The organism is Streptomyces sp. HUAS CB01, assembly GCF_030406905.1.
Taxonomy (GTDB): Bacteria; Actinomycetota; Actinomycetes; order Streptomycetales; family Streptomycetaceae; genus Streptomyces; species Streptomyces chengbuensis.
In genome coordinates, this window is sequence record NZ_CP129137.1 from 1,110,001 (window position 1) to 1,225,343 (window position 115,343).

General features: G+C 73.3%; 92 protein-coding genes, 1 pseudogene and 1 riboswitch (2 of these 94 only partly in view). Of the genes and pseudogenes, 32 read left to right on the forward strand and 61 right to left on the reverse strand.

Going from position 1 to position 115,343, the window contains the following annotated elements:
* Both QRN89_RS04995 and ptsP read left to right on the forward strand, forming a co-directional pair.
* Positions 1-207 carry the 3' end of a PTS sugar transporter subunit IIA gene (locus QRN89_RS04995; protein WP_290348135.1) on the forward strand. It extends 243 nt beyond the left edge of the window, so only the last 207 of its 450 coding nucleotides appear in the window; its start codon lies off the left edge, out of view; its stop codon occupies positions 205-207.
* A 74-nt stretch (positions 208-281) separates the two neighbouring features.
* Positions 282-1,952: a phosphoenolpyruvate--protein phosphotransferase gene (ptsP, locus tag QRN89_RS05000; protein ID WP_290348136.1), complete on the forward strand. Its 1,671-nt coding sequence runs from the start codon at positions 282-284 to the stop codon at positions 1,950-1,952.
* A gap of 82 nt (positions 1,953-2,034) precedes the next feature.
* Here ptsP and QRN89_RS05005 read toward each other — a convergent pair whose 3' ends face one another.
* Both QRN89_RS05005 and QRN89_RS05010 read right to left on the reverse strand, forming a co-directional pair.
* Positions 2,035-3,051, reverse strand: a complete 1,017-nt coding sequence (locus QRN89_RS05005; protein WP_290353570.1) for a DUF8829 domain-containing protein — start codon at positions 3,049-3,051, stop codon at positions 2,035-2,037.
* A 99-nt stretch (positions 3,052-3,150) separates the two neighbouring features.
* Positions 3,151-5,139, reverse strand: a complete 1,989-nt coding sequence (locus QRN89_RS05010; protein WP_290348137.1) for an acetoacetate--CoA ligase — start codon at positions 5,137-5,139, stop codon at positions 3,151-3,153.
* A gap of 290 nt (positions 5,140-5,429) precedes the next feature.
* Between QRN89_RS05010 and QRN89_RS05015 the strand changes: the two genes are divergently transcribed.
* Positions 5,430-7,808 carry a glycoside hydrolase family 31 protein gene (locus QRN89_RS05015; protein ID WP_290348138.1) on the forward strand — a complete coding sequence of 793 codons (2,379 nt, stop codon included), beginning with the start codon at positions 5,430-5,432 and terminating at the stop codon, positions 7,806-7,808.
* On the opposite strand, the gene QRN89_RS05020 is transcribed toward QRN89_RS05015, so the two are convergent.
* On the reverse strand, positions 7,799-8,374 hold the full coding sequence (locus QRN89_RS05020; protein WP_290348139.1) for an NUDIX domain-containing protein: 576 nt from the start codon (positions 8,372-8,374) through the stop codon (positions 7,799-7,801). The two genes, QRN89_RS05015 and QRN89_RS05020, sit on opposite strands and share 10 nt — an antisense overlap.
* A gap of 41 nt (positions 8,375-8,415) precedes the next feature.
* Positions 8,416-9,255 (reverse strand): M15 family metallopeptidase, encoded by an 840-nt coding sequence (locus tag QRN89_RS05025; RefSeq protein ID WP_290348140.1) that lies wholly within the window; start codon positions 9,253-9,255, stop codon positions 8,416-8,418.
* A gap of 298 nt (positions 9,256-9,553) precedes the next feature.
* Between QRN89_RS05025 and QRN89_RS05030 the strand changes: the two genes are divergently transcribed.
* The 4 genes from QRN89_RS05030 (at position 9,554) to glpK (ending at position 13,796) form a co-directional block, all read left to right on the forward strand.
* On the forward strand, positions 9,554-9,985 hold the full coding sequence (locus tag QRN89_RS05030; protein WP_290353571.1) for a Zn-ribbon domain-containing OB-fold protein: 432 nt from the start codon (positions 9,554-9,556) through the stop codon (positions 9,983-9,985).
* Positions 9,982-11,169, forward strand: a complete 1,188-nt coding sequence (locus QRN89_RS05035; RefSeq protein WP_290348141.1) for a lipid-transfer protein — start codon at positions 9,982-9,984, stop codon at positions 11,167-11,169. The genes QRN89_RS05030 and QRN89_RS05035 overlap by 4 nt, the downstream gene beginning before the upstream one ends.
* 255 nt (positions 11,170-11,424) lie before the next feature.
* On the forward strand, positions 11,425-12,186 hold the full coding sequence (locus tag QRN89_RS05040; protein WP_290348142.1) for an MIP/aquaporin family protein: 762 nt from the start codon (positions 11,425-11,427) through the stop codon (positions 12,184-12,186).
* A gap of 89 nt (positions 12,187-12,275) precedes the next feature.
* Positions 12,276-13,796, forward strand: a complete 1,521-nt coding sequence (glpK, locus tag QRN89_RS05045; RefSeq protein WP_290348143.1) for a glycerol kinase GlpK — start codon at positions 12,276-12,278, stop codon at positions 13,794-13,796.
* Positions 13,797-13,884: 88 nt separating this feature from the next.
* On the opposite strand, the gene QRN89_RS05050 is transcribed toward glpK, so the two are convergent.
* Genes QRN89_RS05050 through QRN89_RS05065 form a run of 4 tightly spaced genes read right to left on the reverse strand, consistent with a single transcriptional unit; the run spans position 13,885 to position 18,200 of the window.
* Positions 13,885-14,490 (reverse strand): GTP-binding protein, encoded by a 606-nt coding sequence (locus QRN89_RS05050; protein ID WP_290348144.1) that lies wholly within the window; start codon positions 14,488-14,490, stop codon positions 13,885-13,887.
* Positions 14,471-14,875 (reverse strand): DUF742 domain-containing protein, encoded by a 405-nt coding sequence (locus tag QRN89_RS05055; protein ID WP_290348145.1) that lies wholly within the window; start codon positions 14,873-14,875, stop codon positions 14,471-14,473. The genes QRN89_RS05050 and QRN89_RS05055 overlap by 20 nt, the downstream gene beginning before the upstream one ends.
* 11 nt (positions 14,876-14,886) lie before the next feature.
* Positions 14,887-15,321, reverse strand: coding sequence for a roadblock/LC7 domain-containing protein (locus QRN89_RS05060; protein ID WP_290348146.1), 435 nt, complete (start codon positions 15,319-15,321; stop codon positions 14,887-14,889).
* Positions 15,318-18,200 (reverse strand): nitrate- and nitrite sensing domain-containing protein, encoded by a 2,883-nt coding sequence (locus tag QRN89_RS05065; RefSeq protein ID WP_290348147.1) that lies wholly within the window; start codon positions 18,198-18,200, stop codon positions 15,318-15,320. Before QRN89_RS05065 ends, QRN89_RS05060 begins: the two co-directional genes overlap by 4 nt.
* Positions 18,201-18,657: 457 nt before the next feature.
* Between QRN89_RS05065 and QRN89_RS05070 the strand changes: the two genes are divergently transcribed.
* Positions 18,658-19,071, forward strand: coding sequence for a hypothetical protein (locus QRN89_RS05070; RefSeq protein ID WP_290348148.1), 414 nt, complete (start codon positions 18,658-18,660; stop codon positions 19,069-19,071).
* Between the two features lie 189 nt (positions 19,072-19,260).
* On the opposite strand, the gene QRN89_RS05075 is transcribed toward QRN89_RS05070, so the two are convergent.
* The 4 genes from QRN89_RS05075 to QRN89_RS05090 form a co-directional block, all read right to left on the reverse strand.
* The gene (locus QRN89_RS05075; protein WP_290348149.1) at positions 19,261-24,240 is read right to left on the reverse strand and encodes a hypothetical protein; all 4,980 of its coding nucleotides are present in this window, start codon (positions 24,238-24,240) and stop codon (positions 19,261-19,263) included.
* A gap of 69 nt (positions 24,241-24,309) precedes the next feature.
* Positions 24,310-25,221: a hypothetical protein gene (locus QRN89_RS05080; RefSeq protein WP_390702563.1), complete on the reverse strand. Its 912-nt coding sequence runs from the start codon at positions 25,219-25,221 to the stop codon at positions 24,310-24,312.
* A gap of 157 nt (positions 25,222-25,378) precedes the next feature.
* Positions 25,379-26,905: a hypothetical protein gene (locus QRN89_RS05085; RefSeq protein WP_290348150.1), complete on the reverse strand. Its 1,527-nt coding sequence runs from the start codon at positions 26,903-26,905 to the stop codon at positions 25,379-25,381.
* Positions 26,906-26,982: 77 nt separating this feature from the next.
* Positions 26,983-27,699, reverse strand: a complete 717-nt coding sequence (locus QRN89_RS05090; RefSeq protein ID WP_290348151.1) for a GntR family transcriptional regulator — start codon at positions 27,697-27,699, stop codon at positions 26,983-26,985.
* Positions 27,700-27,909: 210 nt separating this feature from the next.
* Here QRN89_RS05090 and QRN89_RS05095 point away from each other — a divergent pair, with 210 nt between their 5' ends.
* The 4 genes from QRN89_RS05095 to QRN89_RS05110 are packed head-to-tail and all read left to right on the forward strand — an operon-like array spanning position 27,910 to position 31,449.
* The gene (locus QRN89_RS05095) at positions 27,910-29,187 is read left to right on the forward strand and encodes an MFS transporter (protein WP_290348152.1); all 1,278 of its coding nucleotides are present in this window, start codon (positions 27,910-27,912) and stop codon (positions 29,185-29,187) included.
* Between the two features lie 14 nt (positions 29,188-29,201).
* Entirely contained in the window at positions 29,202-29,966 is a 765-nt protein-coding gene (locus tag QRN89_RS05100; RefSeq protein WP_290348153.1) for a LamB/YcsF family protein, read from the forward strand.
* Positions 29,963-30,589 (forward strand): 5-oxoprolinase subunit B family protein, encoded by a 627-nt coding sequence (locus tag QRN89_RS05105; protein ID WP_290348154.1) that lies wholly within the window; start codon positions 29,963-29,965, stop codon positions 30,587-30,589. Before QRN89_RS05100 ends, QRN89_RS05105 begins: the two co-directional genes overlap by 4 nt.
* The gene (locus QRN89_RS05110; RefSeq protein WP_290348155.1) at positions 30,586-31,449 is read left to right on the forward strand and encodes a 5-oxoprolinase subunit C family protein; all 864 of its coding nucleotides are present in this window, start codon (positions 30,586-30,588) and stop codon (positions 31,447-31,449) included. Before QRN89_RS05105 ends, QRN89_RS05110 begins: the two co-directional genes overlap by 4 nt.
* A 268-nt stretch (positions 31,450-31,717) precedes the next feature.
* Here the strand turns inward: QRN89_RS05110 and QRN89_RS05115 are convergent, their stop codons facing one another.
* Both QRN89_RS05115 and QRN89_RS05120 read right to left on the reverse strand, forming a co-directional pair.
* Positions 31,718-35,323: a hydantoinase B/oxoprolinase family protein gene (locus QRN89_RS05115; protein WP_290348156.1), complete on the reverse strand. Its 3,606-nt coding sequence runs from the start codon at positions 35,321-35,323 to the stop codon at positions 31,718-31,720.
* Positions 35,320-36,180, reverse strand: coding sequence for an SGNH/GDSL hydrolase family protein (locus QRN89_RS05120; RefSeq protein WP_290348157.1), 861 nt, complete (start codon positions 36,178-36,180; stop codon positions 35,320-35,322). Before QRN89_RS05120 ends, QRN89_RS05115 begins: the two co-directional genes overlap by 4 nt.
* Position 36,181: 1 nt before the next feature.
* Between QRN89_RS05120 and QRN89_RS05125 the strand changes: the two genes are divergently transcribed.
* Positions 36,182-36,670, forward strand: coding sequence for a hypothetical protein (locus QRN89_RS05125; RefSeq protein ID WP_290348158.1), 489 nt, complete (start codon positions 36,182-36,184; stop codon positions 36,668-36,670).
* 373 nt (positions 36,671-37,043) lie between these two features.
* Here the strand turns inward: QRN89_RS05125 and QRN89_RS05130 are convergent, their stop codons facing one another.
* The 4 genes from QRN89_RS05130 to QRN89_RS05145 form a co-directional block, all read right to left on the reverse strand.
* Entirely contained in the window at positions 37,044-38,294 is a 1,251-nt protein-coding gene (locus tag QRN89_RS05130; protein ID WP_290348159.1) for a glycosyltransferase, read from the reverse strand.
* Positions 38,291-39,406 (reverse strand): glycosyltransferase family 4 protein, encoded by a 1,116-nt coding sequence (locus QRN89_RS05135; RefSeq protein WP_290348160.1) that lies wholly within the window; start codon positions 39,404-39,406, stop codon positions 38,291-38,293. Before QRN89_RS05135 ends, QRN89_RS05130 begins: the two co-directional genes overlap by 4 nt.
* A gap of 513 nt (positions 39,407-39,919) precedes the next feature.
* Complete coding sequence (locus QRN89_RS05140; protein WP_290348161.1) at positions 39,920-41,338, reverse strand: HEAT repeat domain-containing protein; 1,419 nt, start codon at positions 41,336-41,338, stop codon at positions 39,920-39,922.
* A 218-nt stretch (positions 41,339-41,556) separates the two neighbouring features.
* A complete protein-coding gene (locus QRN89_RS05145) occupies positions 41,557-41,949 on the reverse strand; it encodes an ankyrin repeat domain-containing protein (protein WP_290348162.1) in 393 nt (130 codons plus the stop codon).
* 378 nt (positions 41,950-42,327) lie between these two features.
* Here QRN89_RS05145 and QRN89_RS05150 point away from each other — a divergent pair, with 378 nt between their 5' ends.
* Together QRN89_RS05150 and QRN89_RS05155 are read left to right on the forward strand one after the other, a co-directional pair.
* Positions 42,328-42,522 (forward strand): hypothetical protein, encoded by a 195-nt coding sequence (locus QRN89_RS05150; protein WP_093658158.1) that lies wholly within the window; start codon positions 42,328-42,330, stop codon positions 42,520-42,522.
* A gap of 45 nt (positions 42,523-42,567) precedes the next feature.
* The gene (locus tag QRN89_RS05155) at positions 42,568-44,289 is read left to right on the forward strand and encodes a hypothetical protein (protein WP_290348163.1); all 1,722 of its coding nucleotides are present in this window, start codon (positions 42,568-42,570) and stop codon (positions 44,287-44,289) included.
* A gap of 135 nt (positions 44,290-44,424) precedes the next feature.
* Here the strand turns inward: QRN89_RS05155 and QRN89_RS05160 are convergent, their stop codons facing one another.
* The gene (locus QRN89_RS05160) at positions 44,425-45,924 is read right to left on the reverse strand and encodes an SCO1417 family PLP biosynthesis transcription factor (RefSeq protein ID WP_290348164.1); all 1,500 of its coding nucleotides are present in this window, start codon (positions 45,922-45,924) and stop codon (positions 44,425-44,427) included.
* 101 nt (positions 45,925-46,025) lie between these two features.
* On the opposite strand from QRN89_RS05160, the gene yczE reads away from it, so the two are divergent.
* The 4 genes from yczE to QRN89_RS05180 all read left to right on the forward strand — a co-directional run bounded on the left by yczE (position 46,026) and on the right by QRN89_RS05180 (position 49,516).
* Positions 46,026-46,694 (forward strand): membrane protein YczE, encoded by a 669-nt coding sequence (gene yczE / locus QRN89_RS05165; protein ID WP_290348165.1) that lies wholly within the window; start codon positions 46,026-46,028, stop codon positions 46,692-46,694.
* Positions 46,691-47,464: a glycerophosphodiester phosphodiesterase family protein gene (locus tag QRN89_RS05170; RefSeq protein ID WP_290348166.1), complete on the forward strand. Its 774-nt coding sequence runs from the start codon at positions 46,691-46,693 to the stop codon at positions 47,462-47,464. The genes yczE and QRN89_RS05170 overlap by 4 nt, the downstream gene beginning before the upstream one ends.
* Before the next feature lie 44 nt (positions 47,465-47,508).
* Positions 47,509-48,873 (forward strand): MFS transporter, encoded by a 1,365-nt coding sequence (locus QRN89_RS05175; RefSeq protein WP_290348167.1) that lies wholly within the window; start codon positions 47,509-47,511, stop codon positions 48,871-48,873.
* Between the two features lie 268 nt (positions 48,874-49,141).
* Positions 49,142-49,516, forward strand: a complete 375-nt coding sequence (locus QRN89_RS05180) for an RNA polymerase-binding protein RbpA (RefSeq protein WP_003959706.1) — start codon at positions 49,142-49,144, stop codon at positions 49,514-49,516.
* A 341-nt stretch (positions 49,517-49,857) separates the two neighbouring features.
* On the opposite strand, the gene fxsA is transcribed toward QRN89_RS05180, so the two are convergent.
* The 4 genes from fxsA to QRN89_RS05200 form a co-directional block, all read right to left on the reverse strand.
* Positions 49,858-50,439: an FxsA family membrane protein gene (gene fxsA / locus QRN89_RS05185; RefSeq protein WP_290348168.1), complete on the reverse strand. Its 582-nt coding sequence runs from the start codon at positions 50,437-50,439 to the stop codon at positions 49,858-49,860.
* 168 nt (positions 50,440-50,607) lie between these two features.
* Positions 50,608-51,375 (reverse strand): polyprenol monophosphomannose synthase, encoded by a 768-nt coding sequence (locus QRN89_RS05190; RefSeq protein ID WP_290348169.1) that lies wholly within the window; start codon positions 51,373-51,375, stop codon positions 50,608-50,610.
* Between the two features lie 533 nt (positions 51,376-51,908).
* A complete protein-coding gene (locus QRN89_RS05195) occupies positions 51,909-53,531 on the reverse strand; it encodes an amidohydrolase (protein WP_290348170.1) in 1,623 nt (540 codons plus the stop codon).
* Positions 53,532-53,540: 9 nt separating this feature from the next.
* Positions 53,541-53,981, reverse strand: a complete 441-nt coding sequence (locus tag QRN89_RS05200) for an Lrp/AsnC family transcriptional regulator (RefSeq protein WP_290348171.1) — start codon at positions 53,979-53,981, stop codon at positions 53,541-53,543.
* A 204-nt stretch (positions 53,982-54,185) separates the two neighbouring features.
* Between QRN89_RS05200 and QRN89_RS05205 the strand changes: the two genes are divergently transcribed.
* Entirely contained in the window at positions 54,186-54,590 is a 405-nt protein-coding gene (locus tag QRN89_RS05205) for a hypothetical protein (protein ID WP_290348172.1), read from the forward strand.
* 526 nt (positions 54,591-55,116) lie between these two features.
* Here QRN89_RS05205 and QRN89_RS05215 read toward each other — a convergent pair.
* Positions 55,117-56,289 (reverse strand): acyl-CoA dehydrogenase family protein, encoded by a 1,173-nt coding sequence (locus QRN89_RS05215; protein ID WP_290348173.1) that lies wholly within the window; start codon positions 56,287-56,289, stop codon positions 55,117-55,119.
* Between the two features lie 269 nt (positions 56,290-56,558).
* Here QRN89_RS05215 and QRN89_RS05220 point away from each other — a divergent pair.
* Positions 56,559-56,743, forward strand: a pseudogene (locus QRN89_RS05220) (glycosyl hydrolase family 18 protein); the annotation flags it as partial.
* Positions 56,744-56,808: 65 nt separating this feature from the next.
* Here the strand turns inward: QRN89_RS05220 and QRN89_RS05225 are convergent.
* Both QRN89_RS05225 and QRN89_RS05230 read right to left on the reverse strand, forming a co-directional pair.
* Entirely contained in the window at positions 56,809-56,955 is a 147-nt protein-coding gene (locus QRN89_RS05225) for an SCO1431 family membrane protein (RefSeq protein ID WP_290348174.1), read from the reverse strand.
* Positions 56,956-57,109: 154 nt separating this feature from the next.
* A complete protein-coding gene (locus QRN89_RS05230) occupies positions 57,110-58,468 on the reverse strand; it encodes a C39 family peptidase (RefSeq protein ID WP_290348175.1) in 1,359 nt (452 codons plus the stop codon).
* 175 nt (positions 58,469-58,643) lie between these two features.
* On the opposite strand from QRN89_RS05230, the gene QRN89_RS05235 reads away from it, so the two are divergent.
* Positions 58,644-59,324 (forward strand): uridine kinase family protein, encoded by a 681-nt coding sequence (locus QRN89_RS05235; RefSeq protein ID WP_290348176.1) that lies wholly within the window; start codon positions 58,644-58,646, stop codon positions 59,322-59,324.
* 315 nt (positions 59,325-59,639) lie between these two features.
* Positions 59,640-61,544, forward strand: a complete 1,905-nt coding sequence (locus QRN89_RS05240) for an AAA family ATPase (protein ID WP_290348177.1) — start codon at positions 59,640-59,642, stop codon at positions 61,542-61,544.
* Between the two features lie 86 nt (positions 61,545-61,630).
* Here the strand turns inward: QRN89_RS05240 and QRN89_RS05245 are convergent, their stop codons facing one another.
* From QRN89_RS05245 to ribD, 10 genes are all read right to left on the reverse strand, one after another.
* On the reverse strand, positions 61,631-62,785 hold the full coding sequence (locus QRN89_RS05245; RefSeq protein ID WP_290348178.1) for a hemolysin family protein: 1,155 nt from the start codon (positions 62,783-62,785) through the stop codon (positions 61,631-61,633).
* The gene (locus QRN89_RS05250) at positions 62,782-64,122 is read right to left on the reverse strand and encodes a hemolysin family protein (RefSeq protein ID WP_290348179.1); all 1,341 of its coding nucleotides are present in this window, start codon (positions 64,120-64,122) and stop codon (positions 62,782-62,784) included. The genes QRN89_RS05245 and QRN89_RS05250 overlap by 4 nt, the downstream gene beginning before the upstream one ends.
* A 185-nt stretch (positions 64,123-64,307) precedes the next feature.
* A complete protein-coding gene (locus tag QRN89_RS05255; RefSeq protein ID WP_290348180.1) occupies positions 64,308-64,766 on the reverse strand; it encodes a PH domain-containing protein in 459 nt (152 codons plus the stop codon).
* A 19-nt stretch (positions 64,767-64,785) separates the two neighbouring features.
* Positions 64,786-65,634, reverse strand: a complete 849-nt coding sequence (gene hisG / locus QRN89_RS05260) for an ATP phosphoribosyltransferase (protein WP_138056370.1) — start codon at positions 65,632-65,634, stop codon at positions 64,786-64,788.
* A 76-nt stretch (positions 65,635-65,710) separates the two neighbouring features.
* Complete coding sequence (locus QRN89_RS05265) at positions 65,711-65,983, reverse strand: phosphoribosyl-ATP diphosphatase (RefSeq protein WP_290348181.1); 273 nt, start codon at positions 65,981-65,983, stop codon at positions 65,711-65,713.
* 33 nt (positions 65,984-66,016) lie between these two features.
* Positions 66,017-66,502: a 6,7-dimethyl-8-ribityllumazine synthase gene (ribH, locus tag QRN89_RS05270; protein ID WP_290348182.1), complete on the reverse strand. Its 486-nt coding sequence runs from the start codon at positions 66,500-66,502 to the stop codon at positions 66,017-66,019.
* Positions 66,503-66,522: 20 nt separating this feature from the next.
* Positions 66,523-67,863: a bifunctional 3,4-dihydroxy-2-butanone-4-phosphate synthase/GTP cyclohydrolase II gene (locus tag QRN89_RS05275; RefSeq protein WP_290348183.1), complete on the reverse strand. Its 1,341-nt coding sequence runs from the start codon at positions 67,861-67,863 to the stop codon at positions 66,523-66,525.
* Positions 67,860-68,504, reverse strand: coding sequence for a nicotinamide mononucleotide transporter family protein (locus tag QRN89_RS05280; protein WP_290348184.1), 645 nt, complete (start codon positions 68,502-68,504; stop codon positions 67,860-67,862). Before QRN89_RS05280 ends, QRN89_RS05275 begins: the two co-directional genes overlap by 4 nt.
* Positions 68,501-69,127: a riboflavin synthase gene (locus QRN89_RS05285; RefSeq protein WP_290348185.1), complete on the reverse strand. Its 627-nt coding sequence runs from the start codon at positions 69,125-69,127 to the stop codon at positions 68,501-68,503. The genes QRN89_RS05280 and QRN89_RS05285 overlap by 4 nt, the downstream gene beginning before the upstream one ends.
* Positions 69,128-69,129: 2 nt before the next feature.
* A complete protein-coding gene (ribD, locus tag QRN89_RS05290) occupies positions 69,130-70,206 on the reverse strand; it encodes a bifunctional diaminohydroxyphosphoribosylaminopyrimidine deaminase/5-amino-6-(5-phosphoribosylamino)uracil reductase RibD (protein ID WP_290348186.1) in 1,077 nt (358 codons plus the stop codon).
* Positions 70,207-70,368: 162 nt separating this feature from the next.
* A riboswitch (FMN riboswitch) is annotated at positions 70,369-70,499 on the reverse strand.
* A 241-nt stretch (positions 70,500-70,740) separates the two neighbouring features.
* Here ribD and QRN89_RS05295 point away from each other — a divergent pair.
* The gene (locus QRN89_RS05295; RefSeq protein ID WP_290348187.1) at positions 70,741-73,125 is read left to right on the forward strand and encodes a chitinase C-terminal domain-containing protein; all 2,385 of its coding nucleotides are present in this window, start codon (positions 70,741-70,743) and stop codon (positions 73,123-73,125) included.
* A gap of 322 nt (positions 73,126-73,447) precedes the next feature.
* On the opposite strand, the gene QRN89_RS05300 is transcribed toward QRN89_RS05295, so the two are convergent.
* On the reverse strand, positions 73,448-74,614 hold the full coding sequence (locus QRN89_RS05300) for an ROK family transcriptional regulator (RefSeq protein ID WP_290348188.1): 1,167 nt from the start codon (positions 74,612-74,614) through the stop codon (positions 73,448-73,450).
* 99 nt (positions 74,615-74,713) lie between these two features.
* Between QRN89_RS05300 and QRN89_RS05305 the strand changes: the two genes are divergently transcribed.
* Positions 74,714-75,952: an MFS transporter gene (locus QRN89_RS05305; RefSeq protein WP_290348189.1), complete on the forward strand. Its 1,239-nt coding sequence runs from the start codon at positions 74,714-74,716 to the stop codon at positions 75,950-75,952.
* A 122-nt stretch (positions 75,953-76,074) separates the two neighbouring features.
* Positions 76,075-77,478 (forward strand): uracil-xanthine permease family protein, encoded by a 1,404-nt coding sequence (locus QRN89_RS05310; protein WP_290348190.1) that lies wholly within the window; start codon positions 76,075-76,077, stop codon positions 77,476-77,478.
* On the opposite strand, the gene QRN89_RS05315 is transcribed toward QRN89_RS05310, so the two are convergent.
* Positions 77,457-78,644 carry a glycoside hydrolase family 6 protein gene (locus tag QRN89_RS05315; RefSeq protein ID WP_290348191.1) on the reverse strand — a complete coding sequence of 396 codons (1,188 nt, stop codon included), beginning with the start codon at positions 78,642-78,644 and terminating at the stop codon, positions 77,457-77,459. The two genes, QRN89_RS05310 and QRN89_RS05315, sit on opposite strands and share 22 nt — an antisense overlap.
* Before the next feature lie 107 nt (positions 78,645-78,751).
* On the opposite strand from QRN89_RS05315, the gene QRN89_RS05320 reads away from it, so the two are divergent.
* The gene (locus QRN89_RS05320) at positions 78,752-79,456 is read left to right on the forward strand and encodes a DUF5995 family protein (protein WP_290348192.1); all 705 of its coding nucleotides are present in this window, start codon (positions 78,752-78,754) and stop codon (positions 79,454-79,456) included.
* A 196-nt stretch (positions 79,457-79,652) separates the two neighbouring features.
* Here QRN89_RS05320 and QRN89_RS05325 read toward each other — a convergent pair whose 3' ends face one another.
* From QRN89_RS05325 to QRN89_RS05355, 7 genes are all read right to left on the reverse strand, one after another.
* Positions 79,653-81,347, reverse strand: coding sequence for a flavin monoamine oxidase family protein (locus QRN89_RS05325; protein WP_290348193.1), 1,695 nt, complete (start codon positions 81,345-81,347; stop codon positions 79,653-79,655).
* 40 nt (positions 81,348-81,387) lie between these two features.
* Positions 81,388-82,200: a carbon-nitrogen hydrolase family protein gene (locus QRN89_RS05330; protein WP_290348194.1), complete on the reverse strand. Its 813-nt coding sequence runs from the start codon at positions 82,198-82,200 to the stop codon at positions 81,388-81,390.
* Between the two features lie 372 nt (positions 82,201-82,572).
* On the reverse strand, positions 82,573-83,028 hold the full coding sequence (locus tag QRN89_RS05335; RefSeq protein ID WP_290348195.1) for an Lrp/AsnC family transcriptional regulator: 456 nt from the start codon (positions 83,026-83,028) through the stop codon (positions 82,573-82,575).
* Between the two features lie 10 nt (positions 83,029-83,038).
* The gene (locus tag QRN89_RS05340; protein WP_290348196.1) at positions 83,039-84,511 is read right to left on the reverse strand and encodes an amino acid permease; all 1,473 of its coding nucleotides are present in this window, start codon (positions 84,509-84,511) and stop codon (positions 83,039-83,041) included.
* Between the two features lie 245 nt (positions 84,512-84,756).
* Positions 84,757-85,125 (reverse strand): DUF742 domain-containing protein, encoded by a 369-nt coding sequence (locus tag QRN89_RS05345; protein ID WP_290348197.1) that lies wholly within the window; start codon positions 85,123-85,125, stop codon positions 84,757-84,759.
* A gap of 4 nt (positions 85,126-85,129) precedes the next feature.
* The gene (locus tag QRN89_RS05350; RefSeq protein ID WP_290348198.1) at positions 85,130-85,567 is read right to left on the reverse strand and encodes a roadblock/LC7 domain-containing protein; all 438 of its coding nucleotides are present in this window, start codon (positions 85,565-85,567) and stop codon (positions 85,130-85,132) included.
* A complete protein-coding gene (locus tag QRN89_RS05355; protein WP_290348199.1) occupies positions 85,560-88,610 on the reverse strand; it encodes a sensor histidine kinase in 3,051 nt (1,016 codons plus the stop codon). Before QRN89_RS05355 ends, QRN89_RS05350 begins: the two co-directional genes overlap by 8 nt.
* Before the next feature lie 310 nt (positions 88,611-88,920).
* On the opposite strand from QRN89_RS05355, the gene QRN89_RS05360 reads away from it, so the two are divergent.
* The gene (locus tag QRN89_RS05360; protein WP_290348200.1) at positions 88,921-90,009 is read left to right on the forward strand and encodes a GDSL-type esterase/lipase family protein; all 1,089 of its coding nucleotides are present in this window, start codon (positions 88,921-88,923) and stop codon (positions 90,007-90,009) included.
* A 487-nt stretch (positions 90,010-90,496) separates the two neighbouring features.
* Here the strand turns inward: QRN89_RS05360 and QRN89_RS05365 are convergent, their stop codons facing one another.
* From QRN89_RS05365 to QRN89_RS05375, 3 genes are read right to left on the reverse strand one after another with little or no spacing between them, the layout of a single operon-like run.
* The gene (locus QRN89_RS05365; RefSeq protein ID WP_290348201.1) at positions 90,497-92,008 is read right to left on the reverse strand and encodes a GuaB1 family IMP dehydrogenase-related protein; all 1,512 of its coding nucleotides are present in this window, start codon (positions 92,006-92,008) and stop codon (positions 90,497-90,499) included.
* A gap of 36 nt (positions 92,009-92,044) precedes the next feature.
* On the reverse strand, positions 92,045-92,407 hold the full coding sequence (locus QRN89_RS05370; protein WP_290348202.1) for a barstar family protein: 363 nt from the start codon (positions 92,405-92,407) through the stop codon (positions 92,045-92,047).
* Positions 92,404-92,814: a guanyl-specific ribonuclease gene (locus tag QRN89_RS05375; protein ID WP_290348203.1), complete on the reverse strand. Its 411-nt coding sequence runs from the start codon at positions 92,812-92,814 to the stop codon at positions 92,404-92,406. The genes QRN89_RS05370 and QRN89_RS05375 overlap by 4 nt, the downstream gene beginning before the upstream one ends.
* 69 nt (positions 92,815-92,883) lie before the next feature.
* Here QRN89_RS05375 and QRN89_RS05380 point away from each other — a divergent pair, with 69 nt between their 5' ends.
* Both QRN89_RS05380 and QRN89_RS05385 read left to right on the forward strand, forming a co-directional pair.
* Positions 92,884-94,419, forward strand: coding sequence for a type I glutamate--ammonia ligase (locus QRN89_RS05380; protein ID WP_290348204.1), 1,536 nt, complete (start codon positions 92,884-92,886; stop codon positions 94,417-94,419).
* Positions 94,420-95,541 carry an amidohydrolase family protein gene (locus QRN89_RS05385; RefSeq protein WP_290348205.1) on the forward strand — a complete coding sequence of 374 codons (1,122 nt, stop codon included), beginning with the start codon at positions 94,420-94,422 and terminating at the stop codon, positions 95,539-95,541.
* Between the two features lie 180 nt (positions 95,542-95,721).
* On the opposite strand, the gene QRN89_RS05390 is transcribed toward QRN89_RS05385, so the two are convergent.
* Positions 95,722-96,768, reverse strand: a complete 1,047-nt coding sequence (locus QRN89_RS05390) for a sugar-binding transcriptional regulator (protein ID WP_290348206.1) — start codon at positions 96,766-96,768, stop codon at positions 95,722-95,724.
* A gap of 75 nt (positions 96,769-96,843) precedes the next feature.
* The gene (gene rpe / locus QRN89_RS05395; RefSeq protein ID WP_290348207.1) at positions 96,844-97,527 is read right to left on the reverse strand and encodes a ribulose-phosphate 3-epimerase; all 684 of its coding nucleotides are present in this window, start codon (positions 97,525-97,527) and stop codon (positions 96,844-96,846) included.
* A gap of 339 nt (positions 97,528-97,866) precedes the next feature.
* Here rpe and QRN89_RS05400 point away from each other — a divergent pair, with 339 nt between their 5' ends.
* Complete coding sequence (locus tag QRN89_RS05400) at positions 97,867-99,792, forward strand: glycoside hydrolase family 5 protein (protein WP_290348208.1); 1,926 nt, start codon at positions 97,867-97,869, stop codon at positions 99,790-99,792.
* Between the two features lie 91 nt (positions 99,793-99,883).
* Here QRN89_RS05400 and QRN89_RS05405 read toward each other — a convergent pair whose 3' ends face one another.
* Both QRN89_RS05405 and fmt read right to left on the reverse strand, forming a co-directional pair.
* Positions 99,884-101,314: an RsmB/NOP family class I SAM-dependent RNA methyltransferase gene (locus QRN89_RS05405; RefSeq protein ID WP_290348209.1), complete on the reverse strand. Its 1,431-nt coding sequence runs from the start codon at positions 101,312-101,314 to the stop codon at positions 99,884-99,886.
* A 264-nt stretch (positions 101,315-101,578) separates the two neighbouring features.
* Positions 101,579-102,511, reverse strand: a complete 933-nt coding sequence (gene fmt, locus QRN89_RS05410; protein ID WP_290348210.1) for a methionyl-tRNA formyltransferase — start codon at positions 102,509-102,511, stop codon at positions 101,579-101,581.
* 221 nt (positions 102,512-102,732) lie between these two features.
* Here fmt and QRN89_RS05415 point away from each other — a divergent pair, with 221 nt between their 5' ends.
* Positions 102,733-103,254: a hypothetical protein gene (locus tag QRN89_RS05415; RefSeq protein WP_290348211.1), complete on the forward strand. Its 522-nt coding sequence runs from the start codon at positions 102,733-102,735 to the stop codon at positions 103,252-103,254.
* A gap of 154 nt (positions 103,255-103,408) precedes the next feature.
* Here the strand turns inward: QRN89_RS05415 and QRN89_RS05420 are convergent, their stop codons facing one another.
* The 9 genes from QRN89_RS05420 to carB form a co-directional block, all read right to left on the reverse strand.
* Positions 103,409-105,574, reverse strand: a complete 2,166-nt coding sequence (locus QRN89_RS05420; RefSeq protein ID WP_290348212.1) for a primosomal protein N' — start codon at positions 105,572-105,574, stop codon at positions 103,409-103,411.
* Positions 105,575-105,703: 129 nt separating this feature from the next.
* Positions 105,704-106,927 (reverse strand): methionine adenosyltransferase, encoded by a 1,224-nt coding sequence (gene metK / locus QRN89_RS05425; protein WP_290348213.1) that lies wholly within the window; start codon positions 106,925-106,927, stop codon positions 105,704-105,706.
* A 341-nt stretch (positions 106,928-107,268) separates the two neighbouring features.
* A complete protein-coding gene (gene coaBC / locus QRN89_RS05430; protein WP_290348214.1) occupies positions 107,269-108,471 on the reverse strand; it encodes a bifunctional phosphopantothenoylcysteine decarboxylase/phosphopantothenate--cysteine ligase CoaBC in 1,203 nt (400 codons plus the stop codon).
* A 136-nt stretch (positions 108,472-108,607) separates the two neighbouring features.
* The gene (gene rpoZ, locus QRN89_RS05435; RefSeq protein WP_290348215.1) at positions 108,608-108,880 is read right to left on the reverse strand and encodes a DNA-directed RNA polymerase subunit omega; all 273 of its coding nucleotides are present in this window, start codon (positions 108,878-108,880) and stop codon (positions 108,608-108,610) included.
* 40 nt (positions 108,881-108,920) lie between these two features.
* Positions 108,921-109,484: a guanylate kinase gene (gene gmk, locus QRN89_RS05440; RefSeq protein WP_290348216.1), complete on the reverse strand. Its 564-nt coding sequence runs from the start codon at positions 109,482-109,484 to the stop codon at positions 108,921-108,923.
* 38 nt (positions 109,485-109,522) lie between these two features.
* Positions 109,523-109,846, reverse strand: coding sequence for an integration host factor (locus tag QRN89_RS05445; RefSeq protein WP_093658266.1), 324 nt, complete (start codon positions 109,844-109,846; stop codon positions 109,523-109,525).
* Positions 109,847-110,249: 403 nt separating this feature from the next.
* Complete coding sequence (gene pyrF / locus QRN89_RS05450) at positions 110,250-111,092, reverse strand: orotidine-5'-phosphate decarboxylase (RefSeq protein WP_290348217.1); 843 nt, start codon at positions 111,090-111,092, stop codon at positions 110,250-110,252.
* Positions 111,089-112,201 (reverse strand): quinone-dependent dihydroorotate dehydrogenase, encoded by a 1,113-nt coding sequence (locus QRN89_RS05455; RefSeq protein ID WP_290348218.1) that lies wholly within the window; start codon positions 112,199-112,201, stop codon positions 111,089-111,091. Before QRN89_RS05455 ends, pyrF begins: the two co-directional genes overlap by 4 nt.
* An 84-nt stretch (positions 112,202-112,285) precedes the next feature.
* On the reverse strand, positions 112,286-115,343 hold the 3' portion of the coding sequence (gene carB / locus QRN89_RS05460; RefSeq protein ID WP_290348219.1) for a carbamoyl-phosphate synthase large subunit. The gene runs 251 nt beyond the window's last position; only the last 3,058 of its 3,309 coding nucleotides appear in the window; its start codon lies off the right edge, out of view; the stop codon is at positions 112,286-112,288.

Sequence of the window (115,343 nt, forward strand, 5' to 3'; positions counted from 1 at the left end):
GGTGAGGGCTTCGAGCTCCTCATCAACAAGGGCGACACCGTGACCCGCGGTCAGGGTGTCGTGCGCTGGAACCCCGTGGCCGTCGAAGCCGCCGGCAAGTCCCCGATCTGTCCCGTGGTGGCCCTCGAGGCCTCCGCCGACTCGCTGGGCGGACTCCGTGAGGACGGCGACGTGAAGACCGGCGACGAACTGTTCAGCTGGCAGTGACCTCACCCCGGTGAGGGGCCGGTCGTACATCCACCGCGGCGGCTGGGACCGCCGCACAATCGGAGACGGGTGAAATGGAGACAACCCTGCGAGGCGTCGGCGTGAGCCACGGTGTGGCGGTCGGCGAGGTTCGGCACATGGGGACGGCGGTGCTGGAGCCGCCTGCCAAGCAGATACCGGCCGAGGACGCGGGGCGCGAACAGGGGCGCGCCCGGAGTGCCGTGGACGCCGTGGCCGCCGATCTCGTCGCGCGCGGCAACCTCGCCGGCGGCGAGGCGCAGCACGTGCTCGAGGCGCAGGCCATGATGGCGCAGGACCCCGAGCTGATGGCGGATGTCGAGCGGCGTATCGCGGTCGGCAGCACGGCCGAGCGGGCCGTCTACGACGCGTTCGCGGCCTACCGGGCGTTGCTCGCGGGTGCCGGCGAGTACCTGGCCGGGCGGGTGGCCGACCTCGACGACGTGCGCAACCGGATCGTGGCGCGACTCCTCGGGGTGCCGATGCCGGGTGTGCCGGACAGCGACGAGCCGTACGTTCTGATCGCGCGGGACCTGGCTCCCGCGGACACGGCGTTGCTCGATCCTGCGCTGGTGCTCGGGTTCGTCACCGAGGAGGGCGGGCCGACGAGCCACAGCGCGATCCTGGCCCGGGCGCTCGGGGTGCCGGCGGTGGTCGCGCTGCCGGGTGCGTGCGAGCTGGCCGAGGGCCGGGTGGTCGCGGTGGACGGCAGCACCGGTGAGGTGTTCGTGGAGCCGAGCGAGGAGCGGCGTGCGCGGCTGGCCGAGGCCGCGGCCGAGCGGAAGGCCGCGCTGGCCGCGTCCACCGGTCCGGGCGCAACGTCGGACGGCCACAGGGTGCCGCTGCTGGCGAACGTCGGCGGCCCCGGGGATGTGCCGGCCGCCGTGGAGGCCGGCGCCGAGGGCGTCGGTCTGTTCCGCACCGAGTTCCTGTTCCTCGACGACAGCAAGCAGGCGCCGTCGGAGGCCAAGCAGGTCGAGGCGTACCGGAAGGTGCTGGAGGCGTTCCCCGAGGGCCGTGTGGTCGTGCGGGTGCTGGACGCCGGGGCGGACAAGCCACTGGACTTCCTGACACCGGCCGACGAGCCGAACCCGGCGCTGGGTGTGCGGGGCCTGCGGGCACTGCTCGATCACCCGGAGGTGCTGCGGACACAGCTGACGGCGCTGTCGAAGGCCGCCGAAGGGCTGCCCGTGTACCTCGAGGTCATGGCACCGATGGTGGCCGACCGCGCGGACGCCAGGGCGTTCGCGGACGCGTGCCGTGAGGCCGGGCTGAACGCGAAGTTCGGTGCGATGGTCGAGATCCCGTCCGCGGCCCTGCGGGCACGGTCGGTGCTGCAGGAGGTCGAGTTCCTCTCGCTGGGCACGAACGACCTGGCGCAGTACACCTTCGCAGCCGACCGCCAGGTGGGTGCGGTGTCCCGGTTGCAGGACCCGTGGCAGCCCGCGCTGCTCGACCTGGTGGCGCTGTCCGCCGAGGCGGCCAGGGCCGAGGGCAAGAGCTGCGGTGTGTGCGGTGAGGCCGCGTCGGATCCGCTGCTCGCGTGTGTGCTGACGGGTCTGGGCGTCACCTCCCTCTCGATGGGTGCGGCGTCGATCCCGTATGTGCGGGCGACGCTGGCGAAGCACACGCTGGCCCAGTGCGAGCGTGCCGCCGCCGCGGCGCGGGCCGCGGACTCCGCCGACGAGGCGCGTCGTGCCGCGCAGGCGGTGCTGTCCGGGGAGTGACCGCGGGCTTGGGTGTGGAGGGGCTTCCCGCCTGAGGGCGGGGAGCCCTTCTTCCGGCCCCGGCTCGCCGGGTGTCCGCGCTCTAGGGGTGTGCGTCGCCCACCTCGAAGCCCGCGCGGTACTCGACGCCCGGTTCCGGGGAGAGCGGTTCTCCGGTGTCAGCGTCCGTGCAGTAGGCGCTGAAGACCTCGGCCTCGGTGAGTGCGACGAGCCGGCCGCCGTGGAGGCGCCAGCCGTGGAGCCGGTCGGGGGCGCCGGGGGCGGACGTCCTGAGGACGACTCCGCCCGGGCTTTCCAGGGCGATGCCGACGGCCAGGACCGTCGTGAACTCGGTGGCCTGCGAGGCGTCGAGGACGGCGGGCGCGCCGGTGGCGCACATGGTGTGGAGGACCGCCAGGAGCTGCTGTCCCTTCTCGGCCGGGACGCTGCAGACGAGGTGGTGTGTGCCGGGTCCGGCGCCGTCGAGCAGATCCGTCAGCAGCCGGGAGGCCCGGTCGAACGCCGAGCGGCCGACGTCGTCCCCGCAGTCGCAGCAGGTGCCGAGGTCGCCGAGCAGGGTGGTCGCGTACTCCCAGGTGGCCTGCCGGGCGGAGCGGGTGACGAGCAGCGGTACGAGCTCGTCGAGCGGCTGGCCGGTGTAGGCGACCGTCGCGCCCGCGGAGGCGAGCTCGGCGGTGTAGCGGCTGCGGCTTGCGGAGGAGTCGGGGTCGAGTCCGGTCTCCTTGCAGTACTCGGCGAACTCCTCCGGGTCGAAGAGGGCGACGGTGGTGTGCCCTCCCTGGGCCGAGAGGGCCTTGAGCAGGCCCTCCGCGTGGCGGAGGTAGTCGGGATGGTCGTCGAAGGCGAAGGTCGGGTACCGGCGCATGGCCGCGAGGTCCTGGTCGCCGACGAGCAGTCCGACGGTGGCGGGGACGTCGCGGCGCAGGGCCCGGTGGCGCGCTCGCCGGGTGTCGCCCGCCCGGGCGCGCCGCCGTGTGGCGTCGTGGCGCCCGGAACGGGAACGGGCCGCGGTGCGGTCCGGGCCGTCCTGCGTGGGGTGGGTGCCGCCCTCGGCGTGGGACGTGGTCCGGGCGGTCGTGTGGTGCTTGCCGTGCTGCATGGGATCCCCCTGGTCGCGTGAGCGCTGTTGCTCAGTGCTCACTCACCGTAATCGTGAGCACTGACAACGGGCGTCGTGGCCGAGGGGACAGGCTCCGGTTCAGCCGCGCTCGGCGCCGCGCTTGCGCGCCAGTTCCTCGTAGAAGCGCAGCAGTTCGAGGTTGTCCACCGAGCCGGGGTTCACCGCCTTCGTCAGGGCGGTCCCCTGCAGCAGGCGCTTGACCGGGACCTCGATGCGCTTGCCGGTGAGGGTGTGCGGTACGCCGGGGACCTCGATGATGTCGTCCGGGACGTGGCGCGGGGACAGCTGCTCGCGGATGGTCCGCTTGATCCGGGAGCGCAGGTCGTCGTCGAGCGCGGCGCCCGGGGCGAGGTGGACGAAGAGCGGCATCCAGTAGCCGCCGTCGGGTTCCTCGAGGCCGATGACGAGGGACTCCTTGATCTCGGGGAGCCGTTCCACCGCCTCGTAGATGTCCGCGGAGCCCATGCGGACGCCCTGGCGGTTCAGGGTGGAGTCGGACCTGCCGTGGATGACGACGGAGCCGTGGTCGGTGATGGTGATCCAGTCGCCGTGCCGCCAGACGCCCGGGAACATCTCGAAGTAGCTCTCCCGGTAGCGGCTGCCGTCGGGGTCGTTCCAGAAGCGGATCGGCATGGACGGCATGGGGTTGGTGACGACGAGCTCGCCGACCTCGCCGACGAGGGGCTTGCCGTGGGGGTCCCAGGACTGCAGGTCGGTGCCGAGGCAGGCGGCCTGGAGCTCGCCGATGTGGACGGGCAGGGTCGGTACGGCGCCCGCGAAGCAGCTGCAGACGTCCGTACCGCCGCTGACGGAGGCGATCCACAGGTCCTCGCGGACCTCGTCGTGGAGCCAGCGGAATCCGTCGGGCGGCAGCGGGGAGCCGGTGGTGGCGACGCACGTGATCCGTGAGAGGTCGTGGTCCCGTGAGGGGTGCACACCGGCCTTGCGGCACGCCATGACGTAGGCGGCGGAGGTGCCGAAGAGGGTCGTCCCGGTGCGTTCGGCGATGGCCCACTGGGCTCCGGTGTCCGGGTGGCCGGGGCTGCCGTCGTACAGCACGACGGTGGTGCCGGTGAGCAGGCCGGAGACGAGGAAGTTCCACATCATCCAGCCGGTGGAGGTGTACCAGAAGAAGCGGTCGCCGGGGCCGAGGTCGCAGTGCAGCCCGAGTTGCTTGAAGTGCTCGAGGAGGATGCCGCCCTGGGACTGGACGATCGCCTTGGGCAGCCCGGTCGTGCCGGAGGAGTAGAGGACCCACAGCGGGTGGTCGAAGGGGACCTGCTCGAAGACGGGCTCGGCGTCGCCGGCGGTGAGGTCGGACCATGCGAGGGCGCCTTCGGGGGCCGGGGTGCCGAGAAGGGGGATGTGGACGACGGCGCGCAGGGTGGGCAGTTCGCGGCGGAGTTCGGCGACGACGTCGGCGCGGTCGTGCTCCTTGCCGCCGTAGCGGTAGCCGTCCACGGTGAACAGGACCACGGGCTCGACCTGCTGGAAGCGGTCGAGGACGCTGCGGGCGCCGAAGTCGGGGGCGCACGAGGTCCAGGTGGCGCCGACGGCGGCGGTGGCGAGGAGGGCGGTCACGGCCTGCGGGACGTTGGGCAGATAGCCGCTGACGCGGTCGCCCGGGCGTACGCCGAGCGCGCGGAGCTCGGCGGCGAGTGATCCGACCTGGCGGCGCAGCTCGGCCCAGCTGACGGGGACAGGGTCATGTGTTTCGTCCACATGGATGAGGGCCGGCTCATGGGCGCGTGCGGGGTCCTCGGCGGTGCGCAGGGCGTGCTCGGCGTAGTTGAGGGTGGCGCCGGGGAACCACCGGGCGCCGGGCATGCCGCGGTCGGCGAGTACGCGCTCGCAAGGCGTGGAGAACCGTACGTCGAACCATTCCGCGACCGCCTGCCAGAAGGTCTCGAGCCGGTCGACCGACCAGCGGTGCAGGGCCGGGTAGCCGCCCTCGGCGGGTGCGCCGTGGCGCTCGGCCGCCCATGCCTGGAAGCGGGTGATCCGGGCCGCTGCGACGCGGTCGGCGTCCGGCTGCCAGAGGGGGGCAGGGTTCGCTGCTGAGGTCATGGGGCGGCTCCCGGGCGGCTGTGCGGCTCTGTGCGTGGTCGGCACGCGGTCGGCACGTGGTCTACGTGTGGGTCCGCGCGGGGCGTGGGTGTGCCTTCGCGCGGCTGACAGGGACGATGCCATGTGATCGTCTTCCGCACCAGGGTTCCCCACCCATGGCGGGGTGGCTGATTGTGTGCTCTCACCACGGGTGATGGGTCCTGGCACCGCGGTGAGGGCTTCCCGCACCGTGGGTGAACGACAGTTGAACGGACCTCGCCCCGGCCTCGGCGGATGGCAGGGTGAGCAGCATGGACGGTCGTGATCTGGTGCGCTCGGTGAGGGTCCTCGGGACGGTGCGGGGGCTGCGCGCGGCGCGCTCGGCGTGGCGTGGGAGGCGCACGGACGCCTGGGGGCTTGCGCCACGGGGGGCGGAGCGGGCGCGGGTGCCGGGCCCGGTGATCGGGGCCGAGCCGTCGCCGGGCGGCGGGATCGTCCGTTTCGCGCGTTCGGAGCTGCGTGTGCGGGTGGCGGCCACGGGTGTCGTCTTCTGGGGCTGGGACGGTGCGGAGCCCGAGCCGTCGTACGCGCTGGACGGCACGCCTCCGCGGCCCGATCCCCGGGCGGAGCTGGAGCCGGACAAGGACGGTGGCTGGCGGATCGTCTCGCAGCGGGTCACGGTGGCGGTGTCGCGGCACGGCGGGGTCGAGATCCGGACACCGGGCGGGGTGGCCCTGCGCAGGGAGCTGCCGCCGCGCTGGTGGGAACCGGCCGGCGGCGGTCCTTCCCGCTGGCTCCAGCGCAGCGAAGTGGCCGCGGACGCCCGGTTCTTCGGTCTCGGGGGCCGTGCTTCGGGGCCCCGGCTGAGGGACGGCACGTACCGGCTGTGGAACACCGATCCGCGGGGGAGCTTCGCACCGGAGGACGACCCGTTGTACATCACCATGCCGGTCCAGCTCGTGGTCGCGGACGCGGGTACGCATCTGGCGTTCCTCGACAACTCCTGGGAGGGACTGGTCACCCTGCGCGAGGGAGAGGAGGGCGCGGGGTCGGGGCACGACCGTCCGGGTACGAGCGAGGTTCGGATGGGCGGCGGGCCGCTGCGCTGCTGGGTGGTCGTGGGCACCCCCGCCCGGGTGCTGCGGAGGTGGACGGGTCTCACGGGCGCTCCGGTCGCGCCGCCGTCGTGGGCGCTGGGCGCGCAGCACGCGCGCTGGGGCTTCGGCAGCGAGCGGGAGGTGCGGCGTGTGGTGGCGGGCTACCGGGAGCGGGGCCTGCCGCTGTCGGCGCTGCACCTGGACATCGACCACCACGACCGCCACCGGGTCTTCACCGTCGACACGGAGCGTTTCCCCGACCTGCCCGGGCTCGCGAAGGACCTCGGGGCGGACGGGGTGCGCCTCGTCTCGATCGTCGATCCCGCGGTCAGGGCGGAGCCCGGCAACGAGGTGTACGACGCGGGCGCGGCGGTCGGCGCGTTCGTCCGGGACGGTCGCGGCCGTGAGGTGCGCGGTGAGGTGTGGCCCGGCGAGTGCGCGTACCCGGACTTCACGGATCCGGAGGTCCGCGCGTGGTGGGGCGGGCTGTACGAGGAGCGGCTGGCGCAGGGCTTCTCCGGCGTGTGGCACGACATGAACGAGCCGGTGTCGTTCACCCCGTTCGGCGACATGACGCTGCCCCGCTCGGCCCGGCACTGTCTGGAGGGCCGGGGCGGCGACCACCGCGAGGCCCACAACGTGTACGGGCTGGCGATGGCGCGGGCGGGCTACGAGGCCCTGCGGAGGCTGCGTCCGGAGGAGCGGCCGTTCCTGTTCTCCCGCTCGGGCTGGGTGGGGATGCAGCGGTACGGCGGGACGTGGTCCGGCGATGTCGCGACGGGCTGGCCGGGGCTCAGGGCGTCGCTGTCGCTGGTGCTGGGGCTCGGGTTGTGCGGGGTGCCGTACTCGGGGCCCGACGTGGGCGGGTTCGACGGGCGTCCGTCGCCGGAGCTGTTCCTGCGCTGGTTCCAGCTGGGGTCGTACCTGCCGCTGTTCCGTACGCACGCGGCGATCGGTGCGGGGCGCAGGGAGCCGTGGGAGTTCGGCGCGCGGGTTCTCGGGCACGCCAGGGCGGCGATGCTCGAACGGGAGCGGCTGCGCCCGTACTTCGAGACCCTGGCGCATCTGGCGCGGCTGACCGGGGCGCCCTACGCGCGGCCGCTGTGGTGGGGTGCGCCGGCCGACCGGGCGCTGCGGGACTGCGAGGACGCGTTCCTGCTGGGTGACGCGTTGCTGGTGGCGCCGGTGCTGGAGCCGGGGGCGGACCGGCGAGCGGTGCGCCTGCCGCGCGGGCTCTGGTACGACACGGTGTCGGGCGCGGCGTACGAGGGGCCGGGCCAGTTCCTCCTGGACGCCCCGCTGTCGCGGATCCCGGTGCTGGCCAGGGCGGGTGCGGTGATTCCGGTGCGTGGTGAGGAGGGCGGGACGGAGCTGGAGGTGTGGGCGCCGGCCCCGGGACGCACCGGCGGCGGTCTGGTCGTCGAGGACCGTGCCGTCCCGGGGGCGCGGTCCGTGGTGGAGCGCTACGCGTCACGGCTGGTGGAGGGCCGGGTGGTCGTGGAGCGGGTGTCCGACGCCGGTGCCGCGCGGCCGCGGCGTCCCGTGCGGGTGCGCGGCTCGGTGGGGGCGGCGCCCCGCCGGACTCAGCCGTAGCGGCCGGCGAACCAGTTCCGTACCGCCGTGGTGTGCAGCGGGAAGGCGAGTTCGGCGGGCTCGTGCAGGACGTGCCAGCCCTCCGTCTCGTCGGTCGGGGCCGACGGCGGGAGCTCGTCCGCGGGGCGCTGCGGGAGCAGGCCGAAGAGCAGGAGGTGGCCGCCGGGTGAGCTGAGGGCGTCGGCGAGGCGCACCTCCTCGTGCGCGGCGTCGATGCCCGTCTCCTCCTTCAGTTCGCGGACGACGGCGTGCCTCCAGTCCTCGGTGTGGTCGATGAACCCGCCGGGCAGGGCGATCCGGCCGCGCTGGGGCTCGATGGTGCGGGTGATGACGACGAGTCCGGTGGGGTGCGGGCCGGTGACGGGGAGGAGGGCGACGGCCACGGGAAGGGGGTTGCGGTAGGCGATGTCACCGCAGCCGGCGCAGGTCCTGGGCCAGCCCGCGGGGCCGCTGTACGGGGCGCCGCAGCTGGAGCAGTGGGAGTCCCGGACGGACGTCCGGGGCGCGGGTGCGGGTCCCGTTCCGGCGGTGCCGGGTCGGGGCGTGGGTTCGCGGGGCTCGGTCACACGCGGACTGTACGCGACGGTGGGCCCCGCGGTCCGCACGATCAGGTCAGGGACCGTCGTGACACCGGGAAGTCGAAGTAGGTGTCGGGGAACGGCTCGGGCTTGTGGGTGAAGTGCCACCACTCCTCGGGCAGGTTGGCGAAGCCTACGGCGGCGAGGGTGGTCGTGAGCAGCTGCCGGTTGGCGCGCTGGGCGCCCTGGACGCGCGGGTCGTCGGTGTGCGAGAGCGTGTCGAAGCAGTCGAACCCGGTACCCATGTCGGCGGAGTTGTCCGGAAAGCGCTCCGACTGCGGGGCGTGGCAGGGGACGAGGGGCTCGCCGGGGACGTAGGGACGGGTCTTTTCGGCCGGCAGGGGGACGACGGTGAGGTCGACGGTGCTGCCGCGGCTGTGGCCGGACTTCCCGGCGATGTAGCCGTCGGCGAAGAGTCTCGACTTGTCGACGTGTGGATAGAACTCCTTCTTCATCCGCTCGTCCGTGAGGTCCTCGGCCCAGCGCACGAAGTGGTCGACGGCCCGCTGAGGCCGGTAGCAGTCGTAGACCTTGAGCGAGTACCCCTTGCGCAGCAGTGTGCGCTGGGCCTTGCGGAGCGCCCGGGCGGCCGGGCGGGTGAGGATGCAGACGGGTTGGCGGTAGCCGTCGATCGGTTCGCCCACGAAGTTGTGCGCCGTGGTGTAGCGCATGTCCTGGAGGATCGTCGGGTCCACGGAGCGCAGGGCGACGAACTCCTCGGGGGCCTTGGGTTCGGAGGCGGCCCCGGCGGCGGGTGGTGCGGCGACGTCGGCGACCAGGGCGGCGCCGGAGACGGCCAGGGCGGCGCCGGAGACGGCCAGGGCGGTCAGGGCGCGCCGTGCTGCGGCGGGTCCTCTCGTGCGCATCATGCGCACCGTCTATCAGGAACGGGTGGCCAGGACCACCCCCGTGGGTTCCGGCCACCCGTTCACTCCTACCGGACGCCGAACTCGCCCGTGTGGTTCTGGTGTTCGGCACATCGGTCGATGGGGTCGATGAGGTGTCCACGACCGGTGCTCCGTGCGGGGTCGTGCCCGTGTCCCGGGCGTGGCACACTGGCCGTGGTTCTGACGAGGCGTCAGTTACCGTCACGGGAAGGCCGGTCCGTCGAAGCCCGAGGGCCGTGCGGACATCCGGGGAGGGACCTTGACGCGTGTGCGCAGACCGGTGGTGCCGGGATGGTTCACCGAGGGTGGCGACGGCCGGGAGTTCCGTCTGCTCGGCACCCGCTGCGGTGCCTGCTCCGCCGTCCACTTCCCACGGGAGGACGCGTACTGCCGCAACCCCGCGTGCGCGGGCGGCGAACTCGCGGAGGTACCGCTGTCGCGGCGTGGACGCGTGTGGTCGTACACGGCCGGCCGCTACCGTCCGCCGGCGCCGTACGTCTCCGGTCCCGGGGCCGAGTGGGAGCCGTACACGGTCGTCGCCGTCGAACTCGAGGCCGAGCGGATGGTGGTGCTCGGCCAGGCCGTTCCGGGGGTGACGGTCGCGGACCTGAGCGTCGGCACGGAGGTCGAAGTGGTGCCCGGGACCCTCTCCGAGGACGCGGAGACGGTCTGGACGACCTGGTACTGGCGGCCGGTGGAGGAGGAGCGGTGAGCGATGTCGCCGTGCTCGGCGCGGGCATGCACCCGTGGGGCAAGTGGGGCCGGAGCTTCGTCGAGTACGGGACCGCCGCCGCCAGGGCCGCGCTCGCCGACGCCGGGATCGGGTGGCAGGACGTCCGGTCGGTCGTCGGGGCCGACACGGTCCGCGGCGGCTACCCCGGCTATGTCGCAGGGGCCACCTTCGCCCAGGCACTGGGCTGGCAGGGAGCGCGCGTCACCAGCGTGTACGCGGCCTGCGCCTCGGGGGCGCAGGCCGTCGACACCGCCCGGGCCCAGATCCTGGCGGGCATGGCCGAGGTCGTGCTGGTCGTCGGTGCCGACTCCGCGCCCAAGGGGTTCTTCGCCCCCGCCGGCGGCGAGCGGCCCGACGACCCGGACTGGCTGCGCTTCCGGCTGCTCGGCGCCACGAACCCGGTGTACTTCGGCCTGTACGCGCGCCGTCGCATGGCCCTCCACGGCGACACCCTGGACGACTTCGCCCAGGTCAAGGTCAAGAACGCAGCGGCCGGGGCGCTGAACCCGAACGCCCGCTACCGGGCCGCGGTGAGCGCCGGACAGGTCGCGTCCTCCCCCGTCGTCGCGGACCCCCTGCGTCTGCTCGACATCTGCGCCACGTCCGACGGCGGCGCCGCGCTGGTGCTGTCGAGCATGGAGTACGCCCGCCGGCACGGCGCCGGCGATCCGGTGCGCATCCGCGCGGTCTCGACGGTGACCCCCACCTACCCCAGGACCCTGCTCGACCTCCCGGACATCGCCACGGACTCGGCGGTCGCCGTCGACCCGCCGGCCCTGGGGTTCCGGGAGTCGATCGCCCGAGCCGCCTACGAGGAGGCCGGGCTCGGGCCGGAGGACCTGTCGCTGGCCGAGGTGTACGACCTGTCCACCGCACTGGAACTGCAGTGGTACGAGGACCTGGGGCTGTGCGGGCCGGGCGAGGGCGCCAAGCTGCTGCGCGAGGGAGCCACGGCCCTGGGCGGCCGGATCCCGGTCAACGCCAGCGGCGGACTCGCCTCGTTCGGGGAGGCCGTCCCCGCCCAGGCCATCGCCCAGGTGTGCGAACTGACCTGGCAGCTCCGCGGGACCGCGGGCGAACGCCAGGTGGCGGGGGCACGCGCCGGGATGACCGCGAACCAGGGGCTGTTCGGTCACGGCTCGGCGGTCGTCGCCGTCCGGTGAACGACTCGCGCCGCGCTCGGCCCGTTCGCGCTCACGGATCGGCACGCCCTCCGAACCGCTCGTGGCGCAGGCGACCTTGACGGGGCGGTAACCCGAGGGAAAACTGCCTCTTCGTCGGCGCCGCTGCCCCCGGCAGCGCGGCGTTCCGGCACGCTCACCACGCTCGTCACGGAGACCGCGCACGGCACGGCCCCGCACTCCGCCCTGCCCTCCGCGCTCCGTAGCCATGGGAACCACACCCAGCCTGGAGCAGCCATGAGCAACGCAGACATCATCCTCGGCGAGGTCATCGGCACGGCGATACTGATCCTCTTCGGCGCGGGGGTCTGCGCCGCGGTCACCCTCAACCACTCCAAGGCCAAGGCGTCCGGCTGGATCGTCATCGCCTTCGGCTGGGGCTTCGGCGTACTGGCGGGCGCGTACACCGCGGCACCGCTGTCCGGCGGTCACCTCAACCCGGCCGTGACCGTCGGCATCGCCGTCGACACCGGCGAGTGGGGCAAGGTGCCGCTGTACATCCTGTCCCAGCTCGTCGGGGCGCTCCTCGGGGCCGTGCTGGCCTGGCTGGCCTACTACGCCCAGTTCCGGGCGAACGCGGACCCCGCCAACGCCCAGCCCACGCTCGGGATCTTCTCGACCGCGCCGGAGATCCGCGGTCCCGCCGCCAACCTCGTCACCGAGACCATCGCCACCGTCGGACTGGTGCTGCCGATCCTGGCCTTCGGGCGGAACGCCGGCATCGGCATCGGCCAGGTGCCGGGCGAGGCCGCGGGGATCTACGGATCCGGGATCTCGGTGCTGCTGGTGTCGCTGCTCGTCGTCGGGATCGGACTGTCACTCGGCGGCCCGACCGGTTACGCCATCAACCCCGCCCGCGACCTGGGCCCCCGGCTGGCGCACTCCCTGCTGCCCATACCCAACAAGGGGACGTCCGACTGGGGTTACGCCTGGGTCCCCGTGGCCGGGCCGCTCATCGGGGGGCTCCTCTCGGGCGTGATCTTCAACATCGTCTTCTGATCCGCCGCACCGCCGTGCTCCGGGAGGAACGCCGGACAGCACGGTTCCCACCGCAGCCTCAGGGCAGCGCCATCCGACAAGAGGACGTCATGACGGACACCTCCCAGAAGTACGTCGCCGCCATCGACCAGGGCACCACGTCCAGCCGCTGCATCATCTTCGACCAGGACGGCGCGATCGTCGCCGTCGACCAGCGGGAGCACCGTCAGATCTTCCCCAAGCCGGGCTGGGTGGAGCACGACGCCACCGAGATCTGGTCCAAGGTGCAGGCCGTGGTCGCCGGAGCACTCGCCAAGGCGGGACTGCGTGCGGCGCAGCTCAGCGCCCTCGGCATCACCAACCAGCGCGAGACCACGGTGCTGTGGGACAGGTCGACCGGCAGGCCCGTGCACAACGCCATCGTCTGGCAGGACACCCGCACCTCGGCGCTCTGCGCCGAACTCGGCGGCGCCGACGGGCAGGACCGGTTCCGCGACACCACCGGCCTCCCGCTCGCCAGCTACTTCTCGGGCCCGAAGGCCGCCTGGCTGCTGGACCATGTGCCGGGGCTGCGCGGGCGGGCCGAACGGGGTGAAATCGCCTTCGGGACCGTCGACTCCTGGCTGATCTGGAATCTGACGGGCGGGACGGAAGGCGGCGTGCACGTCACGGACGTCACCAACGCCTCCCGCACCATGCTGATGAACCTGGAGACCCTCCAGTGGGACGCCTCCGTCCTCGCCGCGATGAACGTGCCGGAGGCGGTCCTGCCGGAGATCCGTTCCTCGGCGGAGGTCTACGGGACCGCCGTGGGCCAGCTGGAGGGCGTACCGGTCGCCTCCGCGCTCGGCGACCAGCAGGCCGCGGTCTTCGGCCAGGCCTGCTACGACACCGGAACGGCGAAGAACACGTACGGGACCGGCAGCTTCCTGCTGCTCAACACCGGCGGCCGGCCGGTGCCCTCCAAGAACGGGCTCATCACGACGCTCGGCTACAAGATCGGCGACGCCGACCCCGTGTACTGCCTCGAGGGCTCCATCGCGATCACGGGCGCCCTCGTGCAGTGGTTCCGCGACCAGCTCGGGATCATCCGCAGCGCGGACGAGATCGAGACCCTGGCCGCGAGCGTCGAGGACAACGGCGGCGCGTACATCGTGCCGGCCTTCTCCGGGCTGTACGCGCCGTACTGGCGCTCCGACGCCCGCGGGGTGATCACCGGTCTCACCCGGTACGTCACCAAGGCGCATCTCGCCCGCGCCGTGCTGGAGGCGACCAGCTGGCAGACGCGTGAGGTGGTGGACGCGATGTACCAGGACTCGGGGGTGCCGATCACCACGCTGAAGGTGGACGGCGGCATGACCGCGAACCGGCTGCTGATGCAGCACCAGGCCGATGTGCTGGGGGTACCGGTGATCCGGCCGAAGGTGTCCGAGACGACGTGTCTGGGCGCGGCGTACGCGGCCGGCCTCGCCACCGGGGTCTGGGGCGGGCTGGACGAGCTGAAGGCGCACTGGCAGCGCGACGTCGAGTGGTCGCCGCGGATGTCCGCGGACGTGCGCGACCGGGAGTACGACAACTGGCGCCGGGCCGTGGAGCGGAGCTTCGGCTGGGAGAGGGAGGACGGCGCATAGCCGTCCGGACCCCGTGGACCACGGCCCGTACCCCTGTCGGCGGGGGTACGGGCCGTGTCGTGAAGGGGCCGGGCCGGGCAGGGACGGATCAGGTCGCCGCGGGCTCCCGCTCCCTGGTGGACCGCACCAGGGCGTGCTCCACCACCGCGACCAGCACCGCCTTGACGGACTCCCGGTCGCGGGCGTCGCACATCATGAGCGGTACCTCGGGGTCGAGGTCGAGGGCCGCCCGCACGGTCTCCTGGGGGTACTCGTCCGCGCCCTCGAAGCAGTTGACACCCACGGTGAACGGGATACCGCGCCGCTCGAAGTAGTCGATCGCGGCGAAGGAGTCCTCCAGACGGCGGGTGTCGGCGAGCACGACCGCGCCGAGCGCACCCTGGGCCAACTCGTCCCAGAGGAACCAGAAGCGGTCCTGACCGGGGGTACCGAAGAGGTAGAGCACGAGGTCCTCGCGCAGCGTGATGCGGCCGAAGTCCATGGCGACGGTCGTGGTGTTCTTGGACTCCACCCCGTCGAGGTCGTCCACGGGCCGGCCGGCCTCGCTGAGCGTCTCCTCGGTACGGAGCGGCTTGATCTCGCTGACCGCGCCCACGAGGGTCGTCTTGCCGACCCCGAAGCCGCCGGCCACAAGGATCTTCAGTGTCACCGGCTCCACCGGCGTCTCCCGTCGGCTAGAGCGCCCGAAGACCATTGATCACCTCGCGGAGAATGCTGACGTCCGGCAGCTCGGCCGGCGGAACGGGACGGGTCACGTGGACCAGCGCGTCGTCGACGAGGTCGCCCACGAGGACCCGGATCACCCCGACGGGGAGGTCCAGGCCCGTGGCGAGCTCGGCTATCGACTGAGGGGTGGTGCTGCAGCGTTCGACGATCTCCACGTGCTCCGGGGAGAGCGTCTGGTCCCGGCCGGGATCGTGGGCGGCCGGTTCGGGCACGACGAGCGCGATCAGGTCGAGCCGGTGCTCCGTGGTACTCGTGGTCCGGCCACGGGTCATCGCGTACGGACGGACCACCGGCCCGGCCTCGTCGTCGTACCACCGGGGGGCTTGCCGGACCTGCTGTCTGCCGTCAGTCATGGCCGGTCCACTCACCCTCCGGCGGAGAGCCCGGACCGGGGTGCCGTCGCGAGGTGGGCGCCGACGCGCTTGACCATGAGCGTCATCTCGTAGGCCACCAGACCGACGTCCGAGTCGGCGTCGGACAGGACGGCGAGGCAGCTGCCGTCGCCCGCGGCGGTGACGAAGAGGAAGGCGTCCTCGAGCTCGACGACGGTCTGGCGCACCCGGCCGGCGTCGAAGTGGCGGCCCACGCCCTTGGCGAGGCTGTGGAACCCGGAGGCCACGGCTGCGAGGTGCTCCCCGTCCTCACGGGTGAGGTCCTTGGAGGCACCGGTGGCGAGGCCGTCGCCGGAGAGGACGAGGGCCTTGCGGATGGAACCGACCCGTTCGACCAGTTCGTCGAGGAGCCAGTTGAGCTCGCCGTTCCTGGTCGTGTCGGGTGCTGCGGCGTTCGGTGCGGTCATCGACCGTCCCCCTCCGGTGTCGTTCCTGGTGCTGTCTCGCCGTGGCCGGTGGCATCCTCGGCGTTCTGGCGTCGTCCGCGCTGCCAGCCGCGTTGCAGCGAGGCCATGCGGTCGCGTACTTGTTCCGCGTCGCGTTCGAAGTCCTGGGCGTCCTCCGCCTCGGTGCGCGTGGCGGCGGCACGGGTGCCGGAGGTCTCGCGCAGCTGCGGGGCGAGGCTGGCCTGGCGGACCCGGCGAGGCAGTCCCCCGACCGTGGGGCCCGAGGAACCGCGCGCCGGGCGGATGGCGCTCGCTCCGCCGCCGGAGCCGTCCGCCGGCCCGCCCGCCCGCGGGGACGCGTCGCCGGACCGCCCGGACTCGCCGGTGCCGCGGGACGGCCTGCTGCGCAGCGGGAGCGGGACCGGAGCGGTGGGCGGACCCGCCGCCGGGGCGGCGTGGGCGGAGTCCGGGCGCGGGCCCGGGGCTTCCGGTTCGTCCCTGCCGGGGCCGGGCAGCGGGTGCGAGCGGCCCCGCTCGTCGATCCGGCGTCCGTTGTCCGCGACCAGGGTCGGCGGCTTGCGGCGCGGCAGGGGCACGGGGCCCCTGGACGCCCGGCGAGGGCCGTTCCTCGGGCGCTCCGGCGCCTGGTCGGAGGTCTGCTGGTGCTGCTCGTCGGGCGCGCGCAGGAAGTCCCGGGCCCGGAACAGTCCGCCCCGCTCGCTCTCGGTGTCCTCGATGTCGGCCGTGGTGTCGGGCACGGCGTTGATCGGCTCGGCCGTGTCGATGCGGTCGGCCCGGCCGCCCAGCGCCGGCCGGTCCTCGAATCCCAGGCTGTCGACGGGCGCCTCGAGTTCGACGGGTCCGTCGAGCACCGCGGGGCCCGTGAGGCCCGCGGGAACCTGCGAGAGGGCGGCGAGGCGGCCGGCCTCGGCGCGACGGCCGGAACTCTCGCGTGCGCCCAGGGTGTTCTTGCGGTCGAGGCGGAACCCGGTGCCCTCGGTGTCGGGGGCGTCGGTGAGCAGCGCGGCCGGGACGAACACGATCGCCGTGGTCCCTCCGTACGGGGACTGCTGCAGGGAGACGCGCACGTTCTGCCGCTGGGCCAGCCGGCTGACGACGAACAGGCCGAGCCTGTCGGTGTCCGAGAGCTCGAACTCGGGTGTCTCCGCCAGCCGGAGGTTGGCGTCGAGCAGCGCCTCGGGGGTCATGCCGAGGCCCCGGTCGTGGATCTCCAGGGTGAAGCCGTTGGCGACACGCTCGCCGTGCACCTGCACCCCGGTGTGCGGGGGTGAGAACACCGTGGCGTTCTCCAGCAGTTCGGCGATGAGGTGGGTGAGGTCGGAGACCGCGGGACCGGCCACGCCGACGCGCGCCAGCCGCCGGACCTCGATCCGCTCGTAGTCCTCGACCTCGGCGACGGCGGCCCGCACGACGTCCATGAGCTGGATCGGCTTGCGCCACTGACGGGAGGGGGCCGCGCCGGAGAGGATCACCAGGCCCTCCGCGTGCCGGCGCATACGGGTGGTGAGGTGGTCCAGCCGGAACAGGTCCGCCAGTTCCTCGGTGTCCTCCGTGCGGCGTTCCATCGTGTCGAGGAGGGTGAGCTGGCGGTGGAGCAGGACCTGGTTGCGGCGGGCGAGGTTCACGAAGACCTCGGAGACTCCGCGGCGCATGTCGGCCTGCTTGACCGCGGCCTCGACGGCGGCCCGCTGGAGGGTGCTGAGCGCCTGGCCGACCTGACCGATCTCGTCCTTGTCGTACTCGAGGTGGGGTGCCTCGGTCTCCACGTCCACGCTCTCCCCCGCGGCGAGCCGGCGCATCACGCTGGGAAGGCGGACGCCGGAGACCTCGTGGGCCTCCTTGCGCAGCCGGGACAGCGCACGCGCGAGGTCGCGGCCGATCCGCACGGAGACGACGAGGGAGACCAGCAGGGCCAGGAATCCCAGGACGCCGGCGATGCCCGCCTTGACGAGGACTCCGTACGCCGCGGGCTCCACGCGGTCCTGGTAGCGGTCGCCCGCCTCGCTGGACTGGCGGGCCAGGTCGTCCAGGACGGGCCCGGCCAGCTGCTGCCACCGCTCGGCGTCCACGACGCGCGGCTTGCCGGTGGGGCCCGCGGCGAGCAGCTTCTCCTCGGTCTCGCGCAGGGGCTGGGTGTCGGGGCTGCCCCAGTACTGCTCGACGATCTCGCGCTCGGAGGCCGGCAGGACCTCGAGACTGATCTCGTACATGAGCTTGCGGTTGGCGACGAGATCGGTGACGGCGCGGATCTCCTCGGCCGTGACCTTGCCCGCGACCAGCGACGAGGTGACGAGCGCGTCCTCGCGGGAGAGCAGTTCCCGGGCTCGCACGACACCGACGAGGGCGCGGCCCTGCTTCTCCAGTTCGACGCTCTCCAGGCCGTTGAGGGAGGTGAGGAAGCCGTAGCAGGGGTCGACGAGACGGTTGTAGAACTCCAGCGCCTGGGCGCGGGTGATGGCGCTCTGCTCGACGTTCCGACGCAGGGAGCCGAGTCCGTCGAGCGCGTCGACGAGCCGGTCGAGGCGCCGGGAGGCGTCCGGGCTGAGGGAGTTCCGGACCCCGGAGTCCTGGGCGCTGGCACGTATTTCGGCCACCGCCCGGTCGGTCTGCGACCGCTGGCCGCGCAGGGCGATCAGGGAGTCGGCCGCACGGGGGTCGGCGAGGTAGACGAGGGTCTGGCGGCGCTCCTTCTGGATGACGCGGACCGTGTCCTCGAGGGGAAGGCCGACCTTCTCGAAGATGTACCCGGCGTCCAGCAGTTGCTTTGCCTCACGGCCGGTCAGTGCGGTCGCGAACCCCCACAGCGCGGTCAGGGAGACGAGCGGCACAAGCAGCAACGCCACGATCTTCCGGCGGATGGACTTCCCGCGAAAGCGCATGGCCTCCCCCAGCTCGACCCGCGCGGACGGCGCGGGTGGTGATGTCCGCTTGGCGTGTGGTGCCGTTGTCTGTCGTGAGTGGTGCCGAGTTGTGCCAGGTCTTGACTTCCTGCGTCAACAAACGGCGCGAGCCTACTACTGACGGAGTGACAACTCGAAGGCTCGTCCGGACGTTTTTCGGCCGGGCGTCGAGTCGTTGATCATGGGTTGTCCTGGTATTCGCGGACTTGGCACTCGGAACTGTGGCCGATGACACCTGGCCGGACGTCACAAACCCTTCATGGACGTATGGCTGGAAAACTTCGCTCCCCAGGGAATCTTCCGTGACAGTCGTGCGTCTCTGTGTACGGGGAACGGGAGTTGCGGGGGAATCGGCCTACGGGCGCGCCGGCGTGCACGGACCGGAAGCGGGTAGCCAACCCTGCAGTCGGACATTCGTGGGGAGTGAGCGCAGACCATGGCGACGGCGGACGAGACGGCAGTACCGCGGCGACTCTGGATCGAGGAGCCGGTGGGTCGACGACGGCTGCCCGATCCGGTGCGCACGGCGGCCGTGCGTGCCGTGATCGTGACGGCGGTGACGATGACCCAGGCGTTGATGGCCTTCTTCTTCTCGGTGACGGGATCGTGGCTGGCGTTTCCCATGGTCCTGAGCAGCGTGGCGAGCACGGTCGCCGCGACCTGGGCGGTCCTGGACGTGTGGGTGACGCGCCAGGTGTGGAACCAGCGGAACGGCGTGGTCTCGGTCCCGAGCAGCACGGCGCGTCAACTGCGACGGGAGCGTCGACGGGCGCGGAGGACGGCCCGGACGGAGGCGCGCGAGTCCGCGCGGATACGACGGAGGGGCACGGGGCGGCTGTCCCAGGCCTGACGCGGGCCCGGTCCGGGGCGTGTCCGGTTGCCCGGGGAAGCCGGGCCCGGGGTGGTACCGGGTCGGGAGCCCGGGCTGAGGACCCGGCCCTGGGGCACCGGACTCGGGGCGGGCCCGGACGTCGGGCGGTTACCCGGCCCCGGGGCCAGGCTTGAGGCCAGAGGCGGCCGCGGAGTGTCGGGGCCCCCGCTACTCCTCGCGGCCGGTGGGCGTTTCGGAGGTGCCGGGCCGCGTCCCGGCGTCCACGGGGGCGCCTTCGGCACGGGGGCTCCACGACGGTGACGGAGCCGCGGCGCCCGTCCCGGCCTCCGTGCCGTCCTGACCCCCGGTCGCCTTCCCGGTCCCGCCGTACGGCTCCGTCGCCGTACCGGCGCCGCCCTCGACCTGCGCGGGTGTGGGCGCGGGCGCCGGCGCCGGGTCGTCCTTGGCCCGCTTGAACATCCGGGTCGCCGTGATCTCCCCGTGCACCGTCTCGCCCTCGGTGCGCTGCTGGGGCAGGCCGGGGCGCAGATGCTCCTCGACGCTGATGTACTTCAGGCCCGCCCGCAGGTCCGCGTCGTTGCGCAGCCTGATGACCAGCGGGAACTCCGCGAGCGCCGTGGTGTCGAACAGGCCCGTGGTGTACAGCAGCTGGACGCCGAGGGCTTTCGACACGGCGCGCTGCAGCTCCAGCAGATAGGTGGCGTTGGCGCGGCCGATCGGGTTGTCCAGGAACAGCGTGCCCGCGTGCCGGTGCTTGTCGCGGCCCCGGTCGTTGCTGCGGAGCGCGGCCATGGTGCAGTACAGCGCGATCGCCGCGGTGAGCAGCTGGCCGCCGGAGAAGACGTCTCCCATCTGCCCGACGGGCACGCGCTCGGCGCGGAGCACCGCGTCCGGCTTGAGGATCTCGACGGCGACGCCCTTCGGTTCGAGGGCGGCCTGGACACCGCGCAGCAGCAGGGACATGCCGTCCCGGCGGAGGTCGGAGTTCTTCCTCACCGCGGCACGCGTGGCCTCGTCGATGACCTCACCGAGCCGCTCGGTGAGGGTCGCCTGGTCGGGCTCCTCGAAGCGGATGCGCAGGAACTCCTGTCCCGACCACTCCCCCAGGCCCTCGGGAAGCCGGGAGAGCCGCTGGGCCGAGCGGAGCGTGGCGAGGGCGGACTCCACCAGTCCGCGGAGGCGGTCGACGATGGAGTCCCGGTTGCGCTCCAACTGGGCCAGTTCGTCGGTGAGGACGCGCAGCCGCGGCGCGAACGCCTCGGCCCAGCGCGCCGCGTGTTCCGGCAGGGCGGACGCCGGCAGCTCACGGATCTGCAGGCGCGCCGGTGTGCGCACCGCCTCGTACCGGGTGGAGTTGGCGTGGCGCACGAGCACGTCGCTCGCCTCGCGCACGGCCGACTCTGCGGCGGACAGATCGGCCGCGCAGCCGCGCAGGGAGCGGCGGGCCTCGGCCGCCGAGTGCCGGGCCTCCTCGAGATTGCCGGGGTACGGCCCGGGCTCCTCCTGGTCCTCCTCGGTGTGGTCCCTGAGCAGGTCGCGCAGGAGGGCCGCCGTCTCGTCGAAGCCGCTCGCCGCGTCCTCGGCGGTGCGGTGTGCGCGCAGCAGTTCGGCGTGCCTGGCCCGGGCGGTCTCCAGCGCCTCGGTACGGGCGGCCAGATCGCCGGTGGCCGTACGCAGCAGCGCCTGTGCGTGCTGGGCGTCCGAGGGCTCCAGTTCCTCGGGCAGGCCGGTGTGCGCGTCGCCGTCCACTGGCGCGAGGCGCTCGGCCTCGCCGCGCAGCCGGCCGAGCTTCTCGCTGGCCTCGGAGGCGCGGGTCTCCAGCATCTGCACGTGTGACTCGGCGCGGGCCGCGGCGGCCTGGCGGGAGGGTCCGTCCGCCCCGTCCGTGCCCTCCAGCAACTGGGCGGCGCGGGTGCGGACCTTGTTGCTGAGCCGGTCGAGCTCGGCGAGCGCGGCGCTCTCGTCGCTCTCGGCACGGGCCTGTTCGGCGCGGAGGTCGGCGCCGACGCCGACCTTCTCGTACAGCTGGGACGCGGCGCGGTACGCCTCGCGCAGGGCCGGCAGCGAGGGGCGCGGGGTGCCGGGACCCTCGTCGGGCTCGGGCAGTTGCTCGGGTGCGCCGGCGATCTCGGCGCGCTCGGCGCGGAGGGCGCGTGCGGTGCGCCGTGCGTCGTCCGCCGCGCGCTGGGCGGCCCGGCGGTCCTGGTCCGCGGCTCTCGCCCGTTCCAGGCAGGCGGCGGCGCGGGCGTCGGACTCGGCCGCGTCGTCGGCGAGTTCACGCAGTTTGGCCTGCCAGCCCGCGCGCTCACGGAGCCGGAAGGCGAGTCCGGCGAGCGCGTCCGCGGCACGGCGGGCCCGCTGGGCCGCGTCCTGCCGCTCGTCGCGCACCCGGCCGGCGTCGGCGGCGGCCTCCTCCGCCTCGGCCCGGGCGGTACGGGCCTCGGCGAGTACCTCCTCGGCGGCCTCGGCCGCCTCCCGCGCCGTACGCGCGGCCAGGGCGAGTTCGGCGAGCATGCCGGGCGGGCAGTCCGCGCGCCACGAGCCGATGCGGGCGGCGAGGGAGCGGTCGCCCGCCAGCCGGGCCGCGAGGGTCCTGATCTCCTCGTCCCGGGCGGCGGCCCGGGCCCGCAGCCCTTGGCGCTCCTCGTCCGCGGCGTGCTCGTCGTGCATGGCCGGGTTCGGCGGCACGAGGAACACGTCCGCGTCAGTCCCGCCCGCCGGACCGGGTACGGGGGCGAGCAGTGCGGCCGCGGTGCCGACGGCGACGGCGGAACGCGGCAGCAGGGCGGCCCCGGTGAGCACCTCGCGGGCACGGGCGTACGACACCGGGTCGGTGATCACGACGCCGTCGACCAGCTCCGGCCGGGCGGCGAGCACGGCGGCGTGGTCGGCCGGAGCGACGGCCTGGGCGAGGTAGCGCCAGCCGGGCAGTGCGGGAATGCCGTGCTCACCGAGGAATTCGACGGTCGCGAGAACGTCCGGACCGGGGGGCAGCAGTCCGCCGTCACCGAGCGCACCGAGGATGCGGGCGTCGTCCGCGGCCGCGGTCCTCAGGTCGAACAGCTGGCGTTCGGCGGCCGCGACGCCCTGGTCGAGGAGCTCACGCAGTTCGTCGGCGCAACGGTCGAACTCCTCGGCGGTGAGCGGGCCTTCGGTGTCGTGCTCGCGTGCGAACGGGCCCCGGTGGTCCGGGGCCGCGGTCCCCGCCGGCGTGGTCCCGGCGCGTCCGTCGCCCGAGCCGGTCGCCTGGGCCGGGAACGTCCGCGTGTCCGTCGCGGCCGTGCCGGCCGGTCCCTCGGACGGCTCGCGCCGGGGTCCGGGAACCTCCGCCGAGCCGGTGGACGCCGGCAGGCTGAGCAGGTCGCCGAGGCGCTCCGACTCGGCGATGGAGGCCGCGGCGAGGCGTTCGGCCTCGTGGGCGTGTGCCGCGGCCTGGGCGGCGTCGGCGGCACGGGCCGCGGCCAGTTCGGCCCGGGCCTCGGCGGCCGCGGTCTCACGGGCGCGCTCCGCGGCCGTGCGGGCGGCCTCGCGGGCCGCGTCCCAGGCGGCGACCGCGGACTTCTCCGCGTCGCTGGCCGCCAGGGCTGCCCGGGCCGGGTCGGCGTCGGGGGCACTGTCGTCGAGCCAGCCGGCGCGGACGGCCTCCGCGGTCTCCTGCTCGACCTCGGCGAGGCGCTGGCGCAGATGGCCCGCCTCGCTGCGGGCCCGCTGGGCGTCGGTCGCGGCGGCGGTGGCGTCGCGGTGGGCGGCCTCGCCGGCCTCCTGGAGGCCCGCGGAGCGCTCCTCCTCCTCGTTGGCCAGGCGCTCGCCCTCCTCGGCGGCGGAGTGGAGCGCGCGCACGAGATCGGCCGCGGCCCTGGCACGGGCCGCGAGCGCCGGCGCGGCGTCCCGCTCGGCCTCGCGGATGGCGGCGGCCACCCTCGAGGAACGGTCCGAGGCCGCGCGGTGGCGGAGCACCGCCTCGGCGGCCTGCCAGGCGGCGTGGAGGGTGCGGGCGTCGGTCAGTTCGCGCCGCTGGGCCGCGGCCGCCTTCTCCGCCGCCGTGAGCGCCAGGGAGGCGTGCCGGTAGGCCAGTTCGGCGGCGATCAGGGAGCTGTGGCTGCGGGCCCGCTCCGCCTCGGTGACGGTGTGCGCGGCCGCGGTCACCTGCTGGGCGAGTGCGGCGGTGCGGGCGCGCTCCTCGCCGGCCCTGGCGGAGAGCCTGCGCGCGAGCGTACGGGTGCGGCGCTCGGCTCCGAGGTGGACGTCACGGGCCCGGGCCCGGGTGTCGGCGGCCTCCACGATACGGCCGAGGAGATCGACGGAGCCGGCGGTGAAGTCGCGTTCGGCGATCAGCTCGGCGCGCCGGCCCAGCTTGTTGCCGAAGCCGCTGACCAGGTCGGCGAGCCCGTCGGTGTCACGGGTGTCGGTGACGGCGCGCAGCAGCAGGTCCGTGAAGTCGGAGTCCTTCTTGACCGCGAACAGGCCGGCGGCCTCTCCCTCGTCCGCGTTCATCTCCCGCTGGTAGCGGAAGAGTTCGGGGTCGAGGCCGAGGTCGCCGAGGTGCTCGTTCCAGCGGTCGTGGATCTCCTCCCAGTACACCTCCAGGTGCGGATACGCCTTGCCGGCCTCGGTGATGGCGTCGCGGAACCCCTTCATGGTGCGACGACGGCCCCGTGCTCCGGAGGCGCCCTCGACGGGCGGGCGGACGGCGCTGGACTCGGCGACGGGCAGCGAGTCCAGGCTGAGGCCGGGGCCGGGCCGGAAGGAGTACCAGGCCTCGGCGAACTTCCGCGGGTCGTTGGAGACCTGACGGCCGCGCCATTCGCTGGCCTTGCCGACGACGACCAGTTCACCGGTGAGGGTGTGCTGCCACTCGAGGGCGACATGCCCGCAGTCGTCGGCGAGCAGGAACTTGCGCAGCACCCCGGAGCTGGCGCCGCCGAGGGTGTTCCGGTGGCCGGGCAGCATCACCGAGAAGATCAGCTTGAGGAGGACGGACTTGCCGCCGCCGTTCTCCAGGAAGAGCACGCCCGCGGGGGCCGGACGGCGTGGCGGGCCGACCGGCTCCTCCTCGAAGAACTCGGCCTGGGTCGGGGCCGGGTCGGGCACGGGCGCGCCGACTCCGCGCAGGTCCAGCACGGTGTCGGCATAGCGCGCACCGGCGGGCCCGATGGAGTAGAGGCGTACCCGGGACAGCTCGTACATGGCGGCGGACTCTCGTCGTTCTCAGCGGTGTTGAGGCGGGGTGGGCGGCGGCGGGCGGGGCCCGCGGGGTCAGGAGTGGAAGGGAAGGCCGGCGTCGGCGGCCAGCTCCAGGTCGTCGTTGTCCGGCGGGGGCAGGAGCGTGGCGGAGCCGTCGGTGACGGGGACGACACCGAGTTGCAGCAGCTCCTCCATGGCGGCGCTGCCCGCCATGTCGCGGACCTGCAGTTGGTAGCGGGCGGTCGTCCGGTAGGCGCCACCGGAGTCGTCGCCGGTGCGCTGCAGGAAACCGGAGTCGGTGAGGAAGGCGACCGCCTTGGCGATGATGCCGGTGGTGGAGCCCGCGAGGCGGCGGGCGTCCTTGGTGGCTCCGGTGGCGCTGCGCCGCGCGTAGACGCGCCAGGCGGCTTCGAGGCCAGGGGCGTCGGAGGCCGGGTCGGTGTTCTCCCCCTGCTCCTCGGCCCGCTCCTCCAGGCGCCGGCATGCCTGCCGTACGAACGCGTCGACGCCGTTGACGGTGATGCGGCCGATGTAGCCGTCGTCGGCGAGGTCCTCGGGGCGGGGGAACGCCATTGCCGCGACGGCGAGATGGGCGAGGCCGTGGAGGAACCGGTCGGCGGAGTCGGCCGAGGCCCGGCGGGCGTAGTCGCCCATGCGGACGGCGAAGACCGAGTCCTCGGCCGCGGTCACGGCCATCCCCGCGCGGGGCGACACCTCGAGGACGACCAGGCCGAGCCCGGTGGCGACGGCGTCGGCGAGACGGGCGAAGGCGGGCTCCTCGCGGTAGCGCCGCAGGAGGTCGGCGTACTCGGCGTCGCGGGCGGGCAGCAGCTTGGGCTGCAGTCCGAAGGAGACGAGGCGCGCGGCGTCGGCCGCGTCGGCGGGGGTGACCCCTGCGGAGGAGGACATCGGCCCGGACGGCGGCCCGAGCGGCACGTCCGGCTCACGCCGGGGCCCGGCGTGCTCTGCGTGCTGGTCGCTCACGGCTGGTGCTCCTCTGTGCGGTGGTCGGGCACGACTGTGCCGTGGTGGACGGTCCGGGGGCGCGCCGGGCCACGGCCCGGACGGCCGTCGCGGGCGGGTTCCGCGCGCCGGAGGGGCGCGTACGGCAGCGCGGGGGCGCCGGACTTCGGGTGCGGCGTCACGCGGCCTCCGTGCGGTCCGCGGCCATCCCGGCCGCGTCCAGCAGGGCGGTGCCCACGATGAGGTCGGCTCCGCCGAACTCCGGGTCGTCCAGCTCGGTGCCGTCGTCGACGGCGAACAGCAGCCGCTCCTCTCCCTGGCGGTAGGCCGTGCCGACCGGGGGGCTGGCCGCGTGGACGGCGAGGAGGGCGACGAGATAGGGCAGGTCCGGATCGCGGCGGCGGGCGTCGGCGAGGAGTCCGGAGAGCCGGCGCGGGGCGTCGTGCTCCAGGTCCAGCAGCTCCATGGCGTTCGCGAGCTGCTCCTCGCTGAAGCGGCTGTCGTCCGGGGTCGCGATCAGATCGGGCTCGGGCAGCTCGGCGCCCAGGTGCTCGCGCTCCACGGGAGGGCTGAGCAGCATGTCGACGAGGTCCGCGACGCGGACCGACGCAGGTGTGCGCAGGCCCGTGCCGCGGGCGAAGTACGCGTCGGTGACGCGGATGGCCTGCTCCACGGGCAGGGGCAGCAGCGGCGCGACGAGGTGGCCGTACAGGTCGACGACGGAGTGGGCCGCCGGTGCCGCGAACGCCTGGCGGTCCTGCTCGGCGCGGAAGAGCGGGCCGGCCTCCAGCAGCCGGGACTGGAGCTGGGTGTGGCGGCGGATGCAGTCCTTGACGATGTCGACGAGTTCGGCGGCCCGGCGCTTGTGCTCGGGGTCCTCGGCCTCGTCGCGCGCCTTGCGGATGTTCGTCAGGATCGCGTTCTCGTGGCGGTAGCGGTCGGCGACGTGGTCCAGCGCTTCGGCGATCATGTCGGGCACGGCGTTGAGCCAGTCGACGGCACGCACGTTGCGCCGGGTGGCCTCGAGCGTCCTGCGGAGCGTCTCCGCGTACTGCACGGTCCGGTAGCGGGCCTGCTCGGCGGCCAGCTGGGCGTCGGCGAGCCGGCCGCGGCTGATCAGCACCTCCAGCTTCACCTCGGCGGCGATCTGCGCGCTCGTGACGTCCGTGTCGAGAGCGCCGACCAGGACGTTCACCGCCTCGTCCGTGGTGCGCAGATAGACGCTCCCGCCGTAGCCCGGGACCTCCTCGATGAGTTTGAAGTCGTAGTCCCGCCGGACATAGGCCCCGTCCGGGCCGAAAGTGCCGTACACCGCGCGGAAGCCGCGGTCGACGCTGCCGACGTTGATCAGGTTCTCCAGCACCCAGCGCGCCACGCGCTCGTGCTCGGCGGCGGGGCGCCGCGGGGCCTGCGCGGCGATGCGGGGGAGGAGCCTGGCCACTATCTGCTCGTGGTCGGCACCGGTGTCGAAGTCCATGTTGAGCGTGACGAGATCGATGGCGGCGAGGGCGACCTCCGCCATCGCGTAGACCGAGTACTCGCCCGCCAGGTTCGCCTTGCGCGTGTCCAGGTCGTGCAGCGGAGCGGTGCACGCGAGCGCCCGGAGCCGCCGCGCGAGCCCTTCGTCGGCGGCCGGGCCCTGGGCGGGGCGCGGCCCCGCGCTGAGCTGGGGCGGAACGGATTCCGTCGAGGCAGGCGAAGTCACGGTGCACAGACTAGGTCCTCGCACTGACACCGGTCGAAACGGCGCAGAAACCCCGCACGCGGCTCGGCTCCCGGCGCTCAGCGCTCCGCCGTGTCGCCGTCCGCCACCAGCCCCCCGTACACCTCGACGAGCCGGGCGCGGGAGTCGTCGAGGTAGTCGGCGAGGAGCCGCTCGGCGTCGTCGCTCCTGCCCGCCTTCAGCGCTTCCAGAATCTCCCGGTTTCGTACGAGATACGGCTCATGGAGCCCTCGGGGGTCGTCCACGACGTGGAAGACGAGGCGCAGTTCGGCGAGGACGCCGCGCATCAGTTCGTCGGTGCGGGCGCTGCGGGCGAGCCCGACCAGTTCGCGGTGGAAGTGGATGTTGGCGGTGGACACGCCCGGCCAGTGCTCCTCTCGGGCCGACCGCTCACCGGCGGTCACCGCGGAGCGCAGCCCGTCGAGCCCGAACGGCGGCGTGCCGAGCCCTCGGACGACGGCGCACTCGACGAGCCGGCGGGTGCGGTAGATGTCCTCGACGTCCTCGACCGTGAGGACCCGGACGAACACCCCGCGGTTGAGCTCGTGGACCAGCAGCCGCTCGTGCGTCAGCAGCCGGAACGCCTCGCGCAGCGTGTTCCGCGAGACGCCGAGGGCCCCGCCGATGCTGTCCTCCGAGAGCCGCGCCCCCGGCGGGAAGAAGCCCTCCGCGATCCGGGTGCGCAGGATGTCCGCGACCCGCTCCGCGGTGCTCGTGCGGCCCAGGAGCCGGCGGTCACCGGCCAGTTCACCGAGCTCGGAACCCGTCGTGCCCACTGTGCCCTCTCTTCCGCTCTCCGTCACCGCCGGCGGCCCGTCGGCGGCCCGCACCCATCGTAGGAGCAGAAACCTTCCCACAAGAGAGGACGAGACTCTTGTCGGATCGTTGAACGATCCTCTACGGTGTGCCGAGCGTCACTCTGCAGTACTGGTACGTCACGCAGCATCACCCTTCGGCCGCACCCTCTCCCCCTCTGCGAGGTGCCGATGAGCACGACCAAGACCCAGCCCGAGCAAGGCGAACTGCCCGAGGACACCGGCGCGTTCGCCTGGCTGCGCGCACTCGGACCGCGGGGCCGACGGGCCTTCGGCGGCGCGTTCGGCGGCTATGCGCTGGACTCCTACGACTTCTTCACGCTGCCGCTCAGCATGGTGGCGATCGCCGCCTACTTCAGCCTCGACAGCGGCCAGACCGGGCTGCTGACCACCGTCACGCTGGTCGTCTCCGCGATAGGCGGGGCGCTCGCCGGCATCCTCGCCGACCGCATAGGCCGCGTCCGGGCCCTGATGATCACGGTGATCACCTACGCCCTGTTCACCGTGCTGTGCGGTTTCGCGCCCAACTACGAGACGTTGCTGGTGTTCCGGGCACTCCAGGGCCTCGGCTTCGGCGGCGAGTGGGCCGTCGGCGCGATCCTCGTCGCCGAGTACGCCACGGCGAAGCACCGCGGCCGCACGCTCGGCGCGATCCAGAGCGCGTGGGCCGCCGGCTGGGCCCTGGCCGTGATCGTCTACACGCTGGTCTTCCAGTTCCTCGACGCCGACACGGCATGGCGCGTGATGTTCTGGACGGGTGCGCTGCCGGCCCTGCTCGTCGTGTACGTCCGCCGGAACGTGACGGACGCGCCCGAAGCCGCCGAGCGCCGCAGGACCAGCCGCGACCGGGGATCGTTCTCCGCGATCTTCCGCAAGGACCTGGCCCGGACGACGGTCTTCGCGGTGCTGCTGTCCACCGGTGTCCAGGGCGGCTATTACACGCTGGCGACCTGGGTGCCGACGTACCTCAAGTCGGAGCGGGGCCTCACGGTCGTGGGCACCGGCGGCTATCTGGCGTTCCTCATATCCGGGGCGTTCATCGGCTATCTGACGGGCGGGTACCTCACCGACGTCCTCGGCCGCAAGAAGAACATCGCGCTGTTCGCCGTGCTCTCCGCGGGCTGCATCCTGGCGTACACGAACATCCCGTCGGGCGCGGACGGCCTGCTGCTGGTGCTCGGGTTCCCGCTCGGGTTCTGCATGTCGGCCATCTTCAGCGGCTTCGGATCGTTCCTGGCGGAGCTCTACCCGACGGCCGTGCGCGGCACCGGCCAGGGCTTCACGTACAACACCGGCCGTGCGGTGGGGGCGTTCTTCCCCACCCTCGTCGGATACCTCGCCGGCAGCTGGGGGGTCGGCGGCGCCCTGGTCTTCGGCGCCGTGGGTTACGGACTGGCCGTCCTCGCGCTGCTGGGACTGCCGGAGACCCGCGGCCGCGAGCTCGTGTGAAAGGAGCCTCCCCCATGACCTGGGCCTCGATCGACCTCAACGCCGACCTCGGCGAGGGCTTCGGCCGCTGGCGGCTGACCGACGACGAGGAGCTGCTCTCCGTCGTCACCAGCGCCAACGTGGCCTGCGGCTTCCATGCCGGGGACGCGGCCACCATGCGCCGGGTGTGCGCTCTCGCGGCCGAGCGCGGGGTGCGGATCGGGGCCCAGGTCTCGTACCGCGATCTGGCCGGCTTCGGCCGGCGCTCCATGGACGTCCCGGCGGACGAGCTGGCCGCCGAAGTGGCCTACCAGATCGGCGCGCTGGAGGTCTTCGCCCGCGCCGCCGGGACACGTGTCTCGTACGTCAAACCGCACGGGGCGCTGTACAACCGCGTGGTCCACGACGAACAGCAGGCGGAGGCCGTGGTCGAGGGAGTGATGCTGACCGGCGAGCGGCTGCCGCTGCTGGGCCTGCCCGGCTCGACGCTCCACACGATGGCCGAGAAGGCCGGACTCCCGGTCGTCACCGAGGCGTTCGCGGACCGGGCCTACACGGCGGACGGCACCCTCGTGCCACGGGGGCGGGACGGTGCCGTGCTCACCGACCCGGACACGGTCGTGGAGCGCTCCGTGTCCATGGCCCGGTTCGGGGTCGTCACCTCGCGCTGCGGCAGGCCCGTGGGGGTCCGTGCGCGCTCGCTCTGCCTCCACGGCGACACGGAGGGCGCGGTGGCCCTCGCCCGCCGGGTCCGGGAGCGCCTGGAGGAGTCGGGCGTCCGGGTGGAGGCGTTCGTATGAGGCTGCTCCCCGTCGGTGAGCGGGCGCTGCTGGTGGAGCTCGGCAGCGGCGAGGAGGCGGAGGCGCTCCACGCCGAGCTGCTGCGCCGCCGCGCCGCGGGGACGCTGCCGCCGGTGCGGGAGATCGTCCCGGCGGCGCGGACCGTCCTCCTCGACGGCGTCGAGGAGCCGGAGCGGCTCGCCGCCGAGCTCCCCCGGTGGTCCGTCCCGCCGCTCGCCGCCGGCAGCCGGGCCGTGACGGAGATACCGGTGCGCTACGACGGCCCGGACCTCGAGGAGGTCGCCGCCCTGTGGGGGGTCTCGGCGGCGGACGTCGCCGCCGTCCACGCGGCGACCGAGTTCCATGTCGCCTTCTGCGGTTTCGCGCCGGGCTTCGCCTATCTCACGGGGCTCGGCGCGGAGTTCGCGGTGCCGCGGCGCGTCACGCCGCGCACGGCGGTGCCCGCCGGGGCGGTCGCGCTGGCGGGGACCTACACGGGCGTGTACCCCCGTTCCTCGCCCGGCGGCTGGCAGCTGATAGGGACGACGGACGCGGTCCTGTGGGACTCCGCGAGGGAGCCGGCGGCGCTGCTCTCCCCCGGCGCACGGGTGCGGTTCGTGCCCGAGGCCGAGGGGGGCCGATGACCGACCTCGCCCTCGTCGTGGTGCGGGCCGGGGCTCTGACGACCGTTCAGGACCTCGGCCGCCCGGGGTACGCGCACCTGGGCGTGCCCCGCTCCGGAGCGCTCGATCCGTCCGCGCTGCGGCTGGTCAACCGGCTCGTGGGCAATCCCGGGCACGCGGCGGTGCTCGAGACGACGCTCACCGGCTGCGCGGTGCGGCCCCGCGGAGAGGTGACCGTGGCGGTCGGCGGCGCCCCGTGCCCCGTGCGGGTCGGGGGCCGGCCCGTGGCCTGGGGGGCACCGGTGCGGGTCCGGGCCGGGCAGTTGCTGGAGGTGGGTGCGGCGGTCCGGGGCGTACGGAGCTACGTGGGGTTCGCCGGAGGCATCGCGCCGGAACCGGTGCTGGGCAGCCGCTCGACCGACCTGCTCTCCGGTCTCGGGCCGGCACCCCTCTGCGACGGTGCGGTCCTTCCCCTGGGCCGGCCCGCCGGCCCGCCCGCGCGCGTGGACGGCTCGCCCTGGCCCGGCCCGCCGTCCGAGCTGGTGCTGCGGGTGCGGTTCGGCCCGCGCGACGACTGGTTCACCGAAGGGGCACGCCGGACACTGGCCACCGGTGGCTACCGGGTGTCGGCGGCGAGCAACCGCATCGGGCTGCGGACGGAGGGGCCGGCGCTGGAGCGGGCCTTCCACGGCGAACTGCCCAGCGAGGGCATGGTGCTCGGCGCGGTGCAGGTCCCACCGGACGGCCGCCCGGTGGTGTTCCTCGCGGACCATCCCACCACCGGCGGCTATCCGGTGGTGGCCGTCGTCCGCGAGAGCGACCTCGCGGCGGCGGCCCAGGCGGCCCCGGGCACGCCGGTGCGCTTCGTCCCGGCAGGATGACCCCCCGGCCCGGACTCTCTGCGCCGACGAGGACGTCCCGCAGGTCCGGACGGCGTGGCGCGGCTCCGTCCCGGCTGCCGCGGGGACACGGGTCGTCCGGGCCGCGCCCGGCTTGGCGCGCTGCCCGTCGCCTGCGGCCGCCGGGACGGTGCGCGGTCATCCCTGGCGGCGCCGGGACGCGGACCGGGTCCCTCCGGCAGACGTCGCGACGCGCAGAGCTGCCCGCATCACCCGAGCCCGCCACGGCCCCGGACCACCAGGCGCGCCGTCAGCCGGCCGGGGGCCCGTAGCCACCGCCGCCCGGTGTCCTCACGACCAGGACGTCGCCGGGAGCCACCTCCACCGAGTCCACTCCGCGCAGTGCCTCGACCGTCCCGTCCGCGCGCTCGACGGCGTTCGATCCCAGTGCCCCGGGCTCACCGCCGGCCATCCCGTACGGCCTCACCCGCCGGTGACCGGTCAGCAGCGTGACGGTCATCGGCTCCAGGAAGCGGATGCGGCGCACGACACCGCATCCGCCCGGCCAGCGGCCCGCTCCCCCGCTGCCGTCCCGCACCGAGAAGGCGTCCACCCGTACCGGATAACGCCACTCCAGTACCTCGGGGTCGGTGAGCCGCGAGTTGGTCATGTGGGTCTGCACCGCGTCGGCGCCGCGGAACCCGTCGCCCGCGCCGGAACCGCTCGCCACGGTCTCGTAGTACTGGACGCGGTCGTTGCCGAAGGTGACGTTGTTCATCGTGCCCGAGCCCTCCGCCTGCACCCCGAGTGCCGCGTACAGGGTGCCGGTGACCGCCTGCGAGGTCTCGACGTTGCCCGCGACCGTCGCCGCGGGGTACTCCGGAGCGAGCATCGATCCGGCCGGGACACGGACGTCCAGCGGTTCCAGACAGCCGCTGTTGAGGGGGATGTCGTCGGCGACCAGGGTGCGGAAGACGTACAGCACGGCCGCCGTCACCACCGACCTGGGGGCGTTGAAGTTGCCGGGCTGCTGCGCGGAGGTGCCGGTGAAGTCGAGGACGGCCCCGCGGGCCTCCGGGTCCACCGTCAGCGTGACCTCGATGACCGCGCCGCTGTCTGTCTCGTAGCGGCAGGAGCCGTCGCCGAGACCGGCGACGATGCGGCGGACGGACTCCTCCGCGTTGTCGCGCACGTGCCCCATGTACGCCTGCACGACGTCCAGGCCGAACTCCTCGACCATCCGGCCCAGTTCGCTGATCCCCTTCTCGTTGGCGGCGATCTGGGCCCGCAGGTCGGCGAGGTTCGTGTCGGGGTCGCGGGACGGATGTCGGGCGCCCGTGAGCAGTTCCCGGGTCTCGGCCTCGCGCAGCCGCCCGTCCCGTACGAGAAGCCAGTTGTCGAAGAGCACGCCCTCCTCGTCGATCGTGCGGCTGAACGCGGGCATCGAGCCCGGGGTGATCCCGCCGATCTCCGCGTGGTGGCCGCGCGAGGCGACGAGGAACCGCAGCTCGCGGCCGTCCTCGTCGAAGACCGGCGTCACGACCGTCACATCGGGGAGATGGGTGCCGCCGTGGTACGGGTCGTTGATGGCGTACACGTCGCCGGGCCGCAGCCCGCCCGCGTTGCGCCGCAGCACCTCCTTGATCGACTCACCCATCGAGCCCAGGTGCACCGGGATGTGGGGCGCGTTGGCGATGAGGTTGCCGTCGGCGTCGAAGAGGGCGCAGGAGAAGTCGAGCCGTTCCTTGATGTTGACGGAGTGGGCGGTGTTCTCCAGCCGCAGGCCCATCTGTTCGGCGATCACCATGAAGAGGTTGTTGAACACCTCCAGCAGCACGGGGTCGACGTCCGTGCCGACGGCTGCGCGGGCCGGCCTCGGCCGTACGCGGGTGAGCAGCAGATGCCCTCCGTCACCGACCGCGGCCTGCCAGCCGGGGTCGACCACGGTGGTGGCGTCGGCCTCGGCCACGATCGCGGGCCCTTCGACGGTGTCTCCCGGCGAGAGGTCCTTGCGCCTCAGGAGCGGGGCGTCGACGCGCCGGCCGCCCAGGAACACCCTCACGGTGTCCCGCATCCCCCCCGGCCCCCGGGCGCCGCTCGCCTCCTCGACGGCGACGGTCCCGTGCGGCCCTGCCCTCCCCACCGCCTCGACCGACACCGCCTCCACGACCAGCGGCTTGTCCATGGTGAAGGCGTAGCGCGCGCGGTGTGCCGCGGTGAACGCCTCGCGCATCCCGGCCTCCGTACCGAGCGGCACGGGCATCCCGGCGTCCGTTCCCGCGTAGCGGATGAGCACGCGTGCGCGGGTGCTGATCGCCTCGTCGGGTACGGCGTCGTCCCGCAGTTCCGCCCGGGTGCGTCCGGCCAGCTCGTCGCAGAGCTCCCGCACCCGGACCAGGGTGTCCTCGCCGAGTTCCGCCTCCACGGACTGCTCACGCATGGCGGTGGCGTCGGCCAGGCCGATGCCGTACGCGGAGAGGACCCCGGCGAGCGGGGGCACGATGACGGTGTTGATGCCGAGGGCGTCGGCGACCGCGCAGGCGTGCTGGCCGCCGGCACCGCCGAAGCAGGTCAGGGCGTAGCGGGTCACGTCATGGCCGCGCTGCACGGAGATCTTCCTGACGGCGTTGGCCATGTTGAGGACGGCGATCTCGAGGAAGCCCGCCGCGACCTCCTCCGGGCTGCGCTCCGTGCCCGTGGCCTCGCGCACCTCCTCCGCCAACCGTTGGAACTCCTGCCGTACGACGCCGGCGTCGAGCGGCTCGTCGCCGTCCGGGCCGAAGACGGCGGGGAAGTGTGCCGGCTGGATCCTGCCGAGCATCACGTTGGCGTCGGTGACGGTGAGCGGGCCGCCGCGCCGGTAGCAGGCGGGCCCCGGTACCGCACCCGCCGAGTCGGGGCCGACCCGGTAGCGGCGGCCGTCGAAGTGGAGGATCGAGCCACCGCCGGCGGCGACGGTGTGGATGTTCATCATCGGCGCGCGCATCCGCACACCGGCGACCTGCGTCCCCAGCTCCCGTTCGAACTCGCCCGCATAGTGGGAGACATCCGTCGACGTACCGCCCATGTCGAAGCCGATGACCCGCCGGAAGCCCGCCTGTTCGGAGGTGCGGGCCATGCCGACGACACCACCCGCGGGCCCCGACAGCACGGCGTCCTTGCCCCGGAAGTGGGCCGCCTCGCGCAGCCCTCCGTTGGACTGCATGAACATCAGGCGGACGGAGCGGAGTTCCTTCGCGACCTCGTCGACGTAGCGGCGCAGGATCGGCGAGAGGTACGCGTCGACCACGGTCGTGTCGCCACGGGGTACGAGCTTGATGAGCGGGCTGACCTCGTGCGAGCAGCTCACCTGGGTGAAGCCCAGGTCACGCGCCGCCGTGGCGACGGCCGACTCGTGGTCGGGGTGGCGGTAGCCGTGCATGAACACGACGGCGGCGCTCGCGAAGCCGTCCCGGCGGGCCTGCCGCAGCTGCTCCCTGACCGGTCCGAGATCGAGCGGCCGGACCACCTCGCCGTGGGCGTCGATCCGTTCGGGGACCTCGATGACGCGGTCGTACACGGCCTCGGGAAGGACGATGCGGCGGTCGAAGAGCCGCGGGCGGTTCTGGTACGCGATGCGCAGCGCGTCCCGGAAGCCCTCCGTGACGAGGAGGACGGTCGGCTCTCCACGGCGCTCCAGCAGCGCGTTGGTGGCGACGGTCGTGCCCATCTTCACGACGTCGACGCGGTCCGCCGGCACGGGGTCCGACGGGCCGAGGCCGAGGAGCAGCCGGATACCGGCGACCGCGGCGTCGTCGTAGTGCTCCGGTTGGTGGGACAGGAGTTTGCGGGTGACGAGACGCCCGTCGGGCCGTCTGCCGACGATGTCGGTGAATGTCCCGCCACGGTCGATCCAGAACTCCCAGCGCCCGCTCATTCCCCCATTCTGGCAAGCGGCGGGGCCGGGGACAGCGAGGCGAGCGCGGAGGAGAGGGCGTTTTCGGCGAGGTGGTCGAGGCGGGCACTGGTGCCCCGGGCCCAGTGCCGGACCTCGGCCCCGGCGAGCCCCAGCAGTTGGGGCAGGAGGTCGGTGCACCGGCGCGCCACCCAGGCGGTGCCCGCCGTGGCGAGCCACACGGCCTTGGCCGCACGGCCCGGCACGGGCTGTTCGGGCTCGCTGCCGGGTGCGGCACCGAGGACGAACCCCTCGGCCGTGAGCAGCTCGTGGAACCGGCGGGCGATCGCCCGGTGGCCGCGTTCGCCGGGATGGAGCCGGTCGGCGCTCCACAGGGTGCGGTTCTCGACCCAGGAGACGTCGGCCAGATGCAGATGGACGGCGCCGTACCGCTCGGTGAGCGCGTGGACGACCGCGTTCACGGCGCGCTGCCGGCGTGCGAGCGGGCGAGCGAGCGGTGCGGGCAGCGCGAGCATCGCGCCCGGGTCCGGGAGGCAGGCCGTCAGCAGCCGGCTGCCGTTTCCGCTGAGCGCGGCGCAGACCTCGTCGAGCCGTACGGCGAGGTCGTGGATGTCGAACGTGTGGCGGAGGGTGTCGTTCACCCCGACGATCACGGAGGTGAGGTCCGGCGCGTACGCCAGGGCGGCGGGGGCCTGGGTCTCGTGCACATCGCGGCTGAGCGCGCCGCTGATCGCGAAGTTGCGGAACTCGGCGGGAGCATCGGTCGTCCCCAGCGCCTCTGCCAGCAGCACGGCCCAACCGCGCCACGCCCCGTCGACGCGGTCGCCGACGCCTTCGGTGAGCGAATCGCCGAGCGCGGCGAACCGCGAGAGGCGCACGGTGGCGCTGCTCGTGGGGGCGGCGGACGGAGGCGCGGTCGTCGGCGGGGTACCGGACACGGTCGCGGAACCGGCCGGGCACGCGGCACCGGTCGCGGCCCAGTTCGTGGCCGTGGCGCACATGATCGGAGGCGTACCGGCGGCGGACGCAGGCGCGGCACCGGCCGGGCACGCAGCACCGGCCGGGGCCCAGTTCGTGGCCGCGGCGCACATGATCGGAGGCGTACCGGCGGCGGACGCAGGCGCGGAACCGGCCGGGCACGCGGCACCGGCCGGGGTCGGCGGCACGGACGCAGGCGCGGAACCGGCCGGGGTCGGCGGCACGGACGCAGGCGCGGAACCGGCCGGGCACGGGGAACCGGCCGGGGTCGCCGGCGCCGGCGCCGGCGCCTGGGGCGGTACGCACGGTCGGGCGGGGACGGCGCGCGGCGGCCGCACGACCGCGGTGCCGGGGCCGCCGCCCCCGTACTCGCGCCTTGCCGGGAGGTGATCCCCGGGCGGGGGCACCGCCGCGACGGCCGCGCCGCCCGTCCCTCGCCGGACCGCCGCGTCCTGCTCCGCGCCGACCACGCCCCCGCGCCAGGAATCGCCGGCGCCCGGCGAGTTCACCGCCGCGACGGTCGCGTCGCCAACGGCGCGCCGGGCCGGCTCCGCCCGCTCGCCCCCGACCACGTCGCCGCCACGGGAACGAACCACCCGCGCCGTCGCCGTGTCGCCGGGTTCCGGCGAAGCCACCGCCGCGACGGCCGCCGCCGCCGTACCGGGCCGGCCCGGCACCTCCCCGTCGTTCCGGGCGGGCGTGCCCGTCCCGGACGGGGCTCCCGTGGCCGTCCTGTCTCCGAGCGGCGGGACCGGTTCGGTGGTCATGCCACGACCCCGGGGCGGCCCGGAACCCGGGTGGGGGCGTCGTGGGCCGTGAGGAAGGCCGCGACCGCGCGGTCCCAGCCGAAGAGCTCCGCCCTGGCGCGGGCGGCGGCGCGGCGCGGGCCCTCGGCGCGGGCGAGGAGGTCCCGTACCGCGTCCGCGAAGTCCTCCGGCCTGTCGTGCGCGGCGATCCCCGCGTCGCCGACGACTTCGGGCAGGGCCGAGGAGGCGCTGGCGACGACCGGGGTACCGCAGGCGAGCGCCTCCAGCGCGGAGAGCCCGAACGTCTCGGCGGGACCGGGCGCCAGGCAGATGTCCGCCGCGGCCTGGAGGTCCGCCAGCGCTTCACGGTCGGCGACATGGCCGAGGAAGTGCACCGGCAGCCGCTCCTCGCGCGCCCGCCGGATCAGCGCTGCGCGCAGCGGGCCCTCCCCCGCCACCACGAGGGCCGCCCGCACCCCGCTCCCACGCAGCCTCGCGAGTGCGTCCACCGCCATGCCGGGCCGCTTCTCCACGGAGAGGCGCGAGCAGAGCAGCAGCAGGACGTCGGCGCCCTCCGCGTAGCGGGCGCGCAGGACCCGGCTGCGACGGCCCGGCCGGCAGCGGTCCAGTTCGACGCCCAGGGGTGCGCGCACCACGTTGCGCGCGCCGATCCGTACGAATTCGCGCTCGGCCCACTCCGTGGTGCAGACGATCCGCGCGTACGACCAGGCACTGCGCCTGTTCAGCCGGTCCGCGGTGCGCTCGGCGAACGCGCCGGGGACGCCCCAGGTGCGCAGTACGCCGTCGGCGGTCTCGTGGGACACCATGACCGCGGGGATGCGACGGCGCCGTGCCCATTCCCCGGTCCAGCGCAGCGTGGTGCGGTCGGAGACTTCCAGCCGGTCGGGAGCCAGCTCCTCCAGCAGCGTGCGCAGCCGGGTCCGGCCGGCGAGCACGCGGTACCCGCCGGTGCCCGGCAGCTCGGGTCCGGGCACGGTGATGACCCGTCCCTGTGCGGTGTGATCGTCGCTCTCGGTGTCGCCGGGGACGACGAGGACCGGTTCGTGTCCGGCGGCCAGATAGCCGCGTCCCAGTTCGCGCAGTGCGGTGCGCAGCCCGCCGGAGGACGGTGTCACGAAGTTGGCGAGCCGTACGATCCGCAGCCCGCGTGCGCCGTCCGCGCCGCCCGTCGGGCGGTTCCCCGCGTGGTGCGCGCTGCCGGCACGCACCGCCGGGCCCGTCCCGCTCGTGCCGCCGATCCCGCTCATGCCGCGACCGCCGTGCGCTCGCGCAGCACCTCGGTGTAGTGGTCCAGGAGCTGGTCGCCGACGGCGGCCCAGGTCCGGCCCTCCACCGTGGCCCGGGCGGCACGGCCGTACGCCGCGCGTCGAGCCGGGTCGGCCACGAGGGCCGCCACCGCGTCCCGCAGCGCGTCCGCGTCGTGGGGCGGGACGAGCAGACCGGTCCGGCCGTGGTCGACGAGGTCGAGCGGGCCGCCGGCGGCGGGCGCGACGACCGGCAGGCCGCAGGCCATGGCCTCCTGCACGGTCTGGCAGAACGTCTCGTACGGGCCCGTGTGGGCGAACACGTCGAGCGAGGCGAAGATCCTGGCCAGGTCGTCGCCCGTACGCCGACCGAGGAAGACGGCGCCCGGCAGGGAGTTCTGCAGGGCCGGGCCGCTGGGACCGTCGCCCACGACGACGACCTTGACGCCCGGGAGCGCGCAGACCCCGGAGAGCAGTTCGACGCACTTCTCGGGCGCGAGCCGGCCGACGTAGCCGACGATGGTCTCACCGTCCGGCGCGAGTTCCCGCCGCAGCGACTCGTCTCCCAGCTCGGGCCGGAACCGTGCGGTGTCGACCCCGCGCGGCCACAGCCGTACCCGCGGAACGCCGTGTGCCTCCAGGTCCCTGACGGCGGCGCTGGACGGCGCGAGGGTGCGGTCCGCGGCGGTGTGCACGGTGCGGATGCGCCGCCAGGCCGTGTTCTCACCCGCGCCCATGTACGTGCGGGCGTATCCGGCGAGGTCGGTCTGGTAGACGGCGACGGCGGGCAGCCCGAGTTTCGCCGCGACACCCATGCCGCGCACCCCGAGGACGAAGGGGCTGGCGAGATGGACGACGTCGGCCCGGTGCGCGGTGAGCGCCGCGGCCAGGCGCCGGCTGGGCAGGGCCACCCGTACCTGGGGGTAACCGGGAAGGGGCAGCGACGGCACGCGCACCACCGGGCAGGGGGTGTCGGCATCGGGTCCGGCCACGGCCGGGGCGATGACGAGGGGGTCGTGGCCGCGCGCGGCGAGATGGCGGGCGGTCTGCAGGGCGCAGTGCGCCACACCGTTGACGTCGGGTGGGAAGGATTCGGTGACGATGACGACACGCATACTCGTGTTCTCGTCGTGCCGGGGGTGGCGCGGCCAACGTGGATCTTTCCGCGCGTCGAACGTCCCATGAGCGTTTGGCCCCGCCCGGCGCGTGCCCACCGGACCTGCCCCGCGTTGCCCCACCCTGACCGTTTCGGCCAGGATCCCCGGTTTTTCGGCCGCAAGCACCGCCGCCGATGCTTCGGCACGGGGCGGCAGGGCGCGTCACCGACGCCGGGCTCGGCCGTCCTCGGCACCGTCCGGGGCGGCCGGCGTCCCGTCCCGGTACCTGCTGCTCACCGGCCCGCCGGTGACGGACGCGCGTTCTCTGATGCCCGCCGGCCACCGGCCCACACAGCAGCACCGTGGCGACCGACCCGCCGGTCACTGGGCCGCCGTCCCCGGCCTGCGCCCCGGACGCCGCCCCGCCCGGCAGCGGCTCGGCGACCGACCCGCCGGTCACTGAGCCGCGCGGGCGGCCCGAGCCGGGCGTTCCCGGGTGCCCGCCGGACGGAAGGCACCCGGGGAGCCGGATCAGAGCGGCGGGGCCTCCGGCGCGATGCGGCTGCGGACGGCCGTCTGGACCTCGGCCTCCTCGGCCGGGTCGGCGGCGAGCCGGCGGAGGCGTTCGGCGACGCGTGCGTCCCCGGTCTCGGCGTGCAGTGCGGCGACCTCTCGCGTGGTCTCCTCGCAGTCCCACAGGCATTCGACGGCGAAGCCGGTCCCGAAGGAGGGATCGGTGGCGGCCAGGGCGCGGGCCGTACGGCCGCGCAGCTGGGACGAGGTGGTCTCGCGGTAGACGTGGCGCAGCACGGGTGCCGCGCAGCCGATGCCCAGTCGGCCGGTGCCGTCGACCAGCGCCCACAGCAGAGGGGCGTCGGGTCCGTCGGCCCGGACGGTCTCGCGGAGTGCGCCGAGGACGAGCTCGCTGTCCTGGGCGCCGCCCCGGCAGGCGAGGACGCCCGCGGCCGAGGCGCCGAGCGCGTCGGGGCGGTGGATCCAGCCGCGCGCCCGGTCGACGGCGGCCTCGCCGCACATCCGCTCGAACGCGGCGACGGCGGCGTCGGCGACGGTGCGGGACGGGTCGGCGGCCGCGGCCTCGACGAGATCGAGGACGGCGGGATCTCGCGCTTCCGCCAGGTAGTGCAGGGCGGCGCAGCGTGCGCCGTCGGGTCCGCTGCGCGCCGCCTCGACGATCAGTGGCCGGTCGTCGGGACCGGCGACGGCTCCGAGACAGCGCGCCGCGGGCACGTGCAGGGCGGTGCCGCGCTCCAGTGCCTGCTGGGCCCAGTCGAAGACGGACTGGACGCTCCAGCCGGGGCGTGGTCCCGTGGGCCGCATCTGGCGCTGCCAGCGGTCGAAGGAGCCTCGTTCCCGGGCGGCGCGCACCCGGGCGCCGACCGACTCCCGGCGGTCCTCGGCCCAGAGCCGCCACGGCCTCGGCTCGAAGGCGTCGCGTACGGCCTCGGCCAGCTCCGCGTCGCCCTCCGGGGTGGCCGGGAAACGGCCCAGCACGGCTCCCGCGAGTGAGCGGAGGCCGGAGTCGTCGTCGCGCAGGGCGAGCTCGTCGAGGGCCCAGGCCCAGTTGGTGCCGGTCGCCGCGTACCTGCGGAGCAGCACGAGGGCGTCGTCACGTCCGTACGAGGCCAGGTGCCCCAGGACCGACAGCGCGAGCCCGGTCCGGGCGTCGTCGGTGTCCAGGTGGTCCTCGGCACCGAAGAGGTGGGCCTCGATCCGCTCGAGACCGCCGCCCAGGTCCAGGAAGAGGCGGGCGTAGTAGAGGGACCGGTTCTCCACCTGCCAGTCGTGGCGGGGGTCGTTGAGCACGCACTGGTTGAGGGCCGCGAGGGCTTCGGCGCGCGGCGCGGCGAGCGCGTGCAGCGTGCCGTCGCCACGTCCCCTCTGCAGCAGGCCGAGGAGCGTGCCGCTCGGCGCTATGACTGGTTCGAACATGGAAAGTGCCTCACATCAAGCTGTCGACGCAACCGGGGGTGTGTTCGCCTAGGCCGCGCGGCAACATGATCGGCTGCCCGTCGTCTTCCGCTTGGTGCAAACCATTTCCTCTGCCTCTCGTCGGTGGTCCCATGCGGGCCCGACGTCATGATGACCCAGCGATTTCGTCGCCGCGACCACATTTAGGGCGACTGTTCCTCCCGGCGTTCAACTCCCGTTCACCGGGCGCCGAACAGCTCCAGGAGGTCTGTCTTCCCAAACATCCGCGCGGTATCCACCGCGGACGGAGTTCCCGCTTCCGGATCGGCTCCGCCGTCGAGCAGGGCCCGGACCACCTCGTCCTCCCCCTTGAAGACGGCTCCTGCGAGGGGGGTCTGGCCGCGGTCGTTGACGCGGTCCGCGTCGGCGCCACGGGCCAGGAGCGCCGTCACGGCGCCGGCGTGGCCGTGGTAGGCGGCCAGCATGACGAGCGAGTCGCCCTTGTCGTTGGTGAGGTTCGCCGGGACACCGGCGTCGACGTAGGCGGCGAGCACCTCGGTGTCTCCCCGGCGCGCCATGTCGAAGACCTTGGACGCCAGCTCGACCACCTCGGGATCCGGGGCTTCACTCATCCGAAGGACCGCCTTTCACTGCGCTGACGACGGGGTGCCCGGCGCCTACCGGACCCCACAGGGGCTTGACCTGCCGCTTCGTACGGCGGGGCGGCGCCGCACGAGCGAACCGACAGGGTACTGCGCCCCGCGGGGAAGATCACTCCGCGTACCCGGGTGGACGTCCCCGCGACACATGCTGAAGATCACTCGGCGCCGCCCCGCAGGGACCACGCGCAGCGCAACGCGAAGATCGACACCCGTTCGACAACGATCCCTCGTCCGCCGATCCAGTGAAAAGACAGATCTTTCACCCGAATGCACCTTTTGTCGTATAGATACCTTCTGTGAGGATGGAAGGACTCATGGTGACTGTCCCCTCAACCAGGAGAACCGCTCATGATTCTGTCCATCTCAGGCGTCGTGCTGCTGGGCATCATCGTCTTCCTGTTCTTCAAGAAGGACGGGCTGAAGGCCTCGCACGCGCTGGTCTCCGCACTCTTCGGCTTCTACCTCGCGGGCACGGCCATCGCCCCGAGCATCACCGCAGGAGGAGCGAGCCTGGCCAGCCTCCTGGGCGGGATCAAGTTCTGACCTCCCCGTACCCCCCTCCCCCGACTCGAGGAGCAGGAGAACGACGTGGCCCGGCGACCACTCCCCCGCATGACGATCAGCGGCAACGACAGGATCGCCCGCAGCCGTGAGCTCGCGCGGACGGCCGCCGACAACGCCACCGACGTCCTCCATCCGCTCATCACGATCAGCCGCGGACTACGGCTGCTGGCCGCCGCCGGACTGCGCAAGTGGGCCGACACGCCCAAGGACCGGCGTGGTCCCTCGCTGTTCCTGGCGGCGGTCTGCGTCCTGGCGGTCGCGCTCGCGCCGTACGGGCCGCTGCTCGGGCTGATCGGGCTGATGGGGGTGGCGGCCTGGAAGGGGCGGGAGCGCACGCCGGTGCGCACCGGCCCCGACGAGTCGCAGGTCGCACGGCTCCAGGCGCTCCACGACGCCCTCGTGCCGTACTTCTCCGTCCCCGAGGATCCCAGTCCGCTGTTCGCCCACGGCGGCGAGTGGACGAAGGCGTTCAGCGACCCCGAGTTCGACGGGGACGGGCGGCTGACCCGGCTGCGGGTGAAGTACCCGGCGTACTTCCCGGACGGCGAGGCCGAGGCACGCGCCCGGATCGAGCAGTTGCTCCACGCCAAGTCGGGCCGCGGCCGCGAGTACCTGTTCGCCTGGGAGGAGGAGGCCAATCAGCTGCTGATGAGCGTCCTGCCCCCGCTCCCGACCACCATCGCCGCCCAGCGCTTCGTGACCACGCCCGGCGAACTGGTGCTCGGCTTCACCGACCCGGACTCCGTCCAGCGGACCGTGCCCGTCCGCGACGGCGACGCGACGAGGGACGCCCCGCCCGTGGTGTGGCGGACCGGACCGCGCTCGACGGAGCCCCATCTGCTGGCCGTCGGCCACCCCGGTACGGGTACGACGTCCCTGGTGCGCTCGATCGCCCTGCAGGCGCTGCCGTACGGGGACGTGCTGATCGTGGAGGGCAGCGGCACGGGCGAGTACGCCTGTCTGACCGGCCGTGACGGCGTGCTCGCCGTCGAGTGCGGCCTCGCCGGGGCCCTGGCCGGCCTGGAGTGGGCGGCCCATGAGACGGAGCGCCGCCTCATCGCCGCCAACCGGGCCCGGCAGGCGGGTCAGCCCGCGCCCGAGGACGCCCGGCGCCCGCTGTTCATCCTCGTGGACAGGCCCAGTGTCCTCAGTCATCTGGCGGCCGCCGACGGCAGGCCCGACCCCCAGCAACTCCTGCAGGTCCCGCTCCGGCACGGCCGGGCGGCGCACGTGACCGTGGTCGTCGCCGACCAGTTCGACAGCCTCGAGTTCCTGAACGAGACGGTGCGCACGCACACGCGGGCCCGGCTCGTGCTCGGCCCGGCCACGCCGGAGCAGGTGAAGAGCGTGCTCGGCGCTCCCCCGCACACGACCCCCACCGCCGACGTGCCGCCCGGCCGGGGCTACGCCCGGATGGGGACGGGGGCGGTGCTCAGGCTCCAGGTGCCCTCGACGCCCGACCCGTACGACGAGGCGGCGAGCGAAGCGCACCGCCAGGCCGTGCTGGATCTGCTCCCGCAGCGGCAGAACACCGGGGAGGCGGGCGTGCCGGACGACCGGCAGGCCGAGGAACCGCGAACGGAGCAGGTGCCCGTTTCGGCGGCCCCGGCCGACACGGTTCTCACCGTGCCGCGAGAGGAGGTCCCGGCCGGCGCGGCGGGCGAACCGCTCACCAGGCCCGTCCCGGAACCGACGGCGGGTGCGCCCCTCCGAACCGCCTCGGCACCGGTGCCGGCGGAGGGCTGAACGGCCGCGGTCCGACTTCGACTCCCCGTCCGTCCCGCCCGGTCCCCGGACCGGACCACAGGCCCTCGGCTGTCGGACCCGCCCGGCCCGACAGCCGGCCGGGCGGGTCCTCGAACCGGCCCACCGGGCGCCGCCTCACGCCACGAACGTCCTCGGGGCCTCCGTGCCCGTGGTCACGCCCGTCTTCACCAGCCGCGCCGCCGCCGCCAGCCGGGACGCCGCCTCCTCCGCGACCGGACCGCCCACGGTGAACGGCAGCCGGACGTACCCCTCGAAGGCGCCGTCCACACCGAAGCGGGGCCCGGAGGGGACGCGCACGCCCACGCGTTCGCCGACCTCAGCGAGGCGGGATCCGGACAGGCCGCCCGCGCGGACCCACAGCGTCAGACCGCCGTGCGGGACCTCGAACTCCCAGTCCGGCAGTTCGCGACGCAGCGCCGTCACCATCTCGTCCCGGTTCCGTCGGGCCTGCTCACGTCGCAGGGCCACCGCCTCGTCCCAGCCGCCGGTCCCCATCAGCCAGCTGACCCCCAGCTGCTCCAGCACCGGGGTGCCCAGGTCGGCGTAGGCACGTGCGGCGACGAGGGAGCGGATCACGTCCGGCGCGGCCCGGACCCAGCCGATCCGCATGCCCGCCCAGAAGGCCTTGCTCGCCGAGCCGACCGTCAGGACCGTCGAGCCCGCCGGGTCGAAGGCGCAGACGGGACGGGGCATGTCCGTGCCCTCGTCGAGGCACAGTTCGGACATCGTCTCGTCCACGACGAGCACCGTGCCCGCGGACCGGGCCGCGTCGACGAGCTGCCGCCGCTGGTCCTCGTCGGCGAGCGCCCCGGTGGGGTTGTGGAAGTCGGCGACGACATAGGCGAGCCGGGGGGCTGCGTCGCGCAGCACCTGCCGCCAGCGGGGCAGGTCCCAGCCGGTCAGCCCCTCGGCCATGGCGACGGGCACCAGCCGGGCACCGGCCTCGCGCATCAGCTGGAGGATGTTGGCGTAGGAGGGCGACTCGACGGCGATGCGCTCCCCCCGGCCCGCGAAGAGGTGGCAGATCGCGTCGATGGCACCCATGGCACCGGTGGTCACCATGATCTGTTCGGGCATCGTCGGGATGCCGCGCTGGGTGTACCGCTCGGCGAGCATCCGGCGCAGCGTGGGCAGACCCGCCGGGTAGTCGCCGTGGGTGTGCGCGTACGGCGGGAGTTCCTCCAGCGCCCCCTGGATGCTCCGGGTCAGCCAGGGTTCGGGGGCCGGCAGCGCCGCGCACCCGAGGTCGATCATCGAGCCGAGGGACTCCGGGGGCAGCGGTTCGAGACCGCGTGCCGGCAGCGGATTGCCCGCGGGCACGGCGGTCCAGCTGCCCGCCCCCCTGCGGGACTCCAGGAAGCCCTCGGTCCGCAGTGCTTCGTAGGCGGCCGCGACGGTCGTACGGCTGACGGCCAGGGCCAGCGCGAGCTCGCGCTCGGCCGGCAGCCGGGCGGCGACCGGGACCCGCCCCTCCAGGACGAGCAGCCGGATACCGTCGGCGAGGGCGCGGTAGGCGGGCGGCTTGCGCGTGCCGGGCCCCGCCGGACGCGGCTGCTGTGCCTGCAGTTGCCGGGCCAGCGCCGGCGCCCCCACGGCCGAAGTCCACTGAACCATGGAAGTCAGTCCACCTTCCTCGGATTGGCCATGGTTGGCATCTCTCTTCCCGCCACAGAGTGTCATGCATCAGTCCACTTCCACCACCGGGGGGCAGAATCGTGTCCATCGCGACCGGTCTGCGGGGCAGGCATCTGCCCCGCAGACTGCTGCAGCTCTACATCGGCCTGGCGCTGTACGGGGCGAGTTCCGCGCTCCTGGTCCGCGCGGGTCTGGGCCTCGAGCCCTGGGGCGTGCTGCACCAGGGGCTGGCGGAGCGGACGGGCCTCACCATCGGCGTCGTCTCGATCGCCGTCGGGGCCGTCGTGCTGCTGCTGTGGATACCGATCCGCCAGAAGCCCGGACTCGGCACCGTGTCCAACGTCTTCGTCGTCGGCATCGCGATGGACGGCACCCTCGCCGTCGTACCGGACGCCCACGACCTGGCCGTGCGGATCCCGGTGCTGGCGGCCGGGATCGTCCTCAACGGGGTGGCCACCGGCCTCTACATCTCGGCCCGTTTCGGCCCCGGCCCGCGCGACGGTCTGATGACGGGGCTGCACCGGCTGACGGGACGTTCCGTCCGGCTGGTCCGCACGGCGATCGAGGTCGCGGTCGTGGCGACCGGATTCCTGCTCGGCGGCACGGTGGGGGCGGGCACGGTCGTCTACGCGCTGTCCATCGGCCCGCTGGCGCAGCTGTTCCTGCGCGTGTTCGCCATCCCGGCTGCCGACGGAGGAAGCACGGTCGTCGCCGGATCGTCACCCGCACGAGCGATACTGCGTTCGTGACTTCCGCAGCGCGCCCCCGGCACCCCTATCTCGACCACCCCGGCCCCATACCGTTCGCCCACCGCGGCGGTACGGCCGACGGCCTGGAGAACACGGCGGCGGCGTTCCGGCGCGCGGCCGCCCTCGGCTACCGCTACTTCGAGACGGACGTGCACACCACCGCGGACGGCAGGCTCGTCGCGTTCCACGACCCGACCCTGGACCGTGTGACCGACGCCCGCGGCCGTATCGACCGGCTGCCGTGGAGCGAGGTGGCACGGGCCCGGGTGGCCGGGAAGGAACCCCTCCCGCTGTTCGAGGACCTGCTGGAGGAGTTCCCGGAGGCCCGCTGGAACGTGGACATCAAGGCGGCGGGCGCGCTGGAGCCGCTGGTCGCCCTCGTGCGGCGGACGAACGCCTGGGACCGGGTCTGCGTCGGCTCGTTCTCGGAGAGCCGGGTCTCGCGCGCGCACCGGCTCGCCGGCCCGAGGCTCGCGACCTCGTACGGTGTGCGCGGGGTGCTCGGGCTGCGGCTGCGGTCGCTCGGGATCCCCGCGGCGATGCGCAACGGCGCGGTGTGCGCCCAGGTGCCGGAGTCGCAGGGCCGGGTGCGTGTGGTGGACCACCGATTCGTCCACGAGGCCCACGCCCGCGGGCTCCAGGTGCACGTGTGGACGGTGAACGATCCGGTTCGTACGGCCGCTCTCCTGGATCTGGGAGTGGATGGCATCATGACCGATCATCTGGAGATGCTGCGTACGGTGATGACCGACCGGGGGGTCTGGGTCTGAGCGTCGGGCGTCTCCCCGCGGGGACGAGTGAGGGGGGGGCGGGCGTGGCCGCTGACACCGTGGACGGGACCGCCGGGGCGGACGGCGCCGAGCGCCGGCGCGAGCAGCGCGGCTGGTACTTCTACGACTTCGCGTGCTCCGTCTATTCGACGAGCGTCCTGACGGTCTTCCTCGGCCCCTATCTCACCGCGGTCGCGAAGTCCGCGGCGGACCCGGACGGGTTCGTCCACCCGCTGGGCATCCCGGTGCGCGCCGGTTCCGTGTTCCCGTACGCGGTGTCCGTCTCGGTGGTGGTGGCGGTGCTGCTGATGCCGATGGTGGGAGCCGTCGCCGACCGCACGGGCCGCAAGAAGCCGCTCCTGGCCGTCGCCGCGTACCTGGGGGCGACGGCGACGGCGGGCATGTTCTTCCTCGACGGGGACCGCTATCTGCTGGGCGCGTTCCTGCTGATCGTCGCCAACGCCTCGCTCTCGGTCTCGATGGTCCTCTACAACGCGTTCCTGCCCCAGATCGCCGGGCCGGAGGAGCGGGACACGGTCTCCTCGCGGGGCTGGGCCTTCGGCTACACCTCGGGGGCGCTGGTCCTCGTACTGAACCTGGTGCTGTACACCGGTCACGCGTCCTTCGGCCTGTCCGAGTCGGAGGCGGTCCGCATCTGCCTGGCGTCGGCCGGGGTGTGGTGGGGCGCCTTCGCGCTCGTGCCGCTGCGGCGGCTGCGGGACCGGAGGACCGCCGCGGACGGCGTCGCTCCTGGCGAGGGCACGGTCGGAGCGGGCTGGCGGCAGCTGGTCGCGACCCTCAAGGACATGCGCCGCCATCCGCTGACGCTGTCCTTCCTGCTCGCGTACCTCGTCTACAACGACGGCGTGCAGACGGTGATCTCACAGGCGTCGGTGTACGGCTCCGAGGAGCTGGGCCTCGACCAGACCACGTTGATCACGGCGGTCCTGCTCGTGCAGGTGCTGGCGGTGGCCGGGGCGCTGGGCATGGGCCGACTGGCCCGCTCCTACGGGGCCAAGCGCACGATCCTCGCCTCGCTCGCGGTGTGGACGCTGATCCTGGCGGCCGGGTACTTCCTCCCGGCCCGGACGCCGGTGTGGTTCTACGCACTGGCCGCCGCGATCGGTCTGGTGCTGGGCGGCAGCCAGGCGCTGTCGCGTTCGCTCTTCTCCCACCTCGTCCCGCGCGGGAAGGAGGCGGAGTACTTCTCGGCCTACGAGATGAGCGACCGGGGACTGAGCTGGCTGGGACCGCTGGTGTTCGGTCTGACGTTCCAGCTGACGGGAAGCTACCGGGATGCCATCATCTCTCTGGTGATCTTCTTCGCACTGGGATTCGTGCTCCTGGCGCGCGTGCCGGTGAGGCGTGCGGTGGCAGCGGCGGGGAACCCGGTACCGGAGCGGATTTAGACGTTGAAGCGAAGGGCCGGTAGTGTACGCCTTTGGCCTGCCAGGCGGACCGTTACTGCGCGCTGAAAAGCTCCAAACGCTGGGTGACACTTTCTGCCAGATGTGACAAACCGGGCACTGGTGGGTACCCAAACCCTGGAAAAGCAGCGGCACGACGGGCGACGACGCATGACCGGCAACGGGAATCTTTACCGCCGACCGGACGTTGACCGGATGACGACGACAGCGACACCTGTCCTGTGGGCGACAAGCCCGGGAGGCACGATTCATGAGTGAGCGAGCTCTTCGCGGCACGCGCCTCGTGGTGACCAGCTACGAGACCGACCGCGGCATCGATCTGGCCCCGCGCCAGGCGGTGGAGTACGCATGCCAGAACGGACATCGTTTCGAGATGCCGTTCTCGGTCGAGGCGGAGATTCCGCCGGAGTGGGAGTGCAAGGCGTGCGGCGCCCAGGCACTCCTGGTGGACGGGGACGGCCCCGAGGAGAAGAAGGGGAAGCCCGCGCGTACGCACTGGGACATGCTCATGGAACGGCGCACGCGTGAGGAGCTCGAGGAGGTGCTGGCCGAGCGGCTGGCCGTCCTCCGCTCCGGGGCCATGAACATCGCGGTGCACCCGCGCGACAGCCGCAAGTCCGCGTAAGCGCACCACCGACTCGCGCAGACGAAGGAGCCGCGGGCTGCCGCACACCATGTGTGTGCGGCAGCCCGCGGCTCCTTCGTCTGCGTGCTCCCGAACGGTGCGCTCCGGGTCGTCCGCGTGCTCCCGCGCTGCGTCCCTCCGGCCGGCGCGTACGCAGGCCCGCAAGGGGAGAGCCGGGCGAGCGCCCGGTGCCGGGTGCCGCACGAGCGCGGTCCGCCCGGCGGTACCCGGCCCCCGGGGCCTCTTCGGTGCGACGTACGGTGGCGCGCCCTCGGTTCAGGGGTCAGGAGGCCGGCGCGACGAAGGCCGGTCCCTGCGGCGCGCGGTGGCGCGCCCTCGGTTCAGGAAGTCAGCGGCGGACGCGGACCCGGCTCTGGGCGGGGCCGCGTGGGCGCGTCCTCCCGGATGACCTCACCCTGCACGATCTTTCCGTCCGGACGGTGAATGCGGGCCTGCTGGAAGGCGTCACCGAGGGAACCGGGGCTCGCCTGCCGCATTCGGCGGTCCAGTGAGCGCTCCGTCCTCCGGCCCAGGGCCGTACGGACCGCGGGCACGAGCAGCAGCAGACCCGCGGCGTCCGAGACGAGGCCCGGCAGCATGAGGAGCAGTCCGCCCAGCATCAGGAAACCGTTCCCGGTGCTCCGTGGGTCCTCGGTGCCGGCCGTGTCCGCGGTGCCCGACTGCTGCCGCTGAATGGTCTCCGACAGATTGCGGAAGGCGCGACGGCCGGCCCGCTTGATCACCACGGCACCGAGCACACCGCCTGCCACGAGCAGCGCGAAGACGGTCAGCCCGCCCGCGGCTCCGGCCACGACGGTCAGCAGCCAGATCTCCAGCACCAGCCAGGCGGCGATGCCGAGGGGAACGAGGGTGCGGGCGCGTGAGCGCTTCGGGGCGGTCGGTGTCGTTGCGCCGGTCGTCATGCTCCCAGTGTGCCTGGGCAGCGGCAGGAGTGGCGTAAAGGCTGGTCGGGGGCCCGGCCGGGAGGGGACGACGCGTCGGGACGGAGCACGAGCCGGTCCCGGAGCGCGGTCCGCCCTGGGCCGGTCCGGCCTTTCGGGTCGAGGACCGGATCGCGGATCCGGCCGGTCTCAGAACGGCTTGCGCCCGATGATCCTGCCGGCCCGGGCGCCGACGCCCCAGGCGGTGACCCGCCACAGCGCCTCGACGACGATGTCGCGGCTCATCTTGGAGTCGCCCAGCTCGCGCTCCACGAAGGTGATCGGCACCTCGACCACGTGGAAACCGGCCTCCACGGCCCGCCGGGCGAGGTCCACCTGGAAGCAGTAGCCCTGGGACGCGACGCCGTCCAGCCCCAGCCCTTCGAGCGTCTCCTTGCGGAAGGCGCGGAAGCCGCCGGTGACATCGCGGATCGGCACACCGAGCAGCAGTCGCGAGTAGGTGCTGCCGCCGCGCGAGAGGAACTCACGTGACCTGGGCCAGTTCACGACGCGCCCGCCGGGCACCCACCGGGAGCCGAGCACGAGGTCGGCACCCTTGAGCGCGGTGAGGAGCCGGGGCAGTTCCTCCGGCTGGTGGGAGCCGTCGGCGTCCATCTCGACCAGGACGCCGTAGCCGTTGTCGATACCCCAGCGGAATCCCGCGAGATAGGCGGCCCCGAGGCCCTCCTTGCCCTTGCGGTGCAGAACGTGGACCTGGCCGTCCTCGGCCGAAAGCTCGTCGGCGATCTTCCCCGTACCGTCGGGGCTGTTGTCGTCGGCGACCAGGACGTCCGCCTCCGGCACGGCGGCACGCACCCGGGAGACGATCGGCTCGATGTTCTCCGCCTCGTTGTAGGTCGGAATGATCACCAAGGCTCTGCCGAGCGGGCCGTATCGCCTCTGACCGCCGTCGTTCATGCTGCCCCTTCACGTCCGTACGCAGGCACCCACCATAGCGAGCGCCGCAGGCGGAGCGATGACGGCACGGTAGCGGGGCCGCGGGCCCGGGCCCGGCGGGCCGAAGGGTCGGGCCCGGCGTCCTTCGGGCCGGCCTGGGAACCGCTGGCTGCGGGTCGACCGAGAGCCGTTGTCTACTGAACGCCGGGCCCCACCCGGGTCGCACCTTCCCCCGAGCTCCTGCGGAGCAGGGGGGACCCCCACCGGCCGTGCCCTTCCCTCGCCCCGAGGCGCGGGCGCTGGACCTGGCTCCCAGTGGTGGAGTGCCGGTGCGGCGCTCCACCCCCTGGCCCAGCGGCGTTCGACGACTGCGTGGAGGCCGGCCGGTCGGACGTCCTGTGGTGGACCCGGCCGAACCTACCGGCCGACGGGCGCACTCTGTCAACAGTCGTGCGATCTGCGGCGATTGACCGATCCGGCTGGTCAGCGACGAAGATCCGCAGGTCGTGGAGGAACCCGCACGGCGGCGGAAGCCGGCAGGAATCGCCCCGATGTCACTCGCCCGGCCGTACGTAGACCGTTTGTCCGAAGACCACGGTCCGCAGGCACTCGGGGAGCGGGTTCCCGGGGGTGAGATCGGGCAGGCCGGGCGTGCCGGAACGGGGGTCGGTGGACCAGCGGGCGACCCGGTCGTCCGGCGCCTGGACCACGAGGTCACCGGTGCGCCAGACCGCGTAGTCGGCGGGGGCTCCGGGCACCAGCGTGCCCGCGTCGTCGCGTCCCACGGCACGCCAGCCACCGCGGGTGTGGGCGGTGAACGCGGCGCGTACCGAGATCCGGTGCTCGGGCGTGCGGTGGAAGGCGGCGGCCCTGACGGTGCCCCACGGGTCGACCGGGGTGACCGGGCTGTCCGAGCCGAAGGCGAGCGGGACGCCGGCTCGCAGCAGGGCGGCGTACGGGTTGAGGGTGCGGGCCCGTTCGACGCCGAGGCGCTGCGCGTACATCCCGGCGTCGCCGCCCCAGGCCGCGTCGAAGGCGGGCTGCACCGAGGCGGTCAGACCGAGCTCGGCGAACGCGGCGACCGTCTCGGGGGTGAGCATCTCCGCGTGCTCGACCCGGTGGCGGGCGGCTCGGATCCTGGCGAGCCCGAGGGCGCTCGCCGCGGCCCTCACGCCCTCCACGACATGGGCGATCGCCCGGTCGCCGATGGCGTGGAAGCCGGCCTGGAGCCCGGCCTCGGTGCACGCGGTGACGTGCGCGGCGACGGCGGCGGCGTCGAGGTGGGCGACACCGGTGTGCGGGGCGTCGGCGTACGGTTCGTGCAGGCAGGCGGTGTGGGAGCCGAGCGAGCCGTCGGCGAAGAGGTCTCCGGCGGCTCCGGCCGCCCCGAGACCGCGGGCCCGCTCCACGTCCGTGTCGGCCCAGTACCCCACGACCCGGGGCCCCGGCTCGTCGGCCGCCGTCTTGAGCAGCCCCGTGAAGTCGTCCTCGGAGGAGATGTCGGGGCCGCCGCACTCGTGGACGGTGCCGATACCGAGGGACGCGGCGTGCCGCAGCGCGGCGCGCTGGGCCTCTGCCCGCTGCTCCGGGGAGACCGTGGCGTGGGCGGCGGACCGCACGGCGTGGTGCGCCTCGCCGGTGAGCGGCTCGCCGTCGCGGAAGCCGTCCATGCCGCGCACCGCGGGCACGAGGTCGAGCATCGCGGTCGTGACGAGCGCGGAGTGGACGTCGATCCGGGTGAGGTACAGCGGGCGGCCTCCGGTGAGCCGGTCCAGCTCTTCCCTGCCGAGCGGCCGCCGCTCGGGCCAGCGCGAGGCGTCCCAGCCGTGTCCGATGAGGACGCGGTCGGCGGGCCGGGCGTCGGCGTACGCCCGGATGCGTTCCGCCGCCTCGGCGAGCGAGGCGGCGGTCGAGAGGTCGAGTCCGGTGAGCGCGAGGCCCGTCGCCGTGGTGTGGACGTGCGCGTCCACGAAGGCCGGGGTGACCAGGGCGCCCTCGAGGTCGACCACCTCGTCCACCCCCGAGGCGAAGGCGTCCGCGGCCCCCTCGGAGCCCACCCAGGCGATGTGCCCACGTTCGACGACCATGGCGGTGGCGAAGGGGTCGGCGGGGCTGTGGACTTCTCCGCCGCGCAGCAGCACGGTGCGGTGTTCGGCCTGGGTCGCGCTCTCACTCATGGGAACAGCCTAGATTCGCGGCGGCCGTGCCTCGTACGGGGTGGAGAGGACCACCGTCGTGCGGGTGGAGACGCCGGCGAGCGAGCGGATCTGGCCGAGCAGTTCCTCCAGCTCCAGCGGGGTGCCCACCCGGACCTTGAGGATGTAGTTCTCCTCGCCGGCGACGCTGTGGCAGGCCTCGATCTCGGGCACGCCCGCCAGCCGCTCGGCGATGTCGTCGGGGGCACTGGGGTCGAAGGGCTTCACCGAGATGAACGCGGTGAGGGGCAGCCCGACCTCCTCCGGGTCGACGACGGCGGCGTACCCCCGGATGACGCCCCGCTGCTCGAGCCGACGCACGCGCTGGTGCACCGCCGAGGTGGACAGGCCCGTGGCCTTGCCCAGATCGGTGTAGCTCATGCGCCCGTCCTTGACGAGCAACTCGACGATCTGACGATCCAGCTCCTCCATGCAGGTCAACCTATTGCCCCGGGTGCCGTCCGGCACAGTCGGCCGCCCTCCGGGAGGGCACCAGCGGCGGGCATGTGACGAACGCCACAGCCATGGGGCCGTGTCCGCCGGGGCCGCGCGGTTACCCCGGGGGCCGGAAGGGAAGTGCTTGCTGTGGTCGAGGCCGCAAGTGCCTGGTCGGCCCACCCGAGGGGGAGATTCTCCATGCAGAGTGTGAAGCGCACCGGACGTCACGAACCGGAGCCTGTCGATTCCGTCGCACCTCACGAGGACGACGAGTTCGACTCCTACGACACCTTTGAGATGTACCGGGTCGTCTGCCCGGACTGCGCGCAGCCGATCGCGCTGCTCGCGGACGAGCACGTGCTCCCGGAGCACGCCCTGTGCCCGACGCCGTGGAACCCGTTCGTGCTCGCGGTCTGCGCCGGGACGGGCCGTGCCGCGGCGGACGCCCGCCCCGCCGACGACACGCTCGAGGTCCAGGAGCAGGACACGGCCCTGCTGTTGACGCTCCCTCAGGGGCTGGACTGGCGGACGCAGCCCTTCTCGCACGTCGGCGGCCCGGGCTCGCGGCCCTTCAGGGTGCCCCCGATGCGGCGGGCCGCCTGAGCCGTCGGCTCCGACGCCTTCCCCCGCACCAGGACGGCACGGCCGTTCGCGGTGCGGGACCTCCCCTTCCGGTCCAGCCGCATCTCCTGCTGCCCGCAGGACATGTGACGGCACGTCATGCCCGGAGGCCAGTACCGCGTTCCACCGCGCATCGCCTTTCGTGCGCTCATCCCCGCGCCGACCCCTGCGGGCGCCTCGGGGCGCCGGAGCGCGCACCGAGGGCCGGGCCCACCGGCACGCCCCGGTGACAGGGCGAACCGGTGCTCGAATGGCATCGGGGGTGACCCCGCGCGGCCGGACGCCGTTTGGACGGGCATGACCGCGGAGCACCCCAAGGGCGGCCAGGGCCGCCGCCGGCTGATGACGTCACGTCAAGAAGAATCGGTTCCGCATACGCCCGATCCGCCGATCTACCGCGATCTGCTGCATCGCTGGGCCAGTGCGGGACGTACCCTGCCGGGCCGCCGTGACCAGGAGTGGAACCGGCTCACGGCGGCCCCGGTGTGGACCGGGCGGACCGGCTGGGTCAGCGGGACTCTGGCCCAGCGAGGTGACGGGCGATGACCATCCGCTGGATCTGGTTGGTGCCCTCCACGATCTGCAGCACCTTCGCCTCGCGCATCAGCCGCTCCACCGGGAAGTCCGCGGTGTAGCCGTAGCCGCCGAGGATCTGCACGGCATCCGTGGCGACCTGCATCGCCGTGTCCGTGCAGAACAGCTTGGCCATCGCCGCCTCCTTCGAGAACGGCAGACCCCGGTCGCGCAGCCGCGCGGCGGCGAGGTACAGCGCGCGCCCCGCCTCGACCTTCGTGGCCATGTCCGCGAGCATGAACCGCAGGCCCTGGAAGTCGGCGATCGGGCGGCCGAACTGCCTCCTGCCGGTGGCGTAGTCGAGGGACTCGTCGAGGGCGGCCTGGGCCACGCCGATCGCGCAGGCCGCGATGCCGAGGCGACCCGAGTCGAGCGCGGACAGGGCGATCGCGAAGCCCTGCCCCTCGTCGCCGATCCGGCGGGCGTCGGGGACGCGTACGCCGTCGAAGTGCAGCTGGGCGGTGGGCGAGCCCTTCATGCCCATCTTCTTCTCGGGCGCGGCCGCGCTCAGCCCCTCGGCGTCGCCCGGCACGAGGAACGCCGAGATGCCACGGGCGCCCTCGCCGCCGGAACGGGCCAGCACGGTGTAGAAGTCGGCCACACCGCCGTGGGTGATCCACGCCTTGGTTCCGGTGATGACCCAGTCGTCGCCGTCGCGCTCGGCCTTCGTGCGCAGGGAGGCCGCGTCCGAGCCGGACGACGGCTCGGAGAGGCAGTACGCGCCGAGCAGTCCGCCGCCGAGCATCGCGGCGAGGTACTCGCCGCGCTGTTCCTTGGTCCCGTAGTTGGCGAGGGCGTGGCAGGCGAGCGAGTGGACGCTGACGCCCAGCCCCACGGTGAGGCGGGCCGCGGCCAGTTCCTCGAGGACCTGGAGGTAGACCTCGTACGGCTGGTCGCCGCCGCCGTACTCGGAGTCGTAGGGAAGGCCGAGCAGTCCCGACTCGGAGAGCAGGGAGAACAGTTCGCGCGGGAAGCGGCCCGCTTCCTCCTCCTCGGCCGCGCGTGGAGCGATCTCCCGCTGGACGATCTCACGGACCAGGGCGATCAGATCCCTGGCCTCCTCGGTGGGCAGTGTCCGGTCCACCGGCTGCGGGGCGCGGTCGGGCATGGCGGCGCTCTCCTCCCTGTCGGGCGCTGCGGCGGTCGCGCGCGAAGGGTTGGGCGGCGCCGCCGGATGTCACTGGTGCGCCGATGCTGCCCTCCCGGATCACGGAAGTGGCTGACCAGCGGCTGTGGCGGCTTGAGTATGCCCCATCGGACGGCGTCCGTCACGGGCGGAAATCACGCCCGCGGCCGCTTCCCGCACTCCTCGAAGGTGGTCCGAACCATTGACCAACTGGTCTAGTCCTCCTGTGTTCGGCAGCACATGGCCGGATGCCCGCGAACAGCACCGTCGCGGGCACGGCGTTCGCCCACTGCGGCAACCAGTGGTGGAGCTACGACACCCCGCCAAGATCGCCGGGAAGGCGGCGTACAAGAACCAGCAGGGCCTCGGAGGCACGTTCTTCTGGGACCTGAGCGGTGACACGGCGGACGGCGAGCTGATCAGGCCGATCGGCTGACCGGGGAACGCAGGGGGCGGGGAGTCGGACCGGCTCCCCGCCCCTCATAGGTGTGTACGGGCCGTTCAGAGGAGCCCGGCCCGGGTGACCAGCATCGCGATGACGACCACGAGGACCCAGCCCATGATCTGCTCGACGATCTTGGGGCCGTCGTCCTTGGGGCCTCCGGTGCGCGCACGGGCGACGGTGGCGGTGGCGGTGGTCGTGGTCATGGCGGCTCGCTCGGTCGTGTTCGTGGTTGCGTTTCGCCCCCCGGCGGCCCCGCCGCATCCTCACGGCGTGCGGAAGACCACCCCGACCACAGTGCCAGCCGCGCCGTCCGGGGGCAGTGACACCGGTCACGGCCCCCGGAGCGCCGGCGCGGCGTCAGTCGATGCCGAGGGCGGCGAGGGCCTTGCGCTGGGCGGCCGTCGGGCGCTCGGGCCAGAAGAGGTAGCAGACGCCGCCTGTGCCGGACGCCACTTTTCCGCTCGCGTTGTACCGCTTCGTGCGCAGCCAGATCGTCTCCCACTCGGCCCGCCTGTACACCCGGCGGACGGCCTCGTTGCTCGGCGAGGCCGGGTCGTTCGCGATCACGTCCCCGCCGGGGGTGAAGCCGATCACGGTCATCAGATGGCCGGAGGTGCCGTAGCCCGCGCCGGTCAGCTCCTCCTTCAGGAAGGACTGGGAGGTGATGGCCGGGATGCCGGCCTTGACGAGCGACTCCAGCTGGCCGAGCGACTCCAGCCTGGTGACCACGGCGTTCATCTCGCGGTACGAGGCCGCGTAGGCGGCGTTGAACGGCCAGTTCCCGCAGCCCTCGTACTGGTGGTCGTAGGTGTGGCGGGCCGCGTGGCAGACCTGGGGGTCGGCGAAGTCGGGATCGACCCAGGCCAGCTCCTCGGGCGTCGGCCGGCGCCCCCAGTACTCCACGATCATCTGGGACGACGTGGGGCTGCACCAGGCCTCACCGCCGTTGTCGTACTCGGGGTACTGGCCGACGTGGGTGTTCTGCGAATAGCGCGGCACGGCCAGCTCGCGGGCGACCCGGGGTGTGGAGGCCGGCACGGTGAAACGGTCCGGGACGTCAGAGGCCATGGCTCCGACGCGCCACACGGTGGGGGTGAGCGCCGTGCCCGGCCTCCGGTAGAGGGTCAGGCGGAGCCGGTACGAGACCAGCCGCAGTCCGCTCGCCGGGGCGTCCACGGAGAAGGTGTCGGTCCAGATGCTGCTCCTGCCGTCGGTCTGGCCGTCGACGGAGGTGCGCCGGATGTCCCCGTCGCCCGACGCCCAGCGGCCCATGACGAACCAGGGGGTCGTGCTGCCGTCGCCGTAGGTGCCGGACAGCTCCGTCTGCAGCCAGGTCCCGGCCGGGGTGCGGGCGTTCCAGGAGGCGATGACCTCCGTCGCCGCCACCCGTGGGCGGTGCACGGGCGAGATCCACCTCGCGTACTCCCAGGCCGTGGTGCGACCGGTGTGGGGGTCGGCGTACCGCGTGCGGCCCGCGGGGGTGCCGATCACCAGTCCGGGGCGGCTGCCCGCGACGGCCCGGGTACCGGCGCCCTCGCCGCTGCGCCAGTCCGTGTACGAGTTCCAGAAACGGTTGTCCACGAGCGGCAGCGGCCGGGCGGCGGGCACCGGGATGCCGGTGGCGGACGCGGGGCCGGCGGAGGACAGGGCGCTTCCGCCGGCCGCGGCCGCGAGTGCCGCGGTGAGGACGGTTCTGCGCGAGGCAGGCGTGGTCATGGGACCTCCGGAAGCGGTCTCGGGGGGGCGCGTTGGTGGCCCAACTATCGCGGCTCCCGAGCGACTTCTGCCAGTGACGCGCACCGCGTTGCTCCGACCAATATTGGTCTCGACCAGTGGCATGACCTGCGACGGGCCGGGCGGGGGGCCCGCATGGCCCCGTAGGGTGACCCTCATGAGCCGCCCCGTGTCACTCGATCGCGCCGCCGCAGGGCTGCGGGCGCTGCCGCCGTCCTGCGGTCCCGTCCGGCTGATCGCGGTCGACGGACACGCGGGTTCCGGCAAGAGCACCTTCGCCGGCCGGCTCGCCGAGGCCCTGGGCGGGGCGCCCGTCCTCCGCCTCGACGACATCGCCACCCACGACGAACTCTTCACCTGGACGGGCCGATTGACCGAGCAGGTGATCGGTCCGTGGTCGCGGGGCGAGAGCGCGCTGTATCACCCGTACGACTGGAACCTCCGGCGCTTCGGGGAGCCGCGGAGCCTGCCCGCAGCGCCGGTCGTCCTCGTCGAGGGGGTGGGTGCGGGCCGCCGGGCGCTGCGGCCCCGGATCGCCCGTCTGCTCTGGATGGAGCGGGGCCCCGAGGAGTCGTGGGCCCGCGGCCGGCACCGCGACGGGCCTGGCCTCTCCGGCTTCTGGGACGGATGGACCGCGGCGGAGCGCCGTCACTTCGCGGACGATCCCTCGCGCCCGTTCGCCGACACCCTGGTGCGCGAGTTGCCCGAGGGATACGAGTGGCTGCCAGGGCCCGGCGCGACAGCAGGGGCGAACCATTCCCTCACGGAACGTGACCACTCCGACCGGCGTACCGAGCGGTCGGAGATCCACCCTGGCGGGTGCTCCAACTCCGCTTGACCCAGGGCCCTTACAGGTCTTACGTTTCCCATGTGCGGCTTTTCGGAGCCGCCCGGACGCGAAGCCCCCGGTTGTTCCCCCGTGATCGGGGGCTTCGTTCTGCCCTCGGCACATTCCCCCGGCACCCTTCCGGCACTCCACGCTCACCCAGGGTCACCGTTCGCGCCCTCCTCGCGCGCCCTTAATCAGCCGCCCCCTGCGCAGGTACGATGCACCCCGGTGCGGTCAATTCCCGTCCGCGACACGGTGGTTCGGCACGCTCCGCCGGGCATCCGCCTGGTGGGACAGCACGGGGGCAGGTATGTGGGGGACCCGATGGACATCGGCACGCAGGGCTCACCGGCCCCGGCCGACCTCGCCTGGGTGCGCGGCGTGGACGCCTACACCATGGGCGCGTACCCGCAGGCGGAGGAGGAGTTCCGGAGCGCGGTGCGACTCGACCCGGGAATGGCCGACGGCTGGCTCGGACTGCACGCGCTGCGCGTGGACACCACCACCGCGCTGCTGAGGATGTACCGGAACCGGGAGCGCTTCGGCGAGCAGCGCGCCCGCCACCGCCGCACGCTGAACTCCTGGTACTGGCTCGGCTGGTGGGTGCAACCGGTGCTGGAGAGCCCGCGCGACCTCCTGCTCGCGCACGCCTCGCACTGGCTGGACGGGCGTCATGTGCCCGAGCTGGACCGCGCCCTCGCCGGACTGCCGCCGGTCGACGCGGACCGGCAGGTCCGGTTTCTGCACGCCTGCCGCGCGTACCTGGTCAAGGACTGGGACCAACTGGTCCGGCACACCGAACCGCTCGTCGACGATCCGCTGCTCGGGATCGAGGCCGGCCTCTTCGCCGGCATGGCGCGGGTGCGGCTGGAGATGTACGGGCAGGCGGAGCCGCTGCTGTCCGCGTCGCTGATGCGCTGCCGCAGCGAGCAGCCCCAGCGCAAGGAACTGCGCTACTGGCTGGCCCGGGCCCACGAGGGCACCGGCCGCAGCGCTGCCGCACTGCCGCTGTACCGGGCCGTCCACCGGGTGGACCCGGCCTTCATGGACACCTCGGCACGGCTCGCCGCGATCGCCGACTACGACGGCATCGACGAGGCCGCGGGACTGGCGACCGTGTCGCTGGCGGGCGCGGGAGCGGGGCTGGGGCAGGACGCGTCGGACGCCCAGCCGGCCGAGACGGAGCCGCCCTTCGTGCCCGAACCGCGCTACGGCGGCGAACCCCAGCCCCCGCTCGGGACATCGGCCCCGGCCGCCGCGGGCCCGGCCGACGGGGTGCGCGAGAAGTCGGGGAGCCCGCCCCGGTCGGCGCCGCCGTTCCCGTCCGGGCCCACCGATCCGGTGCTGCTCGCCGAGGCGCTCGCCGAGCTGGAGCGGATGGTGGGCCTGGAGCCGGTGAAACGGCAGGTGAAGGCGCTCTCCGCGCAGCTGAACATGGCCCGGCTGCGGGCCGGGCAGGGCCTTCCGGTCCAGCCCCCGAAACGGCACTTCGTCTTCTCCGGCCCCTCCGGCACCGGCAAGACGACCGTGGCCCGCATCCTCGGCCGGGTGTTCTACGCGCTGGGGCTGCTCGGCGGCGACCATCTGGTGGAGGCACAGCGTTCCGACCTGGTCGGTGAGTTCCTGGGCCAGACCGCGGTGAAGGCCAACGAGCTGATCGACTCCGCGCTCGGCGGCGTGCTGTTCGTGGACGAGGCGTACGCCCTCTCCAACACCGGCTACAGCAAGGGCGACGCCTACGGCGACGAGGCACTGCAGGTGCTGCTGAAGCGGGCCGAGGACAACCGGGACCATCTCGTGGTCATCCTGGCCGGCTACCCGGAGGGCATGGACCGGCTGCTCGCCACCAATCCGGGGCTGTCCTCGCGGTTCACCACCCGGGTGGACTTCCCCTCGTACCGGCCGTTGGAGCTGACCGCGATCGGCGAGGTGCTCGCGGCGGCCAACGGCGACCAGTGGGACGAGGAGGCGCTGGACGAGCTGCGGTCGATCAGCGGCCATGTCGTGGACCAGAGCTGGATCGACGAACTGGGCAACGGCCGCTTCCTGCGCACGCTGTACGAGAAGAGCTGCGCCTACCGGGACCTGCGCCTCTCGGGGTACGCGGGCACGCCGACGCGCGAGGACCTGGCGACGCTGCGGCTGCCCGATCTGATGCAGGCGTACGGGGAGGTGCTGTCGGGCCGGGGGCCGCGGGACCGCGGCCCCCAGGACCCCACCGGGCTGTGAGCCTTCCGGGTCCCCCGGCCGGAAGGGGCCCGGACCCGGAGCCACCGTCCCGGTGCCGTGCCCCGCCGGGAGGGCGGGGCACGGAATCAGACTCCGCTCGGGCTCGGCTGGTGGGAGCGCACGTCCTGCTGGTGGGGCGGATCGGTCCGCAGTCCGCCCCGCCGGGCCGCCACCGGGGAAGAGCCCCACGCGGACGGACCGGGCGCCACCGGACGGTGGGCCGGGTCGCGCACTTCGCCCACCAGCATCTCGAGGACGTCCTCCAGGGCGACGAGTCCCAGGACCCGCCCCGACGCGTCGGCGACCTGCGCCAGGTGCGTGGCCGCACGGCGCATCACGGTGAGCGCGTCGTCGAGCGGCAGCTCCGAACGCAGCGTGGCCATGGGGCGCCAGATGTGCTGCGGTACGGCCCGCTCGTCGTCCTCCAGGTCCAGGACGTCCTTGACGTGGAGGTAGCCCATGAACCGCCCGCTGCCCTCGCCGCGCACGGGGAACCGGGAGTAGCCCGTGCGGACGGTCAGCTCCTCGATCTGCCTCGGCGTCACCGAGGGCGGCACCGTGACCAGGGACGCCCGGTCGATCAGGACGTCCGTCACGGGGCGGCTGCCCAGCTCCAGCGCGTCCCCGAGGCGTTCCTGCTCCTCGGGGTCGAGCAGTCCGGCCTGGCCGGCGTCCTCGACCAGCTGGCCCAGCTGGTCGCTGGTGAAGACGGCCTCGACCTCGTCCTTCGGCTCGACCCGGAACAGCCTCAGCACCAGCCTGGAGCAGGCGCCGAGCGCCACGGTCACCGGTCGGCACAGCCGGGCGAAGCCGACCAGCGCGGGGCTGAGCCAGAGCGCCGTCCTCTCCGGAGCCGCCATCGCCAGGTTCTTCGGGAGCATCTCGCCGACGACGAGGTGCAGGAAGACGACGGCGGCGAGGGCGATCATGTATCCGAGGGGGTGGACCAGCGCCTCGGGCACCCGCAGGGTGTGGAACACCGGCTCCAGCAGGTGCGCCACGGTCGGCTCGGCCACCGCGCCCAGGGTCAGTGAGCAGACGGTGATGCCGAACTGGGCCGCCGCCATCATCTGCGGCAGGTTCTCCAGGCCGTGCAGGACCTGCCGGGCCCGGGACGAACCCTGGGCGGCGAGCGGTTCCACCTGGCTGCGGCGCACCGACACGAGCGCGAACTCCGCGCCGACGAAGAAGCCGTTGGCGAGCACGAGGAGGAGCGCGAACAGCAGTTGGAGGGCGCTCATCGGGCGGCCTCCGCCATGACCTGGGTGTCCGCCGTGCGGACCAGCCTCACCCGTTCGGCCCGGTACCGGTCGACCTGGCGGACCGAGAGCCGCCAGCCGGGCAGCTCCGCCCGGTCACCGGGAGCCGGGATCCGGCCGAGGAGGTCGGCGACGAGACCGGCGACGGTCTCGTACGGGCCGTCGGGCACGTCGAGGCCTATCCGGCGCAGGGTGAGGACGCGGCAGCTTCCGTCGGCCTCCCAGGCCGGACTGCCGTCCTCGGGCGGTACCGCGGCCAGCTCGGGCCGGTCGTCGGCCTCGGCGTCGTGCTCGTCACGGACCTCGCCGACGATCTCCTCGACGATGTCCTCCAGGGTGACGACGCCGGCCGTGCCGCCGTACTCGTCGACCACGACGGCGATCGGCTGCTCGCTGCGCAGCCGCCCGAGCAGCAGTCGTACCGGCAGGGTCTCGGGCACCAGCAGCGGCGGCACGGCGATACGGCCGACGGGGGTGCGCAGCCGCTCGTGGGCCGGTACCGCCAGGGCGTTCTTGAGGTGGACCATGCCGACGATCTCGTCGATGCGGTCCCGGTAGACGGGGAAGCGGGAGAGACCGGTGGCCCGGGTCAGGTTGAGGACGTCCGCCGCGGTCGCGTCGGACTGCAGGGCACTCATCTTCACCCGGGGCGTCATCACGTGCTGGGCGGTGAGGCCGCCGAGCGACAGGGTCCTGACGAACAGGTCGGCCGTGTCCTCCTCCAGGGCACCGGCCCGGGCCGAGTGACGGGCCAGGGAGACCAGTTCACCGGGGGTACGGGCGGAGGCCAGCTCCTCGGCGGGCTCGACGCCGAACGCGCGTACGAGACGGTTGGCCACGGCGTTGAGCAGGGCGATCACGGGCCGGAACACCGCCGAGAAGCGGTGCTGCGGGCCGGCCACGAACCGGGCGACCTGCAGCGGCCGCGACACGGCCCAGTTCTTCGGCACGAGTTCGCCGACCACCATCTGGACCGCGGAGGCCAGCAGCATGCCGATCACGACGGCGACGCCGGGGACGGCGGCGCCGGGGATCCCGACGGCGGTGAGCGGGCCGCCGAGCAGCCGGGCGAGCGCGGGCTCGGCGAGCATGCCGACGACGAGGGAGGTGATGGTGATGCCGAGCTGGGTGCCGGAGAGCTGGAACGACAGCTCCCGCAGGGCCCGGACGACGGTTTCCGCGCGGCGGTCGCCCTCGGCGGCGGCGCGTTCGGCGTCCGCTCGCTCCACGGTGACGAGGCCGAACTCGGCGGCCACGAAGAAGCCGTTGGCGAGGATGAGCAGGAATGCCGCGAACAGCAGCAGTAGCGCGATGATCATGCCGCCGCCTCCTGGGAGGGGGCGGCGCAGGTACTACCGGACGATCCGTCCATTGCCGGAGGGGGTCACTCCTCGGGTCGCAGGGATGCCTCACGGGCCATGGCCGGCCCACCGGTGTGAGGCGGAGGCGCACTCGGCGCCTCCGGGTCAAGAGTAATCACGAGTCCGCCCCGAGGGGCAGGGGCTCAGCGGTCGTCCGTGCCGGTGCCTCGCGATTCGGCGAGCAGGCGCAGGGCGCGGGCGTCGCGGATGGCGTGGTGGCGGGCGATTCCGGGCTGGATCCCGAGGACCGGCAGGCTGGTGCCGTCACTCAGATCAAGGAACACCCAGGGGTCACCCGGACGGAGGTTGACACGGACGATCTCCGCCCAGTCGAGTCTGCGGGTCCGGGTCAGGTTGACGACCGTGACGCCCTGGTCGTCGGCGACGACCTTGGGGCGGCTGAGCAGCGCCAGCACCCCGAAGAACAGCAGCGCGGTGAGGACGAAGCTGATGCGCTCGCCCGGGCTGAGCTTCTCCAGCGCGACGGCGACGGCGGTGATCACCGCGAACATCACGGTCCCGACGGACAGCAGGACCGCCCGCGTGCGGGTGGGCCTGAAGGTCACCGGGAGCGTGGGCAGCTCCTGTTGGTCCATGGACATGCTCCGTGCGTCCCGGTCCTCAGAGACGGCAGGCGTGGATCGCCGTGGTCAGGATCGCGCGGGCGCCCAGGTCGTAGAGGTCGTCCATGATCCGCTGCGCCTCCTTGGCCGGGACCATCGCCCGGACGGCGACCCATCCCTCGTGGTGGAGCGGGGAGACGGTCGGGGACTCCAGGCCGGGGGTGAGGGCGACGGCCTTCTCCAGGTGCTCGACCCGGCAGTCGTAGTCCATCATCACGTAGGAGCGGGCGACCAGGACGCCCTGGAGGCGGCGGAGGAACTGCTGCACCTTGGGGTCGTCCGCCTCGGCGCCCGTACGGCGGATCACGACGGCCTCGGAGGTGAGGATCGGCTCGCCGATGACACCGAGGCCGGCGTTGCGCAGGCTCGTGCCGGTCTCCACGACATCGGCGATGACCTGGGCGACGCCCAGTTCGATCGCGGTCTCGACGGCTCCGTCGAGGTGGACGACGGAGGCGTCGATGCCCTTGTCCGCGAGGTGCTTGGCGACGATGCCCTCGTACGAGGTGGCGATCGTCAGCCCGCCGAACTCCTCGACGCCGGAGGCCGTACCGGGCTTGGTGGCGTACCGGAACGTGGAGCGGGCGAAGCCGAGCTGGAGGATCTCCTCGGCGTTGGCGCCGGAGTCGAGGAGCAGGTCCCGTCCGGTGATGCCGATGTCGAGACGGCCCGAGCTGACGTAGATCGCGATGTCGCGCGGGCGCAGGTAGAAGAACTCGACCTCGTTCTCGGGGTCGACCAGCACGAGTTCCTTGGAGTCCTTGCGCTGGAGGTAGCCCGCCTCATGGAGCATCTCCCCCGCAGGTCCGGAGAGTGAACCCTTGTTGGGGACGGCGATGCGCAGCATGAGACGGGCTTCCTTCGGGTGCGTGGGTGTGTGGGTGCGTGGGTGGAGAGTGTTCGGACGTACGGGACGAGTGTGCTCAGAGATGGGCGTAGACGTCGTCGAGGCTGATCCCGCGCGCGACCATCATCACCTGGACGTGGTACAGCAGCTGGGAGATCTCCTCGGCGGCGGCTTCCTTGCCCTCGTACTCGGCGGCCATCCACACCTCGGCCGCCTCCTCGACGACCTTCTTGCCGATGGCGTGGACGCCCTTGTCCACCAGCTCGGCGGTGCGAGAGGTCGAGGGGTCGCCGTTGGCGGCCTTGTGCTGGAGCTCGGCGAAGAGCTCCTCGAACGTCTTCTTGGACATGGTGGTCCCACCCTACGCGGAAGTGGGCACCTCTCAGCGCCAGGGTTCGGATACTGAACGCAGCGTCGCCGCGGTGGCCACCGCCGCGGTGACCGCCTCGTGCCCCTTGTCCTCGGTCGAGCCCTCCAGACCGGCCCGGTCGAGCGCCTGCTCCTCGGTGTCGCAGGTGAGCACGCCGAAGCCGACGGGGACCCCGGTGTCGACGGAGACCTGGGTCAGGCCCTGCGTGACGCCCTGGCACACGTAGTCGAAGTGCGGGGTGCCGCCGCGGATGACGACGCCGAGCGCCACGACGGCGTCGTAGCCGCGGCCGGCCAGCACCTTGGCGACGACGGGGAGCTCGAAGCTGCCGGGAACCCGCAGCAGGGTCGGCTCGTCGATGCCCAGCTCGTGCAGGGCGCGCAGGGCGCCGTCGACGAGTCCGTCCATGATCTTCTCGTGCCACTGGGCCGCGATGACGGCCACGCGGAGGTCTCCGCAGTTGCGTACGGACAGTTCGGGTGCGCCCTTGCCGCTCACGTGTCTCCTCGTTCCTGTTCTCACTGGTTGCCGCAGGTCGACGCCGTCACGGAGTCGAGCCAGGGCAGATCGTGTCCCATGCGGTCGCGCTTGGTGCGCAGGTACCGCAGGTTGTGCTCGCCCGCCTGGACGGGCATGGCCACGCGGTCGAGGACCTTCAGTCCGTGCCGCACCAGGGCCGTGGTCTTGTCGGGGTTGTTGGTCATCAGCCGGAGGCTGCGCACGCCGAGGTCGTCCAGGATCTGCGCGCCGGCGGCGTAGTCCCGGGCGTCGGCGGGCAGCCCCAGCTCGAGATTGGCGTCCAGGGTGTCGCGGCCGCGTTCCTGAAGCTCGTACGCGCGGAGCTTGGACAGCAGTCCGATGCCCCGGCCCTCGTGGCCGCGGAGGTAGACGACGACGCCCCGGCCCTCCTCGGTGACCCGCTCCATGGACTCCCGCAGCTGGGGGCCGCAGTCGCAGCGCAGCGAGTGGAAGATGTCGCCCGTCAGGCACTCGGAGTGGACGCGGACCAGGACGTCCTCGCCGTCGCCGATGTCGCCGTGGACGAGCGCGATGTGCTCGACCCCGTCCACGGTGGAGCGGTAGCCGTACGCCGTGAACGTGCCGTGGGCGGTGGGCAGATCGACCTCGGCCTCGCGGCGGACGGTCGGCTCCGCGCTGCGGCGGTAGGCGATCAGGTCCTCGATGGAGATGATCGTGAGCCCGTGCTTGCGGGCGAACGGGACCAGCTCGGGCAGCCGCAGCATCACGCCGTCCTCGCCGGCGATCTCGACGATCGCCCCGGCGGGGCGGAGCCCCGCCAGCCGGGCGAGGTCGACGGCGGCCTCGGTGTGGCCGGGACGCACGAGGACGCCGCCGGGCCGGGCGCGCAGCGGGAAGACATGGCCGGGGCGGACGAAGTCCGTCGCGTCCGCCGTGCCGCCCGCCAGCAGCCGGAGGGTGGTGGCGCGGTCGGCGGCCGAGATGCCGGTGGTCACGCCGTGCGCGGGCCCGGCGTCGACGGAGACGGTGAAGGCCGTGCTCATCGACTCGGTGTTGTTTGCCACCATCTGGGGCAGCTCGAGCCGCTCCAGTTCCTCGGTCTCCATGGGCGCGCAGATCAGTCCGCGGCACTCGCTCATCATGAAGGCGACGATCTCGGGCGTGGCCTTCTCGGCGGCGATGACGAGGTCGCCCTCGTTCTCGCGGTCCTCGTCGTCGACGACCACGACGGGCCGGCCCGCGGCGATGTCGCGAACGGCCTGCTCGACGGGGTCGAGGCGGAGGTCGTCCTCGGCGCCGTCGGCCGGGAACCAGGGCGAGGGGGCGGCGGGACCCGCCGCGTCCGGCAGGGCGGTGGTGGGAGACGGGCGGACGCTCATGCTGCCGCTCCTTCCAGAGCAGGGGTCGTACGGGACCGGAGCCACCAGTCGCGCATGCCCCACAGGACGAGCGCGCCGTAGATGACGTAGACGAAACCGGAGAAGGCGTAGCCGTTGGCGAAGTTCAGCGGCACGCCCACGAGGTCGACGAGGAGCCACGCGAACCAGAACTCGACCATGCCGCGGGCCTGGGCGTACATGGCGACGAGCGTGCCGACGAAGATGTACGCGTCCGGCCAGGGGTCCCACGAGAGCGTGGGGTAGGCCGTGAAGAGCAGGGCGACGGCGACCGTGCCGAGGGCGGCGACGCCGAGCATGAGGAGACGCTCCGGCCAGGTGGCGAAGCGGACGGCGATGGAGCCGTCCTGGGCCTGTCCCCGGCCCCGGGTCCACTGCCACCAGCCCCAGCCGGCGACGGCCATCACGACCACCTGCTTGCCGGCGCTGCCGGTCAGATGGGGGGCGAACGCGGCGAAGAGGATGAGGCCGGACAGGAACTGGGCGGGCCAGGTCCATATGGAGCGGCGCCAGCCGAGCGCGAGGGCGACCAGCCCGATCACGTTGCCGATCATGTCGGACCACTTGATGTGCTGGCCGAAGGCGCTGAACGCCTCGGAGTTCAGCCAGTCGACGGCGCTCACTCGGCGGTCCCCTCTGCGTGACCGGTGCGGTCGCTGCGGTCGCCGAGCATCCGCTCGACGTACTTGGCCACGATGTCCACCTCGAGGTTGACCGGGTCGCCGGCCTGCTTGGTGCCGAGTGTGGTCAGTCCGAGGGTGGTGGGGATCAGGCTGACGGTGAAGTGGTCGCGGCCGGCGTCGACGACGGTGAGGCTGACTCCGTCGACCGTGATGGAGCCCTTCTCCACGACGTAGCGGGAGAGCTCGGCCGGAAGCGAGACCTTGACGATCTCCCAGTGCTCGGAGGGGGTGCGCTCGACGATCGTGCCCGTGCCGTCGACGTGGCCCTGGACGATGTGCCCTCCGAAGCGCCCGTCGGCGACCATGGGCCGCTCCAGGTTGACCCGGGAGCCGGCGCCGAGCGCGCCGAGGCTGGAGCGCTTCAGCGTCTCGGCCATCACATCGGCGGTGAACTCGCCGTCGGCGGTCTCCACGACCGTGAGGCAGACGCCGTTGACGGCGATGGAGTCGCCGTGCTTGGCCCCCTCGGTGACGACGGGCCCGCGCAGTCGGAAGCGGGAGGCGTCGCCGAGGTCCTCCACGGCGGTGACCTCGCCCAGCTCTTCGACGATTCCGGTGAACACTGTCAGGCTCCCTTGGGGACGGTCGCGGTGATGCGCAGGTCGGGACCGAGACGCACGGTCTCGGCCACGTCGAGCCGCAACGCTTCGGTGATGGTGGTGATTCCGGCGCCGGTGAGGGCCGCCGGGCCCTCACCGAGGAGTACGGGGGCGATGTAGCCGACGACCCGGTCGACGACGCCGGCGGCCACGAAGGAGCCGGCGAGGGTCGGGCCGCCTTCGAGGAGCACGGAGCGGACTCCGCGCGCGTACAGCGCGTCGAGGAGGGCGGGGACGGAGAGGCCGCGGCCGGCCCGGGGCAGCCTCAGTACGCCGGGGAGGGCGGTCTCGGCGTCCTCGGCGACGGCGACGAGAGTGGGAGCGGCACCGTCCAGGACCCGCGCACCCGGCTGCACGGCCCGGGCGTCGGTGTCGAGCACGACGCGGAGCGGCTGGGTGGCTCCGTCGATGCCGCGGACCGCGAGATGCGGGTCGTCGGCACGGGCCGTGCCGGAACCGACGACGACGGCGTCGGCCTCGGCGCGCAGCCTGTGGACGTCGGCACGGGACTCGGCCGAGCTGATCCAGCGGCTCGTCCCGTCGGCGGCGGCGATCCGGCCGTCGAGGGTGGCGGCGTACTTCCACACGACGTGGGGGCGGCGCAGGCGTACGGAGGTGAGCCACGCGGTGTTGCCCGCCTCCGCCTCCTCCTCGAGGAGGCCCTGCTCGACCTGGACGCCGGCCGCGCGAAGGGTGTCGGCACCGCCGGTGGCCTGCGGGTTCGGGTCGGCGACCGCGTACACGACCCGGGCGATCCCGGCCTCGATCAGGGCCTGGGCGCAGGGGCCGGTGCGGCCGGTGTGGTTGCAGGGTTCGAGGGTGACGTAGGCGGTGCCGCCGCGGGCGTGCTCCCCCGCTTCCCGGAGGGCGTGGATCTCCGCGTGCGGACCGCCGGCGCGCTGGTGGAAGCCCTCGCCGACCCGGCGTCCCGACGCGTCGGTGACGACGCACCCGACAACCGGGTTGGGGCTGGTGGAGCCGAGACCGCGGGCGGCGAGCGTGACGGCTCGGCGCATGGCGTGCGTGTCGGCTGCGGTGGCCACCGGGTCCTCCTGCCTCTTCGGGCACGGACTCCGGGGCTGTCGATGTCGACAGAGAGCGAGCAACACCTCGGGAAACGCCGGCGTCAACGGTTCCGATCGCCCCCGGAGGTGTCCTTCGAAGGCGATCAGCCGCCACGGCCGACGGACCTCGAGGGCCGCCCGCCGCGCACTGCCTCCCATCCGGACTTTCACCGTCGGTCCAGGAATTTCACCTGGTCAACCGGCCGCTGGCTGCGGACGGGTCGCGGACTGTAACCGCCGGTTCGGAATTGCACCGACCCCGGAGTGCGCTGCTGCTGATACAGGCCAAGTGTGCCACGAGCGCGCGGGGGGCATACGGGTGATCCGCTGTGTGGTGGCTCACAGGATGCGGCCGGAACGGAATGGTCCAGACCTATTGACGCACTGGTCTAGTCCTCTTAATCTCTGCGTCACCTCCGCGGAGACGGCCTTCCGGTGTGCGCACGCCGGGGCCAACACGCCCCATCCCACCGCCAGTTGTGTGATCCCCACCCTCCCCAGGAGGCCCCCACCGTGCTCACCCCCACCCGCGCGAGAGCCACGCTGCTCGCAGCCGGCGCAGCCGCCGCCGGACTGCTGCTGGGCTCGCTCACCAGTGGCGTCTCGCACGCCGCCGACGACCACGAGTCCTGTCGGCCCGACGGACTCCACCGCACCCCCGGCGTCGCCGTGCCCTACTGCACCGTCTACGACGCCGAGGGACGGGAGAAGATGGGCGCCGACCACCAGCGCCGTGTGATCGGCTACTTCACCGGCTGGCGCACCGGGAAGAACGGCGAGCCCGCCTATCTCGCCTCCGACATCCCATGGGACAAGATCACCCACATCAACTACGCGTTCGGGCACATCGGCGGCGACAACAAGCTGTCCGTCGGTGCGGACGGACCGGGCAATCCCGCGACCGGAATGACCTGGCCGGGCGTCGCGGGCGCGGAAATGGACCCGGCGTTCCCGTACAAGGGCCACTTCAATCTGCTCGCCAAGTTCAAGAAGCAGCACCCCGACGTCAAGACGCTGGTCTCGGTCGGCGGCTGGGCAGAGACCGGAGGCTATTTCGGCGCCGACGGCAGCCGGGTGGACTCCGGAGGCTTCTACTCGATGGCGACGAACGCCGACGGCTCGGTGAACCAGGCCGGGATCGACACCTTCGCCGATTCGGCGGTCGCCTTCGTCAAGAAGTACGGGTTCAACGGCGTCGACATCGACTACGAGTACCCGACCTCGATGAAGGACGCCGGAAACCCGCTGGACCTCGCCGTCTCCAATCCCCGCCGCGCCGGGCTCGTCAGGGGCTACGCCGCGCTGATGAAGACCCTGCGCGAGCGGCTGGACCGCGCGGGCGCCGCGGACGGGAAACACTATCTGCTCACGGTGGCGGCCCCGTCGTCCGGATATCTGCTCCGGGGGATGGAGACGTTCCAGGTCCAGAAGTACCTGGACTACGTCAACATCATGTCCTACGACCTGCACGGCGCGTGGAACGAGTACGTCGGGCCGAACGCCTCGCTCTTCGACGACGGCAAGGACGGCGAACTCGCGGCGGCCGGGGTCTATTCCACGTCCCAGTACGGCGGAATCGGTTATCTCAACACCGACTGGGCCTATCACTACTTCCGCGGTTCCATGCCGCCCGGCCGGATCAACATCGGTCTTCCCTACTACACGCGCGGTTTCAGGAACGTCCAGGGCGGGACGGACGGGCTGTGGGGCAGGGCGCCCTCGACGACCTGCCCGGCCGGATCGGGACTGACCAGGTGCGGTGACGGCGCGGTCGGGATCGACAACCTCTGGCACGACAAGGACACGGCGGGCAGGGAGTCCCCGGCCGGCTCGAACCCGATGTGGCACGCCAAGAACCTGGAGCGGGGCGTCGTCGGCGACTACGTCACGCGGTACGGCTTCCCGGCCGGTACCACGCTGACCGGCACGTACGTCCGCAAGTACGACGCGACCCTCGTCGCGCCCTGGCTGTGGAACGCCGAGAAGAAGGTGTTCCTCTCCACCGAGGACGAGCCGTCGGTGAACGCCAAGGCCGACTACGTGGTGGACCGGGGCATCGGAGGGACGATGGTCTGGGAACTGGCGGGCGACTACGACTGGAACGCCGCGAAGGGCCAGTACGAGACGGGCGACACGCTCACCACGGCCATGTACGAGAAGTTCCGGACGGCGGCCCCGTACGGCGCCCGGCGGGCGACCACCCCGATGCCCACCGAGGCGGTCGACGTCAAGGTCGAGTTCGCGCAGTTCCCGCTCGGCGACTCCAACTACCCGATCAGTCCCAAGCTGAAGATCACCAACAGTACGACGGCGACCCTGCCGGGCGGCACGGAGTTCCAGTTCGACTACGGCACTTCGGCTCCGGGCAACGCCAAGGACCAGTCCGGCTTCGGCACGACCGTCGTACGAAGCGATCACACGGGCGGCAACGTGGGCGGGCTGAAGGGCGATCACCACCGTGTCTCCCTCAAGCTGCCGAGTTGGCAGACCCTGGCACCGGGCGCGTCCGTGGAACTCGACTTCGTCTACTACCTGCCGGTGTCCACGCCGTCGAACTGGACGGTGACCTTCGGCGGGAAGACCTATGCGCTGGCCGGTGATCTGGCTCGGGGCACCACCCCGGTGGATCCCGGCGCGGGGTCGACCGGCGGAGGGACGGGCACCGGGGGGACGACCGGGGAGACCACCGGCGGAACCACGGGTGGGACCACCGGGGGAACCACGGGCGGGGGCGGCGGGACGTGCACGGCGCCCGCGTGGAACGCGACCGCCGAGTACGGCGGGGGCACGACCGTCTCCCACAACTCCCGCACCTGGAAGTCGAAGTGGTGGACGAAGGGCGAGGAGCCCGGCACCACCGGCGAGTGGGGGGTGTGGCAGGACCTCGGGGCCTGCTGACCAGCAGGGAGCACGGCAGGACCTCGGGGGCCTGTCGGCGAGCACGGAGCACGGCAGGGCCTCGGGGGCCTGTCGGCGAGCACGGAGCACGGCAGGGCCTCGCTCCTGGCGGCCTCGTGCGAGAAACGCCCGGCGGCGGTTCCCGGCCCTTGCCGCCGCCGGGTCCCCGGGCCTCCGGGGCCGGCCCGCCTTCAGGCACCCCGTCCCGACGGCCCGCGGACGCCTCCGCGGGCCGCCCGCCGTGACGCGTACGGGGCGCCCACCGGCCGGCGCGCACCCCGCCGACCGGACGGCACCACGGACGCCCCGGATTGGCACACCCTCACGACGCGGGCGCGAAGAGCTCCGCCTGGGCCGCGTCCCGGGCCGCGAGCAGGGCGCCCCGCAGCACCGCCTCGCCACCCAGCTCCGTCGGCCGGATCACCGTGCGCAGCGGCGACAGGGTCGTCAGACGGGACTCCACCCGGCCGGCGAGAGCCGCGCCGCCGGCGTGCCCGATCTCCCCACCGAGGACCACGCAGCCGGGGTCGAGGACGGCGGCGACCGCCGCTGCCCCGACGGCCAGCTGCCCGGCGAGGGCGTCGAGGAAGGCATCGCCCCGCCCGCCGGGGCACTCCCCCGCGGCCGCGGCCCGTACCGCCTCCTCCGCCTCGCCGTCGACCCCGTGGCGCGCGGCGAGTTCCCTGACCGCGGCCGCACCGGCCAGCGCGTGGAATCCGGCGTCGCAGCCCGTCGCGGAGGGCAGTCCGCCCGTGCCGGGCACGGGCAGGAAGCCGATCTCCCCGGCACCGCCCGACGCGCCCCGCCGCAGCGCACCGCCGAGGACGACGGCCGCGCCGACCCCCTGGCCGAGCCAGAGCAGCACGAAGTCGTCCAGGTCGCGCGCGGATCCGAGGCGCTGCTCGGCGACGGCGGCGAGATTGGTCTCGTTCTCCACGAGCACGGTCGCCGGGAGGCGGTGCTGGAGGGCGGCGACGAGTCTGCGGTGCCAGGCGGGCAGCTTGGTGGAGTTCCGCAGCTCCCCCGTGACCGGGTCGATCAGCCCCGGGGCGCCGATGCCGACGCTGTGCAGACGCCGGACGCCCGCCTCGCGCGCGGTGCTCTCCAGCAGGGCCACCGCCTGCTCGACGGCCGGTTCCGTGCCCGTGTCGCTGCCGATGGGCAGCGTGGCCTCGGCGAGTGTGGCGCCCACCAGGTCGGCCACCACGACGGAGAGGCCCTGGGTGCGTACGTCGAGGGCCGCGAGGTGGGCCCGGTCGGCGACGATCCCGTACAGGCGGGCGTTGGGCCCGCGGCGCTGTTCGCCGGCCTCTCCCACGACCCGGACCAACCCGGACTCCTGGAGCCGTTCCACCAGGTCCGCGACGGAGGGCCGGGAGAGTCCGGTGAGCGTCTTCAGCTGGTTCGCCGTCAACGGGCCCTCCTGCTGCAGCAGTCGCAGCGCGAGCCGGTCGTTGATGGCCCGGGCGGTGCTCGGGGATGCGGGCATGCCGGAATCCTTCCAGATGCCTGCCTCGGGGAAGCTATTTATCAGGCAGGGTTCCTGATAGTTTACGCGGAGACCACGATCCCGGGGAGGACGGCGCCGATGCCGACAGAGGCGGCCTACGACGAGCAACGGCTGACCAGGGCGCGGTACGCCGTCGCCGCCGTGTTCTGTGTGCACGGTGCCGTGACGGGCAGTTTCGCCACCCGCATCCCGTGGATCCAGGACCACGCGGGCGTCGGTGCGGGTCAGCTGGGGCTCGCCCTCGCCTTCCCCGCCATCGGCGCCTCCCTGGCGATGCCCCTCGCGGGCGCCGTCAGCCACCGATTCGGGGCCCGCACCGCGCTGCGCGGGCTGCTCGCGCTGTGGACGCTGTCCCTGGCCCTGCCGGCACTCTCCCCGAACGTGTACGCGCTCTGCGCCGCGCTGTTCGTGTACGGCGCCACCGCCGGGATGTCCGACGTCGCGATGAACGCGCTCGGGGTCGAGGTCGAGAACCGGCTCGACCGCTCGATCATGTCCGGTCTGCACGGCATGTGGAGCGTGGGCGCGCTCCTCGGCTCGGCCGCGGGGACGGTCGCCGCGCATCTCGGCAGTGACGCCCGGCTCCACCATCTGCTCGCCTCCGCCGTGCTGACGGCCGTCGGACTGCTGGCCTGCCAGGGCGTGCTCGACCTGCGCGGCGCCGCCGACGAGGAGCCGCCGCCGCGGTTCGCGCTGCCCCCGAAGTCCGCGGTGGTCATCGGCGCGATCGGCTTCTGCGGAGTGTTCGCCGAGGGCGCGAGCCTGGACTGGTCGGCGGTGTACCTCAGGGACGTGCTGGGCACTTCGGCCGGGCTCGCCGCCGCGTCCACGACGGCGTTCGCGCTGACCATGGCGGCGGCACGGCTGGTCGGCGACCGCGTCGTGGACCGGTTCGGCCCGGTCCGCACGGTCCGCGTCGGCGGGGTGCTGGCGACCGCCGGAGGCGTACTGGTGGTCCTGGCGCCCCACCCCGCGGCCGCGATGGCGGGGTTCGGCTGCATCGGGCTCGGTATCGCCGTGGTCGTGCCGCTGGCGTTCGCGGCCGCGGGGCGCAGCGGCACGAACCCGAGCCTGTCGATCGCCGGGGTGGCGACGATCACGTACACCTCCGGGCTGATCGCGCCCTCCGCGATCGGCGGGATCGCCGATCTGACGTCGCTGGTCGTGTCGTTCGGGCTCGTGACCGTGCTCGCGTTCGGGCTGGTGCTGGGCGCGGGCGTGCTGCGGGGCAGCGCCCGGGCGGCGACGCCGGCGGCGCCCGGTGCGTCGGGCACGCAGCCGCCCGCTCCGGCGCCGGCGCCGGATCTCCGGGCGTAGCCGGGGGGTTGTGCCGCGGGGCGGTGGACCGCCCCCGCGCCGACCCGACGGGGCGGAAGCGGAGCAACACGTTCCTCGTACGATGGGCGCTGATCACCGCCCCCCTCGGAAGTGGAGCCCGTATGAACCTCGGCGTGCGCTGGAGCCTGCACGGCGACGGACGAACCCCCGCTCCGGGAGCGGTCGTACGGCCCGAGGAACGCCTTTCCTGGCCGCGCACGGCGGGGCTCGGCGCCCAGCACGTCGTGGCCATGTTCGGCGCGTCGTTCGTGGCGCCGGTGCTGATGGGCCTGGACCCCAACCTGGCCATCATGATGTCCGGTGTCGCGACCATGATCTTCCTGCTCGCCACCCGCGGCCGGATCCCGAGCTATCTGGGCTGCTCGCTGTCGTTCGTCGGCGTGGCCGCGACCATCCGCGCCACCGGCGGGGACAGCGCCACGATCACCGGCGCGATCCTCGTGGTCGGCGCGGTGCTGTTCCTCGCGGGCCTCGCCGTGCAGCGCTTCGGCGCCCGGATCATCCACGCCGCGATGCCGCCGATCGTCACCGGCGCGGTGGTCATGCTCATCGGCTTCAACCTGGCGCCGGTCACGGCCTCCACGTACTGGCCGCAGGACCAGTGGACGGCGCTGCTCACGATGCTGTTCACCGGACTCGCCGTGGTGTGTCTGCGCGGCTTCTGGTCGCGCGTCGCGATCTTCCTGGGGCTGATCTTCGGGTACGGCATCTCCTGGGTCCTCGACCGGATCTTCGGCAAGATCCACTCACCGGTGGGCGGCGCGGAGGCCGTCGACCACTGGCGGCTCGACCTCTCGGGCGTCGGCAAGGCCGACTGGATCGGCCTTCCCGACTTCCACGCCCCGGCGTTCGAGTGGTCGGCGATCCTGGTGGCGCTGCCCGTCGTCATCGCCCTGATCGCGGAGAACGCCGGGCACGTGAAGGCCGTCGGCGAGATGATCGGCGACCCGCTCGACGACAAGCTGGGCACGGCCATCGCCGCCGACGGCGCCGCGTCGGTGCTGTCGAGCGCGGTGGGCGGGCCGCCGAACACCACGTACTCGGAGAACATCGGCGTCATGGCCGCCACCCGCGTGTACTCGACGGCCGCCTACTGGGCAGCGGCGTTCTTCGCGCTCCTCTTCGGACTCTGCCCCAAGTTCGGTGCCGTCGTCGCCGCGATCCCGGGCGGTGTGCTCGGCGGGATCACGGTCATCCTGTACGGGATGATCGGCCTGCTCGGCGCGCAGATCTGGATCAACGCCGGGGTGGATCTGCGCAATCCGCTGAACCTCGTACCGGCCGCGGCGGGCATCATCATCGGTGTCGGCGGCGTCAGCCTGAAGTTCACCGAGAACTTCGAGCTCGGCGGCATCGCCCTCGGCACGCTCGTCGTCATCACCGGCTACCACGTGCTGCGCGCCTTCGCCCCCGCCCATATGAAGCCGCAGGAGCCGCTGCTGGACGCGGGCACGTCCTCGTACGACGAGGGCGACGACGGCGGTCAGCCGGTCGCCAGGTCGTAGGCGTAGTCCGGTGTGAAGGTGCCCGCAGCGCCCTTGCACCCGTCCGACTCCCCGGGCAGCTTCACCCACAGATAGGCGTCGATCCGGGCCTCGCCCGTCCTGGTGGTCGGGGTCCGGCCGAGGGCGCGGCCGCCCGGATCGCACCAGGCGCCCTGCCCCGGCGCGCCGTTGCCGTTGCGGCTGGTGTCGATGACCGCGCCCAGGCCCGGCGGTCCGCCGAGGGCGTCCAGCACCTGGCGGGCGTAGCGCGTCTCGTCGGCGGTGCGGTGGAAGTTGGAGACGTTGGTGAAGATGCCGTCGCCGCTCGTGGCGGCGCCCGCGGCACGCAGCTCTGCGGCCTGTCGCGCGGCCGGGTGCCAGCCGGAGTGACCGGCGTCGAAGTACACCCTCGCCCGGGGGTTGGCGGCCTTCATCGCCCGCGCCGCACGGGCGAGCGAGGCGTGGCGGGCGGCCCGGCGGTCGTCCGCGAGGCAGTCCGCGAGCGCGATCGAGTCGGGTTCGAGGATCACGACGACCGGTCCGTCACCGAGGCCGGCGGCGAACTCGCCCGTCCAGGCGTCGTACGCGGCGAGATCGGGCGCGCCGCCCTGGGACGCGCCGCCGCAGTCCCGGTCCGGGATCGCATAGGGCACCAGCACCGGCACGCGGCCCTCGGCGGCCGCCGCCGAGGTCACCGCCCGCACCTGGCCGGTGATCCGGCCGGGGTTGTGCTCCGGGAACCAGACCGCGGCGGGGTGCGCGGCGATCCGCGACTCGATCAGCGGCCTGCGGGGGTCGTCACGGTGCTCCCGCACCCAGTCCAGGACCTGGGACTCCGCGTGGCGGTACAGCCCGCCCGAGGCGGCGAGCGTCCCGGGGCGCGGTGCCGGGCGGGTCGCCGGGGACGAACGCGCGGGAGCGGCCGACGCCTCGGGCGACGGCGAGGGCACGGGTGACCGCGCGGGCGCGGACGGCGTGGGGTCGGGGCGGGCGGGCAACGGGACCGTCACGGGCGAACTCCTCACCTCGGGCCGTGCCGTGTCGTCCTCGCCGCCGCCGGTGGACACCAGTCCGGCGACGGTGCCCAGGGCCACCACCGCGCAGGCCGCCGTCGCCATGACGCCGCGGCCGACCGCGACGCGCCGCCCGTTCCGTTCCGCGCGGCGCCGATCGCGTACGCGTGACATGTGCTGTGCTCCCTCCCCCGGCCGCGACGGCCGTGGCGTTCCCCCGTTCCGGGGACGCCTGCGGCCGGGCGGCACCTGTCCGAGCCCATGGCTGGGACGCTGCCCCCATGGCGAAGATCGCACAGTACGCGGCCGGCCGCGACGCGCGCCGCGCCTCGGTCGACACGGTGCTGGCCCGGATGCGGGCGTTCCGCTCCGACTGGCCGGAGGGCGACGGCATCGCGGTGTTCAACCGCGTCTACCTCACCGTCACGGAGGAACTCGGCCGGTGCGTCGAACGCGGCAGGTTCCCCGACCGCAGGTCCGCCGTCACCCTGCAGGTTCTCTTCGCCGAGCGCTATCTGTCGGCCGCGGACACGGTCGCGGCCGGCGGCCGGGCGCCGGCCTGCTGGCGTCCGCTGTTCCAGTTCCGCCGTCACCCCGGCGTACGTCCGCTGCAGTTCGCGCTGGCCGGGATCAATGCGCACATCGGACACGATCTCGCGCTGGCCGTCGTGGACACCTGCCGTACGCTCGACTGCCGACCGCCGGACCTCGAAGGGGACTTCGATCGTGTGGGCGACGTCCTCACGATGCTGGAGGAGCGCATCCGCGAGGATCTGATGCCCGGCCCCGATCTGCTGGAGATCGCCGACCCGCTCACCCATCTGGTCGGCTCGTGGAGCCTCGAACGGGCCCGCGACGGCGCCTGGTCGGCGGCGAGGCTGCTCTGGGGGCTGCGGGAACTCCCTTCGCTGGCAGAGGAGTTCACCGAACGGCTGGACGCCGGGACGGGGCTGGTCGGGCGCTGCCTGCTCACCCCGCTCCGCTGACACGAGGAGCCTGGACGGCGCCCGGACGCGGTGGGCGGGCGGGCCGGACCCGACCCCGGTGCGCACAAGGAGCCGCCGCCGGCCGGGGTGACCGGCCGACGGCGGCTGAGGTGACCTCCCGGGTCCGGCCGGATCGCGGTCGGCGGCGGGGGTACGTACCTGGGGGACCCGCGGGGCACGGGTCCCGGGGAGGGCGTCAGTCCTCGGGGAGCTCCACCGGGGCGATCTCGTCGAAGACGTCGCCCGGGCCCGGGTTGGTGGTGTCGGTGGCGCCGCCGAGGTGGTGCATCACGCCCCACACGGCGTTGAGCGCCGTCTGCACCGCGCCCTCGGCCCAGCCGGCCGTCCACGAGATGTCGTCGCCGGCGAGGAAGATGCCGCGCTTGTCGTCGGGCAGCCGGTCCTGCATGAAGTGGGTGAACAGGCGCCGCTGGTAACGGTAGTGACCCGGAAGGTTGGCCTTGAACGCACCCATGAAGTAGGGCTCGTTCTCCCAGGACACGGTCACCGGGTTGCCGATGATGTGCTTGCGGATGTCGACCTTCGGGTAGATCTCGCCGAGCGACTTGAGCATGACCTCCATGCGCTCGTTCGCGGACAGCGGCAGCCACTTGAGGCTGTCGTCGCACCACGTGTACGAGAGGCAGATGACGGCCGGCTTGTCCGGGCCGTCGTCCAGCAGGTAGGTGCCGCGCGTCATCCGGTCGGTGAGCGTCATCGACATGACGTCACGGCCGGTCTGCTCGTCCTTGTCCAGCCAGAACGGCCGGTCCACCGGCACGAACAGCTTGGACGACTCCATGTAGTGCGTGCGCTCCATCGCCGTCCAGTGGTCGATGGGGAACAGCGAGTCGTCGCACGCGATCTTGGAGAGCAGCATCCAGGACTGCGCGGTGAAGATCGCCGCCTGGTAGGTGCGGATGTCGCCGGAGGCGTCCGTCACGGTGATGCGGTTGCCCGCGGTGCGGTGGAGCCGCGTCACGGCGGGCCGGGGCTCCCCGTCCACGTGCAGCGTGGCGAGCGAGGTGCCGTACGCCCAGTGTGTGATCTTCTCCGGCGCCCGCTCCCAGAGCCGCAGCGGCAGCTGCTGGGAACCGCCGACGATGCCGCGGTGGTGGTCGTCGGCCTCGGTGTAGACGACGCGGAGGATCTCCAGGATGGAGTTGGGGAAGTCGGTGTCCCAGCCGCCGGTGCCGAAGCCGACCTGGCCGAAGATCTCGCGGTGCCGGAAGGACTTGAAGGCCTCGGAGTCGCAGAGGAAGCCGTAGAAGGTCTGGTTGTCGAGCTTCTCGACGAGCCTGGCCCAGATCTCGCGGATGCGCGGGACGTCGCGCTCGCGCATGGCGCGGTTCATGTCGGAGAAGTCCGCGCCTTCCTCCAGGCACTCGTTCCACGCCTTCGCGACATCGCGGTACACCTGGGGCAGGTCGGCGATGGTCTCCGCGTAGTGCGACTCGCCCTTGAGATCGACGACGGTCGAGGGGGTGGCCTCGGCGAGCGGGTTGGGGAAGGCCCGGGTCTCCAGCCCCACCAGGTCGATGTAGTGCTGCAGCGCCGTCGAGGACGGCGGGAAGCGCATCGCTCCCATCTCCGCGGTGAGCGACGGGTCACAGCCCTCGAAGCCCACCGTGCGCAGCCGGCCGCCGATCTGGTCCGCCTCGTAGACGACCGGCTTGAGACCCATCTTCATCAGCTCGTACGCGGCGACGATGCCGGAGAGACCGCCGCCGATGACGGCGATCTCGGTGCCGTGCTCGGTCGCGGGTATCTGGCCCAGCCCCGCCGGGTGCGCGAGGAAGTCGTCGTAGGCGTACGGGAAGTCCGGCCCGAACATGGTGATGGGCGGCTGCGCGTCGGTGTGCGGGACGGCGGTGGGCACCGTGGACGTCATGGGGTGTTGCTCCTGGTGTGGCGGGGCGGGGCGGGAGGTCTCAGCGGGCGAGCGGCCCGTACAGGCCGGGACGGCGGTCGCGCAGATACGGGTTGTCGGCGCGGGAGGCGGCCAGCAGGGCCGGGTCGGCGTCGCCGGTCACCAGGTCCTCCCCGTGACCGGCGCGGGCCCGGACGATGCCGTCGGGGCCGGCGAGGCAGCTCAGCCCGGCGAAGTCGAAGTCGCCCTCGGGGCCGGTGCGGTTGGCGTAGGCCACGTACATCTGGCTCTCGAAGGCGCGGACCGGGAGGAGCTTCTCGGCGACGAACTGGAAGGGGTTCATCAGCGCGGTCGGCACCGCCAGCAGGTCCGTGCCCGCCAGGGCGTGGGCGCGCACGTTCTCCGGGAACTCGACGTCGTAGCAGATCAGCAGCCCGATCCGGAGACCGCCGAGCTCGGCCTGGACGACCGTCTCGTCGCCGGGCGTGAACCACTTCTTCTCGAAGCCGCCGAAGAGGTGGGTCTTGCGGTAGTTCGCGAGGCGGGTGCCGTCGGGGCCGATCAGCTGCGTCGCGTTGTACACGGCGCCCGCCTCGTCGCCGGCCCCGCGCTCCGGGTAGCCGTAGACGACGGCGATCCCGTGACGGGCGGCGATCGCGGCGACGGCCCCGGCGGAGGCGCCGTCGGACGTCTCGGCGAGGCGGTGCACGTCGGCGCCGATCGCGTAGCCGGTGAGGTACATCTCCGGGGCGACGAGCAGGCCGGCCCCCGCGGCGGCGGCGTGGGCCGCGTGGGTGTCGAGGATCTCGAGGTTCTTCGCGATGTCGCCGGGGGTCCCGGAGCTCTGGAGCAGGGCGGTGCGCAGCGGCGGCATGGACCTACCTCGGAAGGAGTGGGAAGGGCGTCGGGGAGACGTCAAAAACGGTACGTTCCGGCCAACCGCCGGGACAAGGCGGGACCGTTGCGTTCAGAGTGTCGATCCGTTGCGTGAATTTGCCGGGGACCGGCGATTCGTTGCGTCTCGGCCGTCGGTGCTTCCGTTGGTTCGGACGACGTCGGGGCGTGCCCGTCCGGCGGACCTCGGTCGTGGCCGGGTCGTCCCGCGGTCACCCGGTCGTCGTCCGGTCGCCGCTCGCTCGTTCCGCGGTCACCCGGCCGCGCGGCTCGTCCGGTGGCCGACCGGTGCGGCGCTGCGCCGGCCGGACGCCGGCCGGGGGACGCCGCTCCCGGGTCGCCCTGCCGGGCGTCAGGCAGGGGCCCCCGAGGAGAACCGCCTGAGCAGGGGAGACAGGACCAGGACCGACTTGGTCCGCTCCACGAAGGGCTCGCCGGCGATGCGCTCCAGCACGCGCTCGAAGTGGCGCATGTCGGAGGCGAAGACCTGGACGATCGCGTCCGCCTCGCCGGTGACGGTGGAGGCGGACGCGACTTCCGGGTACCGCTCGAGTCCGCGCTGGATGGACTCGGGCGAGGTGTTGCTGCGGCAGTAGATCTCGATGTACCCCTCGGTCTCCCAGCCCATGGCGGCCGGGTCGACGCGGACGGTGAAGCCGGTGATGGCTCCTTCCGCCCGGAGCCTGTCCACGCGCCGCTTGACGGCGGGCGCGGACAGGCCGACGAGCGAACCGATGTCGGCGTAGGAACGGCGGGCGTCCTCGGCGAGGGCGTGGACGATGCGTTCGTCGAGATCGTTCAGTCGCACGGGGGGTGGATCACTTCTCTGCAGTTGCCAACCGGGAGCGGCGAAGGCCGTACAGGAAGTAGAACACGAGCCCGGCGGCCATCCAGCCACCGAACCACACCCAGGTGATGCCGGGCAGGCTGAGCATCATGTAGGCGCAGAAGCCGAAGCCCAGGATCGGGGTGACCGGGAAGAGCACGACCTTGAAGGTGCGGTTCATGTCCGGGCGCTTCCAGCGCAGGATGATCACGGCCACGTTGACCAGCGCGAAGGCGAAGAGCGTGCCGATGCTGGTGGCGTTGGCCAGTTCGCCGAGCGGGATGAAGGCCGCCAGCACGCCGCAGAACAGCGAGACGATCACGGTGTTGGCCCGCGGGGCGCCGGTCTTCTCGTCGACCTTGGCGAAGACCTTGGGCACCAGGCCGTCGCGGGACATCGCGAACAGGATCCGGGTCTGGCCGTACAGCACGGCGAAGACGACGCTGGCGATCGCGACGACCGCGCCGGCGGCGAGCACCACGCCCCAGAAGCCCTGGCCCGTGACGTCCTTCATGATCTGCGCGAGCGCCGCCTCGGTGCCCTCGAAGTCCTGCCACGGCATGGCGCCGACGGCGACCAGGGCGACGAGGCAGTAGAGCACGGTGACGATCAGCAGCGACAGCATGATCGCGCGCGGGAGGTCCTTCTTGGGGTTCTTCGCTTCCTCACCGGCGGTGGAGGCGGCGTCGAAGCCGATGTACGAGAAGAACAGCGTGGCGGCGGCGGCGCTGATCCCGGTGACGCCGAGCGGGGCGAGCGGGGCGTAGTTGCCGGCCTTGATGCCCATGAAGCCGATGCCGATGAAGAGCACCAGCGTCACGATCTTGATGATGACCATGATCGTGTTGACGCGGGCGCTCTCCTTGGCGCCGCCCATCAGGAAGACCATGGCCAGCAGCACGACGACGAGTGCGGGGAGGTTGATGAACCCTCCCTCGCCGATCGGCGCGGACACCGCGCTCGGGATCGTCACCCCGATCGTGCCGTCGAGGAGCTCGTTCAGGTACTCGCCCCAGCCGACGGCGACGGCCGCGACCGAGACGCCGTACTCCAGCACCAGGCACCAGCCGCAGACCCAGGCGATCAGCTCGCCCATCGTGGCGTACGAGTACGAGTACGACGAGCCGGAGACCGGCACGGCGCCGGCGAGCTCGGCGTAGGAAAGGGCCGAGAACAGGGCGGTCAGGCCGGCGACGACGAAGGAGATCGCGACGGCCGGGCCGGCGAGCGGGGTGGCCTCGCCGAGGACGACGAAGATGCCGGTGCCGAGCGTGGCACCGATGCTGATCATGGTCAGCTGCCACATGGTGAGCGAGCGGCGGAGCGTGCCGCCCTCACCCTGGCCGCCCTCGGAGACGAGCTGCTCGACGGGCTTGCGCCGCATCAGACGGCTGCCGAGGCCCTGGGCGGGGCCACCGGGATCCCTCTCGGGAGTGACGGTGGGCGCTGCGCCGTGGTCCAACACTGGGGAGGCTCCTTATCGCTGCCTATCGGTGAGGCGGCGACCGCGGCGGCCCGGCGCGGGCATGACTGAGAGCAGCCCGGAGCGCGGGGAATCGCCGAGCAGACGGTCCCCGCCACTCCACGTACAGGCAGGACCCTACGAGGTTGACGTTCCCGACCGTAATGCATGAGCTTTGCGCACCCGCGCAAGATCATTGCGTACTGGGGGCGACGGCGGGGGAACGTTGCACAGCGGCGCAAGAGTCTTCAGATTTCCCGCAGCCGGTCGGCTATCTCCCTCAGCAGGGACGGGTCGTACGTGCCCCGTCGGGCGGGCGGCTCCGAGACCCGCACCAGACCCGCCTCGACGAGGTCCACGAGCAGGACCCGGACGACCGTGAGAGGCATGTCGGCGTCCGCCGCGACCTCGGCGACCGGTCGCGGCGCGCGGCGGACCAGATCCAGCAGCGCACTGCGGGCATGGTCGAGCCGAGGCTCCGGCTTGTCCCACTCCACGGCTCTGACCTGCGACATCAGATCGATGTGGTGCTCCGCGGCGGGACGGGTCCGGCCGCGGGTGACGGTGTACGGCCGGACCATCGACCCGGTCTCGTCCTCGTACCAGTGATCGTTCACGGGACTACGCGTCGGGGGCCTCGGCGGCCGAGCGCGCGGGGACGGCCATGTGCCGGCCGACGCGCTTCACGAGGAGCGCCATCTCGTGGGCGAGCTGGCCGACGTCGGTCTCGGTGTCGCTGAGCACCGCGAGGCGGCTGCCGTCGCCGGCCGGAGTGATGAAGAGGTAGGCGTCGTCGAGCATGACCATCGTCTGGCGGACCTTCCCGGCCGCGAATCGGGAACCGGTCTCCTTGGCGAGGCTGTGGAAGCCCGCGCACACGGCGGACAGATGCTCGACGTCCCGCTGCGGCATGCCCCGGGAGGCGCAGGTCACCAGGCCGTCCGCGGTGAGCAGCACGGCCTGCCGGACGTGGTCGGTCCTGTCCAGCAGATCGTCGAGCAGCCAGCCGAGGTCGCCGGCGGCGGTCCGTCCGGTCTCTCTGTCGTACGGCTCAGCCATCGTCGCGTGTCCCTTCGTCGTGCCCGGTCCCCCGCCCGGCCGGTGCGCTCCCGGGCGGCTCGCTCCCGTGCGGCCCGGTGCCGCGGTGCTCTTTGCCTCGACGCTCGTCGCGGCCGGGCTCGCTGCCCCGGGACTCGCTTCCGTGCGGCTCTTTTCCGTGCGGCTCGCTTCCGTGCGGCTCGCTCCTCCGTCCGCGGTCGAGCCCCCGCTGGAAGGCCCCGAAGATGGCCCGCATCTCCTCCGCGCTCACCTCCCGCTCCGGCCTGCCGGGCCCGTCCTGCTCCCCTCCGGGGGATCCCTCGCGGAGCGGCGCGGCGAGGGAGGCCTGCCGGATCCGGGTGGGCAGGGTCCGCGGTGCCGGGTCCGGCGCCGGCGCCGGTTCGCCACCGGCCGGGAGCCCTTCACCGATGGGCGCTGCGCCTCCGCCGCCCTCGGCCGGGCGTCCGTCCCGGGCCGGGGGTGCGGGGACGGCCGCGGTCCGGGCCTGCGCCCGGCCGTCTTCCTGTCCGCTGCCGGAGCGCGATGCCGGGTCGGCGGAGGTCCACTCCGCTCCGGGAACGGTGCCGGAGCCGGCACGCGCCGGTCCACGGTCGGTACCGAGGCCGGAGCCGGTCCGCCGCTCCGCGGGCAGGGGGTGCGGGCGCCGGCGGGTGGGAAGCGGGAGGGGCCGGTCGCCGGGCGTACGGACTTCCGCCTGCGGGTCGTCGGGCCCAGGCCGGACCCCGGCCTCGGACTCGCGAACGTCGGCGACGGGCCGGTCGCCGGCGAGGTGAACGTCGGCCTCGGCCCGTACACCGGCAGCCCCATCCCCGGTGGCGCTCCGGTCGCCGACCTGCTCGCCGCCGACAGCAGGCCGGACACCGGCCTCGCGATCGTCGGCCTCGGCCCGGACGCCCGCGCCGTCCGCGCCGGGACGGACTCCCGGCTGCTGGTCGTCGCCACCCGGCCGGGGGCCCGTGGTGCCTTCCCGCTCGGGGGGTGCGGCGCTGCCGTGCTCGGCCGGGAGCTCCGCGGGCGCCACGGTGCGGAGGGGGAGGGCGTGGACCACGGCGCCCGCGCCCGGCGGCGTCCGCCCGGCCCCGGGGGCCACCGCCCCGCCCGACGGAACCGCGGCAGGCTCCCGGACCGGTGCCGAGGACGCGGACGGGTCCGGCTCCGGCGCAGCCGGGGTGATGATCGTGTGCGGCAGCAGAACCACCGCCGTGGTGCCCCCGTACGGGGAGCGGGTGAGGGTGACCGTGATGCCGTGCCGGGCGGCGAGACGGCCGACGATGTACAGGCCGAGGCGCTCGTCCTGGACCGGGTCGAAGTCGCCGGGCCGTGCCAGGGTGCGGTGGGCCTGGGCGAGTTCCTCGCCGTCCATGCCGAGGCCTCGGTCGTCGATCTCCAGGACGAAGCCGTTGCGGGCCTCGCCCGTACGCATGGTCACCTGGGTGTGCGGCGGGGAGAAGGCCGTGGCGTTCTCGACCAGCTCGGCGACGAGGTGCACCACGTCCGCCACGGCGTCCGCGCCGACGCCGACCGCGGGCATCGGGGGGACCACGACGCGTGTGTAGTCCTCGATCTCACCGACCGCGGCCGCCACCACGTCCACGAGCGGCACCGGTCTGCGCCACCGCCGTCCGGGCGCCGCGCCCGAGAGGATGATCAGGCCCTCGGCGTGACGCCGCATCCGGGTCGTCAGATGGTCGATGCGGAAGAGGTCCTCGAGCGTGTCGGGGTCCGTCGTCCGGCGCTCCAGTGTGTCGACGAGCTTCGCCTGCCGGTGCACCAGCGCCTGGTTGCGGCGCGCGATGTTGAGCAGCACGGCGAAGATGCCGCGCCGCAGCGTCGCCTGCTTCACCGCGGCCTCGACGGCCGCCCGGCGCGCCGCGTTGAGGGCCGTGCCCACCTGCGCGATCTCGTCGGGCTCCCCGTCCCCGTCGGCGAAGTCGAGCGGCGGCGCCGCGGCGGCGGGGTCGACGTCCTCGCCCGCGCCGAGCCGTTCCATGACCTCGGGCAGCCGGCGGGTGGCGAGGACGTCCGCCGCGTCCCGCAGTTCCTCCAGCCGCCGGGCGATCCGTCGGCCGGCGCTCACCGAGAGCCAGACCGACAGCGCGACCGCGGCCAGTCCGGCGAGGCCGACGACGGCAGCCTTCACCATCTCGCGGTAGGCGAAGGCACGTCCGCGCTCGGCCGCGTTCAGCGCCGACTCGGTGCACAGCAGCATGTACCGCTTCACCGCCCGGTCCGTGGTGGTCCGCCACGAGGCGTCCGCCATGGCCTGTCCCGCGTTCCCTGCACCGGCCCGCAGCAGCGCGTCCTCGCCCGACGTCAGAGCCCGGTACTCGGCGCCCCGCTGGAAGTCGGTGAAGAGCTTCCGGGAGTCGGCGGGCAGATCGGGGACGTAGGTGCGGTGGAAGACACGGCGGTCCTCGATGGCCGCGGTGAGCGCGTCGTACTGGCCGTCCGTGAGGACGCCGGCGGCCCGGGCGCCGGCGACGAGCGCATCCTCGCGGGAGACGAACTCGCGCACCCGCACGAGCTCCACCACGACCTGCGCCTCGCGGGCGAGCTGACCGGCCTGCAGCGCGGTGAGCTGGGACTGGACGTCGAAGGTGGGCTCGACGATCGCCGTGTAGGCGTCGACGGCCTCGCTCCAGGAGAGCCGGCGGTCGACCACCTCGTCCCGCAGGGCGTCGAGCCGCGCGGCGGCCCGGGCCATCGCGTCCAGGGACTCCCGCTGCCGGGCGGACAGGTCCTCGCGCCGCTCCCGGTCGCCGACGGCGTCGAGCATGGCCCCCACGGCGTGATCGGTCGCACGCTGCTGGGCCAGCAGCGCGGCGGCGTCCGCCGCCCCGGCGTTCCGCTGCCCGGCGCCGAGATAGGCGGCGGCGAGACGGCGTTCGATCTGGATCTGCCCGACGGCCGTGTCGACCGGGGTGCCGAACGTCTCGTACACGCTCTGGAGCCGGATCAGCGCCCGCAGGTCCCCCGTCACGGACACCATGGCGAAGCTCCACAACGCCAGCAGGGCCACGGCGGGCACAACGGTGAGGGCCACGATCCGGCCGCGGATCGTGGGAGGGCGCAATCGCCGGCGCATGGGCTCCCCTGAACGTTCGGGACATACGGCCAGCGGGTGTTACCGCCGGGTAGGGGCAGAAGCTACGCGATCGGTTACCGGCCGCGCAATGCTCCCGCCGGTAACGCCGAGGGCCGTAACCGGCCACGGGCAGTGACACCCCGATGGCCGACGGGCAGCGCCCGCGGGCCCCGGAAGGGGCAGAGACGGGCGAGAGGCACCGATCGCCGCGCGCGGGGTAGGAGTCAAGTCCGCACGCCATCCCGCACCCGACCGGACGGAGGCCCATGTGACGCCGGACCCGAACTGGCTCGACCCCGGAGCGTTCCTGCGCGGTGTGGCCTGGCTCGACGGCGGGCGTCCGGTGCGGGCCGACCCCGGCGACGCGGCCCGGCTGCCGTGGGACACCCGGGAGCGCGCCGCCCTCCCCATCGGCGTACGACTGGAGTTCACGGCTCCCGACGGCGCCCGGGCGGTCGAACTCCGCTACCGGGCCCGGGTGCCCGGTACCGCCGACGCGCTGCGCGACCTCGCGCACTGCTTCGCCCTGTGGGAGGGCGACCGCTGTGCGGCCGAGTCCTTCACCGAGCCGGCCGAGGAGGCGACGGTCACGATCCCCCTGCCACCCGGGCCGGGGCCGTTCACCGTCCATCCGCCGGAATCCCAGGCGCCGGTGATCCTCGGCGTGCGCGGGCTGGGCGGCAGGGTGGTCCCCGCTCCACGACGGTCCCGCTGGGTGGTCCACGGTGACTCGATCACCGAGGGCTGGTGGTCGACCCGGCCCGCGCACGCCTGGCCCTCGGCCGCCGGCCGGGCCCTCGGACTGGACTGCGTCAACCTCGGCTACGCCGGATCTGCCCGCGGCGAACTCGCGACCGCGCAGCAGCTCGCTGCGCTGCCCGCCGACCTGCTGACCCTCGCCTTCGGCACCAACTGCTGGTCGGGCGTTCCCAGTTCGGCTCCGCTGCTGTACGAGACGACCCGCGCCTTCGTCTCCCTCGTCCGGAGGGGGCACCCGGCCACCCCGCTGCTGCTCGTCTCCCCCGTCCTGCGCCCGGACGCCGAGACCACCCGCAACGCGCTGGGCGCGACGCTCGCGGACCTCCGCGCGGCGATGGAGGAGGCCGTCCGGGACCTCGTCGCGGCGGGCGACGACCGGCTGGCCCTGCTACCGGGCGCCGGGGTGCTGACCGCGGACGACCTGGCGGACGGTCTGCACCCAAACGACGAGGGCCACGCCCGGATGGCCGCGGCGGTGACGGGAGCGCTACGGGATGCGGGCTTCGCCGGCGCACCGGCCCCCGCGGGCGCGAGTTCAGGCCCGGTCGCGAGTTCGGGCACGGGCTCAAGGTCGGGCCCGGGCTCGGGGAGCGTCTGAGACACCGCGCGCGGCCGGGCCCGGACGCGGCACGGGAGGACACAGGTGGGGTGCAGGGGGCGGGCGCGGGCGCGGCTTCAGGGTGCGTCCGAGAACACCGCGCGCACGCTGTGCGAGAGCAGCCCCGGGACGCTGGCCGGGGCGACGCGGCACGGAGGACGGGCACGCCCGGCCGGGGACTGCCGGGAACCCGCGCCGTGACGCGGCACAGGAGGCGGGCACCGGCACGAGGAAGTCCGCGCACGCGCCACGCGAGCCGAGCTCGCACACGGTGCCGGGCGGCCCCGACCCGGTACGGAGCACGCCCGACCGGCTCCCGACTCCGCCGGCCGTGCCGGTTCCACCGCCCCGGACCGCCCGCCCTCACAAGGAAAGCGGCCGTGGCCCAGGAGGACTCCCGGGACCACGGCCGTTCGCAAGTGACCGGCGACGCGGAGGACCGGCCCGGCCGGCGGTGCGACCGTCGCCACCGCCCGCCCGAAGGTCGTCAGTTCCAGCTGGCGTGCAGCGGCTTGCCCTCCGCGTACCCGGCGGCGCTCTGGATGCCGACGATCGCCTTCTCCGCGAACTCCTCCAGCGAGCCCGCGCCCGCGTAGGTGCAGGAGGAGCGGACGCCCGCGATGATCGAGTCGATCAGGTCCTCGACGCCCGGGCGGGCCGGGTCGAGGAACATGCGCGAGGTGGAGATGCCCTCCTCGAACAACGCCTTGCGGGCCCGGTCGTACGCCGACTCCTCGCTCGTCCGGTTGCGGACGGCACGCGCGGAGGCCATGCCGAAGGACTCCTTGTAGAGCCGGCCGTCGGCCGTCTGCTGGAGGTCGCCGGGCGACTCGTACGTCCCCGCGAACCACGAACCGACCATCACGTTGGACGCGCCCGCGGCGAGCGCCATGGCGACGTCGCGCGGGTGGCGGACACCACCGTCGGCCCACACGTGCTTGCCGTACTTCTTCGCCTCGGCGGCGCACTCCAGGACGGCGGAGAACTGCGGCCTGCCCACGCCGGTCATCATGCGGGTGGTGCACATGGCGCCGGGGCCGACACCCACCTTGATGATGTCCGCGCCGGCCTCGACGAGGTCCCGGACGCCCTCGGCGGCCACGATGTTGCCCGCGACGATCGGCACCTGCGGGTCGAGTGCGCGGACCGCCTTGATCGCCGCGATCATCGACTCCTGGTGGCCGTGCGCGGTGTCGACGACGAGCGTGTCCGCGCCGGCGTCGAGGAGCTGCTTGGCCTTGCCCGCCACATCGCCGTTGATGCCGACGGCGGCGGCGACGCGCAGCTTGCCGTTCGCGTCGGTGGCCGGCGTGTACAGCGTGGCGCGCAGGGCGCCCTTGCGGGTCAGGATGCCGGCGAGCCGGCCGTCCCCGTCCACGGCCGGGGCGAGCTTGCGGTTGGCGCCGTCGAGCCTGGTGAACGCCTCACGCGGGTCGATGTCCGCGTCGACGAGCAGGAGGTCCTTCGACATCACCTCGGCGAGCTGGGTGAAGCGGTCCACACCGGACAGGTCGTGCTCGGTGACGACGCCGACGGGCCGCTGTTCCTCGTCGACGACGACGCCCGCACCGTGGGCGCGCTTGTGCAGGAGCGACAGCGCGTCGGCGACGGTCTGGTGCGGGGTGAGCACGATCGGCGTGTCGAGGACGTGGTGACGCGTCTTCACCCAGGTGACGACCTCGGTCACGACGTCAATCGGGATGTCCTGCGGGATCACGACGAGTCCGCCGCGGCGGGCGACGGTCTCGGCCATCCGGCGGCCGGCGATCGCGGTCATGTTGGCGACGACCAGCGGAATGGTGGTGCCCGTGCCGTCGGGGGAGGCGAGGTCGACGCCCTGACGGGAGCCCACGGCCGATCGGCTCGGCACCATGAACACGTCGTCGTACGTCAGGTCGTACGGCGGCTTGATGTCATTCAGGAAACGCACGTGCTGAACATCCCAGTCGATTCGGAGGGGTCCCGAACGCTCGTCCGGGAGAAAACGCACGTACTTCATTGTCCCATGAGCCGGGGGCTGAACCGTGCGGGCCGATCATCCAGGACCGCGGGACGCCCTCTCGTCAGATCCTCCAAGGGCGAGCAGCACGGCGAGCTGCCCCGGCATGGTGTCGACGGCGTGGGTGAGGACCTCCTGGGCGATCGCCCACTCCCCCGGCCGGGCGGCGGCGTAGTCCTGCCAGCGGCAGACGAGGACGAGGGTGCCCTCCTCGCCGGGGAGGTCGGTGAGGCAGTCGGCGAGGGCGTCCCAGTTCCGGCCGAACCAGGCGGGGAGCCCCAGGTCACCGGCGCAGCGCTCCATGAAGGTCTTCTTGTCGGTGACGCCGTGGAGGTCGAGCACGGTGATGTTGCGCCCCGGGGTGGCACCGAACAGTGCGGCGAGAGGATCGTTTCTCATCGGAGTACCACCCTGAACGTCTCGTAGTGGTCGTCGGTGTAGTAGACCTCCCCCTCCCGGCCCGTGACGATGCGCCGTGCGCCGCGGTCGCGCTCCCCCGGTGTGGGCACGGTGTACTCCCGGTAGTAGCCCCGCTCCCGCTCGGGCAGGATCCCCTCGAAATTGCCGAAGGTGCTGCCGTCCTTCCGGTACGGGAAGGGGCCGCCGCCGTCGATGAGGCGCAGGGTCTCGCGGGCCTCCGGCGGCAGGTCCGCGGCCCGGACGGTGGTCGGGCCGGCGGGTGCGGATGCGGCGGGGCTGCGCTCGCCGGTGCCGTTCCCGGAGCCGTCGCCCGGACAGCCGGTCAGCAGGAGGGCGGTGAGGGCCGACAGCAGCGCGAGGAGAAGCCGCGGGGGCCGGTTCAGCATGCCGCCGATGCTGTCACGCGGGGGCGGCCCGGGCGGTGAGATCGGCTCCGTGCGGGTAGGCAATGCCCCGTGCAGCACAGTGACGAGACTCAGCGCGCGGCCCGCCGGGAGGCCGCCCGGCTCGATGCGAAGAGCGTCCACGGCGTGGCCCTGACCTGGGTGGACAATGCCGGGCTCACTCGCGTCAAGGCGGTTCCGACGGGCCGCCTCGCCCACGTCGCCACCCGTGGGGTCGGCATGTCCCCGGTGTTCGACGTCTATCTGGTGGACGACTCGATCACCACCAGCCCCCACATCGGCGGGCCGGACGGCGATCTCCGGCTCGTGCCGGACCTGGAGCGGCTCACGGTGCTCGCGGCCCAGCCGGGCTGGGCCTGGGCTCCCGTCGACCGCTACGACCAGCAGGGCCGCCCCTACGCGGCCTGCCAGCGGCTCTTCGCCCGCCGTATGGCACAGCGGGCCGCCGACCGGGGCATCGGGCTGCGAATGGGCTTCGAGACCGAGTGGATCGTGCAGCGGGAGGGTGCGTACCCGTGGTCGGGGCCCGCGTACGGAATGGCCCGGGTGGTCGAGCTCTCCGACTACGTGGACGAGGTGCTGCGCACGCTCGGCGCCCAGGGCGTGGAGGTGCTGCAGATCCATCCCGAGTACGCGGCCGGGCAGTTCGAGGTCTCCGTGGCCCCGGCCGATCCGGTCGGGGCGGCGGATCTGGCCGTGCTGGTGCGCGAGACGGTCCGCGCGGTGTCCCTGAGGCACGGTCTCACGCCCCTGTTCGGCCCCGCCGTGGAGGCGGGTGGCGTCGGCAACGGCGGCCATCTCCATCTGAGCCCGTGGCGGGAGGACCGCAATCTGTGCCGGGGCGGGGACGGCCCGTTCGGGATGACGGGGGACAGCGAGTCGTTCCTCGCGGGCGTGCTCGACGCCCTCCCGGCCCTGCTCGCGATCGGGGCGCCGACACCGGCGAGCTATCTGCGTCTCGAACCGTCCCACTGGGCCGGGGTGTTCCAGTGCTGGGGGCTGGAGAACCGCGAGGCGGCCCTGCGGTTCATCACCGGCGCGCCCGACGATCCGGACGGGGCGAACGCGGAGGTGAAGTGCTTCGACGCGGCGGCCAATCCGTATCTGGTCGCGGGCGCCGTGATCGCGGCGGGACTGGCGGGTCTGGAGGCCGGCGCGAAGCTCCCGGAGCCCGTGCAGGGCGACCCGGCGGTGACGGGCGGCGGCGCGGCGGAATCCGGCGGCGGCCAGGCGGTGAGGGGGCGCGGCACGCCGAACGGCGAGACGGCGCAGACCGGCGAGACGACGGCGGGCGGGTGGGGCCGGCGGGAGGCCGGCAGCGGACCTGCCGGGCAGGGCCCGGGCAGTGAACCTGCGGGACGGCGGGCCGGCACCGGAGGGGGCCGTGAGAACGCCGCCTCGGGGCCCGCACGGCTGCCCCGTTCGCTGCCGGAGGCACTGGAGCACTTCGAACGTTCCGACCTGCTGCGTGAGGCGCTCGGCGACGCGCTCTTCGAGGCGATCGCGGCGGTGCGCCGTGCGGAGATCGAGCTGTTCGCCGGCCGGGCCCCGCAGCAGATCGCCGACGCGACACGCGGGCGGTACTGAATGCCCCTCACGCTGCCCGCCCTCGTCGACCACCACTGCCACGGGGTGCTGCGGCGCACCCCGGACGCGGACGGGTTCGCCTCCTTCCTGACGGAGTCGGACGCGCCGCCCGCGCCCGGTACGAGCTTCTTCGACAGCCAGCTGGGGTTCGCGGTGCTCCGCTGGTGTCCCCCGCTGCTCGGGCTGGAGGCGCACTGCCCGCCCGGACGCTATCTGGAGCGCCGGCGCGAACTGGGCTCCGAGGAGGTGGCCCGGCGGCTGCTGCGGGCGAGCGGCACCGGCACGTACCTGGTGGACACCGGGCTGCCGGGCGATCTCACCGGCCCCGCCGAGCTGGCGGAGCTGGGCGGTGCGGACGCGGGCGTGATCGTGCGCCTGGAGTCGCTCGCCGAGCGCGTGGCGGACGCGAGCCACGACGCGGCCGGCTTCGTCGAGGTGTTCGACCACGCGGTCGTGGCCTCCGCCCGTACGGCCGTCGCCTTCAAGTCGGTCGCCGCGTACCGGTACGGGCTCGGGCTGGAGCCCGATCCACCGGAAGCCGCCGCGGTCCACGCAGCCGCGGCCCGCTGGCTGGCGGAACGCCGCCCGGGCGGGCGCCTCACGGATCCGGTGCTGCTCCGGCACCTGCTCTGGGCGGCCGTCCGCACCGGGCTGCCGCTCCAGCTCCACACGGGCTTCGGCGACCCCGATCTGCGGCTCGACCACTGCGATCCGCTGCTGCTGACGGACTTCATCAGGGCCGTCGCGCCGCACGGCTGCCCCCTGGTGCTGCTGCACGGCTATCCGTACCACCGGAACGCCGGCTACCTCGCCCATGCGTTCACACATGTGTACGCGGATGTGGGTCTGGCCCTGTCCCACACCGGTGCCCGGGCAGCAGCCGTACTCGCCGAGGCCCTGGAGCTCACCCCGTTCGGCAAGCTGCTGTACTCGAGCGACGCGTACGGGCTCCCGGAGCTCCACCTCGTCGGCGCCCGGGTCTTCGAGGACGCCCTCACCCTGCTCACCGAGGACTGGACGTCGTCGGGCGCGTGGTCCGAGCGCGACGCGGCACGGGTCGCCGGACTCGTGGCGGCGGACAACGCGGCACGGCTCTACGGGCTGGTCCCGGCGGAGCCGTGACCCGCAACGGCCGGCCCGGCCCACCGAGGCGAGTGCGGCTCGGCCGAGGACCGGACCGCACGCCTTCCGCCGGGACGTGCGTCCGCCCCGCGTAGGTGGTCCGTCGTGCCGGTACGGCGCGGGCGGCCGGGGCGGCCCGGCCGCAGTGGCACGACGGACCGCGACCGGACCATGCGCCCGTCAGTCGTCCGGGTCGGCGCGCTCCAGCGCCGGGCGCGGCGCGGGGCGGGACTCCGTCAGGAGGTAGTCCGCCGCAGAGGTGTCGGTGACCAGGCTGGTCACCAGCCCGGACCGGAGGACCGCCCCGATCGCCGCCGCCTTGCGCTGACCCCCGGCGATGGCGACCACCTCGGGAATGCGCCGCAGCCGGTCGGCCTCGACGGTGATGCAGCGTTCGCCCAGGTCACGGCCGACGCGTCTGCCGTCGGCGTCGAACAGGTGGGCGGACATCTCAGCCGCGACGCCGAGCGAGGCGTAGTGCGCCCGCTCCTCGTCGCTCAGCATGTCGTGCACCGTCGAGATACCGGGCTCCCACGAGCCGATCGAGACACAGGCGACCGTGACCTTGTCGAAGTACTCGAAGGCCCGGGCGATGCCCGTCTGGTTCCTCAGTGCGGCCGCCGTCGCCGGGTCCGGCAGCAGCATCGGCGCGTAGATCGGATGCGCCTCGCCGCCGGAGACCTGAGCGGCGCGCCGCACCGCCTCCACCGACCCGCGCTCCGCTGTCCCGGCGTCGTACACCCCCGTGAGCTGGACCACCGTGCAGGGCGGCAGCCGGTCGAGCGCGGCCGCCATGTGGATCGTGGAGCGGCCCCAGGCCAGTCCCAGCACATCGCCCTCGGTGACGAGCTCACCGAGCAGGTCGGCCGCGACCTCGCCGAGGTTCTCCGGGTCGGGCGACTCGTCCTCGCCCTCGGACGGGGACTCCACGACCACGGCGTGCCGCAGTCCGTAGCGGGCGCGGAGCGCGTCGGAGCGCTCCGCGTCCAGCTCGGCGGGCACGCGGATCTCGATCCGTACGAGGTCGCGTTCGAGCGCGGTCTCCAGGACCCGGGCCACCTTGAAGCGGCTGACGCCGAACTCCTCCGCGATCTGGATCTTGGATTTGCCCTCGAGATAGAAGCGGCGGGCCATCGCCGCCGCCTGCACCAGCTCCGCGGGTCCCATCCGCAGGGCCGACCGTCCCGCCGACATAGCAGACACCGCGTTCTCCTCACTGCTGTTCACACTCCGGAACCGCCATCCTGACAGATCCGGGTGATGTTGATCAGCCCGGTAGGGCCCCGTTCACCGAGCTGTGGCTCAGTGGTTGCACGCCCAGGGTGCCGACGCGATCGTCCGGTCGGCCTGCTCTCGCAGCGACCGGACGGCCTGAGCCGGGTCCTCGGCTCCGTAGACGGCGGATCCGGCGACGAACACGTCGGCGCCCGCCTCCGCGCACCGCTCGATCGTGGCGTCGGAGACCCCGCCGTCGACCTGGAGCCACAGCTCCAGGCCGTGCTTGTTGATGAGCTCCCTGGTGCGGCGGATCTTCGGGAGCATGATGTCGAGGAAGGCCTGGCCGCCGAAGCCGGGTTCCACGGTCATGACCAGCAGCATGTCGAGCTCGGGGAGCAGGTCCTCGTACGGCTCGATGGGTGTGGCGGGCTTGAGCGCCATGGAGGCGCGCGCACCCTTGGCCCGGATCTCCCGCGCCAGCCGCACCGGCGCCGCGGCGGCCTCCACGTGGAAGGTGACGGACCCGGCACCGGCCTCGACGTACTGCGGGGCCCAGCGGTCCGGGTTCTCGATCATGAGATGGCAGTCCAGCGGGGTGTCCGTCGCCCGGCTCACCGACTCGACGACCGGAACGCCCAGCGTCAGATTGGGCACGAAGTGGTTGTCCATGACATCGACGTGGAGCCAGTCGGCGCCTTCGACCGCCTGCGCCTCCTCGGCGAGTCGGGCGAAGTCGGCGGACAGGATGCTGGGGTTGATCTGGGCCATGTGCCAAGACTGCCATGCTCCGGAGCACTTCCTGGCCTCGGAACGGACGGAAGACGTCCTTTCCGCGGTACCGCCGGCCGCGCGGGGCGCCCCAGTCACCATGATTCCGGCATTCCGCATCGTCCGGCCGCCCTCGCGCGGGCTTCGGGCAGGGACGCCCGGAAGCCGGGCCGTGCGCAAGAAGGGTGTGCCGTGCGGAGGGGTACGGAACCGGCCTCGCCCCGCCGCGGCGCACTGGTCAACCCCACCGGGCGCCCGACATCATGTCGCATACATGCCAATCACACGCTCGATGGCCGACCGTGCTCGACGGGGGTGCAGGTGTTCACGAACAGATCCTTGCTCAGACCGGTGTCGGCCGTGGCACTGCTCTGCACCCTGGCGACCCTCCCCCTCGCGTCCCCGGCCGCGGCCGGGCGGGGGCCCGCCCCCACCGCGGGCGCCGCGGGCGTCGCCACGGTCCGGTCGGCACCGGAGTGGACCCCGCCACTGAGCACCCGGGGCCGGTACGTCGTCGACGCCGACGGCGACCGCTTCAAGCTGAAGTCGGGCAACTGGCACGGTGCCAGCGGCACCTGGACCGGTTCGGGGAGCCCCGACGACCCGGCGAACAACCACGCCGGGGAGAAGTCGGACCGGATGCCGCTGGGCCTGGACCGCGCTCCGATGTCCGAGATCGTCGCCGGTTTCCGGGAACTCGGGCTCAACAGCGTCCGGCTGCCGTTCTCCAACGAGATGGTCCACGACACGCGCCCGGTCGCGGACGCCTCCGTGGCCGCCAACCCCTCGCTGAAGGGGACGACGCCTCTCCAGGTCTACGACGCGGCCGTCCGGGCCCTGACGGACGCCGGACTCGCGGTGATCCTCAACAACCACACCAACACCACACGCTGGTGCTGCGGTGTCGACGGCAACGAGCGGTGGAACGCGTCCCAGAGCGCCGCGACCTGGGAGAACGACTGGCTGTTCATGGTCCGCCGCTACCGCGACAACCCCCGCGTCGTCGGCGCCGATCTCTACAACGAGGTGCGCCGTTCCGTCCTCGACGACCCCAACTGGGGCCGCGGGGACCGGCACGACTGGTTCGCCGCCTCCCAGCGCCTCGGGGACCGGATCCTCCAGGAGGCCGACCCGGACCTGCTGGTGATCGTCGAGGGGATCAACTGGACCGGGATCCCCGTGGACGGACTCCCCCACGAGCGGCCCACTCTCGAGCCCGTCCAGCGGCTCTCGCACACCCTGGTGCGGTCCGGCAAGCTCGTGTACTCGGCCCACTTCTACGACTACACGGGACCGAACCACAGCGGAGCCACGGGACCGGGAGAGACGTCCGACCCCCGCTACCGCGACTTCGGCCGGGCCGAACTGTACGAGGTGCTGCGCCGGCAGGCCTTCCACGTCGCCTCGCAGCCGGACCGCCACTTCACCGCGCCGGTGTGGATCAGCGAGTTCGGCGTGGGAGGCCGCCAGGAGACCGGGGCGAAGCAGCGGGCCTGGTTCCACCACTTCGTCGACTTCCTCGTCGAGATGGACGCCGACTTCGCCTACTGGCCGCTCGTCGGCTGGCACGAGGACCGGAAGGGCAACGGCTGGGCGCTGCTGCACTGGGATTCGGCGGGACGGCGGGCGGGCCTCTTCGACGGGGACGACTGGCGCGCCGAGCCCTGGGAACGTCTCGTCGAGGCGCAGGGCAGGACCGGCGAGGTCCCCCCGGCGGACCGCTGGTCGATGCTCAGCCCCGACCACGGCGACTTCGTCCAGTCGCTGCGCCTGCGCGCGCTGCCGGACTGGGATCCCGGAGCGAGGAAGGCGGCGTGCCCGGACGACCAGCGGCTGGTCGGGCTGAGCCACACCGGGAACCGCGGGCTGTGCTCCGACGCGGGGGCCCGCGGTCTCCGCGCGTCGGGCGGCGCCCATGAGGTCGTCCGCGACGAGCGGTACGTCGAACCCGGCCGCGACTGGGCTGCCGGGTACACCAAGCTCCAGTGCCCGCCGCGGTACGTCCTGGCCGGCTACAGCGTGCGCGGGGCCGCGGTCTCGGCCGCCCTGTGCGTCGAGGCGGGCACGGCCCTGGGCACGGCGGGCCGGACGGTGTGGTTCGACCGCTCCGACAACCGCCCGCCGGGGGCCGGCGGGGGCGACTTCGCGCACGGCCACCACAAGGGCCAGTGCGCGACCGACGAGTACGCGGCCGGTGTCGCGTACACCGGCCGCCTGGGCTCGTCGCGCACCCCGGACGCGCTGCTCTGCCGCGCACTGCGCTGAGCCGGCTGCCGCCCGGGCACGCGCTTCCCGTCCGCCACCGCGGCGGCCCTCCGCGAGGGCGGAGACCGCCGCTGCGGCGGCCGGCCGGGCGTCAGGCCGTACGGCGCAGCAGTGCCAGGTACATCGCGTCCGTGCCGTGGAGATGCGGCCACAGCTGGACGTCCGGTCCGTCGCCCAGGGCCGGTACGCCGGGCATCAGCGGGCGGGCGTCGATCCACTCGGCACGGACGGTCCCGCCGTGCGCCTCGAGGACGTCGTCGACGACGGCACGGGTCTCCGCGAGATGCGGCGAGCACGTGGCGTACCCGACCACCCCGCCGACCCGGACCGACTCCAGCGCCTCACGGAGCAGGGACCGCTGGAGGGGGCCGAAGCCGTCCAGGTCCTCGGGGCGGCGGCGCCAGCGGGCCTCGGGCCGGCGGCGGAGCGCGCCCAGACCCGAGCACGGCACGTCGACGAGGACGCGGTCGAAGGTGCCCGGTCGCCAGGCCGGGCGCGTGCCGTCGGCGGTCACGACCTGGTACGGGCCGGGGTTTCCGGCCAGGGCGCGCTCGACGAGCCGCGCCCGGTGCGGTTGCTTCTCGGCGGCGACCAGGGCCGCCCCGCGCTCGGCCGCCAGGGCGCCCAGCAGGGCCGCCTTGCCGCCGGGTCCCGCGCAGCCGTCGAGCCAGCGCTCGTCCCGGCCGTCCAGCGGCGCACCGGCGAGCGCGAGCGCGACGAGCTGACTGCCCTCGTCCTGCACCCCGGCGCGTCCCTCCCGCACGGGGGCGAGGGCGCCCGGTTCACCGCCCTCGGCGAGCCGTACGGCGTACGGCGACCAGCGTCCGGGCAGCCCGCCCTCCTCGCCGAGCAGATCGAGCAGTTCGCCGGCGCTCGACCGGCCCGGCCTGGCGACCAGCGTCACCTCCGGCCGCTCGTTGTCGGCCTCCAGCAGGTCCTCGATGCCGGCACGGCCGCCGCCCAGGGCGTCCCACAGGGCCGAGACGACCCACCGCGGGTGGGAGTGGACGACGGCGAGATGGTCCTCGGGGTCCTCGTCGTAGGACGGAGCGACCCGGTCCAGCCACCCGTCCAGGTCGTGCTGCGAGACGCGGCGCAGCACGGCGTTCACGAACTTCGCCCGGCCGTCGCCGAGGACGACCCGGGCCAGCTCGACGCTCGCCGACACCGCGGCGTGCGTCGGGATGCGCGTGCCGAGCAGTTGGTGCGCGCCGAGCGACAGTACGTCGAGGACGGGCGGGTCGACCTCGCGCAGCGGCCGGTCGACGCACTCGGCGATGATCGCGTCGTAGGTGCCCTGGCGGCGCAGCGTGCCGTACACCAGCTCCGTGGCGAGCGCGGCGTCGCGGCTGTCGAAGTCGTCCTGCTCACGGGCCCTGCGCAGCAGCGGTGGCAGGACGAGGTTGGCGTACGCGTCGCGTTCGTCCACGGCCCGCAGTGCGTCGAAGGCGAGGATCCGGACGGGGTCCTTCTTCGGAGGGCGGTAGGGCTGGGCGGGACGACGACGGCTCTGCTGACTCAAAGGTGCTCCGCGATTCTGAAGGGTCGAACCCCTTCAGCCTACGTCGGCCGGCCGACGCACCTGCCCGTCCCCCGACGCCCTGCCCCGGCACCGGGCCGTGTCTGACACACGGCGCCGTCCGCCCGCAGGGCGGGGCTCACGGCGTCCGTTGCGTGCGATCGCACGACGGAGGATCCTCGTACTGGACGTACCTGGATGACTCCGACAACGCCGCGAGCGTGCGTGCCAGGCGTCGCGGGCCAGGCGGGACTGTCACCACACGCCCTAGGAGCCGAGGGTCTCCCCCGGGGCGATCCGCACACCGCGGGCCCAGTCGGCGGCCCGCATCGGCTTCTTGCCCTGTGGCTGGACCCAGTGCAGTTCGACGGCGTGCGAACCGGTCCCGGCGTGCACATGGTTCTTGCCGACCGACAGCTCACCGGGTGCCAGCTCCGTGCGGTCCGGCAGCGGCTGGACGTTGATCAGCTTGAGCCGCTCGCCGCGGAAGAGCGTCCACGCGCCGGGCGCGGGGGTGCAGCCGCGGACCAGGCGGTCGACGCGGAGGGCGGGCGTGTGCCAGTCGACGTGCGCATCCTCGACGGTGATCTTCGGCGCCATGGTGACCCCGTCGGCCGGCTGCGGCACGGCCTCGAGGGTGCCGTCCTCGATGCCGTCCATGGTCGCGGCCAGCAGCCCGGCCCCCGCGAAGGCGAGCCGGGTGAGCAGGTCGCCGCTGGTGTCGGTCGGCCGCACGTGCTCGGTGATCACGCCGTACACCGGGCCCGAGTCCAGCCCCTCCTCGATCTGGAACGTGGAGGCGCCGGTCATCTCGTCGCCCGCGAGGATCGCGTGCTGCACCGGCGCGGCCCCGCGCCAGGCGGGCAGCAGCGAGAAGTGCAGATTGACCCAGCCGCGCGCCGGGACGTCCAGCGCCGCCTTGGGCAGCAGCGCGCCGTACGCGACCACGGGGCAGCAGTCCGGCGCGATCTCGCGCAGCCGGGCCAGGAAGTCCTCGTCGCGCGGTTTCGCGGGCTTGAGGACCTCGATGCCGGCCTCGTGCGCCCGCTGGGCTACCGGGCTGGCCACCAGACGGCGGCCGCGGCCCGCGGGGGCGTCCGGACGGGTGACGACCGCGGCGACCTCGTGCCGGCCGGAGGCGATCAGGGCGTCCAGGGCGGGTACGGCGACCTCGGGGGTGCCTGCGAAGACAAGTTTCACTGGTAATACCTCGCTCTGTGTGCCGGGGTGATCGCGCGACGCACCAGTCTATTTGGCCGCACCGACAGGGGGCGCGCGGACTGCCGCGCGCCCCGCGCATGTGCGCTCGCACCTCCGCAGCGTGACCAGAACGCCTGGTGGCGCGTTGTCAAGAGAGATTGACCGAAGCGGGCCGCCGGTGCGGCCCGACCCTTTGCAACGCCGGTTCGAGAGGCTTGTTCATGGCCGACCACGCAACCCACGACGCCCAAGCCCGGGCGAGTCTGCACCTGTTGGTGCGGGACATCGAGCGGGTCCGCCGGCAGGTGGACGCTCTGCGCACGCTCACGGCCCAGTTGGGGAATGTCTACCGTCCTCGTCGCTCGGGCCCGTCCACGGGCTTCGTCGTCTACGGCCGGGCTCCCGCCCCGACCGTCCGTCTGGCCCAGGAACTGCGGGACAGCGTCGAGACGTTGGTGACCGCCGCGGTCGACTTCGACCGCTCGCTGGGCTTCTCGTGGGACGCGGTGGGCTCGGCGCTCGGCGTCACCAAGCAGGCGGTGCACCGCCGTTACGGTTCACGGCGGACGACTCCGCAGCCCACCGCCGTGCCGACGGAGCCGGAGCCGGGGACGACCCGCACGCTGCCCGTCGCCCCGGCGGTTCCGGCGGCACGCTCCATGCCGCCGCAGCCGGGACCGGGTGCCCACCCGCTCCGCGAGGAGGTCCGCCCGAGCGCCTTCCCCGGCCCGCGCAACGGCTGACCCCTCTCCCGAACGCCCCGGCGCACCCTCACGGGCGCCGGGGCGGCGCCGTGCGGAGGGCCGGCCGACGGTGCACGCGGGCACGGCACCCGACGCACGCCCGGCGCGCCGGTCCTCCAGGACCGGCGCGACGCAGGGCGGCCCCGGTCGCCCGTCAGCCGATGTCCGGCGGATCCACCCGGATCCGAACCGGCTCGCCCCCACCCCGCGCGAGCCGCGCGGCCTGGGCGGACTTCAGCGCGGCGGCGAGCGCCGCGCCGCTGCCGGGCGGTACGCGGAGCAGGGCGCGCTCCCACTGCTCCCCCGGCCCGAGCCCTCCCTGGGTGGGAGGTGGCTCGCCCGGTCGCCGCGGCCGTCCCGGGGGCGGCGGGGGAAGGGGCACCGGCCCCAGCACCTCCGCGTCGTCGGGCAGGGACGTGGCCGCCAGGAAGCCCGTCACCGCCTCCGCGCGCCCGGTCACCGACGCCATCCGCGACACGGGCGGGAAGCCCAGCTCGGCGCGCTCGGCCAGCTCGCGCTGGGCGTGGCCGACAGGGTCCCACCGCACCAGGGCCTGGACGGGGCGCAACGTCGGCTCGGCGACCACGACGACCGTGCCGCCCTCCGCCTGGCCCCGTACCAGCGAGGCAGCCGCCGTCCAGCGGCGCAGCGCCTCCTCCCCCGCCCGCAGGTCGGGCCGCCCGAGCATGGCCCACCCGTCGAGCAGCAGCGCGGCCGCGTAGCCGCCCTCGGCGACCGGCTCCGCGCCCGGCGTGCTGACCACCAGCGCCGGCCGGCCGGGCACGGAGTCCAGCACGTGGTCCCGCCCCGACGTCCGGACGGGCACCGCGGGGAACGCCCTCCCCAGTTCCTCCGCCGTGCGCCGGGCCCCCACTATGCGGGCGCGCAGCCGGGCTCCGCCGCACACGGCGCAGTGCCAGCCGGTGGCGTCCCGACCGCACCAGCCGCAGCTGAGGTCCTGCTCCCGCGGGGCCTCCAGCGGGCCCGAGCAGTGCCCGCAGCGGGCGGGCTCACGGCAGCGTTCGCAGGCCAGCCTCGGCACATAGCCGCGACGGGGCACCTGGACCAGCACCGGTCCGTGGCGCAGACCGTCCCGCACGGTCTGCCAGGCCAGCGACGGCAGCCTGGCGGCCCGTGCCGCCTCGTCGCGCGCGAGTTCGCCGTCACCGACCGTGCGGATCAGCGGCGCGGCACGGCGCACCTGTTCCCGGTCCGCCACCAGCGGCCGTGCCCAGCCGGTCTCGACGAGCTGGGCGGCCTCGACCGTGCAGCTCACGCTGCCCAGCAGGAATCCGCAGCGCTCGTGCGCGGCACGCAGCAGCAGGACCTCGCGCGCATGCGGCTGCGGCGCGTGCTGCTCGCTGTGGCTGGAGTCGCCGTCGTCCCATATCGCGACCAGCCCGAGGTCCCGGACGGGCGCGAACATCGCCGCCCGCGTCCCGACCACCGCCCGCACCGAGCCCCGCCGCACGGAGAGCCACTGCGCGTACCGCTTCTCCGGGCCGGCTTCCGCGGTGAGCACGGCATGGTGTCCCTCGCCGAGCAGTGCGGTCAGGGCCGCGTCCACCCGTGCCGCGGCGCGCCCGTCCGGGACGACCAGCAGCGCGCCCCGGCCGGACGCGAGGGTCGCCGCGACGGCCGCCGCGAGTTCGTCGGCCCAGTGCGGGCCGGGGAGCGCCGTCCACACGGCCCGCGGAGCGCCCCCGCCCGCCAGGGCTTGCAGAAAGGCCGGGCCCTGCTCGTACCGGGCCCAGGTGCCCGGCTCCGGCGTCGGCGGGGGTGGCTGCGGAGGCGGCGACGGCCGGGACTCGGCGCGTGCGCTCCTGGGCGGCACGGCGAGCTGCAGCACGTCGGCGAGGCTGCCCGCGTACCGGTCCGCGACCGCTCTGGCCAGGGCGAGCAGACCGGGGCTGAGCACGGGTTCGGGCGACACCACGCCCGCGAGGGCGGCGAGCGGGCCCGAGTAGTCGGACTCCGCCCGTCGCTCGACGAGGAATCCGTCGATCAGCCGGCCGCCTTCGCGGCGGCCCTCGCGGACCTGGTGGGCCCCGGCGCCGAAGCGGACCCGGACCCGGACTCCGGGTTGCGCGGCCTCGTCCAGCTCCTCGGGCACCGCGTAGTCGAAGTACTGGTCGAGATGGAGCACGCCCTTGTTGACGACGACCCGGGCCACCGGGAGTTCCCCGGCCAGGGCCGCCCCTCGCCAGGTGCGCGGCTTGGCCCGCGGCTTCCTGGCCTGCCGTACGGTCTCCCGGATCAGCGCAAGCTGCTCCGGCGAACCGTCCGCGGTCCGCTCGGAGGCTTCGTCGTCGCTGCTCACAGCCACATTCCTACCAGACGGCACCGACAGCGCCCCGGCCCTCGCACCGTTCGCGGCCCGGTCCGGCGGGACGCGCGAGGGCCCCGGACCTGAGACAGGTCCGGGGCCCTCGCGCGTCAGCCGGTGCCGTCAGAGGCCCGCCGCCGCGCGCAGCGCGTCGACGCGGTCCGTGCGCTCCCAGGTGAAGTCGGGGAGGGCACGGCCGAAGTGGCCGTAGGCGGCGGTCTGGGAGTAGATCGGGCGGAGCAGGTCGAGGTCGCGGATGATCGCGGCCGGGCGGAGGTCGAAGACCTCGCCGATGGCGTGCTCGATCTTCTCCACGTCGACCGCGGCGGTGCCGAAGGTCTCGACGAACAGGCCCACCGGCTCGGCCTTGCCGATCGCGTACGCGACCTGGACCTCGCAGCGGGAGGCGAGTCCGGCGGCGACGACGTTCTTGGCGACCCAGCGCATCGCGTACGCGGCGGAGCGGTCGACCTTGGACGGGTCCTTGCCCGAGAAGGCACCGCCGCCGTGGCGGGCCATGCCGCCGTAGGTGTCGATGATGATCTTGCGGCCGGTGAGGCCGGCGTCGCCCATCGGGCCGCCGATCTCGAAGCGGCCGGTCGGGTTGACGAGCAGCCGGTAGCCGTCGGTGTCGAGCTTGATGCCGTCCTCGACGAGCTGCTTCAGCACGTGCTCGACGACGAACTCGCGGATGTCCGGCGCGAGCAGCGAGTCCAGGTCGATGTCGGACGCGTGCTGCGAGGACACGACGACCGTGTCGAGACGGACGGCCTTGTCGCCGTCGTACTCGATGGTGACCTGGGTCTTTCCGTCCGGGCGCAGGTACGGGATGGTCCCGTTCTTGCGGACCTCGGAGAGGCGGCGGGACAGCCGGTGCGCGAGGTAGATCGGCAGCGGCATCAGTTCGGGGGTCTCGTCGCAGGCGTACCCGAACATCAGGCCCTGGTCGCCGGCGCCCTGCTGGTCGAGCTCGTCCGTGTCCCTGCCGGCGGCGGCACCCTCGACCCGGCTCTCGTAGGCCGTGTCGACACCCTGGGCGATGTCGGGCGACTGGGAGCCGATGGAGACGGAGACACCGCAGGAGGCGCCGTCGAAGCCCTTCTTCGAGGAGTCGTAGCCGATCTCGAGGATCTTGTTGCGCACCAGCGTGGGGATGTCCGCCCACGCCTTGGTGGTCACCTCGCCCGCGACGTGCACCAGGCCGGTGGTGATCAAGGTCTCCACGGCGACGCGGGACGAGGGGTCCTCGCGGAGCAGTGCGTCGAGAATGGTGTCGCTGATCTGGTCAGCGATCTTGTCGGGGTGACCTTCGGTCACGGACTCCGAAGTGAACAGGCGACGGGACACAACGCTCCCTGGGGTTGCAGCGGCTGCTGGCTGATCAATGGTGGACCGGCCGGGGGGCTGCGCCCCGCGTCGTTCCGAGGGACAGTTTATCGGGCACTCCCGGCGGCCGGACCAGCGTCTCGCACCCTGGGCGGCCGACCGTGGGCCGAATCACCCGTCACCAGGGCGCGAGCGGCGGCGGCGCGCGCCCGGAAGGGAGGGTTTCACCGGATTTGGCGTGGCCTTCGCGAAGGATGAGAAATTCATCCCGGATTCACCCGTGTCCGGCGTGTCCACCGGCCGGAACCCGTGGAGTGAGCGCTTCGTCACACCCCGCCACCGGGCGTGCCGCGCGGGCCGCGTCACACCAGCCGGGCCCCGACCAGGTCCCAGACCGTGTCCGCGAGGGCCTCCTTGGGGCCGAACGGAACCGGCGTCTCACCGCCGTCCGCGGCCAGGACCACCGCCTCGTTCTCCTCGGAGCCGAAGGTCCTGCGCTCTCCCACCTCGTTGACGACCAGCAGGTCGCAGCCCTTGCGGCGGAGCTTCTCACGGCCGTTGGCGAGCACGTCGTCGGTCTCGGCGGCGAAGCCCACCACCAACTGCCCGAGGCGGGCCCGCTCGGCGGAGATCTCGGCGAGGATGTCGGGGTTGCGCACCAGGGTGATCGGCGCCGGCTCCTGGCCGTCCTTCTTCTTGATCTTGCCCTCGGCGTACACCGCCGGGCGGAAGTCGGCGACGGCGGCGGCCATCACGACAACGTCGGCGTCGGCGGCGGCCTTGAGCACGGCCTCGCGCAGCTGCACCGCCGTGCCGACGTGGACCACGTCGACGCCGGCCGGGTCGGCCATGCCGGTGTTGGCCTCGATCAGCGTCACCCGGGCACCGCGGGCGGCGGCCGTGCGGGCCAGCGCGTAGCCCTGCTTGCCGGAGGAGCGATTGCCCAGGTACCGGACCGGGTCGAGTGGCTCACGGGTCCCGCCGGCGCTGACCACCACATGGCGGCCGGCGAGGTCGGGAGCCGTCGCGCCGCGGGCGAGCACCCTGCGGCAGACCTCGAAGATCTCGCCGGGCTCGGGCAGCCGGCCCTTGCCCGTGTCGACACCGGTGAGCCGGCCGACGGCGGGGGCGATGACGACCGCGCCGCGGCGGCGCAGCGTCGCCACGTTCTCGCGGGTGGCGGGGTGCTCCCACATCTCGGTGTGCATCGCGGGCGCGAAGACGACCGGACAGCGGGCGGTGAGCAGGGTGTTCGTCAGCAGGTCGTCGGCGAGGCCGTGGGCGGCCTTTGCGAGCATGTCCGCGGTCGCGGGGGCGACCACGACGAGGTCGGCGCCCTGCCCGATCCGTACGTGCGGGACCTCGTGGACGTCCGACCAGACCTCGGTGGAGACCGGGTGCCCCGAGAGGGCCGACCAGGTCGCGGCGCCGACGAACTGGAGCGCGGAGGCAGTGGGCACGACCCGGACGTCGTGTCCGGACTCGGTCAACCGGCGCAGCAGCTCGCACGCCTTGTAGGCGGCGATGCCGCCGCTGACACCCAGAACGACCTTCGGCTTGTCCACTGCGTCTCCCGCTCCCCACCGATGGCGATACGTACCGCCTCTATGACACACCACAGGCCCGGCGGGTGCTCCGCCGGGCCTGTGGTGACAGTGCCGGTTGCTCCCGGGGACGGCTGCGGCCGGTCCCGGGCGGGTACTACTGGGCCGGACCCTCGACGGCCTCGGAGGTCAGCAGGCCCGCGTTGATCTCGCGCAGGGAGATCGAGAGGGGCTTCTCGTGCACGTGGGTGTCCACCAGCGGACCGACGTACTCGAGGAGACCCTCACCGAGCTGCGAGTAGTACGCGTTGATCTGACGCGCGCGCTTGGCCGCGTAGATCACCAGGCTGTACTTCGAGTCGGTTGCCTCGAGCAGCTCGTCGATCGGCGGGTTGATGATGCCCTCGGGCGCGGTCATGGAAGAGGACACGCTCTAGCCTTCCGAAGAAACTACGGGGAAATCAGAAAGATCAGACAACTTCCATCAAGGCTAGCAGCTCGCGCGCGACGTCCTCGACGGAGGTGTTGACCAGGGTGGTGTCGAACTCCGACTCCGCCGCCAGCTCGACCTTCGCGGCCTCGAGACGCCGCTCGATGACGTCGGGGGCCTCGGTGCCGCGGCCGGTGAGACGGCGGACGAGCTCGTCCCAGCTCGGCGGAGCCAGGAAGACCAGCTGCGAGGCCGGCATGGACTCCTTGACCTGACGGGCACCCTGGAGGTCGATCTCCAGGAGAACCGGCTCCCCGGCCTCCAGGCGCTCCTGGACCGCACGGCGCGGAGTGCCGTAGCGGTTGCCCGCGAACTCGGCCCATTCCAGCAGCTCGCCGTTGGCGACCAGCTTGTCGAACTCGTCGTCGCCGACGAAGAAGTACTGGACGCCGTGACGCTCGCCGGGGCGCGGCTTCCGGGTGGTGGCCGACACCGAGAGCCAGACCTCGGGGTGGACCTTGCGCATATGGGCGACGACCGTGCTCTTGCCGACCCCGGAAGGGCCGGAGAGCACGGTCAGCCGCGGACGTGCCTCTGCTGCCATGCAGCGATTATCCAGGTTCTCGGGAGTGCCCGGGAACGTCAGGCGGCGCCGCCGCCGAACTCGCGCTCGAGCGACGCGATCTGGTTCGAGCCGAGACCCCGCACACGGCGGCTCTCGGAGATGCCCAGTCGCTCCATGATCTGCTTGGCACGGACCTTGCCGACGCCGGGGAGCGACTCGAGCAGGGCGGAGACCTTCATCTTGCCGATGACGTTGTTCTCCTGGCCCTGCTTGATGACCTCGTGGAGGGAGGCGCCGGAGTGCTTGAGTCGATTCTTGACCTCGGCCCGCTCCCGGCGAGCCGCGGCGGCCTTTTCGAGCGCGGCTGCGCGCTGTTCAGGGGTAAGGGGCGGAAGAGCCACGCCTACGTCACCTCGGATGTCGAACTGTCGGATACGGACCGGTGAGGAACCTAGTCGGCCCACACCAGGCGAGCAACGAACAACGCAGTGACGTTGCTTCGCTGACTCTCGACGGAGACTAGCGGCCGAGACCGCTCCAGTCAGCGAGAACAGCGGAAAAGTCCTGGTCAGCATCGGCCGACCTGGATATTCCAGACATACTGACCCGCTTTCTGTCAAGAAAACGACGGTCGAAGGCGCAGATGAGGGCCCTGCCGAGCGGCTCGGCAGGGCCCTCGGAGGGCCGGGCTGCGCGCCGGCGGGCCCGTCCGGACCCCGTGAAGGACCCCGTGAAGGACCTCGCGACGGACCGGGAACGGACCCCGGAACAGGCCGGGAGCCTGCCCGGGGCCCCTCGCGGCCGTCACGCGCCGGCGACCGCCACGCGGATCTCGTCGGCGAAGCGCTCCGCGGCCTCGCGCAGGCCGGCCGGGTCCGGGCCGTGGCGCAGGACGCCGCGGCTCACGCTGGGCACGACGTTGCGCACGGCGGACCCGAACACGCGGGGCAGGTCCGCCGGGGTCGCGCCCTGGGCGCCGATGCCCGGCGCGAGGAGCGGGCCGTTGATGTCCAGGTCCACGCCCGCGTCGCCGAGCGTGGCGCCGACCACCGCGCCGACCGGGCCCATCGGGTCCGCCCCGGCGTTCTCGTCGGCCATGTGGTTCAGCATGAGCTGGGCCAGCGAACCGCCGCGGGACGCCGTGGCCCGCTGGACCTCGGCGCCCTCCGGGTTCGAGGTGAGCGCGAGGACGAAGACCCCGCAGCCGCTGAGGACGGCCTGGTCGAGCGCCGGGCGCAGCGATCCGAAGCCGAGGTACGGCGAGACCGTCACGGCGTCGGAGAACAGCGGCGAGTCCTTGCGCAGGAACGCCTCCGCGTAGGCACCCATGGTGGAGCCGATGTCGCCGCGCTTGGCGTCCATGAGGACCAGCGCGCCGGCGGCCCGGGACTCCTCGACGGCCTTCTCCAGCACCGCGATGCCGCGCGAGCCGAAGCGCTCGAAGAACGCGGACTGCGGCTTGAGGACGGCGACCCGGTCGGCGAGCGCCTCGACGACCGTGCGGGTGAACCGCTCCAGGCCGTTGACGTCGTCGTTCAGTCCCCACGCGGTGAGCAGCGAGGCGTGCGGATCGATCCCGACGCACAGCGGCCCGCGGGTGTCCATGGCGTGGCGCAGCCGGGCGCCGAAGGGTTCCAGGGGGGTCATGCGGTCGCTGCCTTCCGGGTCTCGGCGCCGACGGCCTCGGCGAGGGTGGCGTACGGGCTCGCGGCCAGCCGTGCGGCCAGGCCCTTGTGGACGGCCCGGGCGTAGAACGGGCCCTCGTAGACGAAGGCGCTGTAGCCCTGGACGAGGGTGGCGCCGGCCAGGATCCGCTGCCAGGCGTCCTCGGCGTTCTCGATGCCGCCCACGCCGACCAGGGTGATGCGGTCGCCGACCCGCGCGTACAGGCGGCGGAGCACCGCCAGGGAGCGCTCCTTGACGGGGGCGCCGGAGAGTCCGCCGGTCTCCTTCACCAGGGCCGGGTCGGACTTCAGGCCGAGGCCGTCGCGGGCGATCGTGGTGTTGGTGGCGATGATCCCGTCCAGGCCCAGTTCGACGGCGAGGTCGGCGACGGCGTCCACGTCCTCGTCGGCGAGGTCCGGGGCGATCTTGACCAGGAGGGGGACGCGGCGGCCCGTGACCGTGCGGTCGGCGGCTTCGCGCACCGCGCTGAGCAGGGGGCGCAGGGCCTCCGTGGCCTGGAGGTTCCGCAGGCCGGGGGTGTTCGGGGAGCTGACGTTGACCACGAGGTAGTCCGCGTGGGCGGCGAGCCGCTCGGTGGAGGTCACGTAGTCGCCGACGGCCTCCTCCTCGGGGACGACCTTGGTCTTGCCGATGTTGACGCCGACGACCGTGCGGAAGATCTCCCGGCGGGCGGCGAGCCGGGCGGCGACGGCGGCCGAGCCGTCGTTGTTGAAGCCCATGCGGTTGATCAGCGCGCGGTCGGGCACGAGCCGGAAGAGCCGCTTCCGGGGATTGCCCGGCTGGGGCTGTGCCGTGACCGTGCCGATCTCGACGTGGTCGAACCCGAGCATGGACATGCCGTCGATGGCGACGGCGTTCTTGTCGAAGCCGGCGGCGAGGCCGAAGGGGCCGTGCATCCGCAGGCCGAGTGCCTCGGTGCGCAGTTCCTCGTAGCGGGGTGCGAGCGCGGCGGCGACGAAGGTGCGCAGCACGGGGACGCGCGCCGCGAGCCGGATCCACCGGAAGGCGAGGTGGTGGGCCTCCTCCGGGTCCATCCGCTTGAAGACCAGGTTGAAGAAGAACTTGTACATCTCAGTGGTGTCCTGTGTGTCCTCACGAAGACGGGTGTCCTCACGAAGAGGGGGACACCGGTTCGGTGTCCCCCTCGTGGGCTGCTAGTCGCGGGCCGCGATCAGCTGTTCCGCGTGTTCCTGGAGCGAACGGACGCCCACCCCGCCGAGGTTGAGCGCGTCGATGCCCTGGACCGCGGCGGCGAGCGCCTGGACCGTCGTCAGGCAGGGCACGCCGCGGGCCACGGCCGCGGTGCGGATGTCGTAGCCGTCGAGGCGGCCGCCCGTGCCGTACGGCGTGTTGACGATCAGGTCGACCTGCCCGTCGTGGATGAGCTGGACGATGGTCCTCTCACCGCCGGGGCCCTCGCCCTCGGACTGCTTGCGCACGACGGTCGCGTGGATGCCGTTGCGCTTGAGCACCTCGGCGGTGCCGGAGGTGGCGAGCAGTTCGAAACCGTGCGCGACGAGCTCGCGGGCCGGGAAGATCATCGAACGCTTGTCGCGGTTGGCGACGGAGATGAAGGCGCGGCCCTTGGTGGGCAGCGGTCCGTAGGCCCCGGCCTGCGACTTCGCGTACGCCGTGCCGAAGACGCTGTCGATGCCCATGACCTCGCCCGTGGAGCGCATCTCGGGACCGAGGATGGTGTCGACGCCGCGCCCGTGGATGTCGCGGAAGCGGCTCCACGGCATCACGGCCTCCTTGACGGAGATCGGGGCGTCCAGCGGGAGGGTGCCCCCGTCACCGTGGGCCGGCAGCAGGCCCTCCTCGCGCAGTTCGGCGACGGTGGCGCCCAGCGAGATCCGGGCGGCGGCCTTGGCCAGCGGCACGGCGGTCGCCTTCGAGGTGAACGGGACCGTGCGGGAGGCGCGCGGGTTGGCCTCCAGCACGTACAGGATGTCGCCGGCCATCGCGAACTGGATGTTGATCAGTCCGCGCACCCCGACACCGCGGGCGATGGCCTCGGTCGACGCCCGCAGACGCTTGACGTCGAAGCCGCCGAGGGTGATCGGGGGCAGGGCGCAGGCCGAGTCGCCGGAGTGGATGCCGGCTTCCTCGATGTGCTCCATGACACCGCCGAGGTACAGCTCGGAGCCGTCGTAGAGGGCGTCCACGTCGATCTCGATGGCGTCGTCGAGGAAGCGGTCGACCAGGACCGGCCGGTCGGGGCCGATCTCGGTGGACTCCGAGATGTACGCCTGGAGGCGGGTCTCGTCGTAGACGATCTCCATGCCGCGGCCGCCGAGCACGTACGACGGCCGGACGAGCACCGGGTAGCCGATCTCGTCGGCGATGGCCTTGGCCTCGGCGAAGGTGGTCGCGGTGCCGTGCTTGGGCGCCGGGAGGCCGGCGTCGGCGAGCACCCGGCCGAAGGCGCCGCGGTCCTCGGCGGCGTGGATGGCCTCGGGCGACGTGCCGACGATCGGGACGCCGTTGTCCTTGAGGGCCTGCGAGAGACCGAGCGGGGTCTGTCCGCCGAGCTGGACGACCACACCGGCGACCGGACCGGCCTGCTGCTCCGCGTGCACGATCTCCAGGACGTCCTCCAGGGTGAGCGGCTCGAAGTACAGCCGGTCGGAGGTGTCGTAGTCGGTGGAGACCGTCTCGGGGTTGCAGTTGACCATGACGGTCTCGTAGCCGGCGTCGTGGAGCGCGAAGGAGGCGTGGACGCAGGAGTAGTCGAACTCGATGCCCTGGCCGATGCGGTTCGGGCCGGAGCCCAGGATGATCACCGCGGGCTTCTCGCGCGGGGCGACCTCGGACTCCTCGTCGTAGGACGAGTAGAAGTACGGGGTCTTCGCGGCGAACTCGGCGGCGCAGGTGTCGACGGTCTTGTAGACCGGGCGGATGCCCAGCGCGTGGCGCACCTCGCGGACGACGTCCTCGCGCAGCCCGCGGATGCCGCCGATCTGGGCGTCCGAGAAGCCGTGGCGCTTCGCCTCGGCCAGCAGCCCGGGGTCGAGCTTCTCGGCGGCGGCCAGGTCGTCGGCGATCTCCTTGATCAGGAAGAGCTGGTCGACGAACCAGGGGTCGATCTTCGAGGCCTCGAAGACCTCCTGCGGAGTGGCCCCGGCGCGGATGGCCTCCATGACCGTGTTGATGCGGCCGTCGGTCGGGCGGCCCGCCTCGCGCAGCAGCTCGTCCTTGTCGCCGGGTTCGGTGACGAAGTCGAACTGGCTGCCCTTCTTCTCCAGGGAGCGCAGGGCCTTCTGCAGGGCCTCGGTGAAGTTGCGGCCGATGGCCATGGCCTCGCCCACGGACTTCATGGTCGTGGTGAGCGTGCTGTCCGCGGAGGGGAACTTCTCGAAGGCGAAGCGCGGGGCCTTGACGACCACGTAGTCGAGCGTCGGCTCGAAGGAGGCCGGCGTCTGCTCCGTGATGTCGTTGGGGATCTCGTCGAGGGTGTACCCGACGGCCAGCCGCGCCGCGATCTTCGCGATCGGGAATCCGGTGGCCTTGGAGGCCAGGGCGGAGGAGCGGGACACCCGCGGGTTCATCTCGATGACGATGACCCGGCCGTCCACGGGGTCGACGGCGAACTGGATGTTGCAGCCACCCGTGTCGACACCCACCTCGCGGATGACGGCGATGCCGATGTCCCGCAGGATCTGGTACTCGCGGTCGGTCAGCGTCATCGCGGGCGCGACCGTGATCGAGTCGCCCGTGTGCACGCCCATGGGGTCGAAGTTCTCGATGGAGCAGACGACCACGACGTTGTCGTTCTTGTCGCGCATCAGCTCCAGCTCGTACTCCTTCCAGCCGAGGATGGACTCCTCCAGGAGCACCTCGGTGGTGGGCGAGAGGGTCAGGCCCTGGCCGGCGATGCGGCGCAGCTCGTCCTCGTCGTGCGCGAAGCCGGAGCCCGCGCCGCCCATGGTGAAGGAGGGACGGACGACCACGGGGTAGCCGCCGAGGGTCTCGACGCCCTGGAGGACGTCGTCCATGGAGTGGCAGATCACGGAGCGGGCGGACTCGCCGTGGCCGATCTTGCGGTTGACGGCCTCGACGACCTCCTTGAAGAGGTCGCGGTCCTCGCCCTTGTTGATGGCCTCGACGTTGGCACCGATCAGCTCGACGCCGTACTTCTCCAGCGTCCCGGCCTCGTGGAGGGAGATCGCGGTGTTGAGCGCGGTCTGGCCGCCGAGGGTGGGCAGGAGCGCG

What these genes read in the sequence shown, in the direction of transcription:
- QRN89_RS05005 (WP_290353570.1), bottom strand. Translation starts at nt 3,051, where the DNA reads ATGCAGCACGGCAAGCACCACACGACCGCCCGGACCACGTCCCACGCC.
- QRN89_RS05230 (WP_290348175.1), bottom strand. Translation starts at nt 58,468, where the DNA reads ATGACCACGCCTGCCTCGCGCAGAACCGTCCTCACCGCGGCACTCGCG.
- QRN89_RS05065 (WP_290348147.1), bottom strand. Translation starts at nt 18,200, where the DNA reads ATGCGCTTTCGCGGGAAGTCCATCCGCCGGAAGATCGTGGCGTTGCTG.
- QRN89_RS05205 (WP_290348172.1), top strand. Translation starts at nt 54,186, where the DNA reads ATGCAGAGTGTGAAGCGCACCGGACGTCACGAACCGGAGCCTGTCGAT.
- QRN89_RS05150 (WP_093658158.1), top strand. Translation starts at nt 42,328, where the DNA reads ATGATTCTGTCCATCTCAGGCGTCGTGCTGCTGGGCATCATCGTCTTC.
- QRN89_RS05310 (WP_290348190.1), top strand. Translation starts at nt 76,075, where the DNA reads ATGAACCTCGGCGTGCGCTGGAGCCTGCACGGCGACGGACGAACCCCC.
- QRN89_RS05025 (WP_290348140.1), bottom strand. Translation starts at nt 9,255, where the DNA reads ATGATGCGCACGAGAGGACCCGCCGCAGCACGGCGCGCCCTGACCGCC.
- QRN89_RS05110 (WP_290348155.1), top strand. Translation starts at nt 30,586, where the DNA reads ATGACCGACCTCGCCCTCGTCGTGGTGCGGGCCGGGGCTCTGACGACC.
- QRN89_RS05245 (WP_290348178.1), bottom strand. Translation starts at nt 62,785, where the DNA reads ATGAGCGCCCTCCAACTGCTGTTCGCGCTCCTCCTCGTGCTCGCCAAC.
- QRN89_RS05070 (WP_290348148.1), top strand. Translation starts at nt 18,658, where the DNA reads ATGGCGACGGCGGACGAGACGGCAGTACCGCGGCGACTCTGGATCGAG.
- QRN89_RS05240 (WP_290348177.1), top strand. Translation starts at nt 59,640, where the DNA reads ATGGACATCGGCACGCAGGGCTCACCGGCCCCGGCCGACCTCGCCTGG.
- QRN89_RS05140 (WP_290348161.1), bottom strand. Translation starts at nt 41,338, where the DNA reads ATGTTCGAACCAGTCATAGCGCCGAGCGGCACGCTCCTCGGCCTGCTG.
- QRN89_RS05370 (WP_290348202.1), bottom strand. Translation starts at nt 92,407, where the DNA reads ATGAGAAACGATCCTCTCGCCGCACTGTTCGGTGCCACCCCGGGGCGC.
- gmk (WP_290348216.1), bottom strand. Translation starts at nt 109,484, where the DNA reads ATGGCAGCAGAGGCACGTCCGCGGCTGACCGTGCTCTCCGGCCCTTCC.
- QRN89_RS05235 (WP_290348176.1), top strand. Translation starts at nt 58,644, where the DNA reads ATGAGCCGCCCCGTGTCACTCGATCGCGCCGCCGCAGGGCTGCGGGCG.
- QRN89_RS05300 (WP_290348188.1), bottom strand. Translation starts at nt 74,614, where the DNA reads ATGCCCGCATCCCCGAGCACCGCCCGGGCCATCAACGACCGGCTCGCG.
- QRN89_RS05160 (WP_290348164.1), bottom strand. Translation starts at nt 45,924, where the DNA reads ATGGTTCAGTGGACTTCGGCCGTGGGGGCGCCGGCGCTGGCCCGGCAA.
- hisG (WP_138056370.1), bottom strand. Translation starts at nt 65,634, where the DNA reads ATGCTGCGCATCGCCGTCCCCAACAAGGGTTCACTCTCCGGACCTGCG.
- QRN89_RS05105 (WP_290348154.1), top strand. Translation starts at nt 29,963, where the DNA reads ATGAGGCTGCTCCCCGTCGGTGAGCGGGCGCTGCTGGTGGAGCTCGGC.
- QRN89_RS05325 (WP_290348193.1), bottom strand. Translation starts at nt 81,347, where the DNA reads ATGACGTCCACGGTGCCCACCGCCGTCCCGCACACCGACGCGCAGCCG.
- QRN89_RS05145 (WP_290348162.1), bottom strand. Translation starts at nt 41,949, where the DNA reads ATGAGTGAAGCCCCGGATCCCGAGGTGGTCGAGCTGGCGTCCAAGGTC.
- QRN89_RS05315 (WP_290348191.1), bottom strand. Translation starts at nt 78,644, where the DNA reads ATGTCACGCGTACGCGATCGGCGCCGCGCGGAACGGAACGGGCGGCGC.
- QRN89_RS05075 (WP_290348149.1), bottom strand. Translation starts at nt 24,240, where the DNA reads ATGTACGAGCTGTCCCGGGTACGCCTCTACTCCATCGGGCCCGCCGGT.
- QRN89_RS05135 (WP_290348160.1), bottom strand. Translation starts at nt 39,406, where the DNA reads ATGCGTGTCGTCATCGTCACCGAATCCTTCCCACCCGACGTCAACGGT.
- QRN89_RS05130 (WP_290348159.1), bottom strand. Translation starts at nt 38,294, where the DNA reads ATGAGCGGGATCGGCGGCACGAGCGGGACGGGCCCGGCGGTGCGTGCC.
- QRN89_RS05100 (WP_290348153.1), top strand. Translation starts at nt 29,202, where the DNA reads ATGACCTGGGCCTCGATCGACCTCAACGCCGACCTCGGCGAGGGCTTC.
- QRN89_RS05010 (WP_290348137.1), bottom strand. Translation starts at nt 5,139, where the DNA reads ATGACCTCAGCAGCGAACCCTGCCCCCCTCTGGCAGCCGGACGCCGAC.
- QRN89_RS05365 (WP_290348201.1), bottom strand. Translation starts at nt 92,008, where the DNA reads ATGAAGTACGTGCGTTTTCTCCCGGACGAGCGTTCGGGACCCCTCCGA.
- QRN89_RS05250 (WP_290348179.1), bottom strand. Translation starts at nt 64,122, where the DNA reads ATGATCATCGCGCTACTGCTGCTGTTCGCGGCATTCCTGCTCATCCTC.
- QRN89_RS05095 (WP_290348152.1), top strand. Translation starts at nt 27,910, where the DNA reads ATGAGCACGACCAAGACCCAGCCCGAGCAAGGCGAACTGCCCGAGGAC.
- QRN89_RS05180 (WP_003959706.1), top strand. Translation starts at nt 49,142, where the DNA reads ATGAGTGAGCGAGCTCTTCGCGGCACGCGCCTCGTGGTGACCAGCTAC.
- QRN89_RS05115 (WP_290348156.1), bottom strand. Translation starts at nt 35,323, where the DNA reads ATGAGCGGGCGCTGGGAGTTCTGGATCGACCGTGGCGGGACATTCACC.
- QRN89_RS05255 (WP_290348180.1), bottom strand. Translation starts at nt 64,766, where the DNA reads ATGTCCATGGACCAACAGGAGCTGCCCACGCTCCCGGTGACCTTCAGG.
- QRN89_RS05200 (WP_290348171.1), bottom strand. Translation starts at nt 53,981, where the DNA reads ATGGAGGAGCTGGATCGTCAGATCGTCGAGTTGCTCGTCAAGGACGGG.
- QRN89_RS05055 (WP_290348145.1), bottom strand. Translation starts at nt 14,875, where the DNA reads ATGACTGACGGCAGACAGCAGGTCCGGCAAGCCCCCCGGTGGTACGAC.
- QRN89_RS05350 (WP_290348198.1), bottom strand. Translation starts at nt 85,567, where the DNA reads ATGGCTGAGCCGTACGACAGAGAGACCGGACGGACCGCCGCCGGCGAC.
- QRN89_RS05050 (WP_290348144.1), bottom strand. Translation starts at nt 14,490, where the DNA reads ATGGTCTTCGGGCGCTCTAGCCGACGGGAGACGCCGGTGGAGCCGGTG.
- QRN89_RS05060 (WP_290348146.1), bottom strand. Translation starts at nt 15,321, where the DNA reads ATGACCGCACCGAACGCCGCAGCACCCGACACGACCAGGAACGGCGAG.
- fxsA (WP_290348168.1), bottom strand. Translation starts at nt 50,439, where the DNA reads ATGACGACCGGCGCAACGACACCGACCGCCCCGAAGCGCTCACGCGCC.
- QRN89_RS05265 (WP_290348181.1), bottom strand. Translation starts at nt 65,983, where the DNA reads ATGTCCAAGAAGACGTTCGAGGAGCTCTTCGCCGAGCTCCAGCACAAG.
- QRN89_RS05015 (WP_290348138.1), top strand. Translation starts at nt 5,430, where the DNA reads ATGGACGGTCGTGATCTGGTGCGCTCGGTGAGGGTCCTCGGGACGGTG.
- pyrF (WP_290348217.1), bottom strand. Translation starts at nt 111,092, where the DNA reads ATGACCCCCCTGGAACCCTTCGGCGCCCGGCTGCGCCACGCCATGGAC.
- QRN89_RS05275 (WP_290348183.1), bottom strand. Translation starts at nt 67,863, where the DNA reads ATGAGCGTCCGCCCGTCTCCCACCACCGCCCTGCCGGACGCGGCGGGT.
- rpe (WP_290348207.1), bottom strand. Translation starts at nt 97,527, where the DNA reads ATGGCCCAGATCAACCCCAGCATCCTGTCCGCCGACTTCGCCCGACTC.
- ptsP (WP_290348136.1), top strand. Translation starts at nt 282, where the DNA reads ATGGAGACAACCCTGCGAGGCGTCGGCGTGAGCCACGGTGTGGCGGTC.
- QRN89_RS05455 (WP_290348218.1), bottom strand. Translation starts at nt 112,201, where the DNA reads ATGTACAAGTTCTTCTTCAACCTGGTCTTCAAGCGGATGGACCCGGAG.
- QRN89_RS05215 (WP_290348173.1), bottom strand. Translation starts at nt 56,289, where the DNA reads ATGCCCGACCGCGCCCCGCAGCCGGTGGACCGGACACTGCCCACCGAG.
- QRN89_RS05385 (WP_290348205.1), top strand. Translation starts at nt 94,420, where the DNA reads ATGCCCCTCACGCTGCCCGCCCTCGTCGACCACCACTGCCACGGGGTG.
- QRN89_RS05415 (WP_290348211.1), top strand. Translation starts at nt 102,733, where the DNA reads ATGGCCGACCACGCAACCCACGACGCCCAAGCCCGGGCGAGTCTGCAC.
- QRN89_RS05305 (WP_290348189.1), top strand. Translation starts at nt 74,714, where the DNA reads ATGCCGACAGAGGCGGCCTACGACGAGCAACGGCTGACCAGGGCGCGG.
- QRN89_RS05375 (WP_290348203.1), bottom strand. Translation starts at nt 92,814, where the DNA reads ATGCTGAACCGGCCCCCGCGGCTTCTCCTCGCGCTGCTGTCGGCCCTC.
- QRN89_RS05320 (WP_290348192.1), top strand. Translation starts at nt 78,752, where the DNA reads ATGGCGAAGATCGCACAGTACGCGGCCGGCCGCGACGCGCGCCGCGCC.
- QRN89_RS05330 (WP_290348194.1), bottom strand. Translation starts at nt 82,200, where the DNA reads ATGCCGCCGCTGCGCACCGCCCTGCTCCAGAGCTCCGGGACCCCCGGC.
- QRN89_RS05225 (WP_290348174.1), bottom strand. Translation starts at nt 56,955, where the DNA reads ATGACCACGACCACCGCCACCGCCACCGTCGCCCGTGCGCGCACCGGA.
- QRN89_RS05195 (WP_290348170.1), bottom strand. Translation starts at nt 53,531, where the DNA reads ATGAGTGAGAGCGCGACCCAGGCCGAACACCGCACCGTGCTGCTGCGC.
- QRN89_RS05190 (WP_290348169.1), bottom strand. Translation starts at nt 51,375, where the DNA reads ATGAACGACGGCGGTCAGAGGCGATACGGCCCGCTCGGCAGAGCCTTG.
- glpK (WP_290348143.1), top strand. Translation starts at nt 12,276, where the DNA reads ATGACGGACACCTCCCAGAAGTACGTCGCCGCCATCGACCAGGGCACC.
- QRN89_RS05040 (WP_290348142.1), top strand. Translation starts at nt 11,425, where the DNA reads ATGAGCAACGCAGACATCATCCTCGGCGAGGTCATCGGCACGGCGATA.